This window comes from Streptomyces sp. 2-1 (assembly GCF_048564895.1).
In the GTDB taxonomy this organism is placed as follows: Bacteria; Actinomycetota; Actinomycetes; order Streptomycetales; family Streptomycetaceae; genus Streptomyces; species Streptomyces phaeochromogenes.
The window spans coordinates 4,121,312-4,236,201 of record NZ_CP183383.1; the positions used below are offsets into that span (position 1 = coordinate 4,121,312).

Genomic DNA, 114,890 nt, shown 5'->3' on the forward strand with positions numbered 1-114,890 from the left:
CCGGCCGAAGTCCTCGTCGTCGGTGTAGTTGAAGATGCCGCTGGTGTGGTTGAGGAGCTGGCGAAGGGTGATCCTGGAGCCGTCGTGGCCGTTGCCGCGGACCACGCCCGGCAGCCACTTCTCCACCTTGTCGTCGAGCGAGAGCCGTCCCTCCGCCTCCAGTTGGAGCAGGACCGTCGAGACGAACGTCTTGGTGATGCTGCCGACGCGGTATCGGTCGTGGGCGGAACGCGGCTGCTTCGTCTTGAGGTTGCCGACGCCCGAAGTGCCCTTCCAGGTCCCGTACTTGTCCTTGGCCTGCCCGGCCGCACCGGGGACGCCGTCCTGCACGGCGGCGTCCATCGCCTGCTGGGTCGCGGCGTGGTCTCTGAGCGGGGCCGGGGACGAGGCCATGGCCACCGGAGCCGTGAGCGAGGCCGCGACCAGTGCGGCCGCGCTCGTCAGTCCGAGGCGCAGCGTGCGGGATGCAGTCATGAGTCGTCGTGTCCCATCCGTCGTGTCCGTCGTGGTGAACCGACGGGAGGGACCCGGTGCCATGTCGTGCGGGTTGCCTGTGCCTGTGCTGGTTGGGCAGGTTTCGGCCCTTCTGGAGCAGCTCAGGCGGGCTGCCCCTGCCCGCGCCCCTTGAGGAGGCTCAGGCCCGCCCCGAGGGAGACCACGCCCATGCCGACGGCGGTCATCACGCCCTGCGAGCCGTCCACGACGAAGGGCGCGGCCACGGCGACGACGAGGTTGAACAGGAACAGGAACCACAGGACCGGCTTCGAGGAGAGCAGCGCCTTCATGGGGAGTTTCCTTCCGGGTGGGGGAGCCGAGAACTCCCGCGAGCGACCGAGTTCGACCGAGTTCGGCCGGGATCAACTGAGATCAACGATCCCGGGATCCGACCGCCGCCACGAGGGAGTGCCCTCCCGAACCGGAGGTGTAGCGGGCTACACCACGGGCGGGGCCCGGCAGGGAAGGGCCGCAGGTCAGCAGCGAGGTGGCCGCAGGTCAAGGGAGGGTTTCCGCTGATCAAAGGAAGGTGGTCAGGCGTCCGCACGTGCGCCCGTTCGCCTACTCTGATCGCCATGCGGAAGACAGTCCGGGAGGCAGCGCGGGCCACACGTCAGCTCGCGCCCGCCGCCGTGCTGTCCTTCGGCTCGTACCTCTTCGTCACGGTCCTGCTCATCGGGGCCATCGGCGCGGTCAGCGTGGTCGCCATCGGGCTGCTGCCCGAGACGGTGCTGCTGGTGCGCCGGATCGCCGGGGCCAAGCGGCGCATGGTGACCGCGTGGACGGGCCAGGAGATCCCCGAGGCCTACCGGCCCGTCGAGGGCACGGTGCGCGAGCGGGTGCGTATGGTCGTCCGTGATCCGGGCACCTTCACCGATCTGCGCTGGATGGTCGCCTACTACGCCTACGGCTGCCTGCCCTATCTGGCGATCCCGCTGTGGCCGCTGGGCCTGCTCGTCGACGGGGTGTGGTGCGGGCTGCTGCGCCGCGAGGCCGTCGTGCTGCCGTTGATCGGCCGGCTCGCGGACCTCGACGCCAAGTGGTCGACCGCCCTGCTCAAGCCCTCCCCCAAGGCGGAGCTCGCCGTGCGGGTCGAGGAGCTGACCGAGACCCGGGCCGGCGCGATCGCCGCGCACGGCGCCGAGCTGCGGCGCATCGAGCGGGACCTGCACGACGGCACACAGGCCCGGCTGGTCTCCCTGTCGATGCGGATCGGGCTGGCCAAGCGGGCGTACGACCGTGATCCCGAGGCCGCGCGCAGGCTCCTCGACGACGCCCAGGACCAGGCCGAGGAGGCCCTGACCGAACTGCGGCACGTCGTACGGGGCATCCACCCGCCGATCCTCACCGACCGCGGGCTGGCCGGCGCGGTCCGGGCGCTCGCCGCGAGCAGCGGCCTGGACGTGGCCGTGACCGTGGACGGCCTGGAGGACGCCGACAGCGAGCGGGAGGGGGCGCGGGCCCCGGCGGCGGTCGAGGCCGCCGCCTACTTCGTCGTCGCCGAGTCGCTGACGAACGCCGCCAAGCACAGCGGTGCGGAGCGGGCCGAGGTCGGCCTCGTCCGTACCGGCAAGGGGTTGCGGGTGACCGTACGCGACGAGGGCCGGGGCGGTGCCGACGAGGCCGGCGGCTCCGGGCTGCTCGGTATGCAGCGGCGCGTCGCCGCGCTCGACGGGACCCTGCGGCTGACCAGCCCCGTCGGGGGCCCGACCGTGATCGAAGTGGAGCTGCCGTGCGTGTGGTGATCGCCGAGGACAACGCCCTGTTGCGGGAGGGGCTGGTCCTGCTGCTCACCTCCTCCGGGCACGAGGTGGTGGCCGTCGCGGGCAGCGGGCCCGAGGTGCTGCCCGCGCTGCTGGAACACCGCCCCGATGTGGCCGTGCTCGACGTCCGGATGCCGCCCGGCTTCCGCGACGAGGGACTGCGCGCGGCGCTCGCGGCCCGCAAGGAGATCCCCGGGCTGCCGGTGCTCGTGCTCTCGCAGTACGTCGAGGAGTCGTACGCCGCGGAGTTGCTCGGCGGTGGGGCGAGCGGGGTCGGTTATCTGCTCAAGGACCGGGTGGGGCGGGTCGACGAGTTCCTGGACGCGCTGGAGCGGGTTGCCTCCGGCGGTACTGCCTTGGACCCCGAGGTGGTGTCGGAGCTGCTTGTGCGGCGGCGGGATTCGCCGCTTGATTCGCTCACTCCTCGTGAGCGGGAAGTTCTTCAGCTGATGGCTGAAGGGCATGGGAATTCGGCTATCGCCGAGGCGCTTGTGGTGACCGAGCGGTCTGTCAGCAAGCACATTGGGAATGTGTTTTTGAAGTTGGGGTTGCCGCCGAGTGACAGTGGGCATCGGCGAGTGCTTGCGGTGTTGGCTTACCTGAACAACTCGTAAGTGGCTTGCGGGAGGTTGTTCGTAGAGGTGCGGGTCGGTAGCGGCTAGGTGCGCAGTTCCCCGCGCCCCTGAAAAGATGAAGCCCTCAGCCCTTCCTGAGCACCAGCTCCGTGTTGCGGTCTCCTGCCTCTCCGCTCAGGTCCGTTCGGGCGCCCGGGGCGTTGAAGGAGAGTTCTCGGTAGAGGGCGGCTAGGCCCGTCTGGGTGAGGTCGGCGAAGTCCGTGCCGTGCGGGGCGCCCGACTCGATGAGCGTGGTGAACAGGGAGACCGTGCCGTCGTGGTTGTCGACGATCTCGATCACCCGGGCGAGCTGCGGGAAGTCGATGTGGGAGGCGGTGGAGACCTCCCAGAAGGAGCGGCCGTCCGGGGCGGAGTGCGGGGTGATCTTGTTCTTGTGGCTGTGGCCGTTCACCCAGGCCAGCACCGGGCGGTACTTGCCGAGGAGGGCGAGCACCTCGTCGCCGCCGTGCCGCCGCTCGCCCGGGTGGGCCGGGTCCTTGTTCAGGTTGCGCATCGACTTGCTGGTGTGGTGGCTGAACACGATGACGTGTTCCTTGTTCTTCTCGGCCGCCTTCAATGTCCGCTCCAGCCAGCGCAGTTGGGCGGTGCCGAGCGAGCCCTCGTAGTGGCCGCCCGGGTCGGTGCTGTCGAGGCTGACACCGATCAGGCCGTCGGCGATGCGGAAGGTGTAGTACTGCGTCTTCGCGGCGAGGTTGGCCTGCGAGTAGCCGTGCCCGACGGGGCCCGCGCCGGTGTGCGCGGGGTCGAGGTGTGCCTGGAGGTACTCGGCGGGGGTGAAGGGGGCACGCCCCTCGTCCGGGGTGACCGAACGCATCTTCTTCGCCTGGGACTTGAGCATCGCCTTGAAGGCCGCGCCCTTGGGGTCGCCGCCCTTCCTGACGTTGTTCCAGATGGCGACGCCCTCCGACTCGTCGAGGGTCATCAGCTTCTTCCCGCCGACCGCGAAGTCGGCGAAGAAGGAGTCGCCGGGCGCGTAGCAGCCGCCGGGCAGGGAGTCGTGGTTGCCGACCGTGGAGTACCAGGGCAGGTTGAGGCCGGGGCTGCGCAGTTCGCGGATCGCGGCGGCGAGGAAGCCGTCGATGCGCGGGAAGCCGAGCTGCTTGTCGGCGTCGCGCAGGGCCGCGTCGGGCTGCCAGTACAGCTTGAGGTCGCTGTTCTGGACGCCCTCGTAGCGGTTCGGGTCACCGGAGTTGGGGGTGATCCGGCCGCCGCTCATCACCTTGAGGAACCAGTCCAGTTCCGTCTTGGCGTTGTTGTCGGTGTTGTCGCCGGTGGTCATCACGAAGTGCAGCGGCGAACCGGTGACGGGGGCGCCGCGCAGCGCGTTGACCCGCTCGACGAGCGAGACCGCGCCGGGCACGGACAGGGCCTCCTGGGGGCGCCAGGCGCTGGCGGTCTGGGAGCGCAGGTACTCGTACCGCAGCGGGTGCTGTACGTCGACCAGGTGCAGGTCGGTGAACTGCACGAACGCGGCGAGCGCGGTGCGCCGTTCGCCCCGGCCGGCCTTGGGCGCGGCCAGGTCACCGCGGACGACGCGCGACCAGGCGGGCCCGTCGCCGAGCCGCCGGTAGCCGGAGCCGCCGCGCGGGACCGCGACCGTCGAGAGGGTGGTGCCGCGGGTGTACGGAGCCAGCGGCGCGGCCGGTGCGGGGCGGGAGACCGCGAGGGGCTGCCCCTGGGTCGAGGCGGTGTGCGCGGCGGCCTCGCCCGTACCGGGCCGCAGTGCGAGGCCGATGCCCGCGGAGAGGGACACCGCCCCGGTTGCGGCCAGGAAGGCGCGGCGGTCACGAACAGTGGCGGTGGCGACAGAGCGTATGCGCGACATGGCGCGATCTCCCCGGGTCCGAACGCGTCAGCAGTGGTCGCGGACGGTTCGCCGACGCGAACTGCCCGCTCATACTGGATCGTTGGCACCGGGGGTGACCTGCGCGTTAACTGGACAGCAACGGGCAGCGCCGATCACCGTACGTGGATCTTGGTTACCCTCCGCGTCCACCGAGCCCTCTTCGAACCGAGAGGAGGCGGTCACTCCATGTTCACCTGGCTGGGTACGGAACCCAAACGCTCCGCTGAAGGTGCGGTCATAAACCTGCGGGTCCGCTTCGGCTGGCCGCGCAGTTCCCCGCGCCCCTTACGGGGCTCGGTACAGCAGCACCTCCCCGAGACGGCCTAGTCCCCGGGGGCGTTCAGCGCTCAGGGATCCCCGTCACGCGTCCGGCCGCCGGCCGTTCCCGCCACAGGGTGAGGCCGACGTCGACCAGGCCGACCCGGTCCAGGGCGGGCACCTCGTCGAGGGGGTGCCAGGCCGCCAGGTCGGTGGAGCCGTCGGTCTCGTGGCGGAGTTCGCCGCCGGTGACGCCGACCTCGTAGACGATCCGCAGGCCCTGGAAGTCGGCGGCGGGGCCGAGGCGGCGTGCGTAGGTGCGCCGGACGGAGTCGACGCCGAGCAGCGCGAGGGGCTGGACCGTGTATCCGGTCTCCTCCTCGGCCTCCCGGATCACGGTGTCGTACGGGTCCTCGCCGTGGTCCATGCCGCCGCCGGGCAGCGTCCAGGGCCTGGTGCCGTTCTTCTCCACCAGGCGCGCGAGGAGTATCCGATCGTCCCGCACGCATACGGCGTAGGCCGCCACCCTCAACTCCTTGTGCATGCGCAGACGTTATTACGGCAGTGGTGGGTTCGCCGGTGAGTATTCGGGCGGCGACCAGCGCAGCGGGCTCGCCGCGGGCGTGTCCACGACCGCCTCGACGGTGAAGCGGACGCTGCGGGTGCCGTCGGGGGCGAAGTCGGTGCGGGCCGTGCCGGAGAGCTGGAGGGCGGCGCCCGTCTCCCAGTCGAGGAAGAGGAGTCCGGCGCGCGGGTCGGCTGCGAGGTTGCCGAGGGTGAGGAACATCGAGTTGCCGGGGTAGTCGCGCCAGCTCAGCTCGGTCGGCGAAGTGACGTGCACGAAGCCGGGGTTGCCGCCGCGGTGGCTGGCGTCGGCGCCGCCGTCGTGCACGGAGGCGAGGAAGAAGGTGTCGGCGGCGCGGACGAACTCCCGCTGGGCCGCGTCCAGTTCGCTGCCGCGCAGCGGCTCGCCCGGGGTGCGCGCGACCGTCTCGTACGACTCCCGTTTCTGGAGGTACTTGGGGCAGTTGGAGAAGACCTGGTCGGCCTCGACCGCCAGGCCGCGGGGCGTGGGCCGGGAGCGGCCGTTGAGCCGCATGCGGCGGCGGGTGCGCGGGTCGAGCGCGATGGTGCCGACCGGGGTCCCGGCGACGGCGAGCGCCGAGGTGAGCGGGTCGCCCGCGCGCGGGCCATGCGCGAGCGAGATCTGCCGCGGTCCGGTGGCCCGTACGAATCCGGGCTCGCCGGTGACCGGGGAGGCCCACACCCGGCCGGTGTCGGGGTCGGCGGCGCCGAGCACGAGCATCGGCTGGAGTTCCAGGAAGGCGGCGGCCACCGGTCGCAGCCCCTCCCCGATGGACCGTCCGACATGGTCGGCCATGTCACGCACGCCGACCCGGTCCTGCACGGCACGCGAGCCGGAGTGGTAGGTCATGGTGTCCTCCTCGACGACGATGCGGCGGTCACGACTGGGGCGCGGTTGAGTCCGGGCCCGGCAGGATTCAGCTCCGGGCTAGAAGAAACCGCAGGTCGGAGCCTCGCCCGACGGAGCCGGTGCCCCCTCCACGCCGTGGGCCGTGGAGATCTCCAGGCGGGTGCCGTCCGGGTCGTGGAAGAAGATGCCCCCGGACGCGGCGCCCTCGCGATGGGCCACGACGCCCTCGTGGGCGAACTCCACGCCCTGGGCGCGCAGTGCCGTCTCGTACGCCCTGACCTGCTCGACCGTGTCGACCTCCAGGGCCAGGTGGTGCAGCCCCGCGCCGGTCGCCGCGTAGCCGTGGTCGGCCTGCTGCCACAGCGTGAGTACGGGGCGGCCGTCCTCGCCGAGGAACGCGTACCGCCGGTCCTCCTCCTTGCCCTCGGCGATCACCGTGAAGCCGAGGACGTCCCGGTAGAAGGCGAGCGAGCGGTCGAGGTCCGTGACGTTCAGGCCGGTGTGGCCGATGCGCAGTGCGGTGGTCGTCGACATGGCACTCCCTTTGCGTCGAGCCCGGCGTGGGCTAACCGTTGTCTATGACTTTAAGAGTTAGAATAGGCGAACGTCAACCGGTCACATACTCTTGACCGGTTAGCAGGGGCCGGTCGACGCGCACCGGCCGGGGAAGCAGGGAGCCGCCAGATGTCCGTCGCCGCCCGGGACCCACGTCCACTCACCGGCGAGCCGCTCTCGCTGGACCTGCTCAACACGCGGTGGATGCACGAGGGCGTGGCCCAGGACCTGCTGACGGACACCGACGGGCTCGCGGTGTGGCTGGCCGCCAACGCGCTGGACTTCACGGCCGACGAGGCGACCCTGCGCCATGCGCTGACGGCACGGGACGCCCTTCGGGCCGCCGTGGACGGATCCCTGGCGGAGGGCGCGGGCCGTGTCGACGCGGTGCTCGCGCACGGGCGGATCAGGGCGACCCTGACCGCGGAGGGGCCGGGCGAGGCCGCCGAGTTCCGCGATCCGTCCTGGGGACCGGCCTGGCTCGCGGCCCGTGACTACCTGGAACTGCTGGACACGGCCCCCGACCGCGTCCGGCGCTGCGCCCACGAGGCATGTGTCCTGCACTTCTTCGACACCTCGCGGAACGGCACCCGCCGCTGGTGCTCGATGGCCGCCTGCGGCAACCGCGCGAAGGCGTCCCGCCACTACGCGCGCACGCGAGAGGGCTGAGCCCTCCGGGAATGTCCGTCGATACGCCGCTATGACCGTGGTGGCGTATGGCGGAAGTACGCCATGGACACTTCACGCCACGGTCAACCCTCCCCAAACATCCATCACTTGGGTAAAGCTGAGCGGTCATCCGGGTTCACATACCGGACTGGGGCGATCGTTCCGATCGTCAACGGACTTTCCTTTACCTACAAGGATGCTGATGACCCCCAACCCTCAGCGAGCTCCGATCACCGGCGCGAGACGCGCGGCGCGCATAGCCGTGGCCGCCGGGCTCGTGGCCGCACTCTCCGCGGCGGGGCCGATACCCATGGCCTTCTCCGCGGACGATCCGGGTACTCCCGTCGACACATCGGTCAAGTCCGCGAGCGGCAAGCTCGGTTCGGACGACGCCGACCTCCTCGCCGAGGCCGAGGCCGGCGGCGACAAGAACGTCACGATGATGGTCGCCACCGCGCCGGGGCAGACCGAGCAGGTCGCGGACCAGCTGGACGCGGTGAAGGGCGGCTCCGTGGGCCGTACCTACGACAAGCTCGGCTACGTCCGCGCCACCGTCCCGACCGCCAAGGCCGACGCGGCCATCAAGGCGGCCGCCAAGCTCTCCTCCGTGCACGGCATCGACCTGCGCCAGGAGATCGCGCTGGACGACCCGACGCCGTCCGCCGACACCGCCAAGGGCGCCAAGAAGGCCCCGACGGCCGGCGCCTACCCGGCGCCCGGCAAGAACACCCCCGCCGAGAACCCGTACAACCCGTCGTTCGAGACGGGTGCCGTCGACTTCGTGAAGAAGAACCCGAAGGCGGACGGCCGGGGCATCACCATCGGCGTCCTCGACTCCGGTGTGGACCTGGCGCACCCCGCGCTGCAGAAGACCACCACCGGCGAGCGCAAGATCGTCGACTGGGTGACGTCCACCGACCCGATCATCGACGGCGACGCGTCCTGGCGCGCGATGCTGACCTCCGTGTCCGGGCCCACGTTCACCTTCGGCGGCAAGACCTGGACCGCGCCCGCGGGCAGCTACCAGGTGAACCTCTTCCGCGAGTCCGCGACCGCAGGCGGCGACGCGGCCGGCGACGTGAACCGCGATGGCGACACCACCGACGCCTGGGGCGTGCTGTACGACGCGGCGGCCGGCACGGTCCGTGTCGACTCCAACGGCAACAGCGACTTCAGCGACGACGCGCCGATGAAGCCGTACAAGGACGGGTACCAGATCGGCTACTTCGGTACCGACAACCCGGCCACCGACGTGGTCGAGCGCCAGCCGTTCGTCGTGGAGATCCGCAAGGACGTCCCGATGGACCCGCTGGGCGGCGACTGGGTCGGCCAGAAGCGCGACTTCGTCAACATCGGCCTGATAGCCAGCGAGCACGGCACGCACGTCGCCGGCATCACCGCCGCGAACGGGCTGTTCGGCGGCAAGATGAACGGCGCCGCGCCCGGTGCGAAGGTCGTCTCCTCCCGCGCCTGCCTCTTCGGCCCCAGCTGCACCAACGTCGCGCTCACCGAGGGCATGATCGACCTCGTCGCCAACCGTGGCGTCGACATCGTCAACATGTCCATCGGCGGCCTCCCGGCGCTGAACGACGGCAACAACGCGCGCGCCGAGCTCTACACCCGCCTGATCGACACCTACGGCGTCGAGCTGGTCATCTCGGCCGGCAACTCGGGCCCCGGTGCCAACACGATCGGCGACCCCGGCCTGGCCGACAAGGTCATCTCGGTCGGCGCGTCCATCTCCAAGGAGACCTGGGCCTCCAACTACGGCTCGGCCGTCGAGAAGAAGTACGCGATGCTGCCCTTCTCCTCGCGCGGACCGCGTGAGGACGGCGGCTTCACGCCGACGCTGACCGCGCCCGGTGCCTCCATCAACACCACGCAGACCTGGCTGCCCGGCGGCCCGGTCGCCGAGGCGGGCTACTCCCTGCCGGCCGGCTACTCGATGCTCCAGGGCACCTCGATGGCGTCCCCGCAGGCCGCGGGCGCCTCCGCGCTGCTGCTGAGCGCCGCGAAGCAGAAGAACATCGACCTGACGCCCGCCAAGCTGCGCACCGCGCTCACCTCGACCGCGGACCACATCAGCGGCACGCAGGCGTACGCGGAGGGCGCGGGCCTCGTCAACATCCCCGACGCCTGGGACTCGATCCGTGACGGCGCCACCGCCCACGAGTACACGGTGAAGGCCCCGGTCGACACCGCGATCGACTTCGCGCTCAAGACCCCGGGCTTCGGCACGGGCCTCTACGACCGCGAGGGCGGCCTCAAGGTCGGCCAGAAGAAGACGTACGACGTCACCATCACCCGTACGACCGGTGCCGACCGTGCCATCCGGCACGAGCTGCACCTGGAGAACAACCGGGACGACACGTTCAGGATCGTCGGCAGCGACGAGGTGTCCCTGCCGCTGAACAAGCCGGTGACGGTCAAGGTCGCGGCCAAGGCCGAGAACTCCGGTCTCAGCAGCGCGATCCTGGAGGTCGACGACCCGAAGACCGAGGGCATCGACAAGCAGGTCCTCACCACGGTCGTGGTCTCCGCCCCGCTGAAGTACACCTACTCGGCGTCCGGCACGGTCCAGCGCAACTCCAGCAAGTCGTACTTCGTGACCGTCCCCGAGGGCGCCAAGGCCCTCGAGGTCGCGATCGGCGGGCTGAAGGACAAGAGCCAGACCCGGTTCATCGCCATCCACCCGTACGGCGTTCCGGTCGACAACACCTCGACGCCGTTCTGCTACAACAACTACCTCGACGGCAACGGCTGCAAGCCCGACGTGCGTTCGTACGCCGACCCGCAGCCCGGCGTCTGGGAGATCGAGGTCGAGTCCCGCCGTACGTCGCCGGTGCTCGACAACCCGTACAAGCTGAACGTCGAGGTGCTCGGCGCCGACTTCGACCCGGCGGTCGTGACCGTCCCCGAGGCCAAGGTCGGCACGCCGGCCCCGGTCTCCTGGAAGGTGACGAACAAGCTCGTCGCGGTCGACGGTTCGCTCAAGGGCGGCCCGCTCGGCTCCTCCAAGAACGCGCGGCCGACCATCGCCGACGGCGCCACGGACACCACCACGGTGGACGTGCCCGCGGGCGCCGGTTCGCTCGACGTCACCATCGGCAACGTCTCGGACGCCGCGGCGGACCTCGACCTGACCGTCTACGACGCTCAGGGCAACCAGGTCGGCCAGTCCGCGGACGGCGACTCCGAGGAGTCCGTCTCCGTCCCGTCGCCCGCCGCCGGCACGTACACCATCGAGGTAGTCGGCTACGCGATCCCGGCGGGCTCCACGGCGTACGACTACCTGGACGTGTACTTCGCGCCTTCGCTCGGCGAGGTCCAGGTCGACTCGACGCCCGTGAAGCTCGGCACCGGGGCCACCGCCTCGGTCGAGGCCAAGGTCGTCGCGAACGCGGCGCCGCCGGAGGGCCGGACGTTCTTCGGGCGCGCGCAGCTCGTGAACGCCCGCGGCACGGTCGCCGGTAGCGGCAGCGTGCTGATCGAGAAGGTCACGCCGTAGCGTTTCTGACGCTCTGAACGGCTTGCTCTCTGAGCGGCTTGCTCTCTGTACGAGAAGGGCGGGCGTCCGGTCCCACCGGGCGCCCGCCCTTCTCGTTGCCCACCTGCTCTACCCCCCCGGGCCCGCGCACTTCATCCCCTGCGCTCCCGGCAGCGCGTCCACGATGCTCTTGCGGGCGTCGGCGACCCCCGAGCCGGTCTCCCAGTCCTGCCGGTCCTGCGGGAACACCGGCACCCTGACCAGGGTGTACGTGCCGACCTTCAGGTCCGCCCTGGCACTGTCGAGCAGCGTGACGGTGATCGTCGGATGCTCCGCCACGGACTGCTCGGGCCGGTAGTAGCGCTTCACCTTCAGCACGACGCGTACGTTCCCGTCGTCGGTGGGCGTGATGCTCTGTACGGTCCCCTCGACGAGGACCTTCGAGCACGCCAGGTGCATCTCCGGCGAGTACAGCGACGAGTCGCCCGCGCCGGAGTCCTCCTTCGCGGCCGACGAGTCGGAGGAACTGCCGGCGCCGCCGCCCTGCACTCCGAGCCACACCATCCCGCCGAGCATCGCCGTGCCCGCGCCCACCACGAGGGTGCCGAGAGCCACGCCCGCGTACCGCCGGTACCAGGGCGGCCGGGACGGCCCGGCCGCTTTCGGCGGCCTGAACGGCTTGGGTTCCCTGAGCTGCCTGGGTGTCCTGAGCGGCTTCGGTTTCGTGAGGGGCTGCGGTTCCGTGAGGGGCTGCGGTTCCGAAGCCGGTGTCTCCGTGGCCAGCGTGTCGCCCATGAGCCGTAGCTGGTCCCTGAGCAGGGCGATGTCCGCGAGCGCGGACCGGTGCTCGGCCAGGAACTCCGCGTCGTCCCGGGCGTCCTCGGGGAGGGGTTCGTCCGTGAGCGCGGCCATCAGCGCGTCCATTCCTTCGTACTCGGCCACGTCACACCACCTCGTCCTCGTGCAGGCGGGCGCGCAGCGCGCGGACCGCCGTGTGCAGCCTGCTCTTGACCGTGCCCTCCGGGATGCCGAGCTCCTCGGCGATGCCACGGACGGGCAGGTCGGCGTAGAAGCGCAGCACGAGGATCTGCCGCTGGGCGTCCGGCAGTTCGTCCAGTCCCTGGGCCACGGCGAGCGACATCACCTTCGTGTCCTCGCCCGACTCCCCCGCGACATGGTCCGGCGGCCTCAGCGAGGCCAGCCGCTCGCCGATCCGCTCCTGGCGGCGCCTGGCGCGATGCCAGTCCATCGCCAGGTTCGAGGCGACGACCGCCGCCCACGCCGACACGTCACGCGGTGCCTCCGCCCCGCTCGCCGCCCGTTCCAGGAGCCGCAGCCGGACCTGCTGTACCCCGTCCGGCAGGTCCGCCTGCGGCACCCCGCCGAGCGCGAGCACGGCTCGCACCCGGCGCTCCTGGGCCGCGTCCAGGGGGTCGTCGAGCGTCCCCCCGACGCTCTCCCCGCCCCCCAGGACGCGGCGGGCTTTTCTGCGCAGCACAGCCACCCTCCCCTCGCCGCGTTTTCTCTATGACGCCGGTGGTGCGGGAAACGTTCGGCCCGATCGGGGAGATCTTTTCGGCCCGATCGGGGAGATCTTTTCGGCCCGATCGCGGAGATCTCTACGGACCCTCATCCTCCACATTTCCCGCTTATCGACTTCACACCGTCTCCACTGCCACCATGTGCCGCATGACGCACATCACCAAAGGTGCCAACACCCCTGTTCCCGCAGCTCTGTTGCGTGTGGCGGTCTGTCGGCGGAGCGTTTCGGGGGCTCCGTCCGTGGATGCCTCGGCGCTGCTTCTCGACGCCCTGGGCAAGGTACGCGGCGACGCCGACCTGGTCTTCTACAACCAGCCCGCGCACCCCTCCGGGGCCGTACGCCACGCGGGCACGGCCGACGGCGGCGGGCAGCTCGCCGAGTGGCTCGAGCTGGACCTGCCGCGCATCGAACCCGAGGTGCAGCGGGTGGTGATCGCCGGGTCGTGCGACGGCGGGGTCTTCGGCTCCGTGCCCGGGCTGAATGTGCAGGCGCTCACCGGGGACGGCGCCGTCGTCGCCCACTACGACGTGACCGACGCGTCCGAGGAAACGGCCTTCGTGCTCGGCGAGTTCTACCGCAGGAACGGCACCTGGAAGTTCCGCGCGGTGGGCCAGGGCTACGCGTCCGGTCTCGCGGGCCTCGCGACCGACTTCGGTATAGCGGTGGAGGATCCGGCCCCGGCCCCGATACCGGCGCCCATACCGGCACCGGCCCCGCCACCGGTGCCCACCGCGCCGCCCGGGTACGACGTACGGGACGCGGTGCCGCCGCACCCCGGCCCGGCGCCGCGGGCACCGGTGGCGGCCGCCTCCTTCGGGCCCGACTTCCAGCCCTTCGTGCAGCGCGGCCGCGGCAACGGGGTGGTCTCCGTCGACGTGCCCATCCCGCCGGGACCCGTGATCGTCGAGGCCTGGCACGAGGGCGGCGGCTACTTCGGCATGCACACCCTCAACCGCCGCAACAAGGACGACGAGCTCCTCTACAACAGCACCCTGCGCGACTTCCGGGGCCGCGCCCTCGTCCACCCGCCGGAGGGCATCCCGCTGCGGCTGCGGGTGGAGGCCGACAACGACTGGACGGTCATGGTCCAGCCGCTCTCGGTCGCCCGTCGGCTGGACTCCCCGCTCCAGGGGTACGGCCCGGAGGTGGTGGCGTACACGGGCACCGCGGCCGACATCGACGTGGAGTTCGCCGGTGACGAGGACGGCGGCGGCTACTTCGCGGTCAAGAGCCAGGAGCTCGCGAACCTGCGGAACCCCGACGAGTACGACCTGCTCGTCAACGAGACCGACGCGCTGCGCCAGACCGTGCCCGTCCCGGCCGGACCCCTCCTGCTCCTGATCGAGGCGGACGGCCCCTGGCAGCTCACCGCCCGCCCCCTGCCCGTGCTCGACCAGGCGGCCGCGCAGGCCTCCGGCGTCTACACCGGCCGGGGCAAGAGCACGGTCACGCTGGTCAATCCGGCCCCGGGGCGGCCCGCGATCCTGGAGTACGCGATCTCGGACGAGGGCTCGTTCATGGGGTACGAGGTCAAGCTGCTCGACGAGTACGACGACGAGGAGAAGCTGCTGCGGGGCGACTACAACGGGCGTCGCGGCCGCACCCTCCTGTTCCGCAAGGGCGAGCCCGAGGCCAGGCTGCGGATCGAGGACGCCGGTGACTGGAGCCTTCGGCTGCTGCCGGTCGAGCAGGCGCAGCCGCTGACGGGCTCGGTGGAGGGCACGGGCAGCACGGTGCTCGGCTACACCGGTCCGCCCGCCCTGGTCGGTCTGCGCCGGACCACCGGCGACGACGGCTGGCTGGACAGCTGGACCGTGCAGCCCCAGGGCAAGCGCGCGGTCTGCGCGGACACCGCCGGGCGCCGACGGCCGGTGACCGGCCCGCTGTGGGTGTCCGAGGCCGGGTACTGCTATCTCCTGGTCCAGGCGGGTGACGAGACCGGCTGGCGGCTCGATCCCGCTCCCCTCGACACGGCTCCCGCCTTCGGAGGACAGGCCCGCCAGGTGTCGGGGCAGGGCTATGGAGTCGTACGTCACACGGGTCCGGAAACCGAGATGATGCTCACCCACGAGGGCCGGGGCATGCTCGACCTGCTGGTGATCTGGGAACTCGACGAACGCCTGCGGCCCGTACGGCGGATCAGTACGGCCTCCGGGCTGCAGCGGCTGCCAGGGGGCTTCCTCCAGATCAGGACCAGCGGAAACTGGACGATCGAGAACCACGGCTGACCGCCCCTTCGCGGGGTCCCCGGCCCGTCCCAGTCCTCGGTCTCCGAGGTCAAAGGATTGGACAGGCGGGCCGGGGTGAGACGCATGATGGAAACACTGGCCAGTTATGCACAGGCAAAAGGAGTCGCCGTGAAGGTAGGAATCGTCGGAGCCACCGGTCAGGTCGGCACGGTCATGCTCAAGATCCTCGCTGAGCGGGACTTCCCGATGGAGACGCTGCGGCTGTTCGCCTCGGCGCGGTCGGCCGGTTCGACGATCGACTACAAGGGCTCGGCCGTGACCGTGGAGGACGCCTCCACCGCCGACTACAGCGGCCTGGACATCGTCCTGTTCTCCGCGGGCGGCGCCACCTCCAAGGCGCTCGCCGAGAAGGTCGCCGCACAGGGTGCCGTCGTGATCGACAACTCGTCCGCGTGGCGCAGGGACCCGGAGGTCCCCCTCGTGGTCTCCGAGGTGAACCCGCACGCGATCGCCGACCGCCCCAAGGGCATCATCGCCAACCCGAACTGCACGACGATGGCCGCGATGCCGGTGCTCAAGCCGCTCCACGAGGAGGCGGGCCTCGAAGCGCTGGTCGTCGCGACGTACCAGGCCGTGTCCGGATCCGGTCTCGCGGGCGTGGCGGAGCTGCACGGTCAGGTGCAGAAGGTCGTGGCGGACGCGGACAAGCTGACGCACGACGGTTCGGCGGTCGACTTCCCCGAGCCGGGCGTCTACAAGCGGCCCATCGCCTTCAACGTCCTGCCGCTCGCCGGTTCGATCGTCGACGACGGTCTGAACGAGACCGACGAGGAGCAGAAGCTCCGCAACGAGTCCCGCAAGATCCTGGAGATCCCGGCCCTCAAGGTCTCCGGTACGTGTGTCCGCGTCCCGGTCTTCTCGGGGCACTCGCTCCAGGTGAACGCCCGCTTCGCGCGTCCGCTGTCCGTGGAGCGCGCCACGGAGCTCCTGGCGGGCGCCCCGGGTGTCGCCCTCTCCGACATCCCGACCCCCCTCCAGGCCGCCGGCCAGGACCCGTCCTTCGTCGGCCGCATCCGCACCGACGAGACCGTCGACCACGGCCTGGCCCTCTTCGTCTCCAACGACAACCTCCGCAAGGGGGCCGCGTTGAACGCGGTCCAGATCGCGGAACTGGTTGCAGCGGACCTCAAGGCGTAGTCCCTTTCCCCCAACCCCACCCCTTCCCGAAACTGGGGGCTGCCGCCCCCAGACCCCCGGTATCGCGCTGAACGCGCTCGCCCTCAAACGCCGGACAGGCTGAGAGGTGGGCGGGGCCTGCCGGGGGTGGGTGGGTTGACCGGGGCGGGCGGGAAAGTCGGCCTGAACGGCCTCGTCCTCAAACGCCGGACGGGCTGGGGGGCGGGGCTCGCGGAGTGGTATGCGTGCGGGTGAGTCGTGGCTGGACTGCGCAGTTCCCCGCGCCCCTGAAAACCTAGGGGCGCGGGGAACTGCGCAATCTTTCGGGGGTTCGGGGGCGGAGCCCCTGAGTCAGGGACGGGACTGGGTAGGGGCGGCGGGGGCGAGAAAACGCCCTACGGCCGCCGCCGCACCTCATACAGGAAGCACCCGTACTCCACCGCACGCACGTGCACCAAGGCGACCTCGGGATCGGCGAAGGCCTCCGAGAAAGCCGCGTCCAGCGATTCGTCAGGCGTCGACGGCAGGTCGAGCAGACGCCCCCCGAGGATCCGCCCCTCACCGGAGTACCGCCGCACAACACGCAACACCCCACCCCGAGCGAACGGATACCGCCCACCCCCCACCGGCCCCGGGCACTCCTGTGCATGGATGAAGACCGGCCCCTGCTCGTCGTACGCCCCCGGATCGACCCCCGTCTCCGCGGCCCACCGCCGCAACGGAGCGTACGAGACCAGCGCGATCACCTCTCCCGGCGAGCTGCGCCGCAGACAGCAGCGCAGCGGCGCCCCGCCCTCCCCGTCGGCCACGGGAACCATCCCCCGCCCCGCGTCGTCGACGGAACGCAGCTCCTTGAGGATCACGGGCGCGATGGGCCGTGCGGTGTATGTCGTCATGGCTCCAGCGTCACGCGCATCCACCCGTTTCTCCGGCGGTAAACGGACATCGCATTCCCCGCATCAGCCGTGGAAGGATGGCGCAACCCACACATAACGAGGAGATGACCGCGTGCCTGGCACAAACCTGACCCGCGAAGAGGCGCAGCAGCGGGCGAAGCTGCTCACCGTTGACTCGTACGAGATCGATCTCGACCTCTCCGGCGCGCAGGGCGAGGGAGGCACCTACCGGTCCGTGACCACCGTGCGCTTCGACTCGGCCGAGACCGGCGCCGAGTCGTTCATCGACCTGGTGGCTCCGGCCGTCCTCGAAGTCACCCTCAACGGCGACTCCCTCGACCCGGCCGAGGTCTTCAAGGACTCACGGATCGCGCTGCCCGGCATCCTGGAGGGCCGCAACATCCTGCGGGTCGTCGCCGACTGCGCGTACACCAACACCGGTGAGGGCCTGCACCGGTTCGTCGACCCGGTCGACCAGCAGGCCTATCTCTACACGCAGTTCGAGGTCCCGGACGCCCGCCGTGTCTTCGCGAGCTTCGAGCAGCCGGACCTGAAGGCCACCTTCCAGTTCACCGTGAAGGCGCCCACCGGCTGGACCGTCATCTCCAACTCGCCGACACCGGAGCCCAAGGACGACATCTGGGTCTTCGAGCCGACGCCGCGCATCTCCACGTACATCACGGCGCTCATCCTGGGCCCGTACCACTCGGTGCACAGCGTGTACGAGAAGGACGGTCAGTCGGTCCCGCTCGGGATCTACTGCCGGCCCTCGCTCGCCGAGTTCCTCGACTCGGACGCGATCTTCGAGGTGACGCGGCAGGGCTTCGAGTGGTTCCAGGAGAAGTTCGACTACGCGTACCCGTTCAAGAAGTACGACCAGCTGTTCGTGCCGGAGTTCAACGCGGGCGCGATGGAGAACGCGGGCGCGGTCACCATCCGCGACCAGTACGTGTTCCGCTCGAAGGTCACGGACGCCGCGTACGAGGTGCGGGCCGCCACGATCCTGCACGAGCTGGCGCACATGTGGTTCGGCGACCTGGTCACCATGGAGTGGTGGAACGACCTGTGGCTGAACGAGTCGTTCGCCACCTACGCCGAGGCCGCGTGCCAGGCGTACTCCCCCCAGTCGCGCTGGCCGCACTCCTGGACCACGTTCGCCAACTCCATGAAGACCTGGGCGTACCGGCAGGACCAGCTGCCCTCGACGCACCCGATCATGGCCGAGATCAACGACCTCGACGACGTGCTGGTCAACTTCGACGGCATCACGTACGCCAAGGGCGCGAGCGTCCTCAAGCAGCTCGTCGCCTATGTCGGTGAGGACGAGTTCTTCCAGGGCGTGCAGGCCTACTTCAAGCGGCACGCGTTCGGCAACACGCGCCTGTCCGACCTGCTGGGCGCGCTGGAGGAGACCTCCGGCCGGGACCTGAAGACCTGGTCGAAGGCGTGGCTGGAGACGGCCGGCATCAACGTCCTGCGCCCGGAGATCGAGACGGACGCGGACGGCGTGATCACCGCCTTCGCCATCCGTCAGGAGGCTCCCGCCCTGCCCGCGGGCGCCAAGGGCGAGTCGACCCTGCGTCCGCACCGGATCGCGGTCGGTCTCTACGACCTCGACGACGCCAGCGGCAAGCTGCTGCGGGACGACGAGAACGGCCGTATCGAGCTGGACGTCGACGGCGAACTGACCGCCGTGCCCGAGCTGGTGGGCAGGCGCCGCCCGGCGGTGATCCTCCTCAACGACGACGACCTCTCGTACGCGAAGGTCCGTCTCGACGAGCAGTCTCTCGCCTTCGTCACCGAGCACCTCGGCGACTTCGAGTCCTCCCTGCCGCGCGCCCTGTGCTGGGCCTCGGCCTGGGACATGACGCGTGACGCCGAGCTGGCGACCCGCGACTACCTGTCCCTCGTGCTGTCCGGCATCGGCAAGGAGTCGGACATCGGCGTCGTGCAGTCGCTGCACCGGCAGGTGAAGCTGGCGATCGAGCTGTACGCCGACCCGACCGCGCGCGAGGCCCTGCTGACCCGCTGGACGGACGCCACGCTGGCCCACCTGAAGTCCGCCGCGGCCGGCAGCGACCACCAGCTGGCCTGGGCGCGCGCCTTCGCGGCGACGGCCCGTACGCCGGAGCAGTTGGACCTCCTGGAGGGCCTGCTCGACGGCCGGGAGACCATCGAGGGGCTGGCCGTCGACACCGAGCTGCGCTGGGCGTTCGTTCAGCAGCTCGCGGCGGTGGGCCGCTTCGACGAGGCGGAGATCGCGGGCGAGTACGAGCGCGACAAGACGGCCGCCGGTGAGCGCCACGCGGCGACCGCCCGCTCGGCCCGCCCGACGGAGGAGGCGAAGTCGGAGGCGTGGGCGTCGGTCGTCGAGTCCGACAAGCTGCCGAACGCCGTGCAGGAGGCCGTGATCGGCGGCTTCGTCCAGACCGGCCAGCGCGAGCTGCTCGCCCCGTACACGGACAAGTACTTCGCGGCGGTCAAGGACGTCTGGGACTCGCGCTCGCACGAGATGGCCCAGCAGATCGTGGTCGGCCTCTACCCGTCGATCCAGGTCTCCGAGGAGACGCTCCACAAGACGGACGAGTGGCTGGCCTCCGCCGAGCCCGGCCCGGCACTGCGCCGGCTGATCTCGGAGTCCCGCGCGGGCATCGAGCGCGCGCTCAGGGCCCAGGCGGCGGACGCGGCGGCCACGACCCGGTAGCCGTACGTGGATACGTAATTGGGGGCGCCCGGCGTGTGCTGTGCCGGGCGCCCTTCTTCATGTGCCGACCAGCTGCCGGGTCAGGTGCAGCATCGTGCGGATGTGCAGGGCGGTCTGCCGGTGCACCGGCACCCAGCGCGCGACGAAGGTGGTCTCCAGCTCCTGGCTCCAGTCGCGTACGAGGGTGTCGAGGGCCTCGGGCGGTTCGTCGAGTGCGCTGCGCATCATCGCTGCCGCGCGCAGGGGTATGCGGCGGGCGGCGATGCCGAGGGAGACGGAGTTGCCGACGGTGGTGGCGAGTTCGGCGTCGCCGAGGCCGTGCGCGTCGTGGGTGTTCCAGGTGTCGACCACGCCGGGGCCGATGTCCATGAGTTCGCGCGCGGCGGTGTGGAAGGGCAGCCGGCGCTCGTCCGCGGGCGGGCGGTCGGCGAGCGCGCCGAGCACCCGCTCCAGCTGTTTGGCGCGGCTGAGCAGGATCTCGGCCGCCCGCGAGATCTCCCGCTGCGGCCGGGTGACGGGGCTGGGATCACTGACGCCGGCCACGCTCCAGAAGGGGGCCTCGACGACGGCCGAGACGGTCCCGTGCCGCATCGCGTACATCCAGGTCGCCTGGGAGGTGTAGCCGGAGGGGTCGCGTTCGTCGGCGGGGCTGCCGTCGGGCAGCACGAGCACGCCGGGGCTGTCCACGAACCAGCCCATGCCGTCGAACGGCCGGTACTCCAGCGGGATTCCGAGCTCCGCCGCCACAGACCGGAAGGCCCGCGGCGCTCCCGGCACGGGACGGGTCAACTGCAGGAACGATCCTCCTACTTCGACTCCGTGCAGGGAGAACTGGACCAGGGGCCGCAGCTCGTCGATGAGCCGGGTCAGCGCCCGGGACTCGGGCATCGCGGTGTGCGGGTCCGCCTCCACGGGCGGGAACTCGGGCTGACTCATGAACGCGGGCCGGTAGAAACCGCGGTAGTAGCCGTCCAGGGTCGGTGCCGAGGCCGGGTGTTCGGCGAACCGGCGCTCACCGAGGGTCGTACCGTCCGGGTCCAGACAGAGCAGGAAGTGCCAGGTGCAGCCGAGTTCGTCCAGGACCCGCGGATCCCGTACGAAGTCCTCGGCGAGGGTGAGCGACGAGGCACCGCCGACCGGTTCGTTGGCGTGGGCGCCGGCCACGGTGAGTATCTGGTGTTCGCCATGACCTGCGGAGAGCAGCCACAGGGGCCGGCCGGCGCGGGACCTTCCGACCGTGCGCAGACGCAACGTCCCGGGCCGCTCCGCGACCATCGCCCGCGCGCGCCGCGCCAGCTCGTCGACGGTGGGATACGGGTTTCCCCGGCTGCGAGCGCCCTCTGCCCTCACGCCAACTCCTCACCTCGATACGGCCGTTGAGCGTCTCGAACGGGCGGTTCCGGGGGTCCGGGGAGCGCGCCCCGTCAAGGCTCGATGTGCCGGGTCAGGGTGTCAAGGGGCCCTTGGGACGGCGGCGACGGAGATCAACTTATGTGAATATGCCGGGTGCCTTTTCGCCCCCGCCGCCCTTACCCGTCCCGTCCCTGGGGGCTCCGCCCCCAGACCCCCAAATCGCGCTGAACGCGCTCGTCCTCAAACGCCGGACGGGCTGATGGTGTCGGCCCGGGCCGCGAACAATCCAGCCCCTCCGGCGTTTGAGGAGCGGGGGTTCGGGGGCTGGCCCCCGAAAGGGACGGGAATGGGTAGGGGCGGCGGGGGCGAAAAAGGTCACCCAGGACGGCGAGCCGTCAACGCCCCCGCCTCCGCCCGCAGGGCTTCCAGAACACACGCCACCGCCGGCGCCCCCTCACCCCCACGCCGCACAGCCGCCACCACATGCCGCCGAGGCCGGTCGGCATCGAGGGCCCGCATCACCACGCCGTCCCCTCGCCCCGCCCCAGTCCCAGCCACAGCCATCCGGGGCACCAGCGCGACCCCCATCCCCGCCCCCACCATGGCGAGGATCGCGGTCCACCCGGCCGCCGAATGCCCCTGCCGAGGTGCGAACCCGGCCACCTCGCGCGCCCCCCGCGTGATGTCGGACCACGGCCCACTCCCGCCGAAGATCCACGCCTCCCCCGCCAGATCGGCGAGCCGCACCTCCGCCGCCCCCGCCAGCGGGTGATCGACGGGCAGCGCGACATCGAGCGGATCGGCGAGCAACGGCACGCGGGTGAACCGCCCGTCCCCCGCGTCCGGCACGGCCCGCGCCGCGAGTGACAGCGCGAGATCGACCTCCCCGGCCCCCAGCAGCTCGTACGCCTCCCCCGCCTCGGCCTCCCGCACCTGCACCCGGACCCCCGGCCGCGCCACACGCAAGGCCCGCACGACGGGCACGACGAGCGCGGGCACGGCTGTGGAGAAGGCGCCCACCCGCACCTCCCCGACCTCCCCGTGCGCGTACGCCGCCAACTCCGCGTCCGCCCGCTCCAGTTGCTCGAACACCGCCTCCGCGTGCCGCAGGACGAGGTGCGCCGCGCCGGTGAGCCGTACCCGCCGGCCCTGTGCCTCCAGCAGCGGCACACCGAGCTGCTTGGCGAGGTTGGTCAGCTGCTGGGAGACGGCCGAGGGGGTCAGCAGGAGAGCCTGTGCGGTCGCGGTGACGGTGCCCCGCTCACGCAACGTACGCAGAATGATCAGCTTCTTGATGTCCCACTTGTCGTGCTCGGCCATGGACGGCAACCTATCCGGCACTTCTACCCGGCACTGAGGACGACCCCACCCAGGATCAACGCCATGCAGAGCAACTGCGCGGGACTCGTCGCCTCGCCCAGGACCACGTACGACAGCGCCGCCACGCACACCGGCTGCAGGTAGTAGACCGCCCCGGCCCGGGCCGCGCCGATCAGCGCGATCGCCCTGCTCCAGGCGAAGAAGGCGAGCGCGGAGGAGAAGACGCCGATGTAGAGGATCGGTCCGACGGTCGACGGCGTCGGGGCGAAGGGGCCCTGCACGGCCAGACTCACCGCGTACGCCGGAAGCAGCATCGCCGTCCCGAGCACGAACGCCGCGAAGAGGAAGGCGAGTCCGTCGATCTCGCGCGGCTTGTGACGCAGCAGCGCGCTGTACGAGGCGAAGCACGCGGCGGCCCCCGCCATCCAGAGGTCCCCGGCGCCGAAGTCGAGCGAGGGCCTCCCGCCGCCCATGAGCAGCAGGACCCCGGCACAGGCGATCAGCATGCCCACGATCCGGCGCACCCCGAGGCGTACGCCGCCGACGCGTTCGTACACCGCCATCAGGACCGGTGACGCGGCCATGATCATGCCCATCGTGCCTGCGGAGGTGGAGAGGGCCGCCTGGTTGACGAGGGTGTTGTACGCGGCGATGCCGAGGAGGGAGGCCAGGAGGAGGAAGCCGAGGTGGCGGCGGAGTACGTGCCGTTGCCGCCAGGCCGCCCGCGCCGCGAACGGGGCGAGGGCCGCGAGCGCCACGACCCAGCGCCAGAAGGCCTGTTGGACGGGCGGGACGCTGTCGTGCAGCGCACGGGACGTGACGAAGCTGCCGGACCAGACGACCGTGGCGATCGCCGCGAGCGCGATGCCGAGACCGAGACCGAGGCGCGGGCGGGGAGCCGTTCGCTTCACTCGGTCCGCGTCCGGCGAACTGCGCGTACGGGCGGCCGGGTCCAGGACTCCCACGGTGTATCCCACGCCTCTCTTCCCGTCACCTCTTTCCCGTCACCGGGAACTCGGTTCTTCCCGTCACCGGGACTCGGTCGATGTGGATCTACCGTCGCAGCGCCGGAACCGTCACGTCCATCGAATCTTTTCGACCATTCCTTTCAGTTGAGCTGAACGTTTGGGTGGCGCGCGCAGGGCGTGCCCCGAGCTGGCCGAACACCGTCGCCCCGAAGGCCAGGGCCATGCCCGCCAGTTGCACGGGACCCAGTGCCTGGCCGAGTGCCGCCCAGCCGATGACGGCCGCCGTGAGCGGGGAGAGCGGGCCGAGGAATGTGACCTGGGTTGCGGTGAGCCGGCCGATGCCGCGGAACCAGAGCCAGTACGCGACCGCCGTGTTGGCCAGCGCCAGATAGAGGTAGCCGCCGACCGCCCGGCCGTCGAGCACGGGCGGCGCGCCCTCCACGAGCAGCGCGACCGGGGCTATCAGCAGCCCGCCCGCGGTCAGTTGCCAGCCGGTGAGGGTGAGTGGGCCGACCCCCTCGGGACACCCCCACCTCTTCGTCAGCACGGTGCCCGCGGACATCGACGCGGTCGCGGCGAGGGCGGCCAGCACACCCACGGCGTCCAGCGCACCGGCCGCCTTCAGTACGACCAGGCTCACGCCGAGGGCGGCCGCGATGCCGGTGAGGAGCGTACGGAGGGTCGGGCGTTCGCCGAGCAGGGCCGCCGCGAGGCCCACGACGAAGAGCGGGCCGACGGAACCGACGACGGCCGCCATACCGCCCGGCAGCCGGTACGCGGAGAGGAAGAGGAGCGGGAAGAAGGCGCCGATGTTCAGCGCGCCGAGGGCCGCCGCCTTCCACCACCAGACCCCGCGGGGCAGCGTGCGGGCGAGGGCGAGCAGGACCAGCCCTGCGGGCAGGGCACGCATCAGGCCGGTGAACAGGGGGCGGTCGGCCGGCAGGAACTCCGTGGTGACGGCATAGGTGCCGCCCCAGGAGACGGGGGCCAGGGCGGTGAGCGCGATGACGGTGCTGCGGTTCATGACCGGCTCCATGAGGGAGATGGCTCGGGAGATGGCTGATGACTGATGGCTCCGGAAGATGATTCCGGGAGCTAGCTTGGCAGTAATTAGCTTAGCGCTAAGCTACTTATCGTCAAGCCACCTTCTTGCAGCCGGGTCATACGGTGCGGATACTCGCCCCATGAGCACTTCCAAGGCCGCCAGGACCCCCACGGACCCCGTCGACGCGATCATCGACCAGTGGGCCGTCGTCCGGCCCGACCTGGACACGGCCGCGATGGAGGTCTTCGGCCGCGTCTTCCGGCTCTCGCGGACGATGGGCGACCGGATGGAGAAGACGTACGCGCGGCTCGGCATCTCGCGCGGCGAGTTCGACGTACTCGCCACCCTGCGACGGTCCGGCGACCCGTACGCCCTCTCCCCCCGCCAGCTCTCGGCGACACTGATGCTGACCACGGGCGGCATGACCGGCCGCCTCGACAAGCTCGAACGGGCCGGCCTCCTCCGCAGGTCCCCGGACCCCCACGACCGCCGCGCCCTCCAAGTGACGCTCACAGACAAGGGGTTGACGCTCGTCGACGAGGCGGTCGGCGCCGGCCTCGCCGTCCAGACGGAGGCGCTGTCGTCCCTCAACGAGGAACAGGCCGGCCAACTGGCCGACCTCCTGCGCCAGTTGCTGGCGGGCACGGGCCAGGCGAGTCGCTAGCGACTCGCCGGGAGGGGTTCCCTGTCTGTTGCCGGCCTGCGGGCCGGTTGTAGCTGGTCGCGCAGTTCCCCGCGCCCCGTACGTGGCGCGGGTTCAGCTCAGCAACACGCTTCAGCTCTCGGAGGTGAGGGCATGGGGTCAGTCGCGGCCCATCGCCGCCGTCAGTGCCGCCTCGGTCTCCTCGGCGGTCGGTGATTCCGCCGCCCAGGCCGCGTAGCCGTCCGGGCGGATCAGGAGGGTTGCGCGGCGGTCGCTTGCCCAACTGGCCACGGTGAGGCGGTCCTTGCGGGTGTCGGGGTCGGGGGCCGTGGGTGCGTCGGACGGCGTGATGAGTACGAACCTGCCGCCTCGCAGGGCCTCGTACAGGCGGCCGTCCCGAAGGGCCACGTCCGGGACGCGCCTGCCGGTGAGAGGGTGGGCGCCGCGTGGGGACGGGTAGGAGTAGCCGATGCCGGTGATCTGGCCGAGCATGCGGGTGCGGGCCGGGCGGGCGTGGTCCAGGAACGTGGTGAGCAGGGTGCGGGCCGCGAGCGTCCAGGGGCGGTTGGCCATCGCGAGCCGTACGAGTCCGCCGCTGCTGCGGAGGACCGACTTGCCGACGGGGTGGCGTTCGGACTGGTAGGTGTCCAACAGGTCGGTGTGGGCGTGGCCGTTGAGTGTCGCCGCCAGCTTCCAGCTCAGGTTGGCGGCGTCCTGGAGGCCGGTGTTCATGCCCTGGCCGCCGGCCGGGGTGTGCACATGCGCGGCGTCCCCGGCCAGGAAGACCCGGCCCACCCGGTACGCCGGAGCCTGGCGCTCGTCGCTGTGGAAGCGGGACATCCAGCGGGCGTCGTGCATGCCGTAGTCGCGGCCGAGGGCGAGGCGGGTGATCTCCTTGACCTCGTCGAGGTCGAGGGGCGCGTCGTCGGCGACATTGCGCCGGCGGTCCCAGCCGATCACCCGGTAGTAGCCGTCCCCGAAGGGCGCGAGGAACGCGAACGCGTCCCCGACCGCGTTCACGGTCAGCAGCGTCTCCGGCTCCTCGGCCAGCCGGACATCGGCGAGGACGACGGAACGGATCGCCGAACGCCCGGGGAAGGGCAGCCCCACGGCCTCCCGCACGGCACTGCGCATCCCGTCCGTCCCGACGACGTACGCGGCCCGCAGCTCCCCCGGTCCCCTTCCGGCGCCCTCGGCCTCGGTGGCCGCGCGCACCCTGAGGGTCACCCCGTCCGCGTCCTGGACCAGCCCGGTCACCTCGGTCTCGTACGCGAACCGCACCCCGGCCTCCACCGCCCGCCGCTCCAACGCCCGCTCCACCTCGTACTGCGGCAGCACGAGCAGGTGGTTGAAGCGGGAGGGGAGGGTGGTCAGGTCGACGGTCAGCCGGGAGAAGAGCCGGAGCCGGTCGAGTGTCTGGCCCTTGCTCTCCAGCTCGTCGGCCAGGCCTCGGGCGTCGAGCTGCTCCAGTGTGCGGGCGTGCAGGACGAACGCGCGGGAGAGGTTGCTGGTCCTGTGCGGGCGCTTCTCGACGAGGGTGACGGGGATGCCGGCGGTGGCGAGGTCGCCGGCCAGCAGCAGACCGGTGGGGCCCGCGCCGACGACGATGACGTCGCGGGAAGCGGTGTCGGCGGTACGGGGAGTGCCGGGGGTGGCGTTCTTGTCGGTCGTGCCAGTCGTGCCGTTTGTGCCGGTCGTGCCTGTCATGGCGGCCTCCTGGTGCCAACGCGTGTTGGTCAAGGGCTGTTGGCAAACACCGGGTGGCCCGGTGCCAACTCTTGTTGGCCAACGCTCGTAGGCCAACACGTGTAGGCCAACGCCCGTTTGCCACCATAGGGCGACACCTCTGGCCCGTCAACAACTGTTGGCCTACGCTTGTTGGCATGACCGACACCGACTCCCCCACCCAGCACGCGCAGCCCGCCCAGCACACACAGCCGACACAGCCCACGCAGTCCTCGCAGCCCGCCCGCCGCTCCGACGCCACCCGCGCCACCATCCTCACCGCCGCGCGCGAACGCTTCGCCGCCGACGGGTACGAGCGCGCGACCATCCGCGCCATCGCCCGCGACGCGAAGATCGACCCCTCGATGGTGATGCGCTACTACGGCAACAAGGAGGGCCTGTTCGCGGCGGCCGTCGACATCGATCTGCGGCTGCCCGTGCCGGAGAAGGTGCCGAAGGAGGAGGTCGGCCGGATCTTCGTCGAGCACTTCGTGGCGCTCTGGGAGAAGAACGAGGTGCTCACGGCGCTGCTGCGGGTCGGGGTCACCAACGCCGCCGGGGCCGAGCGCATGCAGGGCATCTTCAAGGAGCAGTTGGTGCCGGTGGCCCTGCGCGTCTGCCCCGACCCCGAGCAGGTCCCGGCCCGCGCCGCGCTCGTGGCGTCACAGATGCTGGGCATGGCGCTGACGCGGTACGTCCTGCGCCTGCCGCCCGCCGTGGACCTGTCCCGCGAGGAGATCGTGGCCTGGCTGGCACCGACGATCCAGCGCTATCTGACGGCCCCGCACCCGGGCCCCTCCCGCTGAAGCCGCCAGGCGCGGACCGCGCCGGAAACACGTCGAGGGCACCGTCCTCGGGCGCGTACGACGAATGCCGTATGTACGCGCCCGAGGACGGTGCCCTCGAAACAGAAAGCCTCAGTGGCCGCAGAAAGATCTCAGTGGCCGGAGCCGGCCGAGGTCAGGAAGCCTTCACGGCCGCCTTCGTCTTGGCCTTGCCCTTCGGCTTCGGGCCACGGTCCGTCGACCCGTCGAGGACCCAGACCAGAGCGGCGATCAGCAGGAACAGCCCGATCGGCGCCGCGACGAAGAGCCCCAGCGTCTCGATGACGCTCAGGCCCGGACCGGGGTCGTCGCCGTCGTCAGGCGTCACCGCGAGCGCGGGGGACGACATCAGCAGCATCATCAGCGTCGTACCGGCAGCCAGGGCGCCGGCGCGCAGGGCGTTCTTCTTGTCCACGGTGCAAACGTAGCGAACACCTAATCCGGCCGCGCGCCCGGGGGTGCCGTACGGGGCGAAGCGCCTCCCGAGCCCGGCCCGGATTCCGCGACGTCCGGCCCGGAGACTCCCGAGTCCGGCCCGCATCCGCCCCCCATCTCCCCCACCCGGCCCGCGCGCACCACGTCGATGAGGGCGTGCAGCCGGGGTGAGGCGGCGAGTTCCTCCAGGGTGACGGGGCGGCCCTCGGCGTCGGCGACGGGCAGGCGCCAGTTGGGGTACTGGTCCCAGGTGCCGGGCAGGTTCTGCGGGCGGCGGTCGCCGACGGTGTCCGGGAGCCAGACGCCGATCATGCGGGCGGGGGTGCGCAGCAGGAACCGGTGCAGGGCCTGGATCTGCGCCTCCTCCGAGTCCTCCGACTGCCCGCCGGCCGTGCCCTGGAGCAGTCCGAGCCGGGCGAGCAGCGCCAGCCACTCCCCCACGTCGGTGGCGGCCTCGGCCCGTTCCTCCTCCACGGGGCGGGTCAACAGGCCCAGCCGGTCGCGGAGTTCGACGTGGTCGCCGGTGAGCCGGGACGCGGTGGGCGGCAGGTCGTGGGTGGTGGCTGTGGCGAGGCAGTCGGCGCGCCAGCTCTCGGGGGGCAACGGCAGGCCCGTACCGTCCCAGTCGCGTTCGAACCACAGCACGGACGTGCCGAGTACGCCGTGCTCGTGCAGCTTCTCCCGGACGCCCGGCTCGACGGTGCCGAGGTCCTCGCCGATCACCAGCGCCCCGGCGCGGTACGCCTCCAGCGCGAGGATCGCGAGCATGGCTTCGGCGTCGTAACGGACGTACGTTCCCTCGGTGGCCGGGCGGCCCTGCGGGATCCACCAGAGGCGGAAGAGGCCCATGACGTGGTCGATACGGAGGGCGCCGGCGTAGCGGAAGAGGGCGCGCAGGAGGCGGCGGTAGGGGGCGTAGCCGGACTCGGCGAGGCGGTCGGGGCGCCACGGCGGCAGCCCCCAGTCCTGGCCCTGCACGCTGAAGGCGTCCGGGGGCGCGCCGACCGACATGCCCGCCGCGAAGTACTCCTGTTGCGCCCAGGCGTCGGCGCCGCCGGGGTGGACGCCCACCGCGAGGTCGTGCACGAGCCCGACCCCCATGCCCGCGTCGCGCGCGCTGCGCTGGGCGGTGGCGAGCTGGGCGTCCGTCAGCCAGGCGAGGCGGCTGTGGAAGTCGACGCGGTCCATCAACTCGCCCCGGGCGCGGGCGGTTTCGGCCGAGCGGGGGTCGCGCAGGGCGGCCGGCCACTTCTGCCAGTCGGAGCCGTACACCTCGGCGAGCGCGCACCAGGTGGCGTGGTCCTCCAGCGCCTCGCCCTCCTCGGCGAGGAAGTCGCAGTAGGCGGCGCGGCGTCCGGGTCCGAGCGGTACGTCCCGGACGAGCTCCAGAGCCTCGCGCTTCAGCTCCCACACGGCGTCGCGGTCGATCAACGCGCCCTTGTTCAGCACGGATTCGCGCTGCCGCTCGGCCCGCTCCAGGAGCGTACGGACACGGTCGCGGTCACCCTCGCCCGCGTACGCGAACTCGGGGACGTCCTCGACGCGCAGGTACACGGGGTCGGGGTAGCGGCGCGAGGAGGGCCGGTACGGGGAGGGGTCGGTGGGTGCGCCGGGCACGGCCGCGTGCATCGGGTTGACCTGCACGAACCCGGCGCCGAGCGCGCGTCCGGCCCAGGCCGTCAGCTCGGCGAGGTCCCCGAGGTCGCCCATGCCCCAGGAGCGCCGGGACAGCAGCGAGTAGACCTGCACGAGCAGCCCGTACGTACGCCCCGGTGCGGCGGGCAGCCGGGTCGGCGCGACGACGAGATGGGCGCGGGCGGTCCGCCCGTCGGGAGCGGTGGCCTCCAACTCATGGACGCCGAGGGGCAGTTGTTCGGCGGAGGCACGCGTCTCGCCCTGCTCGGTACGGATCCGCAGGCGGGTCCCGGCGGGCAGCGCGGCGAGGGCGGAGGCGAGCGAGGAGTCTCCCGGGAATCCGGGCGGGGCGGCCGGGTCCGGGTCACCCTGCGCGGGTGCGGCACCGGCGGAACCATCGGCCACGGACGCGCGGGCCACGGACGGCGATCCGTCCGGCGCGGGCGCGTCCCCGCCGCGCGCGGGCGGGCTCTCGCCCGTCTCAGGCCGGTCCTCGTGCGGCGCGGGCGGGTTCTCGCCCAGCCCGTGCCTGATCACGTCCGGCGCGGGCCGGCCCTCGCCCGGCGCAGGTGGGTTCTCGTCCGGCGCACGCTCGTCGCCGTCCGCCCCCGGGGCGGATTCGCGCGCCCCGGCGTCATGGTCGCTCCCGGCAGCCGTCGGTGCCCCGCTCCAGCTCACCAGTGTCGGTGGGAGCAGTCGCTCCCGTAGCTCCGTCTCGCGTGCCGTGAGCGCCGTGCGGACGGCGTCCGGTGTCGCGGCGGGGACGCCCAGTGCGGCGAGGACGGCGACGACCGCGGCGTCCGAGGCCGCGACCGTGCGTCCCGGGGACGGGCTGAAGGAGGTGGCGACGCCGTGCAGCGCGGCGAGCCGGGAGAGCGGCATCAGACCCCCGATGGGTCCAGGCCCGCGGCGGCGCCCGTGGAGGTGGGCTCGCTCGTCAGGTGCGCGGCGTCGGCGAGTGGCGGTTCGCTGGTGAGGGGGGCGGCGTCGGGCAGCGGCGGCTCGCTGGTGAGCGGCGTCTCCGCGCAGGGCCCTTCGGCGGTGAAGACACAGATGTACGGGTCGGGGTCGGCGGGCTGCTCCGCCGGGCGTTTGGAGAGGGCCGAGAGCAGAAGCTGTGCCGATGCGGCCATGGGGGCCTCCTTGGTCGTCGCGGGTAGTCGTACGGCGGGTCACGGCAGCCCTACCCAGTGGGCGGGCGCGCAGACGTGACAGCCCGGACAACGTGCCCTTGTTCACATCTTGTCCCGGATGCGCCTGGTTACCAAGAGCGCCTGGACGGCCACCGCCCGCGATGACGCCCGCCCCCCAGAGGCACCCTCCCGCGAGACCGCCTCCCCCGAGCCCCTTCCCCGGAGCCCCTTCCCCGGGGCGTGGCCGAAGGTTTTCCCGGGATAACTATTCACTCGCTACATATACTGAGTACATAATGGTGCCCATGAGCACCCGCCACATCCTCCTGGGACTGCTCGCCGGAGGGCCGAGCCATGGCTACGACCTCAAGCGACGCCATGACGAACGCTTCCCGCAGGCCCGCCCGCTGGCTTATGGCCAGGTCTATACGACGTTGCAGCGCCTGGTCCGCGACGGTCTCGCGGAGGTCGACGGGACCGATTCGGACGGCGGCCCGGAGCGGACGCTGTACCGGTCCACCGACGACGGGGCGAAGGAACTCGCCGCGTGGACGGGCGAGATCACCCCGCCCGCACCCTTCGTGACGAACGAGATCTTCGCCAAGGTCGTGTGCGCGATCCTCGCCTCGGCCGACCCCGCCCGGTATCTGAGCGCCCAGCGCGCCGCGCACATGGCGCGCATGCGGGAGCTCACGGCGGTCAAGACGGCGCCCGGCGCCGATCTCGCGACCGTCCTCTCGGCCGACTACGCCCTCAACCACCTCGACGCCGATCTGCGCTGGATGACCACCACCGCGGCCCGGCTCACCACTCTGACCGCGGAGGTCGACGGAGCATGAGCAGCCCGCCCATGAGCAGTACGGAGACGGAGAAGGCCCTGCCGATCCTGGCGGCCCGAGGCCTCGCCAAGACGCACGGCAGGACCCAGGCGCTACGGGGCGCCTCGGTCGAACTGCACTCGGGGGAGATCCTCGCCGTCACCGGCACGAGCGGCAGCGGCAAGTCCACGCTGCTGCACTGCCTGGCGGGGATCGTCCGCCCCGACGAGGGCTCGGTCGTCTACGCCGAGCAGCGCCTCGACCAGCTCCCGGAACAGCGGTTGAGCGAGCTGCGGCGTACGGAGTTCGGGGTGGTGTTCCAGTTCGGGCAGCTGATACCCGAGTTGACCTCGCTCGACAACGTCGCGCTGCCGCTGCTGCTCGCGGGAGCCTCCCGCAAGGACTCCCACGAGCGGGCGGACGAGTGGCTGGAGCGGTTCGGCGTACGCGGCCAGGGGGAGCTGCGGCCCGGGGAGATGAGCGGCGGGCAGGCCCAACGGGTGTCGCTGGCACGGGCGTTGGTGACCGGTCCGAAGGTCGTCTTCGCGGACGAGCCGACCGGTGCGCTCGACTCCCTCGCGAGCGAGGGCGTGCTGACGGCGCTGGCGCACACGGCCCGGGAGTCCGGCACGGCGGTGCTGCTGATCACGCACGACGCGCAGGTCGCGGCGTACGCGGACCGCGAAGTGCACCTGCGCGACGGGGTCGTCGTCTCCGCGGAGGACGCGTTGACGCTGGAGGGGGCGCTGTGATCGCGGATCTCAGACTCGCCTGGCTGCTGACGCGGGGCTCGGACCGGCGGGAGTGGTGGCGGGTGACGCTGACGGCGGTGGGCGCCGCGCTGGCCACCGGCTTCGGGCTCGCGGCGGTCGCGGTCGCCTCGGTGGAGGGGCAGGTGTCCACCCCGTACTTTCACGGCCTCCTGAACCAGCCGGGGGAGCGCGCCGGGGTGGTTGTCGCGCTGGTGCTCCTGTGGCTGCCGGTGCTCGGCTTCCTCGGCCAGTGCGCACGCATCGGCGCCGTGCACCGCGACCGCAGACTGGCCGGACTGCGCCTCGCCGGGGCGACACCGAGGCAGGTGCGGCGCATCGCGGCCCTGGAGGCCGGTCTCGCCTGTCTGCTGGGGTCGGCCGTCGCCTCGGTGTTCTGCGCGCTCCTCATGGTGAACCTGTTGCAGCAGCAGCTTTCGCTGTCGGCCTGGGGCGGCTTCGCCCTGGTGGCGTTCGCCGTGCCCCTCCTCGCCGTACTGGTGAGTGTGGTCGCGCTGCGCCGGGTCGTGGCCTCGCCGCTCGGCTGGGTGCGCCGGGTGCGGCCGCGCCACGGCCGGGTCGCCACCCTCACCCTTGTGGTGCCGGCTGTGCTGATGGGCCTGGCCGCCCTGCTGATCGTCATGCGGAGCAGAGGGCCGGGGGCCGCCTCGTTCCCCCTACTGGTGTTCTCCGCGGTGGCGCTGACCGGTGCGGGCTCGGTGGCGGTCGCCGGGATCACCGCGCGGACCATCGGCAGGCGGCTCGCCGCCCGGACCGAGAACCCCGCGGTCCTGATCGCAGCCGAACGACTCCAGGCCGACCCGTGGGCCACCGCGCGCACCAACGCGGCCGTACTCCTGGTCGCCGTCGTGGGCGTGGGCTTCGTGGGCATACGCCAGATGTTCCTCGACTCCGTGCATCATCCGGCGGGGGGCCGGCCCTACACCCCTGAGGACGTGGCGTTCTACACCACCGGCGTGAACCTGGCGGGCGCCGCGGTCCTGATCGCGCTGCTGATCAGCCTGGGCGGGCTTGCCGTGGGCACCGCCGAGTCGCTCGCCACCCGGCGCCGGGGCCTCGCCGCGCAGGCCGCGGCGGGCGTACCGCAGAAGGTGCTGGGCCGGGCGCTGCTCCTCGAGACCGCACTGCCGCTGGCCCCGGCGATGCTGCTCGCGGGCTTCGGCGGCGCGGCGCTGTACATCACGTACGGAGGCATCGCGGACGCTGCGACCATCCCGATGGTGGTGCCGCTGCTCGTGCCGGTGGCCGTCTACGCGGCCTGCCTCCTGGCCGCCGCCACCTCGCTGCCCCTGCTACGCCGTTCGGTGCACCCGGCGGAACTGCGCTTCGCCTAGCCGCGCCCACCGCACTGCGGAACTCCGGCGCTCCGGGAGGCACGAGGGGACTTCCCGGAGCGCCGGAAAAGACCGGAAAGACGGAGAAAACGGCGGCCCGGCACACGACGGAGACGACGGACCGGCCCGCACGACGCAGGGCGGACCGGCCGCGCGAAGGAGGCGGCGGACCGGCCCGCGCCGAAGAACCAAAGGGGCGGAACCGGCCCGCACAAGGCGACACAAGGCAAGACGAAGGCCCGGATCGTCAGGCGGAAATGCCGTCGATCCGGGCCATCGCGTCCTCCGCGCCGTACGGCTGCAGGTATGGCAGCCAGCGCGGGTCCCTATGCCCGGTTCCGATGATGCGCCAAGCGAGCCCCGTCGGCGGGGCCGGTTTATGGCGCAGGCGCCAGCCGATCTCGACCAGGTGACGGTCGGCCTTGACGTGGTTGCAGCGGCGGCAGGACGCCACCACGTTGTCCCAGACGTGCTGACCCCCGCGGCTGCGCGGGATGACGTGGTCGACGCTGGTTGCGACGCCACCGCAATACATGCACCGGCCGCCGTCGCGGGCGAAGAGCGCCCGACGGGTCAGCGGAACGGGCCCCCGGTAAGGGACCCGTACGAACCTCTTCAGCCGGACCACGCTGGGTGCGGGGACAGTAACGGTTGCACTATGCATAAAGGCGCCGGATTCCTCGAGGCAGACAGCCTTGTTCTCGAGGACGAGGACGAGCGCGCGGCGGAGCGGTACGACGCCGAGGGGCTCGTACGACGCGTTGAGGACCAGGACATGCGGCACGGATGGCCTCCTTGTACGCCGGCGGCGCGTGGCTCGCGCCGGGACGATCTGTAGTCAGTCTCCCCTCATGCCTGGTGGAAGCGCCACCATGTCCCGGTAACGGGCTGGGAGTGTTTTCGACCACACCCTCTTCATCCCCAGGTGAGCACAGTCTCTCCCTCGAACATTGCAACGATCCGCACATGCTGCCCCGTTAGTGTGGTGGTTCTGCCCGTCGGTGCCCCTATTCCGATGTCCCTGCCGCGGGCGGACCGCTACGCCTGGAGGTACCTGCCGTGTTCTTGTCCGTCCTGTCGGCCGCCGATCCCACCGAGGAACCGACGGCGCCAACGCTCCAGGACGCCCAGGAAAGCGCCAACAACGCCGCTAGCTGGGTCGAGCAGAACTGGTCCACATGGCTCAGCATCGGCCTGCGGGTGCTGCTGATCCTGGTGATAGCGGCCGTGCTGAGAGTGGTCATACGGCGGACCATCACGAAGTTCATAGACCGCATGAACCGTACGGCCCAGGCGGTCGACGGGACGGCCCTCGGCGGTCTCCTGGTCAACGTCGAACGCCGTCGTCAGCGGTCCCAGGCCATCGGTTCGGTGCTCCGGTCGGTCGCGTCCTTCGCGATCATGAGTACGGCCGCGCTGATGATCCTCGGCACGTTCGAGATCAACCTCGCCCCGCTGCTGGCCTCCGCCGGTGTGGCGGGCGTGGCCATCGGTTTCGGCGCCCGCAACCTGGTCACGGACTTCCTCTCCGGCGTCTTCATGATCCTGGAGGACCAGTACGGCGTGGGTGACACGGTCGACGCGGGCGTCGCCTCCGGCGAGGTCATCGAGGTGGGCCTGCGCGTCACCAAGCTCCGCGGCGACAACGGCGAGATCTGGTACGTCCGCAACGGCGAGGTCAAGCGCATCGGCAACCTCTCCCAGGGCTGGGCGACGGCCGGTGTCGACGTCACGGTCCACCCCTCGGAGGACCTGGACCGGGTGAAGACGCTCCTCAACCAGGTCGGCGAGGACATGAGCAAGGCCGAGCCCTGGAACGAACGCCTCTGGGGCCCCATCGAGGTCCTCGGCCTCGACAGCGTGCTGCTCGACTCGATGGTCGTCCACGTCTCCGCGAAGACGATGCCCGGCAAGGCGCTGAGCGTGGAGCGCGAACTGCGCTGGCGCATCAAGCACGCTCTCGACGGGGCGGGCATCCGCATCGTCGGCGGTCTCCCCGCCCAGCAGGACGAGGAGGCGGCTCCCGACCCGACCGCGGGCATGGCGGCCCCGTCGGCCTACTCCAACTCCGCGTCCCCCCAGTCGCAGACGGCGTCGCCCATAGCGCCGGCCGCGGTTCCGACGAATGTGACGAAGTAGCGGCGAGAGCTTTCTCATACGCGCGAGACGCGCACAGGCCTCTGTGGGGCGGTCATCCGGATCACTCCGGGTGCCGCCCCACACGCATGTCCCCACACACGTGTCCCCACCGTCCGCCGGGTCGCGTGTCCCCTCACCGTCCGTCGGGTAACGACTTCATTGCCCGACAGTGGCCGGTATTGACGCGTCCCCCACCTCGGGCCTACCTTCCTCCCACCGATAGGAAAGTTTCCTAACAATGATTCCGCGGTGGACTTCCCAGTGGCACCACTGGGAAGCTGGGCAGCCGAAAGGCAGGTGTCGACACTCATGGCAGGAACCGCCGGTACGCCGGGCACCCCTCGCGTTCTGCGCGCCATGAACGACCGTGCCGCACTCGATCTCCTGCTGGAGCACGGGCCGTTGTCCCGGACGCGGATCGGCAAGCTGACCGGCCTGTCGAAGCCGACCGCTTCGCAGCTGCTGGCCCGACTGGAGGCGGCGGGGCTCGTCCTCGTCACCGGTACCAGCGAGGGCCGCCCGGGGCCCAACGCACAGCTGTACGCGGTGAACCCGGCCGCCGCCTACGCCGCCGGTCTCGACGTGACGCCCGAGCGGATCCTCGCCGCCGTCGCCGATGTGACCGGGCGGACGGTGGGAGAGTACGAACTGCTCACCCCCGGCCGTCGCGCGGGACAGACCGTCGTACGGCAGGTCACCGACGCCCTCGACGGCGCCGTGAAGGCGGCGGGGCTGGTCCGGGCCGACATCCAGCGGCTCGTCATCGGCACCCCCGGCGCGTTCGACCCCAACACGGGGCGGCTGCGCTACGCCTCCCACCTTCCCGGGTGGCACTCCCCCGCCCTGCTCGACGAGCTCGCGGCAGCGCTGCCGATGCCCGTCGAGTACGAGAACGACGTCAACCTCGTCGCCATAGCCGAGCAGCGGCTCGGTGCGGCCCGGGGTCACGAGGACTTCGTACTGCTGTGGAACGAGGGCGGTCTCGGTGCCGCGCTCGTCCTCGGTGGACGCCTGCACCGCGGCTGGACCGGCGGCGCGGGCGAGGTCGGCTTCCTCCCCGTACCCGGCGCGCCGCTCGTGCGGCACGTCACCAAGGCCAACAGCGGTGGCTACCAGGAGCTGGCCGGCTCCCAGGCCATCCCGAAACTCGCCCGTGAACTCGGCATCCAACCCCTGCCGACCGGGCCGTACGCCGAAGTCGCCGCCGCGCTCGTCGAGCAGGCGGCGGACATCAACGCGGGAGCCCACCGGCAGCTCCTGGAGACGTACGCGACGGGGCTCGCCACGGGTCTCGCCTCGCTGGTCTCCGTCCTCGACCCCGAACTCGTCGTCCTCAGCGGGGCCTCGCTCACCAGGGGCGGCGAACCGCTGCGCACCCTGGTGCAGGCCGAGCTGGAGGAGCTGGCCGCGTCCCGGCCGCGCCTCGTGGTCGGTGACGTCGACGAACACCCCGTGCTGCGCGGCGCGTTGGAGAGCGCGCTCGCGGCCACCCGCGACGAGGCCTTCGACACCTCGCGCTGAGCAGGACCCGCACACCTCCCCCGCACATCTCCGTACACAACCCGTCCCACACCCCGTCCCGCCCCAGGGAGACTTCGCCATGCCCGGAATGCCCAGGAAAGCGGTGCTCGCCGCCGCCTCGATAGCCCTTCTCACCACCGCCTGTACCGGCCAGTCGGACACCGGCGCCACGGACGACCCGAACGCGTCGACGACGATCACGTTCTGGCACGGCTGGAGTGCTCCCGCCGAGGTCAAGGCCATCCAGGCGAACATCGACCGGTTCGAGAAGGAACACCCCAACATCAAGGTGAAGGTCGTCGGCAACATCAACGACGACAAGCTCAACCAGGCGCTGCGCGCGGGTGGTTCCAGCGGCCCCGACGTGGTGTCGTCGTTCACCACGTCCAACATCGGCAAGTTCTGTTCGTCCGGCGCGTTCGCCGACCTCAAGCCGTTCATCGAGAAGTCGAAGCTCGACCTCGACAAGATCATTCCGAAGCCGATGCTGGAGTACACCCAGTTCGAGGGCAAGCGCTGCGCGATGCCGCTGCTGGGTGACGCGTACGGCCTCTACTACAACAAGGACGCCTTCGAGAAGGCCGGCATCAAGGCGCCGCCGAAGACGTGGTCCGAGTTCACCGAGGTCGCCAAGAAGCTGACGAAGTCCAAGGGCGACTCGTACGAGCAGCTCGGCTTCATGCCGAACTACCACGGCTACGAGACGGTCGTGGACCACTACATGTCGCAGTGGGACCACGCCTACTTCGACAAGGACGGCAAGTCCAGCATCGCCGAGGACCCGGCGTTCGCCGAGATGTTCACGTACCAGAAGAAGCTCGTCGACAGCCTCGGCGGCTTCCAGAAGCTGGAGAAGTACCGCAACACCTTCGGCGACGAGTGGGGCGCCAAGCACCCCTTCCAGACCGGCCAGGTGGCCATGCAGCTCGACGGCGAGTGGCGGCTGGGCATGGCCAAGGACGCGGGCGTGAAGTTCGACATCGGCACGGCTCCCATGCCCGTCGCCGACGACGAGGTCGACGAGTACGGCAAGGGCTTCCTCTCCGGCACGGTCATGGGCATCGCGCCGCAGAGCAAGAAGCAGAACGCGGCCTGGGAGCTGGTGAAGTACATGACGACCGACACCGCGGCCGTCGTCGCCTTCGCCAACGCCATCCACAACGTGCCGTCCACGTTCGCCGCGCTGAAGTCGCCCGACCTGACGGTCGACCCGGGCTTCAAGACCTTCCTGGACATCGCGCAGAACCCGCACTCCAACACCCCGCCGGCGTCCGTCAACGGCTCGACGTACCAGACGACCCTCCAGGACTTCGGCTACCAGTACGAGTCCGGCAAGGCGAAGGATCTGAAGGCCGGTCTGAAGAAGACGGCCGACCAGATCGACCGTGACATCGAGCAGGCGAAGTAGCCACCGATGTCCACGCTCACTCTGCGTGCGAAGCGCCGCCGGTCGGCGCTTCGCACGGCCGCCTTCATGTCGCCGTGGCTGATCGGCTTCAGTGTCTTCTTCGCGTATCCGCTGCTCTCGACCGTGTACTTCTCGTTCATGAAGTACGACGGCTTCGGTGTCCCCGTCTTCCGGGGTCTGGACAACTGGAACTACGTCTTCAACGACTACCCCATGTTCTGGCCGGCGCTGCGCAACACCCTGTGGCTGGTGGTCGTCATGGTCACCCTGCGGGTCGCCTTCGGCCTGGGCATCGGTCTGCTGATCACGAAGATCAAGACGGGCACGGGTGTGTTCCGCACCCTCTTCTACCTGCCCTACCTGGCGCCGCCCGTCGCGGCGACGCTGGCCTTCGTCTTCCTGCTCAACCCGGGTACGGGGCCGGTCAACTCGGTGCTCGGCGACCTCGGCCTGCCGACGCCCGGCTGGTTCACGGACGCCGCGTGGTCCAAGCCCGCCCTCACCATGCTGGCCCTGTGGGGCGTCGGCGACCTGATGGTCATCTTCATGGCCGCGCTGCTCGACGTACCGAAGGAGCAGTACGAGGCCGCCGAGCTGGACGGCGCGTCCGCCTGGCACCGGTTCCGGTTCGTGACGCTGCCGAACATCTCACCGATCGTGATGTTCGCGGTGGTCACCGGCGTGATCCAGACGATGCAGTACTACACACAGCCGCTGGTCGCGGGGAAGGTCGCCTCCGGGATCATCGGCGGCTCGGGCCAGCAGTTCGAACCGGGATACCCCGACAAGTCGACGCTCACCCTGCCTCAGCTCGTCTACAACCTCGGCTTCCAGCGCTTCGACTACGGCTCCGCGTGCGTGGTCGCGCTGGTGCTGTTCGCCCTGTCCATGGTGTTCACCGCGTTCCTGATGCGGCGCCGGGGCGGTCTCATCCAGGCAGGTGACTGACCATGACCCAAGTACTCGACAAGCCCGTGGAGTTGGGGACGCCGCCGGCCACCCCCGCCGAGCGGACCGCCCGCCGCAAGGCGCTCCTCGAATGGATCGCCGTGCACGCGCTCGGCGTCGCCGCCGCGCTGTTCTTCGTGCTGCCCTTCGTGTTCGTCGTCCTCACCTCCCTGATGAGCGACAACCAGACCCTCACCAGGGACCTGATCCCGGACACCTGGGAGTGGGGCAACTACGCGAAGGTCTTCGACACGCCCGGCTTCCTCACCTGGTGGAAGAACACCCTTCTGTACGCGGGCGGCGGCACCGTCCTGACGGTGGTGTCCAGCATTCCGGTGGCGTACGCGCTCGCCAAGTTCCGCTTCCGTGGCCGGAACCTGTCGTTGATGCTGGTCATCTCGATGATGATGCTGCCGCCGCAGGTCATCATCATCCCGATGTACCTGTTCTGGGCGAAGCAGCTGGATCTGTCGGGCACCCTGTGGCCGCTGATCATCCCGATGGCGTTCGGGGACGCGTTCTCGATCTTCCTGCTGCGGCAGTTCCTGATGACGATCCCGAACGAGTACATCGACGCGGCGAAGGTCGACGGCTGCGGGGACTTCAAAACCCTGCTGAAGGTCGTCCTGCCGATGGCCAAGCCCGGCATCGCCGCCGTCGCGCTGTTCCAGTTCTTCTACGCCTGGAACGACTACTTCGGACCGCAGATCTACGCGTCCGAGAATCCCGGCGCCTGGACCCTGAGCTACGGCCTGGAGTCCTTCAAGGGCGCCCACCACACCGACTGGAATCTGACGATGGCCGCGACCGTCCTGGTCATGGCCCCCGTGATCCTCGTGTTCTTCTTCGCGCAGAAGGCGTTCGTCGAGGGCGTCACGCTCACCGGAGTGAAGGGCTGACATGAAACTCGCAGTAGTGGGCGGGGGCTCCACCTACACCCCTGAACTCATCGACGGGTTCGCGAGGTTGAGGGACACCCTGCCCATAGAGGAACTGGTCCTGGTCGACCCCGCACTCGACCGCCTCGAACTCGTCGGCGGTCTGGCGCGGCGCATCTTCGCCAAGCAGGGGCACCCCGGGCGCATCACCACGACCGACGACCTCGACGCGGGTGTCGAGGGCGCCGACGCGGTGCTGCTCCAGCTCCGCGTCGGCGGACAGGCCGCCCGCAACGAGGACGAGACCTGGCCGCTGGAGTGCGGCTGCGTCGGCCAGGAGACGACCGGCGCCGGCGGCCTCGCCAAGGCGCTGCGTACGGTCCCGGTGGTGCTCGACATCGCCGAGCGCGTACGGCGTGCCAACCCGGACGCCTGGATCATCGACTTCACCAACCCCGTCGGCATCGTGACCCGCGCCCTGCTCCAGGCCGGTCACAAAGCGGTCGGACTGTGCAACGTGGCGATCGGATTCCAGCGGAAGTTCGCCGGAATGCTGGGTGTCTCCCCCTCCGATGTGCACCTGGACCATGTGGGCCTCAACCACCTCACCTGGGAGACCGGTGTGCGCCTGGGCGGCCCCGAGGGCGAGAACGTCCTGCCCAAGCTGCTCGCCGAGCACGGCGACACCCTCGCCGACACCCTGCGCCTGCCGCGCGACATCCTCGACCGGCTGGGCGTCGTCCCGTCCTACTACCTGCGCTACTTCTACGCGCACGACGAGGTCGTACGAGAACTGGGTACGAAGCCGTCGCGGGCCGCGGAAGTGGCGGAGATGGAGCGGGAGTTGCTCAAGATGTACGGCGACCCGGAGCTCGACGAGAAGCCGGAGCTGCTCGCCAAGCGGGGTGGCGCCTACTACTCCGAGGCGGCCGTGGACCTCGCCGCGTCGCTGCTCGGCGGGGGCGGGAGCACCTACCAGGTGGTGAACACGTACAACCGCGGGACACTGCCGTTCCTGCCCGACGACGCCGTGATCGAGGTGCAGGCAGCGGTCGGGCACGCGGGGGCGACGCCGCTGCCGGTGGCTCCGGTGGACCCGCTGTACGCAGGGCTGATGGCGAACGTGACCGCGTACGAGGACCTGGCCCTGGAGGCCGCGCTGCGCGGGGGACGCGAGCGGGTGTTCCGGGCGCTGCTCGCGCATCCGCTGGTGGGCCAGTACGCGTACGCCGAGGGCCTCACCGACCGGCTGATCGCGCACAACCGGGAGCACCTCGCGTGGGCGTGACCGCACGGGTCCTCGCCGTCGACGCGGGGAACAGCAAGACCGACGTCGCGGTCGTGGCGGACGACGGGAGCGTGCTCGCCACGGCGCGCGCCGGCGGGTTCCGGCCGCCCGTCGTCGGCATCAGGGAGGCGGTCGACACGGTCGCGGACGCCGTCGGCCGGGCCTTCGCCGCGGCGGGCGTCGACTCCGTGAACCATGTCTCGGCGTGTCTGGCCAACGCCGATCTGCCCGTGGAGGAGGAGCAGTTGGCCGCCGCGCTGCACGCGCGCGCGTGGGGCACGACCGTGGAGGTCCGCAACGACACCTTCGCGATCCTGCGGGCCGGTGTGGAGGAGCCGCGCGGGGTGGCCGTGGTGTGCGGCGCGGGCATCAACTGCGTGGGCATGCGGCCCGACGGCCGGGTCGCCCGCTTCCCCGCCCTGGGCCGTATCTCCGGTGACTGGGGCGGCGGCTGGGGCCTCTCCGAGGAGGCCCTGTGGCACGGCGCGCGGGCCGAGGACGGGCGGGGCGCTCCGACCGCGCTGGCCCGCACCCTGCCCGCGCACTTCGGCCTCGACTCCATGTACGCGCTGATCGAGGCCCTGCACCTGGAACACATCGAGCACGCGCGGCGCCACGAGTTGACGCCGGTCCTGTTCGCCACGGCGACGGACGGCGACCCGGTCGCCCGCGCGCTCGTCGACCGGCTCGCGGACGAGGTCACCGCCATGTCGGTCGTCGCCCTGACCCGTCTCGACCTGCTCGACGAGGAGACGCCGGTCCTGCTCGGCGGGGGCGTCCTGGCCGCCCGCCACCCCCAACTCGACGACCGGATAAGGGAACTGCTGGCCGAGCGCGCCCCCAAGGCCGTACCCAGCGTCGTCACCGCCCGGCCGGTCCTCGGCTCGGCCCTCCTCGGACTCGACCACGAGGGGGCCCCGGCCCTGGCGCACGCCCGCGTGCGGGAGTTTTACGAGAGGGTCTGAGCGCGCCGGGAACCGAACAGTTCGGGTTGGCGTATTCATGGGCAGGGGTGGTACGGGATCTTCGCCGTGCTGCGATCCGGACAAGGCCTTGCTGCAATCGGAACAAGATCGCGGCAAGGCCTGTGCGGATGTCAGTCCCGGCGGCGATACTTGCGGCCGTGTACCTCTGCCCGCGCTTCCTGGCGCCCGGGCGGAGGTGACCGGCCTATGACCATGGGGGAGGTCGAGTGACATATCAGCAGAAGGGCGGTGCGGCGCCACCGGGGGCGCCCGCACCCACGATGCCCGCGGTGCCTCCGCAGGCGCCGCCGCCCGGGCCGCAGGTCCGCTCCGCCGTGCCCGACACCGGGCCTCCCCGCCGTACGGCGTGGGCCGAGGGCGTCGACCAGCTGCGGGCCGCGGCGACCACCGAGCCCGGGCGGCTGCGCATCATCGGCGCGGTGCTCGCCCTCCTCGTCGTCGCGTTCGGGGCGGTCACCGCCTGGGAGATGACGGACCGTTCGGCCGCCGCGGACGCCGTGCTGCACAGCAGCCAGCCGCTGAGCGCCGACGCGGCGGAGATCTACCGCTCCCTCGCCGACGCCAACACGGCCGCGTCCAGCGGCTTCCTCGCGGGCGGCCAGGAGACGAAGGCGTCCCGCGACCTCTACGAGAAGGACATCAACAACGCGGCGGAGAAGCTGGTCACCGCGGCGGCCAACTCGGAACCGGGCTCCGCCTCCGAGAAGACCATCACCAAGCTGAACAGGATGCTGCCCGAGTACAAGGGCCTTGTGGAGCGCGCCCGGGCCAACAACCGCCAGGGCTTCCCCCTCGGCGGCGCCTACCTCCGGTACGCGAACTCGAAGATGCAGGTGATGCTCGATGACGCCGAGCATCTCTACACGGTGGAGAACCAGCGCCTGCGCGCCGACTACGACGACGCGACGCCCTACCCGTGGATCGCGATCGGCGCCGGCGTCCTCGCCATCGGCGGCCTCGCCTGGGCCCAGCACCGCAACTACCGCCGTACGAACCGTGTGCTGAACCACGGCCTGGTCGCCGCCACGGCCGCCTCCACGGTCGTCCTGCTGTGGCTGGTCGTCGGCCACAGCGTCGCCCGCGCCGGCCTCAACGACTCGTACGACAACGCGGTCCGCTCGCTGAACACGCTCAACGACGCCCGGATCGCCTCGCTCAAGGCCCGGGGCAACGAGAACCTCACGCTGGTCGCCCGCGGCGCGGAGACCAGGACAGAGGGCACTGGCGCGAACAAGAAGACGCTGGACGTCTTCGACGAGGACTACAAGACGCAGATGAAGGCCCTCACCACGAAGCTGGCCGCCGCCGAGGGCCTCGCCGACGACAGCGCGGGCATGAAGCCGGTCAAGGCCGCGACGGCGAACATGAAGGTCTGGAAGGAACGGCACGAGAAAGCCCGCACGCAGGACAACCTGGGCAACTACCAGGGCGCGCTGGACCGGGTGATCGGCTCCGACGGCAAGAAGCCCACGGGCGAGTGCTTCAAGAACGTCGACACGGCTCTGGCCACGGCGATCCAGCACGAGGAGACCGAGTTCAAGCAGGCCGCCGGAGACGGCCGGGGCGCGATGAACGGCCTTGTGGTGGGCGCCGCGGTCCTCGCGGTGCTGGCCGCGGCCGGCGCGGTTCTCGGCATCGGGCGCAGGCTGTCGGAGTACCGGTGAGAGGGGGCATGACGATGAACGCACGGCGTTTGCGGACCAGTCTGAGGGGCTGGGGCGGGGTGGGTGCGATGGCGGTCGTCTGCGCCCTGGCCGCCGTGTTCGCGCTGCTGTTGCCGGTCTCCCAGAGCCGCGAGGACGGCGGCACGGGCGCCGACGGCCAGGGGGTGGCCCAGGGCTCGCAGGCCAAGGCCGAGGACTGCGTGAACCCCGAGGACCAGAGCCTGGCACCGGACTCCGGCCCCCAGGACGGTGCGACCATCCAGAAGATCAAGGAGAAGGGGTCTCTGACGGTCGGCGTCGACCAGAACAGCTACCGCTTCGGCTACCGCGACCCGAACAGCGAGGCGAAGAAAGCCGAGTTGGAGGGCTTCGACATCGATCTCGTGCACGCGATCGCCCAGGACATCCTCGGCGACCCGGACAAGGTCGTCTTCCGCGCCATCCCGACCATCGAACGCATCCCGGCGATCCAGCGCGGCGATGTCGACATGGTGGTGCGCACCATGACGATCAACTGCGAGCGGCTGGGTCTCGTGGCGTTCTCCTCGCCCTACTTCAAGACCGGCCAGCAGGTGCTCGCTCCGAAGAAGTCGGACATCAAGGGATACGACGACACGCTCGCGGGCAAGCGGATCTGCTCGGCGTCGGGCTCGATCGCCCTTGAGAAACTGCAGGACGACCTGGGAAAGGTCATCCCCAAGTCCGCCGACATCAGCACCGTCGTGCCGAACCAACTCGACTGCCTGGTGCGGCTGCAGCTCGGTGAGGTCGACGCCGTCGTGACCGACGGCGCGCTCGCCGCGAGCCAGGCGGCGCAGGACCCGACGGTCCAGCTCAAGGGCGAGCCCTTCACGGACGAGTACTACGGCGTGGCGATGAAGAAGGACGCAACCGATCTGATACGCCGGGTCAACCAGATCCTGGTGGACTACCGCAAGGCCGACTGGCAGAAGTCGTACAACACCTGGCTCGCCGGGACGCTCGGCAAGAGCGACGGGCCGCCCCCGGTCCAGTACAAGTAGCGGGAATGTTCCAGTAGTTCCTGACGAACAGTTCTTCAGGAACTGCTCTTCACAAATAGTTCTTCACGCAGTTCTTCACGAAGCGAGGGGTGATCGATGGGCGTCACGGGACCCTCCGGGCCGGTGATGGACCGGGACGAGGTGGACCGTGCGCTGGCGCGGCTCGGCGCGGAGCACGAGGCCATCGAGACCTCGCTCCTCGCCCTGCAGGACCACGCGGGCCGCAGACTCCTCGAAGGCGCCGAGCTCACTGGTACGACCAAAGAGCGCTGGGGGGCCGCCGAGGCGTCGATCTCCCTGCTGTGGGCGTACTTCGACGCGTACGCCGACGCGTTGCGCTCCGCGCGGGAGATCCGCTCGCGCAGACGCTGGTCGAACCGCGAGGACCTCGTGGAACTCACCGAGCTGCTGCGCGGCGAGAGCGTGACGGTCGCCGGCAGCGCGTCCGCCACGGCCGCCGCGCCCACGATGGCGGGCACGGGCAAGCTCAGCGAGAGCTTCTCGCTCGCCGAACTCGTGGAGCGCATGAACGAGTTGTACGCGACCTCGCTGGACATGGTCGTGACGGCCGACGCCGTGTGGTCGGCGCTGCCCGCCCGGATCGATTTACTGGCCGCGGAGTTGCAGCGCACCCGCCAGCTCGCGCACTCCGTGGGCGTACGGCCCGGTGAGCACCCCTCGGGCGACGACCTGGAGCGGATCACACGCACCCTGACCGTGCTGCGCGAGCGGGTGGTGTCCGATCCGCTGGACTTCTGGCTGCCCGCGCAGGGCAGTTCGGCGCCCGGCGGCGGCCGTCCCGACACCACGCGCTACGACCGCGAGGCGCGCGCCCTGGAGGAGGTGCGCCGCGAGATCGACGCCGTGCTCACCGTCCGGCAGGACGCGGAGGCGCGGCTGCTGCGGCTGCGGGACGTGCTGAGCCGCGCGGACCGCACGCTCGCCGAGGCGCGCAGCGCCCGTGGCGAGGTCCTGGCGAAGATCGCCGCGTCCGAGGTGCCCGCGGTGAGCGGCCCGCCGACCGCGCTGCAGGAGCAGCTGGCGACGGCCGCCGAGTACCGCAGGCACGCCCAGTGGCACCGCCTCTCGCCGCTCCTGGAGTCCCTGGAGGCGAAGGCCGACGACGAACTGCTGCGCGCCCGCGAGTCGTTGACCGCGGTCACCGCGCCGCTCGCGGTCCGCGCGGAGCTGCGCGGCCGTCTCGACGCGTACAAGGCGAAGGTCGCCCGGCACGGCTTCGCCGAGGACCCGCTGCTGGTGGAGCGGTACGACGCGGCGCGCCGCATGCTGTGGAGCGCGCCCTGCGACCTGCGTGTGGCGGAACAGGCTGTGCTGCGCTACCAGCACGCGGCGGCCGAAGTGCTGGTGCCCAGGGTCCCCGGGCACGGCGGACCACAGGACCGGAGGGGGGAATCGTGAGTCAGCAGAACGTCAACACCGAAGCGAGTGGGCAGAGTTCGCAGGATCCGTGTCAGCGGCCAGGCTGCTCGGGGTCGTACGAGGACATGGGCGGCGGCGAGCTGTACTGCGACACCTGCGGTCTGGCCCCGGTCGTCTCGTCGACGGGCATGGTGGGCTCCCCGCCGACCGGGATCACCGGGGGCGGCCGGAGCGGTTCGCGGAGTTCGGGCAGCGCCAGTTCGCGCTCCAGCTCCCGCGCCTCCTCACGTGCCTCGTCTCGGTCGTCCCAGTCGCGGCGCTCGGTGTCGGGCCGTCTCTCGCGCTCGGTGTCGGGCCGCACCACGGGCCGTTCGGTGTCGGTGCGCAGTTCCGGCTCGACCGCCGCGTCCTCGGGGCGCAGCCGGCTCGGCGTCGGCCTGGTGCAGGTTCCGGACGTGCCGCGGCCCGACCCGCGCGTGATGATCCAGGAGAACCCCGAGGTCCCCGAGCGCAAGCGGTTCTGCTCGCGCTCCGACTGCGGTGCGCCGGTGGGGCGTTCGCGCGGCGAGCGGTCCGGCCGTACGGAGGGTTTCTGCACCAAGTGCGGCCACCCGTACTCGTTCGTGCCGAAGCTGCAGACCGGTGACATCGTGCACGGCCAGTACGAGGTCGTGGGCTGCCTCGCGCACGGCGGGCTCGGCTGGGTGTATCTCGCCGTCGACCGCGCGGTGTCCGACCGCTGGGTGGTCCTCAAGGGCCTCCTCGACACGGGCGACCAGGACGCGATGGAGGCCGCGATCTCCGAGCGCCGCTTCCTCGCCGAGATCGAGCACTCCAACATCGTGCGGATCTACAACTTCGTGGAGCACCTCGACCAGCGGACGGGTTCGCTGGACGGGTACATCGTCATGGAGTACGTGGGCGGCAAGTCCCTCAAGGAGATCGCCAACGGCCGCCGCACGGCGACCGGCAAGCGCGATCCGCTGCCGGTGGAGCAGGCCTGCGCGTACGGCATCGAGGCCCTTGAGGCCCTCGGCCATCTGCACAGCCGCAACCTCCTGTACTGCGACTTCAAGGTCGACAACGCGATACAGACCGAGGATCAGCTCAAGCTGATCGACATGGGCGCGGTGCGCAGGATGGACGACGACGAGTCGGCCATCTACGGCACGGTCGGCTACCAGGCGCCGGAGGTCGCCGACGTCGGCCCGTCGGTCGCCTCGGATCTCTACACGGTCGCCCGCACGCTGGCGGTCCTGACCTTCGACTTCCAGGGCTACACGAACGTCTTCGTGGACTCCCTGCCCGACCCCGACAACATCGAGGTCTTCCGCACGTACGAGTCGTTCTACCGGCTCCTCGTGCGCGCCACCGATCCCGACCCGGCCCGCCGGTTCGCCTCCGCGCAGGAGATGGCCGAGCAGCTCACGGGTGTGCTGCGCGAGGTCGTCTCCGTGCAGACGGGACGCGCCCGGCCCTCGCTGTCCACCCTGTTCGGACCCGAACTGAAGGTCACGGACACGGAGTTGTTCGGCTCACTGGCCGGCGACGTGTCGCGGCTGGGCGTGCGGGTCGATCCCGTACGCGGAAAGAAGGGCGCGCCCGCGCTGACGGCCGGGGCGAGCAGAACGAACGGTACGAACGGGGCGACAGCGGCGAGCGGGGCCGCGGGGGCGAACGGCACGCCGTTCCTCCCGCCGCCCTCCGCCGCCGTTCGGGCCGCCCTCATCAAGCCGCTGAACACCGCCGCCGCGGCCCTCGCGCTGCCGGTGCCGCGGGTGGACCCGGGCGACCCGAACGCGGGCTTCCTGGCCGGGCTGATGACGTCCGCACCGGCCGAGCTGATCACCGCGCTGCAGGCGGCGCCCGCCGGCTCCCTGGAGCTGCGGCTGCGCGAGCTGCGGGCGCGCCTGGAGATGGGCGAGCTCGACCAGGCGACCAGGACGCTCGAAGCCCTGGAGGCGGACCATCCCGACGACTGGCGGGTGGTCTGGTACCGGGGCGTGGCGGCGCTCGCGACCGGCGACCACGAGGTCGCGGCGGTGTCCTTCGACGCGATCTACGACGCGTTCCCGGGCGAGCCCGCGCCCAAGCTGGCCCTCGGCGTGTGCGCGGAGGTCCTCGGGCAGCTGGACAACGCCGCCGAGTACTACCGCCTGGTGTGGACGACCGACCCCAGCTATGTGAGCACCGCGTTCGGCCTGGCCCGCGTCCAGCTCGCGGCGGGCGACCGCCGTGGCTCCGTACGGACGCTGGAGTCGGTGCCGGAGGCGTCGATCCACTACACGGCGGCCCGGGTCGCCGCCGTCCGGGCCCGGCTGCGCCAGCGGCTGGCCGAGACCGCGCCGCCCCCACCGGGTCCACCGGCTCTGGGTACGTCCGGTACGGCGGTGCCCGCCGCGGGCGTGCCCGGTACGGGGGTTCCCGGGCCGGGGCTGTCCGGTGCGGGCGTTCCCGACGCCCCGTTCCTGGACGACCTGACCTCGGCCGCGGCCCAGGTCGAGGCGCTGGACGGGTACGGTCTGGACGCGGTGCGCCGCGAGCAGTTGTCCACAGAGGTCCTTGGTTGCGCCCTGGACTGGGTACTCTCCGGTAGCCAGGGTTCCGCCCCGCCGAGCACTGGGGCGCGGACCGTACTGCTCGGCAGCGACCTGGACGAGCGGGGCCTGCGCTTCGGTCTGGAGCGCTCGTACCGGACACTGGCCCGGCTCGCCCAGCGTGGCGAGGAGAGGATCGATCTGGTGGAGCGCGCCAACCGCTACCGCCCCCGGACGTGGGTGTAATTGATGTCGCAGATGCCTCAACTGGCCGCCTGCCCCAGCTGCGAGGAGCCGCTGGAGTCGGGGGACCGTTTCTGCGGTGCGTGCGGGTACGACCTCACCGCCGTACCCGCACCGCCGGACGACAACCCCACGGTCGCCGTCAACGGCGCGGCGCCCCGGCCCCCTTCGGCCGCGGCGTCCGTGGACTGGCCGGTCGCCCCGGAGGTGGACACGGCGGACACACCCGCGCCCGTGGTCCTGCCGACGGACATCGACGGCCGCGAGTCGGCGGGCTCCGACAGCCCGGGCGTACGGTTCGACCGGCCCGCGCAGCCGCCGTCGCCCCCGGCCGCACCACCACCGCCGCCGTCCCCCGCGCAGGTGCCGGGGCCCGCCGCCCCGCCCGCCGCGCAGGTGTCGGCTCAGGCGTCCGCGGAACCGGACGAGTACCCGCTCGCCGCGCCGCTGCCTCCCGAGGTGCCGCCGGCCGATCCGCGTACGGCCGACCTTCCGACGCCCCCCGCGGGCCTGAAGGTCTGTGTGGCCTGCCGTGCGGGCCAGGTCGACCGGGACGGCTACTGCGAGAACTGCGGGCACGCGCAGCCGCGCGAGCGCGACCACATGGAGCAGGAGCTGGGCTCGGTGGCCGCGGTCAGCGACCGGGGCCTGCGCCACCACCGCAACGAGGACGCGTTCACGGTGTCCTCGACCGCGCTGTCCGACGGCTCGCCCGCGGTCGTCGCGATCGTCTGCGACGGCGTCTCCTCGGCGACCCGCCCCGACGAGGCCTCGCTGGCCGCCTCCCGCGCGGCCAACGAGTCCCTCCTGGCGGCCCTGCCGCGCGGCACGCACCCGCAGCAGGCGATGCACGACGCGATCCTCGCGGCCTCGGAGGCCGTCAACTCCCTGGCGGACCGCAGCACTCCGGCCCACGAGCACCAGCCGCACGTGAACGCACCCGCCTGCACCATCGTCGGCTCCGTCGTCACCCCCAGCCTGCTGATCGTCGGCTGGGTCGGCGACAGCCGCGCCTACTGGGTGCCCGTGGACCGGTCGTCACCCCCGGCCCGGCTCACCGAGGACGACTCCTGGGCCGCCCAGATGGTCGCCGCGGGCCTGATGAGCGAGGCCGAGGCGTACGCGGACGAGCGCGCCCACGCCATCACGGGCTGGCTCGGGGCGGACGCGTACGAACTGGAGCCGCACACCGCTTCCTTCAAGCCGGACCGGCCGGGTGTAGTGGTGGTGTGCACCGACGGACTGTGGAACTACGCGGAGGCGGCGGAGGAGATGGCCGAGGTCATCCCGCCCGACGCGGCGGACCGTCCGCTGCACAGCGCCCAGGTCCTGGTGGGCCACGCCCTGGACGGCGGGGGCCACGACAACGTAACAGTGGCCGTCGTGCCGTTCCCGGCCCCGTCTCAGGGGGCAGGATCGGCCTGAGGCCGAAGCGGTACGAGCCGTACGAAACGGCATCGGCCTCGGAGGGGCCAGGACCGGAGGGGACCGGTTCGCCCACCGACATCACCCACACCTCGTGGGAGTCCTGAGGGGGAGCAGAGAAGGCATGGCCAATTTCTCGAAGTCGAACGTGCCGCAGTTCTCGGTGGACGTGTACCAGAACGAGTACCTGCCGGAGGGCGGCCGCGAGGTCAACGCGATCGTCACGGTGACCTCGACCGGCGGCGGCACCGTGGGCAGTGCCGTGGCGGCACCCCACCTCTACACGCCCGGTGAGGGCCCGGACGCGGCCGTGGCGATCATGGTCGACTGTTCGGGGTCCATGGACTACCCGCCGACGAAGATGCGGGGCGCCCGGGACGCGACGGCGGCGGCGATCGACGCGGTGCGCGACGGCGTGCACTTCGCGGTGATCGGCGGGACGCATGTGGCCAAGGAGGTCTACCCGGGCGGCGGCCGGCTCGCCGTCGCCGACGCGCAGACCCGCGACCAGGCCAAGCAGGCGCTGCGCAAGCTGAGCGCGGGCGGCGGCACGGCGATCGGCACCTGGCTGCGGCTGGCCGACCGGCTGCTGTCCTCGGCGGACGTCGCCATCCGGCACGGCATCGTGCTCACCGACGGCCGCAACGAACACGAGTCGCCCGAGGACCTCAAGGCCGCGCTGGAGGCCTGCGCGGGCCGGTTCACCGCGGACGCGCGGGGCGTCGGCACGGACTGGGAGGTCAAGGAGGTCACCGGGATCGCGTCCGCGCTGCTCGGCACCTCCGACATCGTCGCCGACCCGGCGGGCCTGTCCGCCGACTTCACGCAGATGATGGAGACGGCCATGGGCAAGGAGGTCGCGGACGTGGCGCTGCGGCTGTGGACCCCGGTCGGCACGTCGATCAAGTTCGTCAAGCAGGTCGCGCCCACGGTCGAGGAGTTGACCGACCGCCGCACGGAGGCGGGCCCGCGCGCCGGCGACTACCCCACCGGCTCCTGGGGGGACGAGTCCCGCGACTACCACGTGTGCGTCGAGGTCCCCGAGGCCGACCTCGGCCAGGAGATGCTGGCCGCCCGCGTCTCCCTGGTGATCCCGCAGGGCGACGGCACCGCCCAGACGCTGGGCGCCCAGGGTCTCGTACGGGCCGTGTGGACCGACGACATGGCAGCGTCCACGTCGATCAACCCGCAGGTCGCGCACTACACAGGTCAGGCGGAACTGGCACAAGTCATCCAACAGGGTCTGGATGCGCGCAAAGCGGGAGATGTCGACGGAGCAACGGCCAAGCTGGGACGGGCCGTTCAGCTCGCCAGCGCCTCCGGAAACGCGGATACGGCGAAACTGCTTTCGAAGGTGGTGGACGTGGTCGACGCCGCGGCAGGTACTGTGCGATTGAAGGCGAAGGTCGCGGAGGCCGACGAGATGACTCTCGAGACACGGTCCACAAAGACTGTTCGTGTAAAGAAGTAGAGCGGTACGCGCAAAGAAGCAGAGCGGTACGCACTCGGTCGCGAGCGCGGTGACAAGCAGGCAGTAACCAGCAGTACGCAAGCGGTTTGCACGATTTGCGGCCCTCTCGGGCCGGAACAGGAGAGGGGGAAGCGCCGACATGCCGACCTGCCCGAACGGACACCAGTCGGGTTCCGACGACTGGTGCGAGGTCTGCGGTCACCGCATGGCCGGTGCCGTGCCCCCGCCACCTCCACCGCCGCCCCCGGCGGCCGGCTACGGCTATCCGCCGCCCGGTTCGCCCCCGCCGCCCGGCCAGGGTGGCCGCCCGCATCTCTCCGCGGTGCCCGACGCGCCCTCGGCCGAGCTCTGCCCGCAGTGCCGTACTCCGCGTGAGGGCGGGGCGCCGTTCTGCGAGGAGTGCCGGTGGAACTTCCTGACGAACACGGCGACGTCGTACACCCCGGCCGCGCCGCGTCCTCCGGGGCCCGGCGGCGGTCCCGGTCCTGGTCCCGGTGGTCCCGGTGGACAGAACCCGGCGCTGCGCTTCCAGCAGCAGCCGCCGCCCGGACAGTCCTCCGGCGGGTACGACTACCAGGGCTCGCGGCCCTCGCAGATGAACCGGCCCGCCGAGCCGATCCCGCCGTACGGCGAGAACCCCTCGGGCTTCCCCGGTGATCCGTCACGACCGGTTCCGCCGCCGCCCGGGCCTGGCGGCACGGGACCCGGAATGCCTGGCGGCTTCGGCGGTCCTGGTGGGCCTCCTGGCGGACCCGGTGGCCAGGGCGGGCCTGGTGGCCCCGGTGGCCCGAACGGTCTCGGTGGTCCTGGCGGGCCCGGCGGGCCCGGCGGGCCGAACGGTCCCGGCGGGCCGGGTGGCCATGGCGGTCCCGGCGGTCCCGGTGCTCCACAGGGGTACCAGCAGTCCGGCCCACCCGCTCCTCCCGCGTACCCGCAGGAGACCAGGCACCCTCAGGGTCCCGGCGGTCCTGGTGGGCCCGGCGGCCCCGGAGGGCAGTCCTTCGGCGGCGGTGAGGACGACTGGGTGCTCCCGCCCCCCTCGACCGGTACGCCCGGCGGTCCTGGTGGCCCCGGCGGTCCGCCCGGTCCCGGTGGCGGCCCGGGCGGTGGCTACGGCTACCCGCAGCCCGGCGCGACGCAGGCGCCCCCCGGCTACCAGCAACAACAACAGCCGCTGTCGTGGAGCATCACGATCGGACCCGACCGTGAGTACTTCATGGCGATGATGCAGCGCTCGGGACCGGAGGCCGCGGGGCTGAACCTGCCCGCGTACTCCCCCGAGCAGCAGCGTCCGCTCACCGGCAACCAGATCACCATCGGCCGCCGCCGTCACTCCACGGGCGAGTCCCCGGACATCGACCTGGCGGTGCCGCCGGAGGACCCGGGCGTCTCGCACCAGCACGCGGTGCTCGTCCAGCAGCCCGACGGCAGCTGGGCGGTCGTCGACCAGAACTCCACCAACGGCACCACGGTCAACGGCGCCGAGGAGCCCATCCAGCCCTTCGTCCCCGTACCGCTGCAGGACGGCGACCGGGTGCACGTGGGCGCGTGGACGACGATCACGATCCGTCGGGGCTAGGCGAGAACAGACATATCCGTGCCGCCCGGTACCGAAAGGCACCGGGCGGCACGGTCATGGCAGGGGCCAGGCGTGCGGCCCCGCGGGGTCGTCCAGCCACGCCCAGGCACGGCCGCCGTCGACCGTGATCCCGTACCGCTGCCGGGGCGGCTGCCCCTCGTGCTCCCAGATCCCGTACGCCTCGTGCGGGTCGAGGCGGCCCGCCGTCAGGGTCAGCAGGAAGCGGAGCAGCTCGTGGTTCCTGGTCCGGCGCGGCAGCTCCGCCAGGTCCACGTCCGGGAGTTCGGGCCCGGGCCGACCGCCGCCGCGCAGGGGCACGAAGTAGGCGGGTGTGTGCAGGAAGCGGCCCTCGGCGTACCCGGAGTCGCGCACCCGCAGCGCGATGAGACCGGTGGCGAACGGCGCGAGGATCCGGGCACCCGGGGCGCACTGGGCCAGCCAGGCGCGCGGGATCGTGCTGAGCGTGCAGGTCGCGATGATCCGGTCGAAGGGGGCGCGCTCCGGGCAGCCGCGCGCCCCGTCGCCGGTGACGACGGTGGGGTGGTGGCCGGCGAGAGCCAGGTGCTGCCTGGCGGACTCGGTGATCTCCGGGTCCAGGTCGACCGTGGTGACCTGCCCGTCGCCCAGCCGGTGCGAGAGCAGGGCCGCGTTGTAGCCGGTGCCCGCGCCGATCTCCAGGACCGCGTCGCCGTCCCGTACCGCCAGCTCGGCCAGCATCTTCGCCATCAGGGAGGGCTGGCTGCTGGACGACAGCAGCTCGCCGTCGCGCACCCGGGTGGCCAGCGGGGCGTCTGCGTAGGCGCCGCGCACCCAGTTCTCGCGCCTGCGCGGGCTGGGGTCCTCGCCCCACCGGCGCTCGTATCCGCCACTGAGCGCGCCGACGTAGTAGTACGGCACGAAGAGGTGGCGCGGGACGCTCTCGAAGGCCTCCCGCCAGACCGGGTCCGTGATCCAGGCCCCGCTCGCCTCGATCTCGCGCACCAGCGCCGCCCGCGCCGTGGCGGCGAGGTCGTCGAGACCTGGGTCGATGGCGTGCGCGCCCATACCTCCACTGTGCTGCCGGACGGGCCAGGAGGCGAGCGCCGGGGCCGACCGATCCGGAACCGGCCCTTCAACAATCCGGAACCGGCCCGTCAACCGGCCCGTCGAAGGATCCGGAACCGGCCCTTCGATTCGGGTGGTCCTAAGCCTTGAGTCCTCGGTCACCCGGTCTGAGACCATGGACGGTGTGCTGCATTCACCGGGGGACAACCCCCGAACCCCCGGCCGAGACGACCAGGGGCTGACCGGAGCGACCTTTGTGAGGGCCAACTGACGTGAAAGAGATTCCGCGCGGCACGCTTCAGGAGCAGACCTTCTACGAGCAGGTCGGCGGCGAGGAGACCTTCCGTCGACTGGTGCACCGGTTCTACGAGGGCGTCGCCGAGGACCCGCTGCTGCGGCCCATGTATCCCGAGGAGGACCTGGGCCCGGCCGAGGAGCGCTTCACCCTGTTCCTGATCCAGTACTGGGGCGGCCCGACCACGTACAGCGAGAACCGCGGTCACCCCCGCCTGCGGATGCGGCACGCCCCGTTCGCGGTCGACCGCGCGGCGCACGACGCCTGGCTGAAGCACATGCGGGTCGCCGTCGACGAGCTCGGCCTCTCTGAGGAGCACGAGCACACGCTGTGGAACTACCTGACGTACGCGGCGGCGTCGATGGTGAACACGGAGGGCTGAGCACCGCCGGGCCGGACGCCCGCGCGGCCTAAAGCCGTCGGGCTGGACTCGGTCGCCGACCCCCGTAGACGCGCGCATTCCGGTCGCGTGTCGCCGGATTCCGGTCACGATCCGGTCAAAGTCGGTTCTCAAGCGCTTACCCCGGGGCCGTCACCTCTGACAGCATCGCTCGAAGATCCGGAATGACGGGGATTCCGGGATACGGCGGGGGGCCGGGTGACGGGGTTCGTTTTTTCGCGCGTGCGGGCACATCGACTGCTGCTGACCGCCGCGCTGCTCACCGTCGTGCTCACCACGGCGGTCCTGGCGACCCTCACCGCGTACTCCGGCGCGATCGGTGACGCCGCCCTGCGCCACTCGCTGCTCGACACCTCGCAGGGTGCCGGGCGCGAGGAGAGCGCGGCGGCCACGACGCTGATCGTCAAGGCCGACGTGCCCCCGCAGGAACGCGCCGCCGCCGACAAGGCCGTACGGGAGGGCGCGCGACGCACCTTCGACGGGCTGCCGGTGACACTGCGGACGCTGACGCGGTCGGGCCCGTACGCGCTGCCGAGGTCGCTGCAGCCCGCCGCCGAACGCTCGGGCGATCCGGACCTCACACACTTCGCGGCGCTCGACCGGACCCAGGTGCGGATGGTCTCGGGCCGCCTGCCCGGTGCCCCCGGGGACGACCGCGAGATCGAGGTCGCCCTTCCCGAGGCCGCCGCGCGGGAACTCGCGCTGAAGGCGGGCGCCCGGCTGACACTCGTCGACCGGTTCGACGGGCCGAAGGTCCGGATCCGGGTGACCGGGGTGTACCGGCCCGCGCGTGTCACCTCCCCCTACTGGCAGTTGGAGGACCTGCGCGGACGCGGGGTCAGCAGGCTGGACTTCACGACGTACGGGCCGCTGCTCGCCGATCCGACCGTCCTCGCGGCGGCGACGGGCAGCGGGCAGAAAAAGGGATCGGACCGGGCGGGCGTGACGGTGAGCGCCGGGCAGACCGGCTGGCTGGCGTCCGCCGACTTCTCCACGGTGACGACCGGGCGGATCGACGCCCTGCGGGACGCGGCGCGCTCCGGGCCGCGTTCACTGCTCAAGTCCCCCTCGCTGCACGGCACCACGGCCGTCACGACATCGTTGCCGGAGGAACTGGACCGCGTAGAAAGGTCGTTGCTGGTCTCCCGCTCGACACTGCTGATCGTGGCGCTCCAGCTCTCGCTGCTCGCCGGGTACGCGCTGCTGCTCGTGGCCCGGCTGCTGAGTGTCGAACGGACCGGTGAGACACGGCTGTTGCGGGCGCGCGGCGCAACCCGCGGGCGGGTGGCGTGGCTCGCCGCGTTGGAGGCGCTGCTGCTGGCGATCCCGGCCGCCGTGTGCGCGCCGCTGCTCGCCGGGCCTTTGACGCGGCTGCTGGCCGGGCAGGGGGCGCTGTCGCGGATCGGGCTGCGGCTGGACACCTCGGTGACGGCAGGCGGTGTGTGGGTGGTGGCTGCCGGGGTGGCCCTCGGGTGCGCGCTGGCGGTGACCGTGCCCGCGCTGACCGGGGGTTCGGGAGGCGGCCGGGCCCGGGCACTGCCCGCGCCGGTACGGGCCGGTGCGGATGTGGGGCTGCTGGTGATCGCGGCCGTCGCGTACTGGCAGTTGAGCCGCCAGAACTCCGGTGCCGTCACCGACGACCGTTCGGGCACGCTCGGCATCGACCCGCTCCTCGTCTCCGCACCCGCGCTCGCCCTGCTCGCCGGAACGGTTCTCACCCTGCGTCTGCTGCCGCCCGTCGCCCGTCTCGCGGAGCGGCGTGCGGCGAGCGGCCGGGGGCTGCCGACGGCGCTCGCGGGCTGGCAGTTCAGCCGCCGTCCGATGCGCGGCGCCGGGCCCGTCCTGCTGCTCGTCCTCGCCATCGCCATGGGCATGCTCGCGATCGGCCAGGGCGCGTCGTGGAACGGCTCGCAGGACGACCAGGCGGACTTCCGGGCCGGCACGTCCGTACGTGTGACCGGGGCGGGCGAGAGCGGACTGGGCCAGGCCGGGATCTACTCGGCGATCGACGGCGTGAACGGGACGGCTCCCGCGATGCGTACGACGCTGCCGCTGTCCGGGAACCGGACCGCGACGGTGCTGGCGCTGGACACGGCGGACTCCGGGGGCGAGGACGGTTTGCTGATGCGCGGGGATCTGGCCCAGGAGCCGGTGGGGCGGATGCTGGCCGGGCTCGGACCGAAGGGGGCCGCGTCGCCCGGCGCGGTGCTGCCGAAGGGGAGTACGCGGCTGGGGCTGGTGCTGCGGATACGGGCGGAGGCCGCGCCGGTGAAGGGGTCGCCCACTGAGGGGTCGGGCTCGGACTCGGCGGGGTCACGCTCGGATTCGGGCTCGGCGGCGTTCCGCTCCGAGATGTCGGCCGACGTGGCGGTGACGCTGGAGGACCGGTACGGCACCCCCTACCGCGTCCCCGTCGGCGAACTGCCCGCCGACGGACGGGCCCATCAACTCACCCTGGATCTGGCGAAGGTGGCCGAGGCCCCGGCCGGCCGGGCCGCCGAGCCGCTGGCGCTGACCGGGATGCAGTTGGACATGCTCCAGCCGACGGGCCGCGCCGAGCGCCACCTGCTCTCCGTCGAGGAGTTGACGGCCACGGGAGCCGACGGGGCGAAGCAAGACATTCCGCAGCCCGCGTCCTGGCTGGCGAAGTCCCGCAGCAACAGCAGTACGGCGGATCCCGAGGCCGACTCCAGCCCGTCGGCGGCGACCGTGAAGTCCGAGAAGCCCCTGACGGTCGGCTACGGCACCGGTTACGTACCCAGCGACTACGCCTGGGAGGTCTCGTCGTTGACGATCCGGCTGCGCGTGGACCGGCCCGACGTGCCCGAGGTCGCGGCGGTCGCCACGGACGGCTATCTCAAGGCCGCGGGCGCACGTACGGGGCAACGGGTGGACGTGACCTTCGGCGGCTCTGCCGTACCGGTGCGGATCGTTGACCACGTACGGGCGCTGCCGACCACCCAGGACGCCGGCGGCGGGGACCCCTCCGGCGGGGCGCTGCTGGTCGATCTCCGGTCCGTGAACCGGGTGTTGGAGCAGCGGTACGGGGAGAGCATCGCGCCCAGCGAGTGGTGGCTGCGGACCGAGCCGGGGGCTGCGGCGCGGGTGGCCGCGGAGTTGCGCGAGCGGCCCGATGTCGAGCCGTCGCAGGTGGTCGTGCGCGACGAGGTCGCCGAGCAGTTGCGGGACGACCCCTTCGGGGCAGGTCCGGAGGCGGCGTTCGCGGCGGCGTCCGTGGTCGCGGCGGCACTGGCGGCGGTCGGCTTCGCCGTGAGCACGGCGGGCTCGTTGCAGGCGCGCAGCGGCGAGTTCGCGCTGTTGCGCGCGCTGGGAGCGCCTCGGCGTCAGCTCGCGCGGCTGGTCGCCGCCGAGCAGGGTGTGCTGATGACGCTGGCGTTGGTGGTGGGGGTGGCGCTGGGGGCGGTTCTGACGCGGGCGGTGATTCCGTTGATCGTGCTGACGTCCGGGGCGAGCCGGCCCGTCCCGGAGGTGCTGGTGGAACTGCCCCTCGGCCAGGTCGCGTTCCTGCTGGCCGCCGTGGTCGTCGCACCGCTGGCCGTCACCGCGGTGCTGGCGCTGCGGCGGGAGGACACCGCTCCTTCGCTGCGATCGATGAAGTCGCTCAACGGGCAGGACGGTGAGTGAGATGGGGCGTGACTCCGGCTCGGGCGGTCGTCCGGGCTTCCGGCGGCGGGACCACTCCGTCGCCCCCTGGATCCGTACCCGACTGCGCACCGCCCCCGGCGCCGCGGTCGCCCTCGCGCTCCTGGTGATGGCGACCGCCTGTCTGGCCGCGGCCTTCCCCCGTGCCGTCGAACGCTACGAGGACGCGGGCCTGCGCCGGGCCGTCGTGGACGCGACGGCGCCCAGGACCTCCCTGCAGGTGTCCGCCCCGCAGCCCGGCACGTACATCCCGCAGTCGGAACGGGAGTCGGCCGTGAGCCCGGCCAGCATGCGCAAGGCGTACGAGCGGGTGCTGAACGTGGTGGAACGGCCGCTCGCCGTCGACCCCGCGCAGTCCATGTACGGCGTCCGCAACGTCAACAGCCTCGAAGCGGCGGAGACCTGGCTGCCGATGCCGAGCGGGCTGCCCGCGCAGATGTCGCTCGCCGCGCAGAGCGGACTCGCCGAGCACTCCAGGATGAGCGCGGGCCGCCTTCCGCGCGCCGGGGACACGGTGACCGCCGCGACCCGGGAGGTGGAGGCCGCGGTCACCACGGAGACGGCCAAGCGCCTCAACATCAAGGTGGGTTCGGTGATCCACGTGCCCGGCATGCAGCGCGACCCGCTCGCCGTGCGCATCACCGGCATCGTCGCCCCGCGTGACCCCGAGAGCGCGTACTGGACCACGCAGCCCCTCCTTCGCACCCCGTCCCTGATCCGGCCGCCCACGCAGGGCGGCGAGCCGGAGACCTACTGGCTGGGCGCCCTGCTGCTGCCGCCGGACGCGGCCCCGGTGCTCCTCGGCACCCCGGGCGAACCCGCGCGCTATTGGCTGCTCACCCCGGACCCCGCCGCGCTCACCGCGCACGACCTGTCCCGGCTGGGCAGCGCGGTCGCCTCGCTGGAATCGGGCCCGGGTCTGGTGAAGGTCCGCGACTCCACGGACGCGGACACCGGCGTGAGCACCGACCTCGACGAGGTCCTCGCCTCGTACGCCCAACTCCGCTCCGGCGTCCGGCCTCTGGTCTCCGTCGCCGCCTTCGGCACCGGTGCGGTCGCGGTCGTCGTCCTGCTGATGGCGGGCCGCCTCACCGCCGACCGCCGCCGCACCGAACTCGCCCTCCTGCGTGCCCGTGGCGCCTCCCTGCGCGGGCTCACGAGGCGGCTCGTCACCGAGACGGCGGTGGTCGCGCTGCCAGCGGGCGCACTCGGCCTCGCGGGCGCGCTGCTTCTCGTCCCGTACGGCCGCGCGCCGTACGCCGTCGGGGCTGCCCTCGCGGTCACCCTCCTCGCCTGCGCCGCACTGCCCCTGCGCGCCCTGGCCGCCCACCGGGTCGTAGGGGTGCACGGGGCCCGCGAGGACCTCACGTCCGTACGTCCCTCGCGGCGCCGCACCATCGCCGAACTCACGCTGCTCGTGCTGGCGTCGGCGGCGGTGCTCGCGCTGCGCAGCCGAGGGACGTCGGGCACCTCCGACGAGGCCTTCGGCTCCGGCGCCTCCGGCGACCTGGGCAGCTCAGGCGACCAACTCGTCGCGATGGCCCCGGTGTTGATCGGAGTCATCGCCGCGCTCGTCCTGGTCCGGCTCTACCCGCTGCCGCTGCGCTGGCTGGCCCGTCCCGCGGGCCGGATGCGCGGCGCGATCGGCCATCTGTCGCTGGCCCGCGCGGGCCGTACCTCCGTCTCCACCGTGCTCCCGCTGCTCGCCCTGCTGACGGCGCTCACCACCGCCGCGTTCGGGGGTTCGGTCCTCGCGGGCGTCGCGGACGCGCGGGACCGAGCGGCCGTGCTCAACCTCGGCGCGGACGCCCGCGTCGAGGCGGAGAGCGCCCTCCCCGCCACCCTGCCGGAGCGCGTCCGCTCGGCACCCGGCGTACAGGAGGTCACTCCCCTGAGCATCGCGTACGAGGCCAAGCCGGGAGCCGGCGTGGAGTCGGTACCCCTGGCCGGGGTGGACCCCGAGGGATACGCGCGGCTCGCGGACCGGACGGGTCTCGGGGCGTTCCCGGCGGGCGAGTTGAAGGCTTCTCCGGCCGGTGGCTCGTCGAAGCCCGGAACCGACGGCGGCTCGGCGAAGCCCGGCGACAGCGACCCGTCAAAGTCCAGCGCAGCCGACTCGGCGCAGCCCGGCACCGAAGGCTCGGCGGAGGACGGCGGCAGTGGCTCGGCGAAGGCCCCGCTTCCCGCCCTCGCCTCCTCCGCCGTCGCCGACCGCTACGGCACCCACCCCTTCTCGCTGCGGCTGTCGGACGGCAGCGACGTCACCGTCCGCATCACCCTCGTACGCGACCTGACCCCGGCCCTCCCGGGCACGGACTTCCTCATCGTGGACCGGGCCGGCCTCGGCACCGTCGCCGCGCGCCCGACCACACTCCTGGTGACGGGCGACCACGTGAGCGGGGGTGCCCTCCGCAAGGCCGTCGCCGCCGGTACGGGCGCCGATGCGGATCCCACGGCCCGTGCCGACGTACGGCTGCGTTCGGAGGAGCGGGCACGTTACGTCGACTCCCCTCTCCAGTCCGGCGCGGAACGCGTCTACGCGGCCGCGGTCGCGGCGGGCTCCGGATACGCCGTACTCGCGCTGCTGCTCGCCCTGGTGCGCGCCGCCCCCGAGCGCGCCGCCCTGCTGGCCCGGCTGCGCACGATGGGCCTCACCCGGAGCCAAGGGCGCCGACTCCTCGTACTGGAGGCGCTGCCCCAGGCCCTCCTCGCCGCGGCGGGCGGCATCCTGACCGGCTGGGCGGCGGTCCGTCTCCTGGCCCCGGGCATCGACCTCACCTCCATCGCCCTCGCCACCCCCGGCGGCGCACCCCCGACCGGCACCGCCGCCCTGCACACGGACCCGGCGTCCCTGTTCCTGCCCGCCCTGACCGTCCTCCTCCTGGCCACCGGAATCGCGGCGGGCCAGGCGTGGTGGACGGGCCGACGCGGCTCGGTACGGGAACTGAGGGCGGGGGACAGCCGATGACGAGCGGCTACGGCAGAAACGCGCCCTCAACGACAACAACTGGCACCGGCGGAGACGTGCCCTCCAAGACGATCACCACGGGAGTCGCCCGATGACCACCACCGAGCCCACCGGCCCCAGCTTCGCCGATCTGGCCGAACGTGCCGCCGCCCGGCGCGACCGGCCCGCCTACGGTCACGACGCCCTGATCACCTGCGACCGGCTGGTGCGGATCTTCTCCGCGGACGGCGTCGAGGTCCAGGCGCTCCAGGGTCTCGATCTCCTGGTCCGGGAGGGCGAGTTGATGGCGCTGGTGGGTGCGTCCGGCAGCGGCAAGTCGACTCTGATGAACATCCTGGCCGGTCTGGACACCCCCACCGCGGGCGCCGCCCGGGTCTCGGGCCACGACCTGCTGACCATGAACGCGAAGGACCGGCTCCGCTACCGCCGCGACACCGTCGGCTTCGTCTGGCAGCAGACGGCCCGCAACCTCCTGCCCTATCTGACGGCCGCCCAGAACGTCACCCTGCCGATGCAGCTCACCGGTGGCCGCAGGGGCCGTCGAGCCCAGTCCGAACGCGCCCTGGAACTCCTGGAGTTGCTGGGCGTCGCCGACTGCCGGGCCCGCCGCCCGTTCCAGATGTCCGGCGGTCAGCAGCAGCGCGTGGCCATCGCCGTGGCCCTGGCCAACGCCCCCGCCGTACTTCTTGCCGACGAGCCCACCGGTGAACTCGACTCGCACACCGCCGAGCAGATCTTCGCCGCCTTCCGCACGGCGAACGAACACCTCGGCACCACGGTCGTCATCGTGACGCACGACCAGGCGGTCGCCGGTGAGGTCCGCCGCACGGTCGCCATCCGCGACGGCCGCACCTCCACGGAGGTCCTGCGCCGCACCGAGGTCGACGCCACGACCGGCCACGAGACGGTGGTGGCCCGTGAGTACGCGATGCTCGACCGCGCGGGCCGGCTGCAACTCCCCGCCGAGTACACCGAGGCCCTCGGCATGCGCGACCGCGTCGCCCTGGAACTGGAACCGGACCACATCGGCATCTGGCCGGACGACAGCGAGCACGGCTGACGAACGACCGGGGCAGGACGCTCAGCGAACGCTGACGTCCAAGGCCCCAAGTCCCGCCCTGCGCACGGCGATCGACCCGTACGGCGTACGCAGCCTGAGCCAGGCACCCGCCGACAGCAGCCGCAGTACGGCCCCGTCGGGCACGGCCGTGTTCGTGTTCCTGGCCGTGGTCGCCGCCGGGCCCGTGGTCGCGGCCGGGCGCGCGGGCCGCAGGAATCCCAGCGACTGGGCGGCGTGCGCGGCCCGCACGGGGAGTTCGGTGTCGCCGACCGGCCGGGACCAGATCTCCCGCCCGATCCGGTCGAGCGCGCTCCGCGTACGCCCCTCGGGTGCCAACTCGTCGATGCGTGAACGGAATTCGGCGACCGCCCCGGCCACCATGGTCCGTACGGCGTCGGGCCCGGGCAGCCCCGGCTCGGACCGCCAGCCGCCGCGGGGCGGCAGCACCCCGGCCCACGGCGGGCCGGTGACGGCGGCGGGCACGGCCGCGGTGGCCGCCGACTCGTCGAGGGACTCCAGGAGTTCACCGGCCGAGACGGTCACGTCGAGCGAGAGGTCGAGCCCGTTCTCGTACGGCTTGTCGAGACGTGCCGTACGGATCGCGAGCACCTCGAAGGACGGTGGCCGACCGAACACCGCGAGCGTCGTCCCCGACGCCTGCAGCCGCACCGCGGCCGCCCGGTCGTAGTGGATCAGCCGGGCCAGGAAGGCGGCGAGATCCGCCGCCTCCCCCTCGTCAGCGAGGTGCAGGGCCGTCATGCCGCGACGGCCCCCGCAGGATCGTCCTCGTCGTCCGCGTACTCCGCGAGGAACTCCCGCTCCTCGGCGGTGAGGCGGCGCGGTCGCTGCGCCTCGAAGTCGAACGGCACTATGACCGTCTGGGCCCGGACGTACACCTGGTCCGGGTCCTTGACCTCGTAGGCGATGGTGAACGACGCCGCCCTGACCTGCGTGACCCACAGCTCGATGTCCACCGGCTGGTGCCGGTGGACCAACTGCTGCTTGTAGTCGATCTCATGGCGTGCCACCACGGACCCCTGCTGGAAATCCTTGTCCGGGCGGAACAGGAAATCGATACGCGCCTCCTCCAGATAGCGGAGGAAGACCACGTTGTTGATGTGGCCGTACGCGTCCATGTCCGCCCAGCGCAGTGGGCAGCGGTAGATGTGCCGCAAGAGATCAGCCCCGGGTCAGCTTCTTGTAGGTGGCACGGTGCGGACGCGCGGCGTCCGGTCCGAGCCGCTCCACCTTGTTCTTCTCGTACGACTCGAAGTTGCCCTCGAACCAGTACCACTTCGACTCGCCCTCGTAGGCGAGGATGTGCGTCGCGACCCGGTCCAGGAACCAGCGGTCGTGGGAGATGACCACCGCGGCACCCGGGAACTCCAGGAGCGCGTTCTCCAGCGACGACAGGGTCTCGACGTCCAGGTCGTTCGTCGGCTCGTCGAGGAGCAGCAGGTTGCCGCCCTCCTTGAGGGTGAGAGCCAGGTTCAGACGGTTGCGCTCACCACCGGAGAGGACACCGGCGGGCTTCTGCTGGTCCGGGCCCTTGAAGCCGAAGGCGGACACATAGGCCCGCGACGGCATCTCGACCTGACCGACGTTGATGTAGTCGAGCTCGTCGGAGACGACGGCCCACAGCGACTTCTTGGGGTCGATGTTGGCGCGGCTCTGGTCGACGTAACTGATCTTGACGGTGTCGCCGACCTTGATCGCACCGGAGTCCGGCGTCTCGAGGCCCTGGATCATCTTGAAGAGGGTGGTCTTGCCGGCGCCGTTGGGACCGATGACCCCGACGATCCCGTTGCGCGGCAGCGTGAAGCTCAGGTCGTCGATGAGGACCTTGTCGCCGAACGCCTTGGAGAGGTTCTGGACCTCGACGACGATGGACCCCAGACGCGGGCCCGGCGGGATCTGGATCTCCTCGAAGTCCAGCTTCCGCATCTTGTCGGCCTCGGCTGCCATCTCCTCGTAACGGGCGAGGCGCGCCTTGGACTTGGTCTGCCGGCCCTTGGCGTTGGACCGCACCCACTCAAGCTCTTCCTTGAGCCGCTTCTGACGCTTCTCGTCCTTGCGGCCCTCGACCTTGAGGCGGGTGGACTTCTTGTCGAGGTACGTGGAGTAGTTGCCCTCGTAGGCGATCGCACGGCCGCGGTCCAGCTCGAGGATCCACTCGGCGACGTTGTTCAGGAAGTACCGGTCGTGAGTGACGGCGATGACGCAGCCCGCGTACTTCGAGAGGTGCTGCTCCAGCCAGTTCACCGACTCGGCGTCGAGGTGGTTGGTGGGCTCGTCGAGGAGGAGCAGGTCCGGGGCCTCGATCAGCAGCTTGCAGAGCGCGACGCGGCGCTTCTCACCACCGGAGAGATTGACGACCGGCCAGTCGCCGGGCGGGCAGCCCAGCGCGTCCATGGCCTGCTCCAGCTGGGCATCGAGGTCCCAGGCGTTGGAGTGGTCCAGATCCTCCTGGAGCTTGCCCATCTCGTCCATCAGCGCGTCCGAGTAGTCGGTCGCCATCAGCTCGGCGACCTCGTTGAAGCGCTTGAGCTTGCCCATGAGCTCGGCGGCACCGTCCTGGACGTTCTCCAGAACCGTCTTGGTCTCGTCAAGCTCCGGCTCCTGCATGAGGATGCCGACGCTGTAACCGGGCGTCAGGAACGCGTCGCCGTTGGACGGCTGCTCAAGGCCCGCCATGATCTTGAGAACGGTGGACTTACCGGCACCGTTCGGCCCGACCACGCCGATCTTCGCGCCTGGCAGGAAGTTCAGGGTGACGTCATCAAGAATCACCTTGTCGCCGTGCGCCTTGCGCGTCTTGCGCATGGTGTAAATGAACTCAGCCAAGAGAAACCGTCCGGACGCTTGAAATCGGCAGTGGGCAGATACACCCCATCTTGCCGTACCGCCACCCCTCGAAGGAAACGCGTTCGAGCCGGGGGCCAGTGACCGGACGCCACCCAGTCACTCCTGTCACCGCACTGTCACTTACCGTCGCCATCCCCGTCGCCCTGAGCCTGCCCTGACCCATGGGCGTAGGGCTTAAGCCTGAGACCTTCGGGTCGTCCGGCCGAGGTGTTCCGGCCGGGATGCGGGTGGGATGGGCGCATGAGTGATCTCGTTGTGCCGCCCGGGGCCGCCGTTCGCGAACGGCTGGTCCGGGAGAGGAACGTCTGGCTGTGCACCGTGCGCCCGGACGGGTCTCCCCATGTGACTCCCGTCTGGTTCGTCTTCCTGCGGGACCGCTGGTGGATCGGTGTGGACGGGGTCTCCGTCAAGGTCCGCAATCTCGAAAGGTTCCCGCGGGTCTCGCTGGCACTGGAGGACGGCACGTCTCCCGTCGTGGCCGAGGGGGAGGCGGTGCTGCGCCGCGGGCTGTTCCCGGAGGAGGTCCTGGAGGCCTTCGCCGAGAAGTACGCATGGGACGTCTCCGCCCCGCGCACACCGGACGGAGAGCGTGTTCTGCTCGAAGTCTCCGTTCGGCGCTGGCTGCTGGCCGGCGTGGCCCAGTGATCGCCGCACGGCCCCGGGCCCCCGAAGGGCGGGCCGGGGCCGTGCGGCCATGGGGACGGGGCGGGAGCACGGGCGGGGCGTCAAGGAGTCAGCGAGCGGTTACCCACTGTCCAGTTGTCAAGGTGCCGTCTTCGGGCCGCCGTCTTCTTCGGGCCGCCTTCTTCGTTCCTTCAGTCCTGCTCGGGGGTCTTCTTCTTGCGGACGAAGAGCACCGCCGCGCCGCCGATCACGACCAGGCCGAGCGCGATCCCGGCTATCACCGGGGTGGAGCTGGAGGCGCCGGTCTCGGCGAGGTCGACCGTGGTGGCGGAGGTGCCGCCCACCGTGGCCGGGCTGGGCTCGCTCAGCGTCTGGGTCGTCTCGCCGGCGGTGCTGCTCTGCGTCCGGCAGTCGAGTACGCCCTTGAACCGCTTCTCGTAGCCGTTCGGCCCCTTGATCGTGAAGTCGTACGCCTGGTCCTCCTGCAGCGGGATCGTCACGGTCTGTGACTCGCCTACCGCGATGGTGTGCTCGACGCCCATCAGCTCGAAGGTGAACGCCTCGTCGCCCGCGTTGACCGCCGTGATGTCCACGCCGCCCTTGGCACAGTTCTTCTCGGCCGACAGCGCGGGTATCGCGCCGGTCTTCGCCCAGTTCGCGGTGGCCGTCGCGGAGACCGTCGACTCGCTGGAGCCGGCGAGGATCTGGGTCTGGCTCCTGGTCTCGGAGGCGAAGGCCCGGCCGACCGGCACGGTGGTCGAGGCCTGCACGGTCAGCGCGGCCGAACCGTCCGCGGTGTCCTCGGGGACGTCGAAGAACAGCTCGCCGCCGTCGGCCGCGGAGGTGATCTCCTTGCCGTCCTTGTCGACGACCAACACTCCGCTGGTCGCGTCGGCGGGCGGCGTGACCGTCACGCTGTCCGCGTTGGTGTGCACGGTGACCGGGCCGAGCAGTTCACCGGCGTGACCGGAGACCGCGGGCGGGTCCAGGGTCAGCGACGCCTCGGGCTCCGCGAGGTTGCGCGCGTCGCGCTGCAGATAGTCGGCGAGCTTCTCCGCCTGCGGGTCGACGGCGTCCACGTCGGCACCGTCCGAGTACCGCCAGATCGCCACCTGTGTGCCGGCCGCGGCGTCCTGCTCGGTGAGACCGCTCGCACCGGCCTTGGCGGCCAGCGCGGCGAGGTCGTTCACCTGCGGGTAGGAGTTCTGCAGGATCCAGCGGATCCGGCCCGCGTCCGGGTTGCCGTTCAGTGACGTGCCGCTCCAGGGCGTCTCCTGGTACTTGGCGTCCATCTGCGTCGGGTTGTGGAGGTCGACGCAGTACGTCTGCAGGGTGCCGCCGTTGTCGACGGACATCTCGAACAGCCCCGCGGGCACCTGCTTGTCCTCGCCGTTCTCGTGGATGACGGCGATTCCGGACGTCTTCAGCTCACCTATGGTGGCGGTCGCGCCGCCCCGGCTCAGGGGGAGTTCGTCGGCGGCGGCCGTGCCCGCCGCCGTCAGGGCGCTCACGGCAGCGAGTCCGGACACCAGCGCCACCGCGGCGAGCCGGGCGGCGCCCCGCCCGCGCACGGACGACGCAGAGAACGAAGAAAGCACAGAATTCCCCTTCGAGCAGGACCCGTTGACGTGGGGGGTTACGGTCCCACCAGCAGAATCAGCGGCCCCGAGAGCCATGCCCGGCATCCTAAGGACGGGGCGCACCTCTCTCCCCGGTCATGACATCGGACAAGCGATCCGACTCGGAATCGTTATCGCCGAGATGAGGCGTGAGCTGGGCTTATCGACAAATCCATGGGGACCGTTCGGAATAGATTCGCCGATAAGCCGCACTTCGGTCAGACGGTGAATCCAGTACCTGGCGTGTACTTGATGTCACGTCACCAGAGCCGGTTCCTGATGCTGTTGTTCCTGATGCTGTTGTTCCCGCAGCCCCTGTTGCTGTTGAGCGGTCTCGGCCGCCTGAGCAGCCGGCTCCGTCTCCCAGTTGGGCTCCGGCCTGGCCGGTGTCTCCGACGGCGTCTCGCCCTTGTGGGCCCGCCGGAACGCCGCCGTGCCGCGCGCCAGATCGTGGCCGATCGCCGTGGCCTCGATGTCCGCGCCCGTCCGCGACTGCCCGTCGCGCTGCTCGGTGCGGATCTTCAGCCTCCCCCGCACCACGAGTGGCTCGCCCACCGAGATGGACGCCTGCACATTCGTCGCCAGCGCCCGATTGGCCCACACCGTGAAGAAGTTGGTGTGCCCGTCCGTCCAGGCGTTCTTCTCCCGGTCCCAGTACCGCTGCGTCACCGCCAGCCGGAACCTCGCCGACGCGCCCATCGCCGTCTCCCGGAACACCGGCTGCGTCGCCACGTTCCCCACCACACACACCGTCGTCTCGTTCATCGCGGAATCCCTCCCTGCCCACGCCGACGGGCCCGTCCCGTACGGCTGCGTCCGGTGCGGCGAACCCGATGGATCGCGATGTGATCGCGTCGTGATCGCCGCGGTTCCAGACTGCCTCCGCCGGCCCGAGCCCGCTGAGCGCTGTGGGCTACCGCCCGGTTGTGGACAACTCCGCCACCCGAACGAGGACTTCACCCCGCCAATGCCTGTCCGACGCTTCCCTCCCCCAGCCTCGCGAACCGTCAGCCGGGCCCTAGACGCCGACCCCCGTGACCCGCAGGTACTGCTCCCGCACCTCCCGGTACCGCAGCAGCTCCGCCGCCAGCGGATCGAGGACCCGGGCCCGGCCGCACCCGGCCGCCGCGTCCCGCAGGCGTCGTTCCGCCTCCAGCCCGTACCGCCGCGCCGGCCCGCGCGCCGCCAGCCTGCAGGCCCACTCGACGCCCGGCCCGCCCACGATGCCGATCACCATCAGCAGCACCGGCACCCCGAGATTCGGCGACATGAAGCCGACGACCTGCCCCAGCAGCCAGAGCCCGCCGATGGCCTGGAGGATCGTCATGGCCGCCTGGGCCAGTACGGCGACCGGCCACCAGCCGGGCCTCGGCGGCCGTCCGACCGGCGCACCGGCTCGTACGGCCAGCTCGTCGAGCGCCTCGCACAACCCCTGTGACCCTCGTACGGCCGCCTCGCGCACCGCCTGCGCCCAGGGCGTGGGCAGTCCGCCCGCGGCCTGCTCGGCGACCGTACGGACCGCCTGCTCGACGCGCTGCCGTGCAGTGGCCTCCTCGTCGGCGTGGGTCCGTACGGAGAGGCGCCCGGTCGTTGGTTCGCGCCGGTCCTGGTACCAGCGCCACAGTCGCAGCCAGGGCGTGCCGCACGCGCGGTTGGCGTTGCGGCGCCACGCGCGCTCGGCCGCCTCGCCCGCCGCCGTGGCCCCGACCGCGTCCGCCAGCCGGTCGGCGAACTCGTCGCGCGCCTCCTCGGTGAGCCCGGCCTGCCGCCGGTTCGCGTAGACCGGCCACAGACGGGCCGCTGCCGCGTCCACATCGGCGGAGATCCGGCGCGCCGCCGCTCCCCGCTCGGCCACGAAGTGACCGAGCACCTCGCGCAGTTCCGGGACGCCGTCCCCGGTGAGCGCGGACAGCGAAAGGACGGTCGCGCCCGGCTCGCCGTACTCTCCGAGCGCGATCCCGTCCTCGTCGAGCAGCCGCCGCAAGTCGTCGAGGACCTGGTCGGCGGCCTCCCCGGGCAGCCGGTCGATCTGGTTGAGGACCACGAAGGTGACCTCCGCGTGTCCCGCCATGGGCCGCAGATAGCGCTCGTGCAGCACGGCGTCGGCGTACTTCTCCGGGTCGACGACCCAGATGACGGCGTCTACGAGCGCCAGGATGCGGTCCACCTGTTCACGGTGCTGGACGGCCGCGGAGTCGTGGTCGGGCAGATCCACCAGGACGAGCCCGCGCAACTGCGCCTCGGCCTCCGCGCTCTGCAGCGGTCGCCGTCGCAGCCGCCCGGGGATGCCGAGCCGGTCGATGAGGCTCGCCGCGCCGTCGCTCCAGCTGCACGCGATGGGCGCGGCGGTGGTCGGCCTGCGTACCCCGGTCTCCGAAATGGCCACCCCGGCGAGCGCGTTGAAGAGCTGCGACTTGCCGCTTCCGGTGGCGCCCGCGATGGCGACGACGGTGTGCTGCCCGGAGAGCCTGCGCCGCGCGGTGGCCTCGTCCAGGACCTGTCCCGCCTCGGCGAGGGTCCTGCTGTCGAGCCGGGTGCGGGAGAGTCCCACCAGTTCACGCAGCGCGTCGAGACGGGACCGTAGCGACCCGTCGTACGCGAGAGGGGTCACTACGGGTGGCCTGCTGTCCACGACTGCCTCCTTCACGGGCCTGGCCTGTCCCTCCGCCGTGGGGGACACGCGCCGCGCGATCAGCCCGTCGTCCCAGGAGACGCCGGATTCCGCCGCGTCGGCGGCGTCCGCGCCCGCCGCGCCGTCCGCGCGGCCCTTGTTGCCGATGCCGTCGGTGCCGTCGATGACGTCCGCGTCGTCCCCGGAAGGGGGCTTCTCGGGGTAGTCGTCGATCTCCACGGTCACAAGCCCGAACATGCGGCTCTCCGAACGGACACCGCCCTTGCCGGCGCCCCTCTTGCCTGCGTCCTTGCCGAAGTCCTTCTTGCCGAAGTTCCTCTTACCGAAGTCCTTCTTGCCGACGTCGTTCCTGTCGAAGTCCGTCTTGTCTGCGTCCGTCTTGTCGGCGTCCCTCGTGCCGGGGTCCTTCTTGGGGGCGTCCTTCTTGGGGGCGTCCTTGCGGTCGGTCACGAAATCGTCCTCCACGCGCGCGTGCCCAATGCCCGCACGCCCCTCGTCGTCTCCGGGGTGATCGGCGTGATCCGTGTGGTCCGTGACGGCGGTCACCACGATCACCTCTCCTTCTGCAGTACGGACAGCGCGGCGATGAGTTCGGCCTGGGGTTCGGGGTGCACGTCGAGTGCGTCGAGCGGCGCGAGCCGCCGCTCCCGTTCGGTGTGCAGGGTCTTGTCGAGGTAGTCGCTGAGCAGCCGCCCGCCCTTGTCGCGCAGCCGCAGGGCGCCGTGGGCCCCGATCCGCTCGGCGAGCCCTTCCCCCGCGGAGCGCGCCCGACGGCCGCCCAGGAGCGCCGTGGCGACCAGCGCCGCCACCACCTCGGGGTCCGGCGCGACGCTCTTCTCAAGGGCACGCACCTCCTCCTCGGCGTACTCCTCGAGGGTCCGCCGCCAGCGCCGTACGGCCATCCCGATACGGTGCTCGGCGCTCTCCAGCGTCGGATCACGGTCCGTCAGCCCCGGCGCGGACGCTCCGGGTTCGCGGCGCCAGGCCTCGTCGATGCGCTCGTCGGCGGCGGTGACGGCGCACAGCAGCAGCGCGGCCAGGCTCTCGGCGAGCGCGTCGAGCAGTTCGCCGGCGGTGCAGTCCAGCGGATAGCTGCGCCACCGCTTGAGCGCGTCACCGGCGAGCACGGCCCCGGCCTGCAAACGGCCCCGTACGCGCGCGTGCTCGCTGTCGTACGCCCCGTCGACGGCCGCGGTGAGCCGCAGGGCGGCGGCGTACTGCGCGGCCGCCGCACCGGCCAGCTCGGGCATCCGTGTCTTCAGCGAGTCGAGCACCCCGTACGCCGTGCGTGCCATCGCCTGCTGTCGGGCTCCCGGGTCCTCCACCTGTTCCGTGAGCCAGGCGAGCAGGGGCGCCACCGCCGTGGCCGGAAGCAGCCCCCCACCCCATGCCGACTCGGGCAACTCGGGCACGGTGAAGCGGGGTACGTCGCCGAGTCCCGCCTTGGCGAGGAGCGCGCCGTACTGACGCGACACCTCCGACACGACCTGGTGGGGCACCCGGTCGAGGACCGTGACGAGCGTCGCGTCGTGTTCCTTCGCGGTACGCAGCAGATGCCACGGCACCGCATCCGCGTACCGGGCAGCCGTGGTGACCATCACCCAGATGTCGGCAGCGCAGATCAGTTCGGCGGCGAGCACCCTGTTGTCGGCCACGAGGGAGTCGATGTCGGGCGCGTCCAGGAGGGCGAGTCCACGCGGGAGGGTGTCGGCGGTCTCGATGCGCAGCACGCGCCCGTCGTCCTCACCCGGCAGCAGCGGATCGTCCAGGGCGTCCTGTTGGGGCACCCACACGCGCGTGAGGTCGGGCAGTACGCGCATACCGCTGAACCAGTGATGGTCCTCCGGGTGGCACACGAGCACCGGGGTGCGTGTCGTGGGCCGCAGTACCCCGGCTTCACTGACCCGCCGTCCCACAAGGGAGTTGACCAGTGTGGACTTGCCCGCCCCGGTCGATCCTCCGATCACGGCGAGCAAGGGTGCTTCGGGTTCTCTCAACCGGGGCACGAGATAGTCGTCGAGTTGCGCGAGCAGTTCGTCGCGGTTGGCACGCGCGCGTGGAGCCCCCGCCAGGGGCAGCGGGAAGCGTGCGGCGGCGACACGGTCGCGCAGGGCGGAAAGTGCGTCGAGAAGCTGAGGCCGTACGTCCAAGGTCACCACATGCGAAGAATGCCCAATTTTGGAGGCTTTCTGAAGCATATGAGCATGTCTGCGCGCCGATCAGACATACGAGGCGGAAGGGACGCATGGGGCGCAGGCATAACGAGTGCACAACACCCGGGGCGTGAGACGCCAAAAGCGATGCACGATTCGCACCTGCCTGCGATTATCAGGACCGCTTCACTGAACCTCCACATCGAGCCACGGAGGCGAAGCACCAAGGACAGGGACCCGGGCGCTCTATCCTTGTCCCCGGCAAGGTCACGGACCCGCCCACACCCGGGCACCAGCACCACAGGCCACCACACCCGGCCCCCGTAGCTCAGTGGATAGAGCAGGCGCCTTCTAAGCGCTTGGCCGCAGGTTCGAGTCCTGCCGGGGGCGCCCATCCCCGCCCTCCCCTCCGGGAGGGCTTTTTGCTGGTCGGAGCATCTCTCCGCGAGCAACCGCGGCGGACACGCGCGACATCGCCCGACGCTCTCCCGGCCCGCTTTGAGTGTCTTGAGCACCTCAGGGGCGCCCGAACCAGGCGTCATTCACCGTTCGGGATCCGAAAACTGTCCGAAAATGGACCCGGTGTCACGCCACCGCCCGGCCGGTCACAACGCGGCCGAGAACCGGCAAACCCACCCTTGACCAGCCCATGGTCCCCCCATGGACCACCGGTCGGAAACAAGCCACGCCCAGGTCACCGGCCGTTGGCCCGCGGCGGAAACGATGCGGCGGATCGTTCGATCCGCGACGGAGCGTTCGATCCTCCGCGACGGATCGTTCGAACCCCTCCCAGAGGCCACAACCGCGGACACGGCCTCCCCGCCCGACGAAACGACGGCCCACCCATGAAGCGACGACCCACGAGACGCCTCTCCCTCGGTCTTGCCCCCGGCCTCACTCCCGCCCTCGCCCTGTGCGCCCTCCTCTCCGGCGCGCTGCCGGCCCACGCCGCAAGCCACCCGGTCGGCAGTTCGGCCGAAGGCCGCAACAGCAGCGGCAGGTACAGCAACAGCGACAGCTACGGGACGAAAGCCTCGTACGAACCCGGCCAGAACCCGCGCACGTACCAAGCCGTACCCCGCGGATTCGAGCCCGTGTTCACGGAGAACGTCTCCCGGCACGGGTCCCGTGCAGCGACCGACAGCGAGGACGGGGACCTCGTCCTCAAGCTGTGGGACCGGGCGGCGAGCGAGGGCCAGCTGACCAGGGCGGGCAAGGAGTTCGGACCTCAAGTGCGGGCGCTGCTCAGCGCCATGGCCAAGGTCGGGTACGGGAACCTGAGCGGACGCGGCAGGCAGGAGATCCAGGACACCGCCGTACGCATGGAGAAGCGGCTCCCGGGGCTGTTCGCGCGCATCGCGAAGGACGGTGAGCCGATCGACGTCGTCAGCTCCGGGCAGGGGCGCGCGGTGGACAGCGCGGGCGAGTTCGCGACCGCGCTCGCCGAGGCCGACCCGGCGCTGAAGCCGCTGATCGGGCCCGCCCGCGCGGACGAGGACCTGCTGTACTTCCACAAGGCGGCCGGGGGCGCCGCGTACCGCGACTACATCGACAACGACAAGCGGCTCGCGGACACCCTCAAGAGCGTCACCGACCAGCCGGCCACGCACCGCGCCGCCGTGAACGTACTGAAGAAGATCTTCAAACCGGCGTTCGTCGCGCGGATCTCCGCGGGAGGGTTCTCGGACATCGGCAGCGACGTCGACGCGGCCGAGGCGGTCTACAACCTCTACGGCATCGCCCCCGCGATGAGCGCCGAGAGCCCGGGCGGCCGTGGCTGGCACATGGAGCGGTACATCGCGCCGCGCGACGCCGCCTGGTTCGGGTATCTGAGCGACGCCGAGGACTTCTACGAGAAGGGCCCCGGCTTCGCCGACAGCGACATCACCTACAAGATGGCCGGCGTGCTGCTCGACGACTTCTTCAAGAAGGCCGAGGCCAGGCGGGACGGCACCAGCGACCTCGGCGCGGAGCTGCGCTTCACCCACGCCGAGGAGATCATCCCGCTGGCCGCGCTGATGGGCCTGCCGGGCAGTACGAAGCCGGTGACCGCCCAGCGCCCGTACACCTACGCCGACAACCCCTGGCGCGGCGCGTCCGTGGCGCCCATGGCCGCGAACATCCAGTGGGACGTGTTCCGCAAGGGCCACACCTATCTCGTACGCATGCTCTACAACGAGAAGGAGACCGCGTTCAAGCAGGGCTGCCGCCCGGTGGCCAAGGGCAGCACGTTCTACGAGCTGAACGAACTGGAGCGCTGCTTCGGACGTACGCACCCGACGTCCTGAGGACCGGGCGAGCCCCACTAATCTGTCCGCCATGAACGCATCGGGGGACATGGTCGACGGGCGGTTCGAGCTGCTCGGGCGGCTCGGCAGCGGCGGTATGGGGACGGTGTGGCGGGCCCGCGACAGCGTGCTGCACCGCGAGGTCGCCCTCAAGGCCGTCCGGCACGACGCGGCGGCCTCCCACTCCGTCCGTGAGCGGGTGCTGCGCGAGGCGCGGGCGCTCGCCCGGATCAGCCACCCGAACGTCGTGATGATCCACCACATCATCGACGACGACCCGCACCCCTGGCTCGTCATGGAGCTGGTGGACGGAGTCTCGCTCCAGGAGCGGCTGGCCGACGGCCCGCTGGCACCCTCGGAGGCCGCCCGGCTCGGCCGTCAGGTGCTCGCCGCCCTGCGCGCGGCGGTCGCGGCGGGCATCCAGCACCGGGACGTCAAGCCCGCCAACATCCTGCTGCGCGCCGACGGTTCCGCCGTGCTCACCGACTTCGGCATCGCCGCCCTCCAGGGGTCGACCGCGCTGACGGCGACCGGCGAACTCATCGGCTCCCCCGAGTACATCGCCCCGGAGCGGATCCGCGGCAACGACGACGACCCGGCGTCCGACCTCTGGTCCCTGGGGCTCGTCCTGTACGTCTGCGTGGAGGGCGTCAGCCCGTTGCGCCGGGGCACCACCCTGGGCACCCTCGCCGCCGTCCTCGACGAGGCCGTACCGCCGCCGGTGCGCTCCGGCCCGCTCTCGCCCGTGCTCCAGGCCCTGCTCGTACGGGATCCGGCGGCCCGCCCCGACGCGGCGCAACTGGACGCGATGCTGGCGCAGGTCGAGTCGGGTACGACTCCGGACTGGGCGCTGCCGACGGCGACGGCCCCGCTGCCGCCCGGCCCCACGACGGCGCCGACGCACGTCCTGCCCGTACCGCCCGCGTCCGGCGGCACGGTCGTCGGCGGTCCCGCGTCCGGGCCCGGCAGCACGGTCCATGGCGCTCCCGTGCCCGCCGAGCCGGTCGGCGAACACCCGACGCGCGTCCAGAACGTGCCTCCGCCGGGGCGCAGGCGGCGCCCGGCCCTCATCGCCACCGTCGCCGTCGTGGTCGCCGCCCTCGCGACGGCCGCGACCGCGCTCGTCCTGAACCTGCGCAACACGGACGACGACGGCAAGGCCAAGGGCGGCGGCGTTTCGGCGTCCGGCACCGCGACCTCCCCGTCCGCGAAGCAGACGCCCACGCCCGAATCGGCACCCGCGCCGTCGAAGGAGGCCTCGCAGCCGGCCGCGTCCCCGTCCAAGGAGGCGCCCACCGCGCCCGCCACCGACGGCCGGTGGATCGCCCAGCTGTTCTCCGAACCGGTCGGCTCCGGCACCGCCACGCGGGACCAACGCCTCGCGGCCGTCCGCAAGTCCGTCCCCGAGGCGGTCTACGTCCGCAGCGACGACTACGCCTCGCTCCGCCCGGGCTTCTGGGTCATCTACGCCCCGGGCCCGTTCACCGACGGCCGCGCCGCCCTGAGCTTCTGCGCGGACCGCGGCAGGACCACGCCGGCCACCTGCGTCGGCCGCTACCTGAGCACGGAGTCGGCGGACTACAGCCTCCAGTGCAGCCCCCCGGCCACCAGCCCGAAGGGCCGCTGCACACGCCAGTAGGCCGGGGCACCTCGAACCAGGAATCGAACAAGGGGACACTCATATGCTTTATCGCCCCATATGAAGCATCTTGGTGGATGATGCCCGGATGAGCACCGTTACCCCCTGTGGGCCCTCGCGTTGAACGGTCTGTGCGGTCGCGTCGGAGCAGCCGCGCTCACCGAAATCGAAGGAGTGAACGTGAAGTCTCGCATCGCGAAGGCGGCCGGTGTGGCCCTCGGCACGGGTGCCGTTGTGATCAGTGGAGCCGGTCTGGCCATGGCGGACGCGGGCGCCGAGGGCAAGGCCGTCGGCTCGCCCGGCGTCCTGTCGGGCAACGTCATCCAGGTCCCGGTCAACGTGCCGGTCAACCTCTGCGGCAACACCGTGAACGTCATCGCCCTGCTGAACCCGACGTTCGGCAACAAGTGCGCGAACCTCGACGACGGCCCGAAGGGCCACCCCGGCCCCAAGGGCTACGGCCACTGAGCCACCGCACACACGCGAAGGCCCCCGGCGGTACACACCACCGGGGGCTTTCCCCTGTCCACCTGTGGATCAGACGTACCGGTAGATCCGGCTGTGGTCCTCCAGCTCGTCCGGTGTCATGCCCCACGGCGGCATCTCCTCGTGCCGCGCCACCACACGCCCCCGCTGCCGGTCCCCGAGCTCCGGCGGCGACGCGGGCAGATACCGGGCTCCCTTGTGCCGCTTCTGCCAGCGGGTCCAGAGCAGGTCCACGAAGGAGTGGTGCAGCCAGAAGACGGGGTCGTTGACCGAGGCGCCGCCGAGCATGTGCCCGCCGACCCAGCGGTGCACGCGATTGTGGTTGCGCCAGGCGTCGTTGCCCTGCCCGGTCCCCCACCCTTCGAGCTTGTTCCGGAAGCCGCGGGAGGAGGTGGAGTCCCAGGGCGAAGTGTCGTACACGGGATCCTTGAGGGCCCGCGCGAGCTCGTCCGCGGTCGGGAGGGCGAGCGGATCGTGGGGGCGGCCGAGGTCACGCATGAGGTACTCGCCGTCGGTCATCGACTCCTTGACGACCCACTTCTTGTGCCGGTAGGCGAACGGCCCGGTCGTCACCTGCCGGTCGGAGCGCCGCCCGTTGCCCCCGAGCAGGTCCTCCCCCCACAGCGAGGCGGCGGGCGTCCGGTCCTTCGTCCAGTCCCAGTACGGCACGGACACCCCGGAGTCGACCCGCCGCAGCGCCCGCTCCAGCTCCAGCAGGAACCGCCGGTGCCAGGGCAGGAAGGAGGGCGCCATATGGGCCGTACGCAGCCCGCCCTCGCCGTCCGACACGTAGTGGTCGATGTGCATGCGGACGAACTCGTCGTACTCGCCGGTGCGTTTGATCTCCAGGAACGCGCCGACGAGCCTGCGCCGCTCGGCCTTCGTCAGCGCGCTCACGTTCTTACGCGTGTACGCCATGCCCGTGCCCCTCCCCCGGCCCCGCCTCCGCGGCCACCGCGCGCAGCCGCAGTGTGCCGCCCAGTTCGTCGACGGCCCCGCGGACGGCGGCGAGCGGCGTCGGATACGACTGGTAGTGGTCGATCATGGTCAGATAGCCGCCGTCGGCCCGCCGCATGAGGTGCAACGGCCGGTCGTCCACGGTGATTCGCCACTGTCCGGCGGGGGCCGCGTCAGCGGCGGCTCTGACGCCTGCGGTGTCCTTGACCCCGCGGATCCGTCGTCCGCGGTACATCTCGTCGAACCCGGACGCGAGATCAGTCCCGAACTCGGCCCCGCGCCCGCCCGGTTCACCGGACGGGGGTGGCTCGGCGCTCGACGGGCGCGACGGGCGCGAGGCCGCGACGAGCGGTGCCAGGGCGGCGGTGACGGCCGCGACGAGCAGCCCTCTCAGGACGTCTCGCCGCGTACCGTTCGCCACTGCCACCCGTACTCCTCCATGAACTGTCGGGCCCGGACGGCCGGTTGGCCGGGTGGGGCCCGTTGTGCCTACAGCCCGGGCGCGAGGCCCAGGGTCGCCCCCGGTGCCGCCTGCAGAACCGGGGCCAGAAGACCGACCTCGGGCAGCTTCGGGGCCGGGAGACCGAGCTTGTCCGCCTGAGGTGCGGTCAACGGAGCGTCCAACGAGGCACCCGGCGTCAGGGCACGCAGGTCCGACGTGGGCGTGCTGGCGGCGACGTGGTCGAAGGTGTCCCCGAGCACGCGCGGCACCGGCGTACGCAGGTCGAGGGACGGCAGGTCGCTGGTGACCGGCAGCTGCGGGACGGCCCGGTCCGGCAGCAGCCGGCCCTCGACGTACCGCGGCCCGTCGGGGCTGCCCGGCGTGGGCAGCGGCAGGGTGCCGCCGATCCTGGGCATCTCCATGTTCAGCGAGTTCTCCACACCGTCCAGCGGTACGGCGACCGGGATCCCGTCGGCCGCGACGGCGGGCGTCGCGACGGCGGCCGCCACACAGGTGACGACGGCGGCAAGAGTTCCTCGGGTGGTCGACTTCATCTCAGGTACGGGCCTTTCGGGATTCGGGGGGTGCGTCCGAAACGCGTAACGACCCGGCGAACGACATCAGAGCAAAATTCCCCCGGTGGATGCAATTGTCAGCTCGTCCAGAAGTCCCACCAACGCGTCAACACGAGCATTCCGATGATCCCCAGATGCAGAACCGGCGGCACCCACGTGAATTCGGCGAGGAATCCCTTCACCCAGCCGGGTGCGGGCAGGAATTCATTTCGTACGTTGAACGACGTGACGTACCAGAACATGACGACGGTGGCGATCCAGGCGAGGCAGCACCACAGGCACAGCGCGTTGATGCTGTACAGCGACTCGTACTGGAGCCACGTCACGAATCCGACGCCGAACAGCGTGCCCGCGTCGAACGTCAGCCAGTACCAGCGTGGGAACGCCGCGCCGGCCAGCAGGCTCATGCCGACGCAGATCACGATGCCGTAGGCGACCAGACCGAGCATCGGGTTGGGGAACCCGAAGGCGGAGGCCTGGTCGCTCTTCATGATGTTGCCGCAGGAGACGACCGGGTTCAGGCTGCAGCCCGGGGTGAAGTCCGGGTCCTCCAGCAGCTTGAACTTGTCGATGGTGATGACCCAGGAGGCCAGCAGTCCGGCCGCGCCCGTGATCACCAGCAGCAGGGCGAACGCGCGGCCGGCGCCCGCTGTGCGCATCGTCAGCCGCGCAGGCTGCGGGCCGGGAGGAGGGCGTGCGCCGCGCTGTTCAGGGTCTTCTCGTCACCGGCGAAGGCGGCCAGGGCCTCCGGCGCGACGGGCTTGCCCGGCTCGGCCTCGGGCCAGGGGCGGGTGGTGAACAGGAAGTAGGCGTAGCCGCGCTCGCCGACCGCGGCGAGCCACTCCGGCGGCACCGAGCACTGGGCGTTGAGGTGGGCCATGGTGACGACGGCCTGGCCGGCCTCGACGAGGAGACCGACGGGGAAGCTGGGCTGCCGGGTGCCGTCGACGATCTCGTCGCCGATGGGCAGGCCGGTGCGGTGCAGCAGTTGCTCGACGGCGGCCGTGGAGCCCTCGGGGCCGCCCGCGCCGTCACCGAGCGAGTAGGCCAGCAGGAAGGGCATGTCGCCGTCGGGGTGTTCGCCGCTCCACGCCATGACGACGAGCGTGCCGAGGTCGGCGGCACGGAAAGGACGCGTTTCGCTTGATGTTGAGGTCACCGCGGAACCGTATCGACGCACCGGAATGCGCCCGCTCCGTTTCTCACTCGCCCGGGGGATTTCCGGCCGGGTCTCCACACGAACGGGGGACGGCGTCGAACGGCCGGAAAGAACAATCGGAACGGCGCGGATAATCGGAGAACAGGACGAAGGGCCGGCTCCGCGAGATGCGGAACCGGCCCTTCGTCACTTCCGGAGTTACGTCCGATGCCGCGTCCGGAGTTACCTCCGAAGTCACTTCTGGAGGGGAAGTCCACCCAGGAGCCCCGTGGGGCCCTCCGCCGAGTTGAGGGCCTTCGTCGCGCCGTCGACGGTATTCAGCACGGAGTCCTTGTTCGACGTGTCGAGGGCGTTCGACTGCGACTGCAGGGGCATGGCGTCCGCGGCGTCCACCGGCTCGTTGGTGAGCGAGGTGAGCGCCGAGTCGAGGCCGCCGTTGAGACTGGAGGGCGTGAGGTCGGCGGCAAAGGCGGGCGCTGCGGCAGCAGCGATGACCAGGGACCCGGCGACGACAGCGGCGGCCTTCAGGGACTTCATCGTGTTCCTTTCGTCGGCAACTCGCGTCGCCGGAGGGAAATTTCGCTGAACTGCGCACTGCCCAACGATTCCCGTTCCGGGCGGAAACTCCGTTCGCCGAAAAATTCCGGAAGCCACCCAATTGAAGGGTGTGTCAAATCCTCAAATGGGATCCCTCATATGAAAACAGCCGTCGGGCCGGCCCGGTTGACGGGCCGGCCCGACGGCCTGGATGTGCGACTCAGGAGGGCAGCAGCCCGCCGGTGGGCAGCGGCAGCGCGCCCGTCGGCAGGGGCAGCTTGGGCAGACCCGGCAGGTTGGCCGCGGGCAGGCCGCCGCCGAGGACCGTGGCGACGACGACGTTGACGAGGCCGGTCACGACGGCCAGCGCGGCAGCCGCGACACCGGCGACGTCACCGCTGGTGGCGGCCTTGACCAGGGAGTCGACCGCGGCCTGCAGGGCCTTGAGCGCGTCGGCCTTGAGGTCGAGCGGGACCTCGGCGACCGCACGCTCGGCGCCGCTCGGCAGCGGCAGCGCGGGGGCCGCCGGAAGCTTCGGCACCTCCGGCAGCGCGGCCGGCGGGGCGACCGGCGTGACGGGGGTGACCGGCGTGGCCGGGGCGGCGGGCTTGGCGGGGGTCGTGGGGGTGGCCGGGGTGCTCGGCACGACCGGCGACGTCGCGGTGTCGGGCACGGCCGGAACGGCGGGCTTGGCCGGTACCGACGGAACGGCGGGCGCGGTCGGGGCGGCCGGCTTGGCCGGGGCCGTCGGGGTGGGCGGCGCGGTCGGCACGGCCTGGTCCCGCTCGGCCTTGACCGGCGGGGTCAGCGCGCCCGCGGCCGGGGCGGCGGCGGTGGCCTTGGCGATGGCGGCCTTCACCGCGTCGGCGAGCTTGGCCGCGTCGGCGGCGGGGAGCTGGCCGTTGTCGGCCTTGAGCACGGCGTTGAGCAGGTCGGTGACCGGAGTGAGCACTCCGCCGACGTCGCCGAGGCTCTTGACCTGCGCCAGCAGAGCGTCCGCTCCGGGCACCGGCGCCTTGGCCGCTATCGAACGGGCGTCGCGGGTCGAGTCGTGGTCGGCGGCCACGGCGGCCGGTCCGGCGATCCCGAGCAGAAGCGTGGCGCAGAGTGCGGGGGCCGCGATACGCCGTGCGGGCAGAGCACGCATGGAGGGGTCCTTTCGGTGGTGCGTACGGATCTTGTGCTCACCGTGGAATCGGTGAGCACCTCCTGCAACCGAACGACCGCGCTCCGTAGCGGCCCGGGCCCGCCGCCGCGTCCGTTGTCCCTGGTGAGGCGCCATGCCCGGGCGTTCCCCGGGCTCTCGGCGCCCCTCCCTCCATTCGGGGCAACGCGGACCGGCCGCCCTCCCTGCGGGAGGACGGCCGGTCAAGGGCTGCGCAGCGACGTCAGTCGTTGACGCACTCGTTGCCGAACGCCGGGTTCAGCAGCGCGATGACGTTCACGGTGTTGCCGCAGACGTTGACCGGCACGTGGACGGGGACCTGGACCAGGTTGCCCGACAGGACGCCCGGGGAGTGGGCGGCGAAGCCGTGCGCGTCACTGTCGGCGGCGGCGACGCCACCGGTGCCCGCCATGGCGGCGGCGGCAACGGAGGTAAGGACCAGGCCCTTCGCGATACGCGACATGGAGAGGTGCTCCTTGGGATTGACACAACAATCCGGGCGGGGTGCCCGGCTCTGGATCAACGCGCGGCACCGGCGCGGGTTGTGCCACCAAATGGGTGAAGTCCCGGACCGGGTAACGGGCGCAGGCGGGGCCCACCACGGAGCCTGCGCCCGACACGGCGTCAACCAGTGTATGCAGCATGATTACGACACACTTGACGAGTTTCACGGATAAATACGGATAGCGGCTACAGTTGCGTTCCTCCTCAGGCCGCTTGAAACAGACGGGGAGTCATGGCGGCACTCATCTGATGTCCACAGCCTGTCCGTCCGCAGGGTCAGAACCTCTTCCCTAATTCCCCCGAAAGGGCAACGCCGGTCATGCGCAATTCCCTGGGTCCTCTGCTGCGCCGTGGGATGGTGGGTGTCTTTTCCCTCGCCTCGCTGTGGGCACCGGGCGGACCGGCGGCTGCCGCGCCTGCCATGCCCACGACGTCAACAGCGCCGACGGCCTCGACACCCTCACCCGCGCCGGCGGCCGCCGAGGCCGAGAGTCTCGCCTTCACCCAGCGGTACCGCGCACTCCAGCACGGCGGGATCGTCCGGGCCGCCAACTCGTCCATCACCTGCCGGCGGCCCGTCGAGCGCTCGGCGGCGTCCTGTCCCGCCGCACGCGAGGGCCGGGCGGCCACGAACGACGACAACGACGACTTCGAGATGTTCTACATCGACGTCGACAACGACCCGAACACCTACAACTCCAGCCGCGCCGAGGTCCGTCCGCCGTCCGGCGCCCGGGTCTCGTACGCGCGGCTGTACTGGGGCGGCAACCTCCGCGTCGGTGAGCAGAAGCCGCCCAAGGACAACGGGCGGGTGCTGATCGCCGAGCCGGGCGGCCAGTACAAGGAGGTGCTCGCCGACACGGTCGTCGGGCACCGGGTCGCGCACGGCGCGGACGCGTTCCAGGCCTCGGCGGACGTCACCGCTCTGGTGCGCTCCAGCGGCGCGGGCGCCTACACCGTGGCGCAGGTCAACGTGGCGATGGGCCACTCGGCGGCCGGGGCCTGGGGCGGCTGGACGCTGATGGTGGCGTACGAGAAGGAGTCCGAGCCGCTGCGGCACCTGGCGATGTGGGACGGCTTCGACCCGCTGGGCCCGGGCGGGGACCGGACGGTCCGGCTGCCCGGCATGAGGTTCCCCAAGGGCGCCGAGGGGCGTGCGGGGCTCGTCGCCTACAACGGTGACCGCGGGCGGACCGGCGGCTCGTTCACCCTGTCGGCAGGCGGCCTGACGACCCGTCTGGCCGACGGCGCGAACCCCCGAGACGACGTACTGAACTCGACCATCAGCGAGCCCGGCCGGACGGCCCCGGGACGCACACCCGCGTATCCCAACACGCTCGGGTACGACTCCGACGTCTTCGAGCTCGACAAGGGGCTGCGGCACGGCGGTGACCGGCTGGACTTCCGCCTGGTGTCGCCGCGCGACACGGCCTGGGCCGGAGCGCTGTTCGTCGCCGTCGACGCGAAGCGCTGACTTCTTCCCCCGACTTCCCCGACTTTCCCCCTTCCCCGTGAGTTCCCCAGTGACCTCCCCCTGAGCCCCTCCGAGCGCCACACGTGAGCGAGGAACGCACGCATGCAACTGTCACCGCCCGGCTTCCGGCCGCGGGTCCTGCACGTCTCCCAGCCCGTCGACGGCGGGGTGGCCCGCGTGATCACGGATCTCGTACGGGCCCAGCTGGCCGCCGGGACCGACGTCACCATCGCCTGTCCGGCGGGCGGCGCGCTCGCCGCGGCGGCCGAGGCGCTGGGCTGCGACGTACGGACCTGGCACGCGACCCGTTCGCCCGGGCCGTGGCTCGCGCAGGAGGTACGGAGTCTGCGCCAGGTCGTGCGGGAGGTGGACCCCGACCTGGTGCACGCGCACAGCGCCAAGGCAGGACTCGCGACGCGGCTCGCCGTGCGCGGGCGGGTGCCGACCGTGTTCCAGCCGCACGCCTGGTCGTTCGAGGCGGCCGGCGGGGTCACCGGGCTGCTCGCCCTCAACTGGGAGCGCCTCGGAGCGCGTTGGGCCTCCCGGGTGGTGTGCGTCAGCGAGGCCGAGCGGCGGACCGGACGGCGGTCAGGGATCGCCGGGCGGTTCACCGTGATCCCCAACGGGGTCGACCCGGAGCGCTTCCACCCGGCGTCGGTCGACACCGTACGGGCCGGGATTCCGCTGCTCGACGGGGTCGATCCGGCAGCGCCCCTCGTCGTCTGCGTCGGGCGGCTGTGCCGGCAGAAGGGGCAGGACGTCCTGCTCGACGCCTGGCGCGAGGTGTCCCGACGGGTGCCACAGGCGCGGCTCGTGCTGGTGGGTGACGGTCCGGACGCCCAGGCGCTGCGGGCCGCCGCTCCCGAGTCGGTGCTGTTCGCCGGGGCCGTCCCCGAGGCCGTGCCCTGGTACCAGGCCGCCGATCTGGTGGTCCTGCCGTCCCGTTGGGAGGGCATGGCGCTGGCGCCGCTGGAGGCCATGGCCTGCGGGCGGCCCGTCGTGATCACCGACGTGGACGGGGCGCGCGAGAGCCTGCCGCCGGGCCAGGGACCGCGCTGTCTGGTGCCGCCGGACCGGCCGGCCGAACTGGCCGCGGCCGTCGCCGAGCTGCTGCTCGACCCGCTGCTGCGCGAGTCGCTCGGCCACCAGGGACGCCGGTACGTAACGACCACGCACGACATCGGGCGCATGGCGAAGGCCGTCGCCCAGGTGTACCGCGAGCTGATCGGCACCCGGCCGACGCGGTCGACGCGGCCCAGAGGACGGAACACGGGCGTGGAAGCCACCGAGTGCAGGGAGTCCATCCACACGTGACTGCGGAAAGTACCGTTCCCTCCCCCGGCGGCCGGCCGCGGGCGACGGACCACGGATTCTCGCCCGTCTCGGTCATCCCGCCCCGCGAGGCCGCCGGCGGCTTCAGATTCCCCAGCGGCGGACGGCCGTTCGTACGGCGTGCCTCGCGGCTGCCGCTGCCTGCCGTGGACGTCTGCGCGGCACTGCTCGGCGGCGGCCTCGTGCTGCCCTGGACGCATCCGCTTCCGCTCGCCTCGCTGGTGCTCGCGGTGCTGTGGCTGAACGCGCACGGGTCGCTGTACCGCGCCGCGCCCGTCCCCGCCGTGCTGGACGAACTGCCCGCCGTCTGCGGCCGGATCGCGGTGGGCTGGTGCGCGCTCGCGGCCCTGCTCGCGGCGTACTCCCCGGACCACGCGCTGTCGGCCCGCACCCTGGTCCTCGGCTGCGCGGTGCAGTCGGCGGCGAGCTGCCTGGGCCGCGGCGCCGTGCACGGGCGGCGGCGCCGGGCGCTGCTTCGGCGTCCGCGCGCGGCCCTGGTGGTCGGCCGGGCCGCGACGGCACAGCGCGTGGCGGCCGCCTTCCTGCGCCACCAGGCGTGCGGGGTACGGCCGGTGGGCGTCGTCTCCGACGAGACGTCCGGCGGCGAAGGACTGCCGGTCCTGACCACGGGCGAGGAGGTCCAGCGGGCGCTCATCCAGAACGGCGTGCAGGACGTACTCGTCGTGGGCCCCGCCGCGCGCACCGAACAGGGGCCGCTGCTGCGGGCGCTGGGCGAGTCGGGCTGCGCGGTGTGGGAGGTGGACGCGGACTCCCCGGCGTACGAGAGAGCGGACCGGCTCGCGGGATTCGCCTGCCGGCCGCTGCCGGTCGGGCGGCTGTACGGGAGCGCCGGGAAGCGGCTGCTGGACGTACTGGTGTCCGGGGTGCTGCTGCTGATGGTCAGTCCGGTGCTGCTGGTGTGCGCGGTCGTGCTGCGGATCGGCGACGGGCCCGGGGTGGTGTTCCGGCAGGAGCGGATCGGCAAGGACGGGCGGCCGTTCACGCTGCTGAAGTTCCGTACGCACCGGCCGGTCGACGCGCACGAGGCGGCGACGCGGTGGAGCGTGGCGAACGAGCACGAGATGGGCTGGTTCTGCCGCTTCCTGCGCCGGACCTCGCTGGACGAGCTGCTCCAGCTGTGGAACGTCTTCTGGGGCGACATGAGCCTGGTCGGCCCGCGGCCCGAACGGCCCTATTTCGTGGGCCAGTTCAGCCAGACGTACCCCGGTTACGCGGCCCGCCACCGGATGCGGACCGGGATCACCGGGCTCGCGCAGATCCACGGGCTGCGCGGTGATACCTCGATCGAGGACCGCTGCCGGTTCGACAACGCGTACATCGACAACTGGTCGCTCTGGCAGGACGTGTGCATCCTGCTGCGCACGGCCGCCGCGCTCGTGCGCCCGACGGGGAGCTGACCGCGTGACCCAGCTGTTGACCGCTCCTCCTCTCCCGGCCATCGCGTCGGCGCCGCGCCGCTTCCTTCCCGTACTGCCCGTGGTGGCCCTCGTCGCCATGATGGCGCTGCCGGTCTCCGGGGGTGGCGACGGAGGAGGCGGCACCGTCGCCGACGCCGTGTCCGGTCTGGTCGTGCTGTACTGCGCGATCCGTCTCGTACGCGACCGCCGGCGCCCCCTGTCCCGTACCGCCGCCGTCGTGTTCGCGCTGCCCGTCGTCGGGATCGCGCTCGCCGCGGCGGGGGCGGCCTCGCCGGGGGCGGGGATCACCGGACTCGTGCGCTATCTGCAGATCTTCGTGCTCGTCCCCGCGGCGGTCATGCTGCTGATCCGCGACCGCCGGGACGCGCGGCTGGTCGCCTGGTCGCTCATCGGGCTCGCGCTGTGGCAGGGGGCGATCGGGGTCCATCAGTACGTGACCGGCACCGGGGCCTCGTACATGGGCGAGGAGATCCGGGCGGTCGGCACGTTCGGGGCGGCGGACGTCATGGGGATGGCGACGGTCGTGTCCTTCGGCGTGGTGTGCTCGCTCGGTCTCGCGCTCGGCGCGGGGCCGGGCCGGCAGCGGACCGCGGCGGCGGTGTGCGCGCTCGCCCTGTTGCTGCCGCTGGCCCTGTCGTTCAGCCGGGGCGCCTGGATCGCGACGGCCGTGACCTGCGGGGTCCAGCTGACGCTCGCCGGGATGCGGCGGGCGGTGCAGGTGTTCGCGGCGGTGGCCGCCGCGTCGGTGATCCTCGTGGGCGGGCTCGGCGTGGGCACCGCGATGCTCCAGGAGCGGATCAGCAGCATCACGCAGGTCGCGGACGCGCCGGACCAGTCGGTGACGGACCGTTACACGATGTGGGCGGCGGCGGTCGACATGTGGCGCGACCAGCCGCTGACCGGGGTCGGGCTGAAGGGCTTCCCCGACCATCGCGACGGGAACGCCTCGCTCGCGCTGTCGTCGGGCAGCGACACGGAGGGCGCGGGCGCCGGCTTCAAACGCCAGCCGCTCCTGTCGCCGCACAACATGTACTTGCTGATCCTCAGCGAGCAGGGGCTCCTGGGGCTCCTCGCACTGGCCGGGAGCTGGCTGGCCCTGCTGGTGTGCGGGCTGCGCAGACTCTTTCGCGAACGTCGGCCCGTACACGAACGGCAACTGACGCCGGGCGGCCTCGACTGCGCGCTGGTCGCGTGCGGGCTGCTGACCTGGCAGCTCGTCGACTTCGCGTACGCCGACATCGGCGGCCCCTCGACCGCCCTGACCGCGGTCCTCTTCGGCCTCGGCGCCTGGTGGGCGCTGGCCTCCAAGGAGGCCGGGGACCGATGACGGTGACGCCCTCACGGGCGGAGGGGGAGGATGCGGTGGTCCGGGCCGGGAGTCGTGGTGGGTCGGGGCCGGAAGCCGGGGACCGTCATGCGACGGGGTCGGAGGCCAAGGACCGTCGTGGGGCGGCACCCGAGGCCGGGGGCGCGGAGCGCGGTGCGGCACCCGCACCCGGACCCGTACCCGAGGCAGCGCCTCCGGGCGAGGGCCCCCCGGCCGACAGGCACAACCCGGTATCCGCAGCCAAGGTGCGCGGCCCCGCGGCCGGGAAGCGCGAGGCGATGGGAGCCGCAGGCCACCGAGGCCCGGGGCCCGCGGCCGGGCAGCACGGCACGAAGGCGGCCGGGCGGCACCGCCGCGATGGTGCCGCCGAGCGCCCCGTCGTGGTGCCCGCGGCCCGGGTCGCTCCCCTTGGGGAAGTCGACCCGCCCACCCGTGGGTTCCTCGCCAAGGCCACGCTCGTCACCGCTGTGCTCTCCATCGCCGGTGCCCTGCTCGGTCTCGGGCGGGATCAGGCGCTCGCGCATCTCTTCGGGGCCGGGACCGAGACGGATGCCTTTCTGGTGGCGTGGACGGTGCCGGAGGTCGCGGCGACGCTGCTGATCGAGGACGGGATGGCGTTCGTACTGGTCCCGGCGTTCAGCCTGGCGGTCGCCCGACGGGCGCGCGGCACCGGTGCCGACCCCGTACGCGCGCTCGTCGCCTCGACGCTGCCGCGCCTCGCGCTGGCCTTCGTGGCGGTCGCGGCACTGCTGATGGCCGGGGCTCCCTACCTGGTCGCGGCCCTCGCGCCGGGGCTGCCCGACCCGGGGCTCGCCGTCGACTGCACGCGGCTGACCGCGACCTGCGTCCTGAGCTTCGGGCTCGCCGGATACTGCAGCGCGGCCCTGCGCGCGCACCGCCGCTTCCTTGCGCCGGCGGCCATCTACGTCGCCTACAACACCGGCATCATCACGGCGATGTTCGTCCTCGGCGACCGCTGGGGCGTACGGTCTGCGGCCGTCGGCGTCGCGGTGGGCGGCTGTCTGATGGTGGCGGCCCAGGCGCCCTCCCTCGCCCGGCAGCTCTTCGGCCGCCGCCGGTCCGGCCCGGAGGCTGGAGGCGAAGCCGCTGGCACTGCCGCTGCCGCTGCCGCACAGGGCCCGTCATCCCTCGACGGCACCGAAGCCACCAAGGCCACCCAAGTCACCGAGGCCTCCGAGGTCGCCGACGGCCCGGGCCCCTCCGTGAAGCACTCGGTCGAACTCGCCCTCATCGCGCCCGTGCTGATGTTCGCCCTGTGCCGTCAGTCCCAGGTCCTCATCGAGCGCTTCCTCGCCTCGACCCTCCCCTCCGGGGCCATCTCGCATCTGAACTACGCGCAGAAGGTGGCCCAGATCCCGATGACGCTCTCGCTGATGCTGTGCACCGTCACCTTCCCGGTGCTCGCGCAGGCTCTCGCCGAGGGCGACACCGAGCGGGCCCGCACCCGTGTGGAGCGTGACGTGGCGGTCGCCTCCTGCATGGTGCTGCTGGGCGCCGCAGCGGTGTTCGCGTGCGCGCCGCAGATCATCAACCTTCTCTTCCAGCGGGGCGCGTTCACCGCTCAGGACACGGCTGCGACGGCCACCGTCATGCGGGTCTACTCCGTCGGACTGCTCGGGCACACGCTGGTGGGCGCGCTGGTGCGGACGTACTTCTCGGCCGGCCGGCCCACCTGGTACCCGCTGGCCGCGATGGCGGCGGGCATCGTCGCCACCTCCTGGATCGGCGCCGGGACCGTCGATGCCTGGGGCGTGCGCGGGATCGCCGCCGCCAACGCGATCGGGATCACCGTCACCGCGGCCCTGCTGCTGTCCGGCATGGGCGAGCGGCGCAGCGTACCGATCCACACCCGACGGGTCGTCCACGAACTCTCCAAGCCGGTCCGGGCCGCCGTGTGCGCGGCCGTCGCGGGGGCCTTCTGCGCGAGCCGCGTGGACTCCCCCGAACTCGCCCTGGCCGCCGGCGGTCTGACCGTGACCGTCGTCTACGTCCTGCTGCTCCGGGTGCTCGGCGTCAAGGCCGTCGCGCCCGCCTTCCGTACCGCCCTCCGCTCCGTCACACGAAGGCTGCCGCATGTCCGTTTCCGCTGACACCCCCGACCTGACCCGTACCGACCCGCGCCCGGCCGCGCCCCTGTGGGTGGCGATGTACCACTCGGTGGGCGACTGCTCGGACGACCCGTACCGCATCACGGTCTCGCCCGACCGCCTCGACCGGCAGCTCGGCTGGCTGCGGCGCCGGGGCCTGCGCGGGGTGAGCATGGCCGACCTGCTCGCGGCCCGTGCCCGCGGCGAGGGGAAGGACCTCGTGGGGCTGACCTTCGACGACGGGTACGCGGACTTCACCGACAACGCCCTTCCGGTACTGCGCCGCTGGGACTGCGGCGCCACCGTCTTCGTGCTCCCCGGCAGGCTGGGCGGCACGAACGAATGGGATCCGCTCGGCCCGCGCAAGCCGCTCCTCACCGCCGACGGCATCCGCCGGCTCGCCGACACCGAGGGCCTGGAGATCGCCTCGCACAGCCTCACCCACGTCGACCTCACCAAGGCGGACGACGCCCTCCTGGGCGCGGAGGTCGGCGGCAGCCGGGCCCTGCTCTCCGAGCTCACGGGCCGCGAGGTCCTCGGCTTCTGCTACCCGTACGGGACCGTCGACCAGCGGGTCGCCGACGTGGTGCGCGCGGCCGGCTACGACTACGGGTGCGCGATCGACCCCGGCCCGCTGACCGGCCCGTTCGCCCTGCCCCGGGTCCACATCGGCGAGAACGACACCTCCTGGCGGCTGTTCCTGAAGTACCGCCTCAACCGGCTCCGCCGCCGCCCGGTGCCCCTCACTCCGCCGGAGCCCGTGCCGACCTCGGTGTCCCTGCCCTCCCCCGCGTCACCGGAGTCCCCGGTGAAGGAGACCCCGTGAAGGCCCTGCACGTCATCACCGGCCTCGGGGTGGGCGGGGCCGAGCAGCAACTGCGCCTCCTGGTCCGCCACCTGCCGGTCGACTGCGACGTGGTGACCCTCACCAACCCGGGCGCCGTCGCCGAGGACCTCACCGCGGACGGCGTACGCGTCATGCACCTCGGCATGCACGGCAACCGGGACCTGTCGGCGCTGCCCCGCCTGGTCCGCGAGATCCGCGGCGGCCGGTACGACGTGGTCCACACGCATCTCTACCGGGCCTGCGTGTACGGCAGGATCGCCGCGCGCCTCGCGGGTGTACGGGCCGTCGTGGCCACCGAGCACTCGCTGGGCGACTCCCAGATGGAGGGCAGGCGGCTCACCGCGGGCGTCCGCGGGCTCTACCTGGCCAGCGAGCGCCTGGGCCGCGCGACGGTCGCCGTCTCGCCCACGGTCGCCGAGCGCCTGCGCCGCTGGGGTGTGCCCGGGCCGCGCATCGAGGTCGTACCGAACGGCATCGACGTGGCGCGCTTCCGCTTCGACGCGGCCCGGCGCGAGAGCACCCGGCGACGGCTCGGGCTGCCGCAGGGCGCGTACGTCGTCGGGGGCGTCGGACGGCTGACGGCCGGCAAGCGATTCGAGGTCCTCGTCCGGGCCCTGGCCGAACTCCCCAACGACGTCTGGCTGTTGCTGGTCGGCGGCGGCCCGGAGGAGAACGTGCTGCGGCGTACGGCGCAGGCCGCGGGGGTCGCCGACCGGGTGCTGTTCACCGGCGAGCGCCCCAACACCGAGGCCTCACAAGGCGGTTCGGGTCTCGATCTGCCCTCCCTGATAGGAGCCATGGACGCACTCGCCTCGCCCAGCACGGAGGAGGCCTTCGGTCTCGCCGTCGTGGAGGCCCTCGCCGCGGGCCTGCCCGTGCTCTACGTCTCCTGCCCGGCCGTCGACGACCTGCCGCCGGGCGCGGCCCCGTTCGCCCGGCGCGTCCAGGGCGGCGCCGACTCGTTCGTACGGGCCCTGCGGCAGGTCCGCGCGCAGGGCCCGAGGCCGCGCTCGGCACCCGAAGCGGCGCACCACTACAGCATCGCCCGCAGTGCCGACCGGCTCATGGACATCTACACGGCCGCAACTCTGGGAGTGAGTTCCGCATGACCGACAACCCCACTCGTACAACCGGCCGACCGGTGACGGCACTTGTCCGCGCGAAGGGGCTGCCGCCCTGGTCCCTGCTGGCCGCGGGCGCCGTCCTCGGCGGCCTGCTCGGCGGCGCGTACGGCGAGCTGAAGACGCCGCAGTACTCGGCCACGAGCTATGTCATCGCCGTCCCGGACGAGAAGTCGGACCCGGCGGCGGCGCTCGGCTTCGCCCAGGCGTACGGCCGGGTCGCCACCCAGCTCGCGGTCCTCGGGGACGCCCAGGTGTGGGCGGGCGTACCGGTGTCGACGCTGCGCGAGAGCGTGCAGACGGCGACCTCGCCGGACGCCCCGATGGTCGCCGTGACCGCCACCTCCGCGCGCCCCGACCTCGCCGCGGACATGGCCAACGCCGTGTCGCGGTCGCTGACCCGGCACGCCAACTCCGCCGAGGACAGCACCCATGTGGAGCTGCTGCAGTTCTCCCGCGCGATGAAGCCCACCGAGGCGTCGTCGGCGTCCTCGACGGTCACCGGGCTGGTCGGCGCGAGCGCGGGCGGGCTGCTCGGCGGGCTGGTGCTGCTGGTCAGGCCGCGCCGGTCCTCGGAGGTCGCGCCCACCCCGTCGGTGCCCGGCCCGGCCACCGCCGCCGACGTCCACGGACAGCTGTGAACGGCACGGTGACCGGCACCGCGACCGGCGCGTCGCGGACCGAACTGTGCACGGACGAGAAGGAGTTCGGCCGGCTGGCCGAGGAGTGGGGGCGGCTGTACCGGCGGTGCGACGCGGCGACCCCGTTCCAGAGCCACGCCTGGCTGCACTCCTGGTGGCTCTCCTACGGCAGACCCGGCCGGCTCCGGCTCGTCCTCGTCCGCGAGGGCGGTGAACTGGTCGCCGCCGCCCCGCTGATGCTCGTACGACAGCCGTGGCCGGCCCTGGTGCCGCTCGGCGGGTCGATCTCCGACTTCGGGGACGTACTCATCGAGGACGGCGAGCGCACCGACCGGGCCGCCGCCGCCCTCGCCGAGGGGCTCGCCCTGGCCGCCCGCACCGCGCTGATCGACTTCCGCGAGGTACGGCCGGGCGGCGCGGTGGAGCGGGTCTACGCGAGCTGGCGCGGGCCGCGTCGGCGGGTGCTGGACTCGCTGTGTCTGGAGCTGCCCGGCGCGTCGATGGACGATCTGATCGGACGGCTCGCGACGGCCAAGGCCCAGCAGCGGGTCCGCGCCAAGCTGCGCAAACTCACCTCGCTGGGCGTCGAACGGCGTGCCGTGCGCCCCGCCGAGGTGGGCGCGGCCCTGCGCCGGCTCCTCGAACTGCACCGGCTCCAGTGGCAGGGCCGCAAGGTGACCACCGAGCATCTGCAGGAGCGGTTCGCCGAGCATCTGGTGCGGTCGGTGGGGCCGATGGTCGACGCCGGGGACGCGGTGGTGACCGAGTTCCGGCTGGACGACACCGTGATGGCGGTCGATCTGACGCTTCTGTCACGGCAGTTGGCGGGCGGCTATCTGTACGGCGCCCATCCGCAGCTGCGCGAGCGGAAGGCGGACGTGGCGACGATGCTGCTGCACGCCTGCGCCCAGCACACCGAGGCGGGTGGCCGCCGGGTGCTGAGCCTGCTGCGCGGCAACGAGCCCTACAAGCACCACTGGCGGCCCCAGCCCGTCGTCAACCAGCGCTTCCTGCTGGCCCGGCGGCGGACGGCCCCGCTGATGTCGGCGGCCGTCTGTGACGTGGCCGCCCGCAGCCGGGGCAAGGAACTGCTCGACCGCTTCCACGACTGGAGGGAACGCGGTGGCGGCAGGCCGTGACCGACCCGCCGCCACCGCCCCGTCGGCGGACGCCCGCTCAGCGGTGGCGCGACCACCAGTCGAAGCGCAGGCAGAGCTTCCCGCCGAGCCAGTACTCGACCCAGTCGCCCAGCTCCAGCGGCGAGCAGTTCGGCGGGTGCACCGGCGTCGGCTTGGGCACCGGGGTCGGTGCGGTCGGCTTCGGCGCCGGGTCGGTGGGCTTGGGCAGCGGTGTCGTGTCGGTGCGGCCGAAGAGCGCCGCCCGGTAGATCTCGGACGCCTTGGGGTTGTCCCCGCACTGCCACACGCCGTGCGGGCAGTAGTCGGTGAGCGTGTTGTACAGCGGCTTGTGCTCGTCCATCCACGCGAGCATGCGTTTCATGTACGTCGGGTTGTCGCCGTTGCGGAAGAGCCCCCATTCGGGATAGGAAATCGGCTTTCCGTGGGCCTTCGCGAAGTCGACGTGCGCCTGAAGTCCGTAGGGCTCGGACACGGCCTCGTCGAATGACTGGCCTCGTGGCTGGTCGTACGAATCCATGCCGATGATGTCGACGGTGTCGTCGCCCGGATAGCACTGGGTCCAGGGAATGGCGTCCCGGCCGCGGTTCGGCGCGAAGTCGAACTTGAATTTCTGCCCCGGCACCGCCCGCATGGTGGTGACGATTCTGTTCCAGTACTTCTTCCAGGCCTCCGGGTCGGGGCCGCAGCGATGGGTGTACGTCATGCCGTTCATTTCCCAGCCGAGCACGATGACGGTGTCCGGCGCGTCCAGGTCGACGAGCCGCTCGGCCAGCTTGCGGAAGTGGCGGTCGAAGTCTCCGGCCGCGCCGCGGCGCAGCTGGAAGCGGACCTCGGCGTCGGAGACGTTCTCCTCGTTGCGCTCCAGCATGGGGACGTTCAGGACGAAGAGCCGGTCGTCCTCGTCCGCCCGCCAGTCCGCCCAGGTGTCGAGGAAGCCGGGCAGGCCCTCGATGTTGCTCCAGCGGTCGCCGGGCAGATACGTGTGCGCCACGCGCAGGTCGGCGCCGCCCAGCCAGCGGCTGAGCTCGGCGATCCGGGCGACTCCGCGGGGGCCGTAGTCCAGATAGGCGCCGAAGGCGGGGCCCCCGGGTCCCTTCGAGGGCGTCGCGGTCGGGGTGGTCGGCGTGGTCGGGGTTGCCGTCGCGGGCGCGGCCGGGCCGACGGGCTGTGCCGGTGCCACGGGCGCGACGACGGCGGTGGGAGCGGTCGGCGTCGGAGCCGGCGGGTCCCCCACTCCCGCGCCCACGGCGTACCCCGGCCCCGAGGCGAGGGCGGCCGACGCGACGAGTCCGGCGGTGAGTGCGGCGGTGGCGTACACCAGCCGTCTGGTTCGGGTCCGTTGCAGTGGGGCCATGTCCGCTCCTCGCGTTCCTTTTCCACCGTCCACTGACACCCAGTCACATAAATGTGCAATGCGCCAACCGGGCCGGGCAACCGGGGATATCCCCGATCACCCGCACGAGTGAGACATCCGAAGAGACAACAGAAGAGACCTCAAGGAAATATGCCCATGTCGCCCTTCGACACCCGTGTTCCCGCCGTACTTCTGCGAATCGACCGGAATCCCTTTCACCACGGAACGCTGGGAGCCGTACGCTCCCTCGGCCGGGCCGGGATCGACGTGCACGTGGTCGCCGATTCCACCGGAAGTCCGGTGCGCGGATCACGCTTTGTCCACCGGATGCATCCGCCGCCCGCACCCGGCGCCTCGCCCGCCGACATCGCGCTGACGTTGCGCCGAGTGGCGGCCCGGGTGTCCCGTCCCGCCGTACTGATCCCAATGGATGACGCGAGCGCGGTCGCGGTGGACCGGATGCGGGACGCCCTCGCACCCCGCTATCTGCTTCCCCTCTCCCCCGCCGGTCTCGCCGAACGCGTCGCCGACAAGGCCGAACTGGCCGCCGTGTGCGAGGCCGCGGGCATCCCGCACCCTCCGACACTCGCGCCCGACACCCCGGCACAGACGACCGCCGCGGTCCGGCGGCTCGGGCTGCCCGTGGTCGCCAAGTGGAGCCGCCCCTGGCTGCTGCCCGCGGGTACCGACCTGCGCAGCACGGCGGTACTGCGCTCGGCACAGGAGGCCCACACGCTGTGCCGCCGCGCCGAGGAGGCGGGCAGCAGACTGCTCCTCCAGGCGTTCCTGCCGCCGGCGCCCGACCAGGACTGGTTCTTCCACGGGTACGCGGACCGGTCCGGGTCGGTGTTCGGCGGCGGCCCGGGCCGCAAGCTGCGCGCCTGGCCGCGCGGGGCGGGGCTGACCGCGGTGGGCCGCTGGACCCCGAACCCCACCGTGCAGGCGCTGGCGGAACGGCTGACGTCGGCGCTCGGTTACCGCGGCATCTTCGACCTGGACTTCCGCCGCGAACACGCCACGGGCGCCTACCACCTGCTCGACTTCAATCCGCGGCCCGGCGCCCAGTTCCGGCTCTTCGCGGACGGGTCGGGGCTCGACGTGGTGCGTGCGCAGCACCTGGATCTGACCCACCGTCCGCTGCCGCCGCCCGCCCCGCTGCCCGGCCGGACCTTCGTGGCGGAGAACTACGCGCCGCTCGCCGCGCTCGGCTCCGGCACCGAGCGGGCCTGGCACGCTCGGGACGACCTCGCGCCCGGCGCCGCCCTGTGGGCGCTGTGGCCCCGCCACGCGGTCCGCCGCGTGCTGCACCGCGCCCGCCGGGCGACCGCCGCACCGGCCGCCGCCACCCGGGTCGTCCGGCAGACGGCCCGCCACGACGCCAACCCCCTGTCCGACGACGAGAAAGCGAGCAGCTGCTGATGTACGACCTGCTGGTGGTGGGGGCCGGTCCCTACGGTCTGTCCATCGCCTCCCACGCCGCGGCGGCCGGGCTGAGCCTGCGTGTGTTCGGCCGGCCGATGGAGTCCTGGCGCGACCACATGCCCCGCGGCATGTTCCTCAAGTCGGAACCGTGGGCGTCCAGCCTCTCGGACCCCGGAGGCCGGCTGCGCCTGGACACCTACTGCGCGGAACAGGGGGTACGGGCCCGGCACGGGGAGCCCGTCCCGGTCGAGATGTTCGCCTCGTACGGACTGTGGTTCGCGCGGCACGCGGTCCCCGAGGTCGACGAGCGCATGGTGACCGGTGTGCACCCCTGCCTGGGCGGCTTCGAGGCGGTCGTCGAGGACGGCAGGACGGTCCGCGCGCGAACGGTCGTCCTGGCGGTCGGCGTCCTGCCCTTCACCGAAGTACCCCCGGTTTTCGGCGAGTTGGACCCCGAGCACGTCTCGCACAGCAGCGACCACGGCGACCTCGACCGCTTCCGCGGCAAGGACGTGACCGTCATCGGCGGCGGCCAGGCGGCCCTGGAGACGGCGGCCCTGCTCGCCGAACAGGGCACCCGCGTCCGGGTGATCGCCCGCGCCGACGGACTCCGCTGGAACGACGTGCCCCCGCCCTGGGAGCGCCCCTGGTGGCAGTCGGCCCGCGCCCCGCACAGCGGCCTGGGCTGCGGCTGGCGCAACTGGTTCTACGCCGAACGCCCCGACGCCTTCCGCGCCCTGCCCGAGTCCACCCGCACCCGGGTCGCCGCCTCGGCGCTGGGCCCCGCGGGTGCCTGGTGGGTCCGCGACCGAGTCGAAGGCGCCGTCGAACTGCTGATGGGCCAGGAGGTCGCGGCGGCCTACCCGGTCCAGGGCGCCGTACGCCTCGAAACACTGGGCCGCTCCGGCGAGTTGAACTCCCTGGACACCGAACACGTCATCGCGGCCACCGGGTTCAGGGCGACCAGCGACCGCCTGGGCCTGCTGGCCGAGGACCTCCGCGGGACCCTGGCCGTGTCACCCGACGGATCCCCTTGCGTGGGGCGGGAGTTCGAGTCCTCCTGCCCCGGCCTCTTCCTGGCGGGCCTGACCACGGCCTCCGCCTTCGGCCCCGCGATGCGCTTCGTCCACGGCGCCTCGTTCACGGCCCGGACCCTCGTACGAGGCGTGCGGCGCCGACTGCGTACGGGGCCGGCGCGGGTGCCCGTGCCCGGCGCCCGGGAGCGGCGCGGGGTGCTCGGGGCGGCGGGTCACTGACGGCACGGGTGCCGGGCGCGAGGCGTCCGGCACCCGACACGTCACCACTGCCGGGACGCGACCCGACTTCGTCGGTACAGCACCGCTCCACCGACCAGCAGCCCCGCACTCGCGACCGAGGCCGCGAGCAGCCCGTCACTGCCGGTGTGCGCCAACTGCGGCGCCCTCACCACCGACCCCGGAGGGGTCGAGGCAGGCGGCACGGTCACGGGCGGCCTCGCGACTGGAGGAGTCTTGGTCGGCGGGGTCGTGACCGGCGGAGTCTTGTCCGGAGGTGTCGTGACCGGTGGGGTCGTGACCGGCGGACCCGCGACCGGAGGGGTCGTGACCGGCGGAGTGCTGGTCGGTGGTGTGGTGGTGGGAGGCACCGTCGTCGGCGGGTGAGCCGTCGGCGGCGTGGAAGTGGGAGGTGCGGTGGTGGGAGGCGTGCTCGGCGGCTTCGTGGGCGGCGTGGTCGGGGGCTTGGCAGGCGGCATGGTCGGCGGCTCGGCCGGTGGTGTGACCGGTGGCCTGCTCGGGGGCCCGGCCGGCGGGGTGTCGTCGCCGTAGCCCTTCGGACCGGGGCTCTGCGGGCCGTTGTGATGTGGCCCGTGGCTCTGCGGGCGGTCGTGGTGCGGACCATGACCCTGCGGACCATTGTGGTGCGGACCATGACTCTGCGGACCGCCGTGATGCGGACCATGGCTCTTCGGACCGCTGTGGTTCGCGCACTTGTTGCCGAACGTCGGGTTCAGCAGGGCGACCACGTCCACGGTGTTGCCGCACGCGTTCACCGGCACGTCCACCGGCACCTCGGCGTTGTTGCCCGAGCCGACGCCGGGCGAGTTGTGTGCCCCGCCGTGCGCGGAGGAGCCGCCGTGGTGACCGGAACCGCCACCGCGCCCGGGACCACCGTGGTGACCGGAGCCGTGGTGCCCGGAACCGTCACCACGGGGCGAGCCGTAGCCGTGGTCCGAGCCGTAACCGTCGTGCCGGCCATAGCCATAGTCCGAGCCATAGCCGTAATCCGGGCCATAGTCCGAGCCGTAACCAAGGTCAGAGCGGTAGTCATGGCCGTCGCCCGAGCCATAACCGTTGTCCGAGCCGTGGCCGGACGGTGGGGCGTGCCTGGGTGTGTCCGGCTTTCTGTGCTTGCCCGTGCCCGGGGCAGTGGCGCAGGAGTTGCCGAAGGTCGGGTTGAGGCCGGCCCCCACGTCCACGGAGTTGCCGCACGCGTTGACCGGGACGTTCACGGGTGCCTGCACGCTGTTGCCGGACAGCAGGCCGGGCGAGTCCGCTGCGACCCCGTTCGCGTTCGTGTCGGCGAACGCCTGGGGGGTGTACAGGGACATGAAGCTCGTCGCGGCGGCGGCCGCGACCATTCCCCTGCTCAGGGTCTGTCGCAATCTCGTTGTCTTCTCTGCTGGTAGAAGTGGGAAAGCCGGCCTTGGCGCCGAAAGGCGGTCCAAGGCCGGCGTGACACAGCCGGTCGGCTGGTGCGTTACGACGTCAGTCGTTGACGCACTCGTTGCCGAACGCCGGGTTCAGCAGGCCGATCACGTTGATCGAGTTGCCGCACACGTTCACGGGGATGTGGACCGGAACCTGGACCACGTTGCCCGAGAGGACACCCGGCGAGCCCACGGCAGCACCGTGCGCCTCGGAGTCGGCGAAGGCCGGGGCGGCCATTCCCATGGCCATGATCGCGCCGGCTACGACGACGGCACTCTTCTTGTGCTTCACGTACTTCCCTTTCTCTGCGGTCATGCCCCTATGACGGCCGAAACCGGACGAGCCCAGCCTGAACGGCTCGCACCATGACCTGCGGGCTGTAGAACGAGGGGATGGGGGACGAAGAAACTACAGAAAGTGCGACTCCCCGGTAATTCACCCGAACGCTCCGCGTGGATTCAGCAGGGGAAACGTCACTGCCATAAGGAAGGACCAGCGGAAGACCGACAGAAAGCAAAAACAGAAAATAGTGCCAAAGAGCCCGGGCACCCCCTGCGCGAAGAGCGAAGGGGACGCCCGGGCGTCCTTTGTGACGGTGGATCAGCTGCGGTCGGCGCCGTTGCCCGAGAGCACCGGGATGTTGGAGAGGACGTGCGAGACGGGCTCGTCGCCCTTCGCCTGGGTCGAGTTCTCGGCGCACTGCTGGTTCTGCGGGGCCGAGAGGACCGGCACGTCCTGGAGGACGGTGACCGGGACCAGGATGCCGACGAGCGAACCCGCGTTGACCTTGGCCGGCAGACCGACACAGAGCTTGTTCAGCGAGCCCTGGACCAGCGAGGCCTCGGGGCTCAGGTCACCGCCCGTCTTGGCGTTGCCGAACGCCTGCTCGGCGTGGTTGCCATTGGCCGTGGTGACGCCGTCGTCGTTCCCGATGGCAAGCGCCTGGGGGGCTGCCGCCGCCGAGACGCCGACGACAGAAGCGGCGACCGCCGCCGTGGCCATTGCCTTCTTGAGCATTTCTCCGGTCCTTTCCTGGCAGAGACACATGTTCCTGCTTTCGCATCAACCAGAAGCGGCGCCATTGGTTTCGTGCTGTCACCCGGTTGGCCCGTTCGGCACCCCGGAATTCACGGAATCCCTCGCGCGCGTGCGCCGTACAAACAGGCTTCTCAAATGGGCCATCGGAGTGAATCGGAGCAACTATGCGGGCCGGGGGCAGTTGTCCAGGTCGCTCCGGTGGACGGGGTTACTCCAGAAGGGACCAGCAAGTGATCAAGAAGGTTATGGCTGCCGCGGCGGTCGCCGCTTCCGTCGCCGGTGTTTCGGCTGCCGCCGCGCCCCAGGCGATGGCGATCGGCAACGACGGTGGCGTCACCACCGCCAATGGCAACCACGCCGCGCAGGTCTACGGCAACCAGGCGACGTACGGGGACATGAGCCCGCAGATGGCGCTCATCCAGGGCTCGCTGAACAAGCCCTGCATCGGCCTGCCGGCCAAGGCCAACCTGGCCTCGCTCGCCGGCCTGGTGCCGATCACCGTCGCCCAGGACGTGCCGATCCTGTCGGCCCCGCAGAACCAGCAGTGCACCGAGAACTCGACCCAGGCCAAGGGCGACGAGCCGCTGTCGCACATCCTCTCCAACATCCCGGTGCTCTCCGGCAACGGCGCCGACCGCAGCTGATCTGCCGCACCTCGCAGCGGGCCGCCGGTCTCACGGCGGTCCGCTGCCCCCTCTCACGTCTTACGGCGGCGCGCGCAACTTCGGTCCCGAGGAACCCTGTGGGCCAATCGGGGCAAACCCCGCAACCGCACCGTCCACCGCACTGTTGATCATTATGCGGCTCCGTCACGGGGCCATTCTCCGAAAGGGAACGAACATGAAGAAGCTGATGGCGACCGCGGCCATTGCCGCCTCTGTCGCCGGTCTGTCGGCCGCCGGCGCGCCCCAGGCGCTGGCCATCGGCAACGACGACGGCGTCACCACCGCCAACGGCAACGGTTCCGTCCAGAAGTACGGCAACCAGGCGACGCACGGCAAGATGAGCCCCCAGCTCTCGCTCGTGCAGGGCTCGCTGAACAAGCCGTGTGTCGGCCTGCCGGTCAAGGCCAACCTGGCCTCGCTCATCGGCGCCGTGCCGATCACCGTCCTGCAGGACGTGCCGATCCTGTCGGCCCCGCAGAACCAGCAGTGCACCGAGAACTCCACCCAGGCCAAGGGCGACGAGCCGCTGTCGCACATCCTGGACAACATCCCGGTCCTGTCGGGCAACGGCGCCGACCGCAGCTGATCTCCGCAGCCGCGCGAACAGCGGGTCACCCCTCGTGGGTGGCCCGCTGTTCCCATGCCCGGCCCAGGCCGCCGTGCACCGCTCTCAGTCTCCGTAAAGCGCCTCGATCTCCTTCGCGTACGCCGCTGTCACCGCGTGGCGCTTGATCTTCAGGGACGGGGTGAGCAGACCGTTCTCCTCGGTGAACTCGCCTTCCACCAGGGCGAATTCGCGGATCGACTCGGCGCGGGAGACGGCCTGGTTCGCGTGGTCGACGACCTTCTGGACGTCGGCGCGTATGCGGGGGTCCTGAACGAGCTCGGAGACCGGGGTGTCCGCGGGCATCCCGCGGACGTAGAGCCAGTGGGAGAGGTCCTCCCGGTCCAGGGTGATCAGGGCGGCGACATAGGGGCGGTTGTCGCCGACGACGACGCACTGGCCGACCGGGGGACGGCTGCGGAGACGGTCCTCCAGGACGGCCGGGGAAACGTTCTTGCCGCCGGAGGTGACGAGGATGTCCTTCTTGCGCCCGGTGATGGTGAGGTAGCCGTCCTCGTCGAGGTCCCCGAGATCACCGGTCGCGAACCACTCGCCGGTCAGGGCGGCATCCGTGGCGGCCGGGTTGTTCCAGTAGGCGCCGAAGACGATGCCGCCCTTGATGAGGACCTCACCGTCTTCGGCGATACGGATCGACGTGCCGGGGACGGGGAGGCCGACCGTACCCGGCCGGGGGTTGAGGGGCGGGACGATCGTCGCGGCGGCGCTGGTCTCGGTCAGGCCGTACCCCTCGTAGACGATGATGCCGGCGGCGTAGAAGAAGAGGTTGAGGTCGCGGTCGAGCGGGGAGCCGCCGCTGATGGCGTAGCGCGTACGGCCGCCGATTTCCCTGCGGATGCGGCGGTAGACCAGCAGGTCGTACAGGGCCCAGGCCGCGTACAGACCGGGACCCGGGCCCTTGCCGCGGCCGAGGAACCGGTCGAGGTGCGCCTCGCCGAAGCGGACGGCGATGCGGTGTGCGCGGTCGAAGGAGGCGGCGCGGCCGATCCGTTCGGCGGTGGCGCGGCCCGTGCCGTGGATCTTCTCGAAGAGATACGGCACGCCGACCAGGAAAGTGGGCCGGAACTCCCGTAGCGCCGGGCGGAGTTCGTCGGGCTTGATGCTCGGGAAGTGGCCCAGCTCGATACGGGCCGTCAGACAGGCGATCTGGAGGGTGCGCCCCAGGATGTGGGCGAGCGGGAGGAAGAGGAGCGTCGAGGCGATCTGGCCGGTGACCTCCTTGAAGACGGGGTGCAGCAGTTCGACGGTGTTCGCGGCCTCGGCGTGCAGATTGGCGTGGGTGAGGACGCAGCCCTTGGGCCGCCCGGTGGTGCCGGAGGTGTAACAGATCGTCGCGACGGTGTCCGGGGTGAGGGCCGCGCGCCGCCTGGTGACCTCCTCCTCGGCGATACCGCCGCCCAGCACGGTCAGGTCGGAGATCGCTCCCCCGTCGATCTGCCACACACGCGGCGGATCGGGGTGGTCGGCCGTACCGGTCGCGACCGCCTCCGCGTTCTCGGCGGTCTCGACAACAACGAAACGGGCGTCCGAGTCGCGGACGATCCACTCGATCTGCTCGGGCGACGACGTGGGGTACACGGGCACGCTCAGGCCGCCCGCCGCCCAGATCGCGAAGTCGAGAAGCGTCCACTCGTAGCGCGTACGGGACATGACCGCGACGCGTCCGCCCGGTTCGAGGCCCGCCGCGACCAACCCCTTGGCGAGGGCGGTGACTTCGTGGGCGAAGGCGGCGGCGGTCACGGGCTGCCAGGTGCCGTGCTCCCTGCGGCGCAGGACCACGGCGTCGGGGGCCTCGGCCGCGTTGGTGAAGGGCAGGTCGGCGGTACTGCCGGTGGCGGCCTTCGGGGCGAGCGCCGGCATGCGCGCCTCACGGACGACTCCGTGGTGGTCCCTGGTGATCCCGACCTTGGCGCGGTCCGCCAGATCGGTCAGCTTCTTCGCCCGTTTCAGATCCTTGCGTACGCCCATGACAGCTCCCGGTCGCGGCTCGCGTTGTGCGGTGGCGCGTACTTACTTCCGGGTCAACTTACTCACGCGTAGGGGATTTTCAACCCGCTCGGGGATTTCCCTGTCGGGCGGAGCACCAGAGCAGGGCTCAGGCGGCGACCCGTTCCCGCCCGGCCTCCGGCTCCAGGACCTTGCGGGTGACGAGCTTCGCCATGGCGGCCACCAGGGTGCGCGGGCGGCGCGGGTTGAGGTGGGCGCCCAGGGCGTTTCCGAGGCCCGGGGTGACGTAGGCGCGGTCGCGGTCGAGGGCGCGCAGGGCGGCCCGTACGACGGGTTCCGGGGTGGTGAAGGAGCCGACCGCCGCCTTGCGGGTGCCGATCGCGTCGAAGAAGCCGGTCTCCACCGGGCCCGGGCAGAGGGCCGTGACCTTGATGCCGCGACCGCGGTACTCCTGGCGCAGGGCCAGGGAGAAGTTCAGGACGAACACCTTGGTGGCGCTGTAGACCGCGAAGTACGGGCCCGGCTGGTAGCCCGCCGTCGAGCCGACGTTCAGGACCGCACCCGAGCCGCGCTCCAGCATGCCGGGGACCAGGGCGTGGGCGAGATCGACCAGGGCGACGACGTTGACCATCATCTCGTCGTGGTCGCGGGACGGGTCGATGTCCTCGAAGCGGCCACAGGTGCCGAACCCCGCGTTGTTGACCAGCAGGTCGACGGCGAGACCCCGGGCGGCGAGGGCGTCCACGACGCGCCGGGCCGCGTCCGGTTCGGCGAGGTCCTGGGGCAGTACGTGCGCCCGGACGCCGTGGCGTACGCGGAGCCGTTCGGCCACCTCTTCGAGGCGGCCCTCGGAACGGGCCACGAGGACCACGTCGTGGCCGCGCGCGGCGAGCTGGTCGGCGAACTCAGCACCGAGCCCGGAGGAGGCGCCGGTGACGAGAGCGAGAGTCATGACAGTTCCTTTCGCTTCTATTGCGGCTTCTGGGTGCACTATCTACTACGCAAGAGTAGCCGCTCCCCCCAAAATCGCAACAGCAATGTTGCAGATAATGAGAAATCTGCCGCCCTCGCGTATCGTTTGACCCACATCCCTCAGGAGGTCCCCATGGCCGAACCGGCCGTCCGGCGGCTGCGTGCCGACGCGGAGCGCAGTGTGCGCGTGATCCTGGAAGCGGCGGAGCGGGTGCTCGCCGCCGACCCCGGCGCGTCCATGGAGCAGGTCGCGGAGGCGGCCGGGGTGGCGCGGACGACGGTGCACCGGCGGTTCGCCAGCCGGAAGGCACTGATCGAGGCGCTCGCCGAGTCGGCCGTACGCCAACTCGCGGAGGCCGTCGAGGACGGCCGCCCGGACACCGCGCCGCCGCTGGTCTCCCTCCATCGCATCACCGCCAACGTCCTGCGGATCAAGGGGGCTTGGAGCTACGCGCTGAGCCGCCCCGACGACGAGGGCGGAACCGCGGCGGCGGGCTGGGAACAGGTCGGCGCCCGCTGCCTCGAACTCCTCGGCCGCGCACGGGACGAGGGCCTGCTCGACGCCTCCGTGGACCTGGAGTGGACCCGGCGCGTCTACTACGCGCTCATCGGCGAGGCCCTGCACGGACCCGAGGCCCAGCAGGACCCGGACGCACTGGCCACACTCGTCGTCGATACGTTGCTGCACGGCGCGGGACGACGGTCCGCCGCCAACTGACCTCCTTCCGAACCGACTTCCCGCCGACCGGCCCCCCTTCGAAGGGAACCCCGTGCGCCCCCACCGCCTCCGGTCCACCCTCATCACCGCTCTCATGCTGGCCACCGCGACCGTCTCCGCCACGACGTCCGCGACCGCCCACACCTCGACCGCCCCCGCATCCGCCACCGCCGCATCCAGCCTGAGCGCCCTCACCGAGTTGTTCGCCGAACGGCTGCTGCTGGCGGACAAAGTCGCGGCAGCCAAGTACGGCACCGAGTCACCGATCGACGACCCGGCGCGCGAGCGGCAGATCCTGGACGACGTCGCCGCGCGGGCGGCCGGACTCGGGCTCGAACCCCACTCCGTGACCACCGTCTTCCGCGACCAGATCGAGGCGAACAAGCTGGTCCAGCGGGGCCTGTACGCGCGCTGGGACGCCCACCCCAACGAGCGCCCCACCGAACGCCCCGACCTGGCCAAGGAGGTCCGGCCCGCGCTCGACCGGATCACCACCCGCCTCCTGGCGGCACTCCAGGAGACGGCCCAGGTCCGCGCCGACACCTCCTGCGAGCCACGCCTGTACGCGGCGGCCACCCTGTCCGCGTACGGGCACCGGCTGGACGTACTCCACCTGCGGGGGCTCGGCCGGGCACTGCCATCGGTCTGCGTCACGAACTGACATGAACCGGGCCGCAACCTGACGTGACATCAGTTCCCACTGGTCGGTCCCCCGTTCGGCCCACCGCGGACCACTTCCGGCCGCCTCCCCCGTCAAGCTCGGCTTGACGGGGGCCGATGAACGGGACATGACGTCGACGCACTCCCCCGCACACCCCTCGTACCCGAAGCCCCGCCCGCCGTCCTCCTCCTCCGCTCCCACCGCCGTGTCACCGCCGCTCGGGCCGGGGCAGCGGGCGGTGTGGGCGGACCGGGCCCGGACGGCGGTGTGGCTCGGGCCCGCGCTCGTGGTGGCGTACGCCGGGTTCCAGCGGCGGTGGATGTCCGACGACGCCTACATCTACGTACGGACCGTGCGGCAGGTGCTCGCGGGCAACGGGCCTGTGTTCAACGCGGGCGAGCGGGTCGAGTCGTCGACCGGGACGCTGTGGCAGTGGCTGCTCGTGGCGGCCGGGACGGCAGGGGTGGATCCGGTGTCGGCGGCGGTACTCGGGGGACTGCTGCTGACCGCCGTGGGGTTCGCGTTCGCGGGGCTCGGGGCGCTGCGGACGTACGGCGGTCGGGCGGCCGTGCCGCTGGGGTCGCTGGTGCTGCTCGGCCTGCCGCCTGTGTGGGACTTCGCCACCTCCGGTCTTGAGACGGGGCTCGCGACGTGCTGGATCGCGGGAGCGTGGCTGGCGCTGATCAAACGGCCCTCCTCCCTCCTGACCTCGGCGGTCATCGGGCTCGGACCGCTCGTCCGGCCCGACCTGGGGCTCGTGTCGGTCGTCTTCCTCGGCGCGCAGTGGCTGCTCGTGCGGCCGTCGTGGCGGGGCACGCTCGCGGGTGCGGGGGCGGCGGGCGCGCTGCCGGCCGCGTACGAGGTGTTCCGGGCCGGGTACTACGGGCATCTGGTGCCGCTGCCCGCCGTGACGAAGGAGGCCTCGCAGAGTCTGTGGGGGCGGGGCTTCGGGTATCTCGGGGACTTCGCGCATCCCTATCTCCTGTGGGTGCCCGCGCTGTTCGTGGCGGCGGCGGTGCTGCCCGCGCGCGGTGGGCTCGCCGAACGCGGGGTCGCGCGACTCGTTCCCGTGCTCGCGCCCGTCATCGCCGGGGTGCTGTGCTGGCTGTACGTCATCAAGGTCGGCGGTGACTTCATGCACGGGCGGATGCTGCTGCCGGGGCTCCTGCTGATGTTGTTGCCCGTCTTCGTGGTGCCCCTGACACGGGTGGGCGCGCTCGCGGCGGTCGGGGTCGGCCTGTGGGCGGTGGTGTGCGCGGGGTGGCTGCGGATTCCGTACGGGGGGCAGATCGGTCCGGCGGGGATCGCGGACGAGCGCGGGGTGTACGTCCGCCACAACGCCGATCCGCATCCGGTGCGGCACACCTTCGTGGGGGCCCCGCATCACATGGAGTACGCGCGGAAGGTGTGGGCCGCGCGGTACTCCGGGGCGCCGGCGCTGCTGTTCGGCAAGGAGGGGCGGGTGGCGGCGCCGGTGGGTCCTGGCGCTCCTTCCATGACGGCCAGTTATGTGGTGCTGGGCCTCAACGGGTCGCTCGTGCCGCTCGACGGGGCCGCGCTCGATCCGATCGGGCTGGCCTATCCGCTGGCCGCGCACTCCGAGCGGGTCGGGGGCGGGCGGGTCGGCCACGACAAGCGGCTGCCGGCTGCTTGGCTCGCGGCCGACCGGGGTGTGCCTGGGACTCTGCCCGGCTGGGTCGACCCTGCGGAGGTTGCCGCGGCTCGGCGTGCCTTGCGGTGCGGGGCGCTTGCCGAGTTGGACTCTGCTACTCGGGGGGTGCTTACGCCGGGGCGGTTCTTGCGTAACGCGGCCGGGGCGTGGGAGCGGACGGCGTTCCGCTTTCCGAATGATCCTGTGCGGGCGGAGAGGGAGTTGTGCGGGTGAGTGGACGTTAGGTGCGCGGTTCCTCGCGCCCCTAAAAGGCCACAAGATTGCGCCGTTCCCCGCGCCCCTGAAAGTGCGGGTGGGTCGTGGCTCGGTGCGCGGTTCCTCGCGCCCCTAAAGACACACGACTGCGCCGTTCCCCGCGCCCCTACGAAGTGCGGGTGGGTCATCGCTCGGTGCGCGGTTCCTCGCGCCCCTAAAAGATCAGGGGCGTAAGCCCCTCTCTTAAGTGCCCCCTACCCCTCCGGCTGCCGCCCTCCCGGCGAAGGGGTCGTGTCGGGGTTTCCGATCGCAGCACGACCTCTGATGGGCAACCAAAAGGTGCTGGATGACACAGCTGCGATCGGATGCCCCGTCGCGGCCCCGACCCAACCGCCCAACGGCAGGCGCATCTTTTAGGGGCGCGAGGAACCGCGCACCCCGCCCTCACCCACCCGCACCCACGAACTACGGCAGGTCCACGGCCCGGTCGATCGTCTCGGCCAGTTGGCGGATCGGCTTGCTCTCCGTGTTGGAGGCCAACTCGTCGGCCCGATCGGCGAGTTCGCGCAACGAGGGCGGGACCGGCGCAGCAGCGCCACCGCCGCCGCCGGAGCGAAGCGCGTCCGCGAAGTACGCCGCGATCGCGGTGACTTGAAGACCACTACGCGCCGTCTCCGCGCCCCACAGCCCCCCGTCGAAGGAGCCCGCCTCGATCTGCCCCGTCGACTCATGCGGCGTACGGGAGTCGGGGTCGAGCCACCGCACCGTGGCCGTGGCCACATGCCCCGACGCCCCCGGCCTGACCCGCACGGCGTACAGCGCCGTGACCGTGTGACCGGGACCGATCTCCCCACCGTCCACCCGGTCGTCGCGGAAGTCCTCGTCGGCGACCTGCCGGTTGTCGTAGCCGATCAGCCGGAACTGCTCGACGGTCTCCGGATCGAAGGAGACCTGCGCCTTGGCGTCACGAGCGGTGAGGTCGATGTTCCGCGGAAGCTGGTCACAGAAGACCGTACGGGCGTCCGCCGCGTTGGACACGTACGTGGTGTGGCCGTCGCCCTTGTCGGCGAGGCGTTCCATCAGCGCGTCGCCGTAGTCGCTGCCCACGCCGACGCCGAAGAGCGTGATGCCGTGCTCGCGGCGGGCGTCCGAGATGCGGTCGAGGATGGCGTCGGCGTCCGTCTCACCGGTGTTGGCGAGGGCGTCGGAGAGCAGCACGACCCGGTTGGTGGCACCCTCGCGCAGGCCGTCCACGGCGGTGCGGTACCCCGTGGTGACGCCCGCGCCGAGGTTGGTCGAATCCGTGGGCTCGAGCGTGTCGATCGCGTCGTGGATGCGGCCGCGGTTGTCGCCCAGGCGGGTCATCGGCAGCACGGTCCTGGCCTCGTCGCTGAAGGAGACGAGCGCGACCGAGTCGTCGTCGCGCAGCTGGTCGGTCATCACGCCCAGAGACTGCCTGACCAGGTCGAGGCGGCCCGGCTCGGCCATGGAGCCGGAGACGTCGATGACGAACGTGAGGGCGGCGGGCGGGCGTTCACTCGCGTCCTCGGCCTCCCGGGTGGCGAGCCCGACCCGAAGGAAGCGCCAGTCCCGGTTCTCCTGACCGAACGTGTCGGAGTTGGCGTCCTCCTCGCCGCGCGAAGGGTCCGCGGCGGCCGTCCGGGCCCCGTCCACCGTGACCGTGAACCCGTCGCCGTCCGGGCGCTCGTAGTCCTGCTCCTGGCCGAAGCTGTTGATGAACTCCTCGGGGCGGACGGTCGTCGGGTCGGGCCTGCGACCCTCCTCAAGGGTGCGGCGCGCATAGCCGTACGAGGCAGTGTCGACGTCCAGGGCGAAAGTGGAGAGGTAGTCGGCGGGCGGCGCGCTCTCGCGGACTTCGCCCTTCTGATCGCTCTCGGCGGTGCCGTCGTCGGTGCCCGAGGGACCGGTCGGCCGGACGGGACCGGGGGCAGGGAAGCCGTTGTCGTCCCGGGCCTTGCTGCCACCCCGGTCGTACGAACTCCCGTCGCTGCCGCCACCACTGCAGGCCGTGAGCAGAAGCCCGACGGCCACGCTCCCGGCGACGAACGCGGCACGCACCCGGCGCCCCCGCCCCCACCCCCGCCGCCCCTCTCCAGGTTGGAAACCCCGCGCTCCCAACTCTCCCCGCCGTACCTGATGCCGTCCGCTGCGCCTCATACGTGCCCCCTCGGGTGACCTCTTTGAGTCGACGTCTGTGACTGTGACGTCGGAGGCGGCCGGAAGGAGCGGGCCAAGGCGTTGCGGATGAATCTCAATGCGGCCACGGTGGACGGCAGTTGAGACCGGTGGGAGACCCTCCGGAGACCTGAGGGTGTCCGAAGGGCCCGAACAGCGGCGCTACGAGGCGGCAGCCGAGAGACGGCTAGGGGCCGCCTACGACACCACGTCCTTACGGGCGAACCCGCGGAAGGCCAGCGCGAACAACACCATCGCGTACGTGACGGACAGAGACGTGCCCTGGATCATGTCGCTCCAGTCGAGCTGCGGCTGGACGGCGTCGAGCCACGCGTACTGCCAGTGCGCGGGCACGAAGTGGCGCCAGTCGCCGAGCGCCGTCACCTCGTCGAGGACGTTGCCGATGATGGTCAGCCCGACCGCTCCGCCGACCGCTCCCAGCGGCGCGTCCGTCTTCGTCGACAGCCAGAACGCCAGGGCCGCGGTGATGAGTTGGGACACGAGGATGTACGCCACGATGATCAGCAGGCGCTGGGCGGCGGTCCCGACGGGCAGTGTGCCGCCGACGGGGAGCTGCAGTGGCCCCCAGCCGTAGGCCGCCGTACCGACGGCGAGCGCGACGAGCGGCAGCAGCACCAGCGCGGCCAGGCTGAGGCCGAAGGCGACGGCCAGCTTGGACCACAGCAGCCGGGCCCTGGGCACCGGCGCCGCGAGCAGATAGCGCAGCGACGACCAGCTGGCCTCCGAGGCGACCGTGTCCCCGAAGAACAGCGCCACCGGGATGACGAGCAGGAAGCCCGCGGAGGCGAAGAGGTTCACGGCGGCGAAGTTCGCCCCGGAGGTGGTCGCGGTGTCCATCAGGTTGATCCGCTGGGAGCCGTTGCCGCCGCCTCCCGGGTCGCCGACCTGGAAGGCGATCAGCAGGATGAAGGGCAGGGCGAGCAGCAGCCCGCCCATGACCATCGTGCGGCGCCGCTTCAACTGGCGGACCAGTTCGACCCTCAGGGGCAGCGTGCGGCCCGCGCGGTAGCCGTCGGCGACCTCAACAGGCCGGGCGGAGCCTCCGCCCCCTGCACGCTCCTCGGCGCGCCCCTCACTCCCGGCGCGCTCCTCACGCTCCTCCGCGCGGTCGGCCAGCGTGCTCATGCGGACTCTCCGATCAGGGTGAGGAAGGCGTCTTCGAGACGACGGTGGGGACCCACGGACTCCACGGGTACGTCCATCCGTACGAGCTCGGCGACCAGGCGCCGCGCGCTTCCGTCCGCGTCGAGCCGGACCAGGAGTCCGTCGTCGGTGCGGACGGCGGAGACGACACCCGGCAGCGCGGCGACCTTCTCGACGACGGGCTCGTCCGTCGGCGTGGCCGTGCCGACCAGCAGCGTGTCGCCCGAGCCGATGATCTCCTTCACCGGGCCGGCCTGGACCAGCTTCCCGTGGTCCATGACCACCAGGTGGGTGCAGGACTGCTCGACCTCGGCGAGGAGGTGGCTGGAGACGATCACCGTTCGGCCGGCCGCCGCGTAGCGGATCATGACCTCGCGCATCTCGCGGATCTGCGGCGGGTCGAGGCCGTTGGTCGGTTCGTCGAGGATGAGCAGGTCCGGCAGGCCGAGCATGGCCTGGGCGATGGCCAGCCGCTGGCGCATGCCTTGCGAGTAGGTGCGTACCGCTCGGGACAGTGCGTCGCCGAGGCCCGCGATCTTCAGTGCCTCGTCCAGGTGGGCGTCCTCGGGCGGGCGGCCCGTGGCCCGCCAGTACAGTTCGAGGTTCTCGCGGCCGGAGAGGTGCGGCAGGAAGCCCGCTCCCTCGACGAACGCGCCGACGCGTGACAGCACGGGCGCGCCCGGCCGGATCACATGGCCGAAGACGCGGATCTCTCCGGCGTCCGGCTTGATCAGGCCCATCAGCATGCGCAGTGTCGTGGTCTTGCCTGCGCCGTTCGGTCCCAGCAGGCCCAGGACCTGGCCCTTCTCCACGCGGAAGGTGAGGTCGCGCACGGCGTAGCGGTCCGCCGACTTGGCGTACCGCTTGCTCAAGTCGGTGATCTGGAGCGGGACTTCGGCCTGGGCCGGGTCCGGGGCGGGCGTCGCCGTGCGGCGCCGTCCGGAGAGCAGCAGGGCCAGCGCGAGCCCGGCGCCGGCGATCGGGAGCCACCACACCCAGGCGGGCAGCGCCGCCGCGGCGGTGTCCCCGCCGAGCGGCGCGGGCACGGTCAGGCCGCTCTTCTGGGAGGCCTGGGAGACGGTGTACGTCGCCGGGGCCGTCGGTGAGGCGTAGCCGAGGTCCGTCGAGGCGAGGACCAGGCGCAGCCGGTGGCCGTCGTCCACCTCGTGGTCGATCGCCGGCAGGGTGATGCGTACGTCCTTGCCGGCCTTCGCGCCCTCCACCCTGACTGGCTCGACGAGTTGCGAGGGCAGCACCGGCTGGGCGCCGCCGCCCGGACCGACGTCGTACAGCTTCGCGAAGAGGACCGCGTCCTCGCTCGTCGACTTCACGTGGACCGTGACCGTCGGCGAGCCGGTGATCTGCAGGTCCTCCTTCAGGGGCGCCGACTCGAACGAGGCGAACTGGCCGGGGAAGTCGAGGGACACCCCGACGCCGAGGGAGGACAGCTGGGACAGGCCACCGCCGCCGAGGCCGGGCAGGGCCGAGATGGCGGGCGGGCTGGAGCCGGCCGGGTTGTCGAAGCGCTGCTCGCGACCGGTCAGGGCGATCGTGCGCCCGCCGCCGGTGAGGCCGGGGTAGGTGTCCTCGGTCGCGCTGCCCAGCCGGGGCTCTCCGTCGCCGGAGCCCAGGCCGAGGGTCCGGGTGACCCGGAAGGCGGGGCCGGTGTCGACGCCCTTCTCGTCCTTCAGATAGCGGTCGAACCACGCACCGGTACGGGCCTGGACACGGCTGACCTCCATGTCGCCGCCGTCGTGCCCGCCCGCGATCCAGTCGACGTCCACGGGGGCGCCGTTGGCCTTGATCGCCTTCGCCGCGGTGTCGGCCTGGCCGAGCGGGAAGAGCGAGTCGGTCTGGCCCTGCATGAGGAGCGTGGGGACCTTGATGCGGTCACCGACGGCGGCGGGGCTGCGCTCCTGAAGGAGCTTCGTCGCCGCCGCGTCCGGTGTGCCGGACTCGGCGACCCGGTTGTACATCTCGCACAGCTGCTTCTCGAACTTGTCGCAGCCGCCGCCGGTGTTGATGAAGATGCCCGCCCACAGCTTCTTGAAGACGCCGTTCGGGAACAGCGCGTCGGCGAGGTTCCAGTAGGTGATCGCCGGGGCGATGGCGTCCACGCGGTCGTCGGTCCCGGCCGTGAGCAGGGATACCGCGCCGCCGTAGGACGCGCCCGCCATGCCGACGCGCGGGTCGCCGGTCCTGTCGAGCTGGACCTCGGGGCGCTTTGCCAGCCAGTCGATCAGCTTGGAGGCGTCGGCGACCTCGCCCTTGGGGTCGTTCAGCCCGATCTTCCCGTTGGATCTGCCGAAGCCGCGGGCCGACCACGTCAGGACCGCGTACCCGTCGCGGGCGAGGTCCTCCGCCTGGGTGCGCAGGTCCTTCTTGCTGCCGCCGAAGCCGTGCGCGAGGAGGACCGCGGGCCGGCGTCCGGAGCCGTCACCGGTGAAGTACGAGGTGTCGATTCTCACCCCGTCGCCCGTGCTGATGAGCTGGTCGGTGCGGTGTACCGCGGGTGCCCCGTCGGAGGCGACGGCACTCCATGTGCCGGCGCCGGCGAGCACCACGACGGCGGCCCCGGCGGCGATCCACCGTCGGGGCCGCCGCAGTGCGGGCAGTCGAAGATCCATGCGTCAACAGTACGGGCCGTACCTGTCGGCCCCAGACAGCTTCCAGGCTGAACCCCCACCCCTCCCACGGGAGTACGGGACCCCCGTGGGGTACCGCAGGTGCGGTACGCGGGAGTTCAGGCCTGCGCGTCCTCCGGGACCGTCACCAGCCAGCGGCTCTCCCTGCGCGGGCGCAGATAGAGGGCCCAGTAGAGGGTCGCGGCCGCGGTGATGCCGCCCGTCCACAGGAGGTGGCTCGTCTCCTGCTGGGTGAGCACGTACGCGAGGACCGCGATCAGGAGGACCGGCAGCACGGGCCAGAGTG

General features: G+C 71.7%; 94 protein-coding genes and 1 tRNA gene (2 of these 95 running past the window's edge). 51 read left to right on the forward strand and 44 right to left on the reverse strand.

Annotation, left to right across the window (positions count from 1 at the left end):
• Nucleotides 1-474, reverse strand: the 5' portion of a protein-coding gene (locus ACN20J_RS18120; RefSeq protein WP_419666313.1) for a serine hydrolase domain-containing protein. It extends 681 nt beyond the left edge of the window; only the first 474 of its 1,155 coding nucleotides appear in the window; the start codon lies at nucleotides 472-474; the stop codon falls past the left edge of the window.
• Nucleotides 475-596: 122 nt separating this feature from the next.
• On the reverse strand, nucleotides 597-785 hold the full coding sequence (locus ACN20J_RS18125; RefSeq protein WP_055611668.1) for a hypothetical protein: 189 nt from the start codon (nucleotides 783-785) through the stop codon (nucleotides 597-599).
• 285 nt (nucleotides 786-1,070) lie between these two features.
• Between ACN20J_RS18125 and ACN20J_RS18130 the strand changes: the two genes are divergently transcribed.
• Nucleotides 1,071-2,240, forward strand: coding sequence for a histidine kinase (locus ACN20J_RS18130; RefSeq protein ID WP_419666314.1), 1,170 nt, complete (start codon nucleotides 1,071-1,073; stop codon nucleotides 2,238-2,240).
• Nucleotides 2,228-2,872: a response regulator gene (locus ACN20J_RS18135; RefSeq protein WP_055611666.1), complete on the forward strand. Its 645-nt coding sequence runs from the start codon at nucleotides 2,228-2,230 to the stop codon at nucleotides 2,870-2,872. The genes ACN20J_RS18130 and ACN20J_RS18135 overlap by 13 nt, the downstream gene beginning before the upstream one ends.
• A gap of 85 nt (nucleotides 2,873-2,957) precedes the next feature.
• Here ACN20J_RS18135 and ACN20J_RS18140 read toward each other — a convergent pair whose 3' ends face one another.
• The 4 genes from ACN20J_RS18140 to ACN20J_RS18155 all read right to left on the reverse strand — a co-directional run bounded on the left by ACN20J_RS18140 (nucleotide 2,958) and on the right by ACN20J_RS18155 (nucleotide 6,966).
• Nucleotides 2,958-4,718 (reverse strand): TIGR03767 family metallophosphoesterase, encoded by a 1,761-nt coding sequence (locus tag ACN20J_RS18140; RefSeq protein WP_419666315.1) that lies wholly within the window; start codon nucleotides 4,716-4,718, stop codon nucleotides 2,958-2,960.
• A 361-nt stretch (nucleotides 4,719-5,079) separates the two neighbouring features.
• On the reverse strand, nucleotides 5,080-5,541 hold the full coding sequence (locus ACN20J_RS18145) for an NUDIX hydrolase (RefSeq protein ID WP_419666316.1): 462 nt from the start codon (nucleotides 5,539-5,541) through the stop codon (nucleotides 5,080-5,082).
• Nucleotides 5,542-5,553: 12 nt separating this feature from the next.
• Nucleotides 5,554-6,432: a pyridoxamine 5'-phosphate oxidase family protein gene (locus ACN20J_RS18150; protein WP_419666317.1), complete on the reverse strand. Its 879-nt coding sequence runs from the start codon at nucleotides 6,430-6,432 to the stop codon at nucleotides 5,554-5,556.
• 78 nt (nucleotides 6,433-6,510) lie between these two features.
• Nucleotides 6,511-6,966, reverse strand: coding sequence for a VOC family protein (locus ACN20J_RS18155; protein ID WP_189837817.1), 456 nt, complete (start codon nucleotides 6,964-6,966; stop codon nucleotides 6,511-6,513).
• 150 nt (nucleotides 6,967-7,116) lie between these two features.
• Between ACN20J_RS18155 and ACN20J_RS18160 the strand changes: the two genes are divergently transcribed.
• Both ACN20J_RS18160 and ACN20J_RS18165 read left to right on the forward strand, forming a co-directional pair.
• On the forward strand, nucleotides 7,117-7,656 hold the full coding sequence (locus tag ACN20J_RS18160) for a CGNR zinc finger domain-containing protein (protein WP_190227897.1): 540 nt from the start codon (nucleotides 7,117-7,119) through the stop codon (nucleotides 7,654-7,656).
• A gap of 202 nt (nucleotides 7,657-7,858) precedes the next feature.
• On the forward strand, nucleotides 7,859-11,164 hold the full coding sequence (locus tag ACN20J_RS18165; protein WP_419666318.1) for a S8 family serine peptidase: 3,306 nt from the start codon (nucleotides 7,859-7,861) through the stop codon (nucleotides 11,162-11,164).
• Nucleotides 11,165-11,272: 108 nt separating this feature from the next.
• Here ACN20J_RS18165 and ACN20J_RS18170 read toward each other — a convergent pair whose 3' ends face one another.
• The gene (locus ACN20J_RS18170) at nucleotides 11,273-12,085 is read right to left on the reverse strand and encodes a hypothetical protein (protein WP_419666319.1); all 813 of its coding nucleotides are present in this window, start codon (nucleotides 12,083-12,085) and stop codon (nucleotides 11,273-11,275) included.
• A 1-nt stretch (nucleotide 12,086) separates the two neighbouring features.
• A complete protein-coding gene (locus tag ACN20J_RS18175; protein ID WP_189837813.1) occupies nucleotides 12,087-12,641 on the reverse strand; it encodes an RNA polymerase sigma factor in 555 nt (184 codons plus the stop codon).
• Between the two features lie 191 nt (nucleotides 12,642-12,832).
• Between ACN20J_RS18175 and ACN20J_RS18180 the strand changes: the two genes are divergently transcribed.
• Both ACN20J_RS18180 and ACN20J_RS18185 read left to right on the forward strand, forming a co-directional pair.
• Nucleotides 12,833-14,914 (forward strand): TerD family protein, encoded by a 2,082-nt coding sequence (locus ACN20J_RS18180; protein ID WP_362001252.1) that lies wholly within the window; start codon nucleotides 12,833-12,835, stop codon nucleotides 14,912-14,914.
• Between the two features lie 129 nt (nucleotides 14,915-15,043).
• A complete protein-coding gene (locus ACN20J_RS18185) occupies nucleotides 15,044-16,072 on the forward strand; it encodes an aspartate-semialdehyde dehydrogenase (protein WP_190227893.1) in 1,029 nt (342 codons plus the stop codon).
• 374 nt (nucleotides 16,073-16,446) lie between these two features.
• Here the strand turns inward: ACN20J_RS18185 and ACN20J_RS18190 are convergent, their stop codons facing one another.
• Entirely contained in the window at nucleotides 16,447-16,947 is a 501-nt protein-coding gene (locus ACN20J_RS18190; RefSeq protein WP_361919723.1) for a DUF1203 domain-containing protein, read from the reverse strand.
• Between the two features lie 112 nt (nucleotides 16,948-17,059).
• Here ACN20J_RS18190 and pepN point away from each other — a divergent pair, with 112 nt between their 5' ends.
• Nucleotides 17,060-19,651 (forward strand): aminopeptidase N, encoded by a 2,592-nt coding sequence (gene pepN / locus ACN20J_RS18195; protein WP_189837809.1) that lies wholly within the window; start codon nucleotides 17,060-17,062, stop codon nucleotides 19,649-19,651.
• 57 nt (nucleotides 19,652-19,708) lie between these two features.
• On the opposite strand, the gene ACN20J_RS18200 is transcribed toward pepN, so the two are convergent.
• From ACN20J_RS18200 to ACN20J_RS18215, 4 genes are all read right to left on the reverse strand, one after another.
• Nucleotides 19,709-21,001 carry a M14 family zinc carboxypeptidase gene (locus ACN20J_RS18200; protein ID WP_259333355.1) on the reverse strand — a complete coding sequence of 431 codons (1,293 nt, stop codon included), beginning with the start codon at nucleotides 20,999-21,001 and terminating at the stop codon, nucleotides 19,709-19,711.
• Between the two features lie 378 nt (nucleotides 21,002-21,379).
• Entirely contained in the window at nucleotides 21,380-22,324 is a 945-nt protein-coding gene (locus ACN20J_RS18205; RefSeq protein ID WP_419666320.1) for a LysR family transcriptional regulator, read from the reverse strand.
• A gap of 23 nt (nucleotides 22,325-22,347) precedes the next feature.
• On the reverse strand, nucleotides 22,348-23,301 hold the full coding sequence (locus tag ACN20J_RS18210) for a DMT family transporter (protein WP_419666321.1): 954 nt from the start codon (nucleotides 23,299-23,301) through the stop codon (nucleotides 22,348-22,350).
• Nucleotides 23,302-23,377: 76 nt separating this feature from the next.
• Entirely contained in the window at nucleotides 23,378-24,316 is a 939-nt protein-coding gene (locus ACN20J_RS18215) for an EamA family transporter (RefSeq protein WP_419666322.1), read from the reverse strand.
• Nucleotides 24,317-24,476: 160 nt separating this feature from the next.
• Between ACN20J_RS18215 and ACN20J_RS18220 the strand changes: the two genes are divergently transcribed.
• A complete protein-coding gene (locus ACN20J_RS18220) occupies nucleotides 24,477-25,001 on the forward strand; it encodes a MarR family winged helix-turn-helix transcriptional regulator (RefSeq protein WP_419666323.1) in 525 nt (174 codons plus the stop codon).
• A gap of 138 nt (nucleotides 25,002-25,139) precedes the next feature.
• On the opposite strand, the gene ACN20J_RS18225 is transcribed toward ACN20J_RS18220, so the two are convergent.
• Nucleotides 25,140-26,687 carry an FAD-dependent monooxygenase gene (locus ACN20J_RS18225; RefSeq protein WP_419666324.1) on the reverse strand — a complete coding sequence of 516 codons (1,548 nt, stop codon included), beginning with the start codon at nucleotides 26,685-26,687 and terminating at the stop codon, nucleotides 25,140-25,142.
• 176 nt (nucleotides 26,688-26,863) lie between these two features.
• Between ACN20J_RS18225 and ACN20J_RS18230 the strand changes: the two genes are divergently transcribed.
• The gene (locus ACN20J_RS18230; protein WP_189837802.1) at nucleotides 26,864-27,511 is read left to right on the forward strand and encodes a TetR family transcriptional regulator; all 648 of its coding nucleotides are present in this window, start codon (nucleotides 26,864-26,866) and stop codon (nucleotides 27,509-27,511) included.
• A 154-nt stretch (nucleotides 27,512-27,665) separates the two neighbouring features.
• Here ACN20J_RS18230 and ACN20J_RS18235 read toward each other — a convergent pair whose 3' ends face one another.
• Genes ACN20J_RS18235 through ACN20J_RS18245 form a run of 3 tightly spaced genes read right to left on the reverse strand, consistent with a single transcriptional unit; the run spans nucleotide 27,666 to nucleotide 30,732 of the window.
• Nucleotides 27,666-27,944, reverse strand: a complete 279-nt coding sequence (locus ACN20J_RS18235) for a hypothetical protein (protein WP_189837801.1) — start codon at nucleotides 27,942-27,944, stop codon at nucleotides 27,666-27,668.
• A gap of 20 nt (nucleotides 27,945-27,964) precedes the next feature.
• Complete coding sequence (gene malQ, locus ACN20J_RS18240) at nucleotides 27,965-30,481, reverse strand: 4-alpha-glucanotransferase (protein WP_419666325.1); 2,517 nt, start codon at nucleotides 30,479-30,481, stop codon at nucleotides 27,965-27,967.
• A complete protein-coding gene (locus ACN20J_RS18245; RefSeq protein WP_055611419.1) occupies nucleotides 30,481-30,732 on the reverse strand; it encodes a hypothetical protein in 252 nt (83 codons plus the stop codon). Before ACN20J_RS18245 ends, malQ begins: the two co-directional genes overlap by 1 nt.
• Nucleotides 30,733-31,037: 305 nt before the next feature.
• Here ACN20J_RS18245 and ACN20J_RS18250 point away from each other — a divergent pair, with 305 nt between their 5' ends.
• The 3 genes from ACN20J_RS18250 to ACN20J_RS18260 are packed head-to-tail and all read left to right on the forward strand — an operon-like array spanning nucleotide 31,038 to nucleotide 33,654.
• Nucleotides 31,038-31,571: a PadR family transcriptional regulator gene (locus ACN20J_RS18250; RefSeq protein ID WP_190227883.1), complete on the forward strand. Its 534-nt coding sequence runs from the start codon at nucleotides 31,038-31,040 to the stop codon at nucleotides 31,569-31,571.
• Entirely contained in the window at nucleotides 31,568-32,302 is a 735-nt protein-coding gene (locus tag ACN20J_RS18255; RefSeq protein WP_419666326.1) for an ABC transporter ATP-binding protein, read from the forward strand. Before ACN20J_RS18250 ends, ACN20J_RS18255 begins: the two co-directional genes overlap by 4 nt.
• Nucleotides 32,299-33,654 (forward strand): FtsX-like permease family protein, encoded by a 1,356-nt coding sequence (locus ACN20J_RS18260; protein ID WP_361919705.1) that lies wholly within the window; start codon nucleotides 32,299-32,301, stop codon nucleotides 33,652-33,654. Before ACN20J_RS18255 ends, ACN20J_RS18260 begins: the two co-directional genes overlap by 4 nt.
• 247 nt (nucleotides 33,655-33,901) lie before the next feature.
• Here the strand turns inward: ACN20J_RS18260 and ACN20J_RS18265 are convergent, their stop codons facing one another.
• Nucleotides 33,902-34,438 carry an HNH endonuclease gene (locus ACN20J_RS18265; protein ID WP_055611422.1) on the reverse strand — a complete coding sequence of 179 codons (537 nt, stop codon included), beginning with the start codon at nucleotides 34,436-34,438 and terminating at the stop codon, nucleotides 33,902-33,904.
• Nucleotides 34,439-34,713: 275 nt separating this feature from the next.
• On the opposite strand from ACN20J_RS18265, the gene ACN20J_RS18270 reads away from it, so the two are divergent.
• The 14 genes from ACN20J_RS18270 to ACN20J_RS18335 all read left to right on the forward strand — a co-directional run bounded on the left by ACN20J_RS18270 (nucleotide 34,714) and on the right by ACN20J_RS18335 (nucleotide 54,143).
• Nucleotides 34,714-35,793 (forward strand): mechanosensitive ion channel family protein, encoded by a 1,080-nt coding sequence (locus ACN20J_RS18270; RefSeq protein WP_189837797.1) that lies wholly within the window; start codon nucleotides 34,714-34,716, stop codon nucleotides 35,791-35,793.
• Between the two features lie 309 nt (nucleotides 35,794-36,102).
• Nucleotides 36,103-37,314, forward strand: a complete 1,212-nt coding sequence (locus tag ACN20J_RS18275) for an ROK family transcriptional regulator (protein WP_055611434.1) — start codon at nucleotides 36,103-36,105, stop codon at nucleotides 37,312-37,314.
• Between the two features lie 79 nt (nucleotides 37,315-37,393).
• Entirely contained in the window at nucleotides 37,394-38,722 is a 1,329-nt protein-coding gene (locus ACN20J_RS18280) for an ABC transporter substrate-binding protein (RefSeq protein ID WP_189837796.1), read from the forward strand.
• 6 nt (nucleotides 38,723-38,728) lie between these two features.
• Nucleotides 38,729-39,670 carry a carbohydrate ABC transporter permease gene (locus ACN20J_RS18285; RefSeq protein ID WP_189837795.1) on the forward strand — a complete coding sequence of 314 codons (942 nt, stop codon included), beginning with the start codon at nucleotides 38,729-38,731 and terminating at the stop codon, nucleotides 39,668-39,670.
• A gap of 2 nt (nucleotides 39,671-39,672) precedes the next feature.
• Nucleotides 39,673-40,569: a carbohydrate ABC transporter permease gene (locus ACN20J_RS18290; RefSeq protein WP_361919701.1), complete on the forward strand. Its 897-nt coding sequence runs from the start codon at nucleotides 39,673-39,675 to the stop codon at nucleotides 40,567-40,569.
• A 1-nt stretch (nucleotide 40,570) separates the two neighbouring features.
• Nucleotides 40,571-41,836, forward strand: coding sequence for a 6-phospho-beta-glucosidase (locus tag ACN20J_RS18295; protein WP_189837793.1), 1,266 nt, complete (start codon nucleotides 40,571-40,573; stop codon nucleotides 41,834-41,836).
• The gene (locus ACN20J_RS18300; protein WP_189837792.1) at nucleotides 41,827-42,801 is read left to right on the forward strand and encodes an N-acetylglucosamine kinase; all 975 of its coding nucleotides are present in this window, start codon (nucleotides 41,827-41,829) and stop codon (nucleotides 42,799-42,801) included. The genes ACN20J_RS18295 and ACN20J_RS18300 overlap by 10 nt, the downstream gene beginning before the upstream one ends.
• 227 nt (nucleotides 42,802-43,028) lie before the next feature.
• Entirely contained in the window at nucleotides 43,029-44,486 is a 1,458-nt protein-coding gene (locus tag ACN20J_RS18305; RefSeq protein WP_419666327.1) for a hypothetical protein, read from the forward strand.
• A gap of 14 nt (nucleotides 44,487-44,500) precedes the next feature.
• The gene (locus tag ACN20J_RS18310; RefSeq protein WP_189837791.1) at nucleotides 44,501-45,508 is read left to right on the forward strand and encodes a glutamate ABC transporter substrate-binding protein; all 1,008 of its coding nucleotides are present in this window, start codon (nucleotides 44,501-44,503) and stop codon (nucleotides 45,506-45,508) included.
• A 96-nt stretch (nucleotides 45,509-45,604) separates the two neighbouring features.
• On the forward strand, nucleotides 45,605-46,927 hold the full coding sequence (locus ACN20J_RS18315) for a hypothetical protein (protein WP_189837790.1): 1,323 nt from the start codon (nucleotides 45,605-45,607) through the stop codon (nucleotides 46,925-46,927).
• A gap of 86 nt (nucleotides 46,928-47,013) precedes the next feature.
• On the forward strand, nucleotides 47,014-49,671 hold the full coding sequence (locus ACN20J_RS18320; RefSeq protein ID WP_419668903.1) for a tetratricopeptide repeat protein: 2,658 nt from the start codon (nucleotides 47,014-47,016) through the stop codon (nucleotides 49,669-49,671).
• A complete protein-coding gene (locus ACN20J_RS18325; RefSeq protein ID WP_419666328.1) occupies nucleotides 49,672-51,093 on the forward strand; it encodes a PP2C family serine/threonine-protein phosphatase in 1,422 nt (473 codons plus the stop codon).
• Between the two features lie 124 nt (nucleotides 51,094-51,217).
• Entirely contained in the window at nucleotides 51,218-52,564 is a 1,347-nt protein-coding gene (locus ACN20J_RS18330; protein WP_269654337.1) for a vWA domain-containing protein, read from the forward strand.
• Between the two features lie 139 nt (nucleotides 52,565-52,703).
• Complete coding sequence (locus tag ACN20J_RS18335; RefSeq protein WP_419666329.1) at nucleotides 52,704-54,143, forward strand: FHA domain-containing protein; 1,440 nt, start codon at nucleotides 52,704-52,706, stop codon at nucleotides 54,141-54,143.
• Nucleotides 54,144-54,197: 54 nt separating this feature from the next.
• Here the strand turns inward: ACN20J_RS18335 and ACN20J_RS18340 are convergent, their stop codons facing one another.
• A complete protein-coding gene (locus tag ACN20J_RS18340) occupies nucleotides 54,198-55,187 on the reverse strand; it encodes a methyltransferase domain-containing protein (RefSeq protein WP_419666330.1) in 990 nt (329 codons plus the stop codon).
• 272 nt (nucleotides 55,188-55,459) lie between these two features.
• On the opposite strand from ACN20J_RS18340, the gene ACN20J_RS18345 reads away from it, so the two are divergent.
• The 4 genes from ACN20J_RS18345 to ACN20J_RS18360 all read left to right on the forward strand — a co-directional run bounded on the left by ACN20J_RS18345 (nucleotide 55,460) and on the right by ACN20J_RS18360 (nucleotide 63,573).
• Entirely contained in the window at nucleotides 55,460-55,864 is a 405-nt protein-coding gene (locus tag ACN20J_RS18345) for a globin (RefSeq protein ID WP_055611684.1), read from the forward strand.
• Between the two features lie 240 nt (nucleotides 55,865-56,104).
• A complete protein-coding gene (locus tag ACN20J_RS18350; protein WP_419666331.1) occupies nucleotides 56,105-59,527 on the forward strand; it encodes an FtsX-like permease family protein in 3,423 nt (1,140 codons plus the stop codon).
• Nucleotide 59,528: 1 nt separating this feature from the next.
• Nucleotides 59,529-62,513, forward strand: coding sequence for an FtsX-like permease family protein (locus ACN20J_RS18355; protein WP_419666332.1), 2,985 nt, complete (start codon nucleotides 59,529-59,531; stop codon nucleotides 62,511-62,513).
• Between the two features lie 91 nt (nucleotides 62,514-62,604).
• On the forward strand, nucleotides 62,605-63,573 hold the full coding sequence (locus ACN20J_RS18360; RefSeq protein WP_419666333.1) for an ABC transporter ATP-binding protein: 969 nt from the start codon (nucleotides 62,605-62,607) through the stop codon (nucleotides 63,571-63,573).
• 21 nt (nucleotides 63,574-63,594) lie between these two features.
• Here ACN20J_RS18360 and ACN20J_RS18365 read toward each other — a convergent pair whose 3' ends face one another.
• The 3 genes from ACN20J_RS18365 to ettA are packed head-to-tail and all read right to left on the reverse strand — an operon-like array spanning nucleotide 63,595 to nucleotide 66,417.
• Nucleotides 63,595-64,332 (reverse strand): hypothetical protein, encoded by a 738-nt coding sequence (locus ACN20J_RS18365; protein ID WP_189837783.1) that lies wholly within the window; start codon nucleotides 64,330-64,332, stop codon nucleotides 63,595-63,597.
• Nucleotides 64,329-64,748, reverse strand: coding sequence for an acyl-CoA thioesterase (locus ACN20J_RS18370; RefSeq protein WP_189837782.1), 420 nt, complete (start codon nucleotides 64,746-64,748; stop codon nucleotides 64,329-64,331). The genes ACN20J_RS18365 and ACN20J_RS18370 overlap by 4 nt, the downstream gene beginning before the upstream one ends.
• 4 nt (nucleotides 64,749-64,752) lie before the next feature.
• Nucleotides 64,753-66,417: an energy-dependent translational throttle protein EttA gene (gene ettA / locus ACN20J_RS18375; protein ID WP_079052869.1), complete on the reverse strand. Its 1,665-nt coding sequence runs from the start codon at nucleotides 66,415-66,417 to the stop codon at nucleotides 64,753-64,755.
• A gap of 261 nt (nucleotides 66,418-66,678) precedes the next feature.
• On the opposite strand from ettA, the gene ACN20J_RS18380 reads away from it, so the two are divergent.
• The gene (locus ACN20J_RS18380; protein WP_189837760.1) at nucleotides 66,679-67,083 is read left to right on the forward strand and encodes a pyridoxamine 5'-phosphate oxidase family protein; all 405 of its coding nucleotides are present in this window, start codon (nucleotides 66,679-66,681) and stop codon (nucleotides 67,081-67,083) included.
• A gap of 170 nt (nucleotides 67,084-67,253) precedes the next feature.
• On the opposite strand, the gene ACN20J_RS18385 is transcribed toward ACN20J_RS18380, so the two are convergent.
• From ACN20J_RS18385 to ACN20J_RS18400, 4 genes are all read right to left on the reverse strand, one after another.
• Nucleotides 67,254-68,660: a TQXA domain-containing protein gene (locus tag ACN20J_RS18385; RefSeq protein WP_259333352.1), complete on the reverse strand. Its 1,407-nt coding sequence runs from the start codon at nucleotides 68,658-68,660 to the stop codon at nucleotides 67,254-67,256.
• 276 nt (nucleotides 68,661-68,936) lie between these two features.
• Nucleotides 68,937-69,446, reverse strand: coding sequence for a single-stranded DNA-binding protein (locus ACN20J_RS18390; protein ID WP_189837758.1), 510 nt, complete (start codon nucleotides 69,444-69,446; stop codon nucleotides 68,937-68,939).
• Nucleotides 69,447-69,699: 253 nt separating this feature from the next.
• Nucleotides 69,700-71,859: a GTPase gene (locus tag ACN20J_RS18395; protein WP_373310639.1), complete on the reverse strand. Its 2,160-nt coding sequence runs from the start codon at nucleotides 71,857-71,859 to the stop codon at nucleotides 69,700-69,702.
• Nucleotides 71,860-71,864: 5 nt separating this feature from the next.
• Nucleotides 71,865-73,472, reverse strand: coding sequence for a dynamin family protein (locus ACN20J_RS18400; RefSeq protein ID WP_419666334.1), 1,608 nt, complete (start codon nucleotides 73,470-73,472; stop codon nucleotides 71,865-71,867).
• 311 nt (nucleotides 73,473-73,783) lie between these two features.
• On the opposite strand from ACN20J_RS18400, the gene ACN20J_RS18405 reads away from it, so the two are divergent.
• The 4 genes from ACN20J_RS18405 to ACN20J_RS18420 all read left to right on the forward strand — a co-directional run bounded on the left by ACN20J_RS18405 (nucleotide 73,784) and on the right by ACN20J_RS18420 (nucleotide 77,861).
• Nucleotides 73,784-73,856, forward strand: a tRNA-Arg gene (locus ACN20J_RS18405).
• Nucleotides 73,857-74,311: 455 nt separating this feature from the next.
• A complete protein-coding gene (locus tag ACN20J_RS18410) occupies nucleotides 74,312-75,754 on the forward strand; it encodes a histidine-type phosphatase (RefSeq protein WP_419666335.1) in 1,443 nt (480 codons plus the stop codon).
• A 31-nt stretch (nucleotides 75,755-75,785) separates the two neighbouring features.
• Nucleotides 75,786-77,393, forward strand: a complete 1,608-nt coding sequence (locus tag ACN20J_RS18415) for a protein kinase domain-containing protein (RefSeq protein ID WP_419666336.1) — start codon at nucleotides 75,786-75,788, stop codon at nucleotides 77,391-77,393.
• A gap of 180 nt (nucleotides 77,394-77,573) precedes the next feature.
• Entirely contained in the window at nucleotides 77,574-77,861 is a 288-nt protein-coding gene (locus ACN20J_RS18420) for a chaplin (RefSeq protein WP_189837754.1), read from the forward strand.
• A 69-nt stretch (nucleotides 77,862-77,930) separates the two neighbouring features.
• Here ACN20J_RS18420 and ACN20J_RS18425 read toward each other — a convergent pair whose 3' ends face one another.
• The 8 genes from ACN20J_RS18425 to ACN20J_RS18460 all read right to left on the reverse strand — a co-directional run bounded on the left by ACN20J_RS18425 (nucleotide 77,931) and on the right by ACN20J_RS18460 (nucleotide 83,177).
• A complete protein-coding gene (locus ACN20J_RS18425) occupies nucleotides 77,931-78,797 on the reverse strand; it encodes a tyrosinase family protein (protein ID WP_419666337.1) in 867 nt (288 codons plus the stop codon).
• Nucleotides 78,781-79,263, reverse strand: a complete 483-nt coding sequence (locus ACN20J_RS18430) for a tyrosinase family oxidase copper chaperone (RefSeq protein WP_419666338.1) — start codon at nucleotides 79,261-79,263, stop codon at nucleotides 78,781-78,783. Before ACN20J_RS18430 ends, ACN20J_RS18425 begins: the two co-directional genes overlap by 17 nt.
• A gap of 62 nt (nucleotides 79,264-79,325) precedes the next feature.
• A complete protein-coding gene (locus ACN20J_RS18435; protein ID WP_055618004.1) occupies nucleotides 79,326-79,832 on the reverse strand; it encodes a hypothetical protein in 507 nt (168 codons plus the stop codon).
• A 98-nt stretch (nucleotides 79,833-79,930) separates the two neighbouring features.
• A complete protein-coding gene (locus tag ACN20J_RS18440) occupies nucleotides 79,931-80,512 on the reverse strand; it encodes a vitamin K epoxide reductase family protein (protein WP_190227842.1) in 582 nt (193 codons plus the stop codon).
• Nucleotides 80,513-80,514: 2 nt separating this feature from the next.
• A complete protein-coding gene (locus ACN20J_RS18445) occupies nucleotides 80,515-81,012 on the reverse strand; it encodes a DUF5949 family protein (RefSeq protein WP_189837750.1) in 498 nt (165 codons plus the stop codon).
• Between the two features lie 234 nt (nucleotides 81,013-81,246).
• Nucleotides 81,247-81,549 (reverse strand): hypothetical protein, encoded by a 303-nt coding sequence (locus tag ACN20J_RS18450; protein ID WP_189837749.1) that lies wholly within the window; start codon nucleotides 81,547-81,549, stop codon nucleotides 81,247-81,249.
• A 220-nt stretch (nucleotides 81,550-81,769) separates the two neighbouring features.
• The gene (locus ACN20J_RS18455) at nucleotides 81,770-82,696 is read right to left on the reverse strand and encodes a hypothetical protein (RefSeq protein WP_362307907.1); all 927 of its coding nucleotides are present in this window, start codon (nucleotides 82,694-82,696) and stop codon (nucleotides 81,770-81,772) included.
• A 241-nt stretch (nucleotides 82,697-82,937) separates the two neighbouring features.
• The gene (locus tag ACN20J_RS18460; protein WP_189837747.1) at nucleotides 82,938-83,177 is read right to left on the reverse strand and encodes a chaplin; all 240 of its coding nucleotides are present in this window, start codon (nucleotides 83,175-83,177) and stop codon (nucleotides 82,938-82,940) included.
• Nucleotides 83,178-83,537: 360 nt separating this feature from the next.
• On the opposite strand from ACN20J_RS18460, the gene ACN20J_RS18465 reads away from it, so the two are divergent.
• From ACN20J_RS18465 to ACN20J_RS18505, 9 genes are all read left to right on the forward strand, one after another.
• Nucleotides 83,538-84,692, forward strand: coding sequence for a DUF3344 domain-containing protein (locus ACN20J_RS18465; protein WP_419666339.1), 1,155 nt, complete (start codon nucleotides 83,538-83,540; stop codon nucleotides 84,690-84,692).
• Between the two features lie 102 nt (nucleotides 84,693-84,794).
• Nucleotides 84,795-86,006, forward strand: a complete 1,212-nt coding sequence (locus ACN20J_RS18470) for a glycosyltransferase family 4 protein (RefSeq protein ID WP_419666340.1) — start codon at nucleotides 84,795-84,797, stop codon at nucleotides 86,004-86,006.
• Entirely contained in the window at nucleotides 86,003-87,442 is a 1,440-nt protein-coding gene (locus tag ACN20J_RS18475) for an exopolysaccharide biosynthesis polyprenyl glycosylphosphotransferase (RefSeq protein ID WP_362307901.1), read from the forward strand. The genes ACN20J_RS18470 and ACN20J_RS18475 overlap by 4 nt, the downstream gene beginning before the upstream one ends.
• 13 nt (nucleotides 87,443-87,455) lie before the next feature.
• Complete coding sequence (locus ACN20J_RS18480) at nucleotides 87,456-88,790, forward strand: O-antigen ligase family protein (protein ID WP_419668904.1); 1,335 nt, start codon at nucleotides 87,456-87,458, stop codon at nucleotides 88,788-88,790.
• A 278-nt stretch (nucleotides 88,791-89,068) separates the two neighbouring features.
• The gene (gene murJ, locus ACN20J_RS18485; RefSeq protein ID WP_419668905.1) at nucleotides 89,069-90,901 is read left to right on the forward strand and encodes a murein biosynthesis integral membrane protein MurJ; all 1,833 of its coding nucleotides are present in this window, start codon (nucleotides 89,069-89,071) and stop codon (nucleotides 90,899-90,901) included.
• The gene (locus ACN20J_RS18490; protein WP_189837742.1) at nucleotides 90,885-91,724 is read left to right on the forward strand and encodes a polysaccharide deacetylase family protein; all 840 of its coding nucleotides are present in this window, start codon (nucleotides 90,885-90,887) and stop codon (nucleotides 91,722-91,724) included. Before murJ ends, ACN20J_RS18490 begins: the two co-directional genes overlap by 17 nt.
• On the forward strand, nucleotides 91,721-92,854 hold the full coding sequence (locus ACN20J_RS18495; RefSeq protein WP_419666341.1) for a glycosyltransferase: 1,134 nt from the start codon (nucleotides 91,721-91,723) through the stop codon (nucleotides 92,852-92,854). The genes ACN20J_RS18490 and ACN20J_RS18495 overlap by 4 nt, the downstream gene beginning before the upstream one ends.
• The gene (locus tag ACN20J_RS18500; protein ID WP_419666342.1) at nucleotides 92,851-93,507 is read left to right on the forward strand and encodes a lipopolysaccharide biosynthesis protein; all 657 of its coding nucleotides are present in this window, start codon (nucleotides 92,851-92,853) and stop codon (nucleotides 93,505-93,507) included. The genes ACN20J_RS18495 and ACN20J_RS18500 overlap by 4 nt, the downstream gene beginning before the upstream one ends.
• On the forward strand, nucleotides 93,504-94,646 hold the full coding sequence (locus ACN20J_RS18505) for a GNAT family N-acetyltransferase (RefSeq protein WP_419666343.1): 1,143 nt from the start codon (nucleotides 93,504-93,506) through the stop codon (nucleotides 94,644-94,646). The genes ACN20J_RS18500 and ACN20J_RS18505 overlap by 4 nt, the downstream gene beginning before the upstream one ends.
• A gap of 37 nt (nucleotides 94,647-94,683) precedes the next feature.
• On the opposite strand, the gene ACN20J_RS18510 is transcribed toward ACN20J_RS18505, so the two are convergent.
• Nucleotides 94,684-96,000: a glycoside hydrolase family 26 protein gene (locus tag ACN20J_RS18510; RefSeq protein ID WP_419666344.1), complete on the reverse strand. Its 1,317-nt coding sequence runs from the start codon at nucleotides 95,998-96,000 to the stop codon at nucleotides 94,684-94,686.
• Nucleotides 96,001-96,156: 156 nt separating this feature from the next.
• On the opposite strand from ACN20J_RS18510, the gene ACN20J_RS18515 reads away from it, so the two are divergent.
• Nucleotides 96,157-97,419 carry an ATP-grasp domain-containing protein gene (locus tag ACN20J_RS18515; protein ID WP_419666345.1) on the forward strand — a complete coding sequence of 421 codons (1,263 nt, stop codon included), beginning with the start codon at nucleotides 96,157-96,159 and terminating at the stop codon, nucleotides 97,417-97,419.
• Nucleotides 97,419-98,678 carry an NAD(P)-binding domain-containing protein gene (locus ACN20J_RS18520; protein WP_419666346.1) on the forward strand — a complete coding sequence of 420 codons (1,260 nt, stop codon included), beginning with the start codon at nucleotides 97,419-97,421 and terminating at the stop codon, nucleotides 98,676-98,678. The genes ACN20J_RS18515 and ACN20J_RS18520 overlap by 1 nt, the downstream gene beginning before the upstream one ends.
• 41 nt (nucleotides 98,679-98,719) lie before the next feature.
• On the opposite strand, the gene ACN20J_RS18525 is transcribed toward ACN20J_RS18520, so the two are convergent.
• From ACN20J_RS18525 to ACN20J_RS18535, 3 genes are all read right to left on the reverse strand, one after another.
• The gene (locus ACN20J_RS18525; protein WP_419666347.1) at nucleotides 98,720-100,063 is read right to left on the reverse strand and encodes a chaplin family protein; all 1,344 of its coding nucleotides are present in this window, start codon (nucleotides 100,061-100,063) and stop codon (nucleotides 98,720-98,722) included.
• Between the two features lie 103 nt (nucleotides 100,064-100,166).
• Nucleotides 100,167-100,424, reverse strand: a complete 258-nt coding sequence (locus ACN20J_RS18530; protein ID WP_055614976.1) for a chaplin — start codon at nucleotides 100,422-100,424, stop codon at nucleotides 100,167-100,169.
• Between the two features lie 285 nt (nucleotides 100,425-100,709).
• Nucleotides 100,710-101,126: a rodlin gene (locus tag ACN20J_RS18535; protein ID WP_189837736.1), complete on the reverse strand. Its 417-nt coding sequence runs from the start codon at nucleotides 101,124-101,126 to the stop codon at nucleotides 100,710-100,712.
• Nucleotides 101,127-101,377: 251 nt separating this feature from the next.
• Between ACN20J_RS18535 and ACN20J_RS18540 the strand changes: the two genes are divergently transcribed.
• A complete protein-coding gene (locus ACN20J_RS18540) occupies nucleotides 101,378-101,791 on the forward strand; it encodes a rodlin (RefSeq protein ID WP_200398075.1) in 414 nt (137 codons plus the stop codon).
• Nucleotides 101,792-101,987: 196 nt separating this feature from the next.
• The gene (locus ACN20J_RS18545; RefSeq protein WP_055614979.1) at nucleotides 101,988-102,398 is read left to right on the forward strand and encodes a rodlin; all 411 of its coding nucleotides are present in this window, start codon (nucleotides 101,988-101,990) and stop codon (nucleotides 102,396-102,398) included.
• A gap of 84 nt (nucleotides 102,399-102,482) precedes the next feature.
• Here the strand turns inward: ACN20J_RS18545 and ACN20J_RS18550 are convergent, their stop codons facing one another.
• Complete coding sequence (locus tag ACN20J_RS18550; RefSeq protein WP_419666348.1) at nucleotides 102,483-104,402, reverse strand: AMP-dependent synthetase/ligase; 1,920 nt, start codon at nucleotides 104,400-104,402, stop codon at nucleotides 102,483-102,485.
• A 127-nt stretch (nucleotides 104,403-104,529) separates the two neighbouring features.
• Nucleotides 104,530-105,333: an SDR family NAD(P)-dependent oxidoreductase gene (locus tag ACN20J_RS18555; RefSeq protein WP_189837732.1), complete on the reverse strand. Its 804-nt coding sequence runs from the start codon at nucleotides 105,331-105,333 to the stop codon at nucleotides 104,530-104,532.
• Nucleotides 105,334-105,486: 153 nt separating this feature from the next.
• Here ACN20J_RS18555 and ACN20J_RS18560 point away from each other — a divergent pair, with 153 nt between their 5' ends.
• The 3 genes from ACN20J_RS18560 (at nucleotide 105,487) to ACN20J_RS18570 (ending at nucleotide 108,617) form a co-directional block, all read left to right on the forward strand.
• A complete protein-coding gene (locus tag ACN20J_RS18560; RefSeq protein WP_361993185.1) occupies nucleotides 105,487-106,071 on the forward strand; it encodes a TetR/AcrR family transcriptional regulator in 585 nt (194 codons plus the stop codon).
• Between the two features lie 52 nt (nucleotides 106,072-106,123).
• The gene (locus tag ACN20J_RS18565) at nucleotides 106,124-106,732 is read left to right on the forward strand and encodes a chorismate mutase (RefSeq protein WP_419666349.1); all 609 of its coding nucleotides are present in this window, start codon (nucleotides 106,124-106,126) and stop codon (nucleotides 106,730-106,732) included.
• A gap of 127 nt (nucleotides 106,733-106,859) precedes the next feature.
• Complete coding sequence (locus tag ACN20J_RS18570) at nucleotides 106,860-108,617, forward strand: hypothetical protein (RefSeq protein ID WP_419666350.1); 1,758 nt, start codon at nucleotides 106,860-106,862, stop codon at nucleotides 108,615-108,617.
• A 447-nt stretch (nucleotides 108,618-109,064) separates the two neighbouring features.
• Here ACN20J_RS18570 and ACN20J_RS18575 read toward each other — a convergent pair whose 3' ends face one another.
• The 4 genes from ACN20J_RS18575 to ACN20J_RS18590 all read right to left on the reverse strand — a co-directional run.
• Nucleotides 109,065-110,777: a YfbK domain-containing protein gene (locus tag ACN20J_RS18575; RefSeq protein ID WP_419666351.1), complete on the reverse strand. Its 1,713-nt coding sequence runs from the start codon at nucleotides 110,775-110,777 to the stop codon at nucleotides 109,065-109,067.
• Between the two features lie 216 nt (nucleotides 110,778-110,993).
• Nucleotides 110,994-111,941: an ABC transporter permease gene (locus ACN20J_RS18580; protein WP_419666352.1), complete on the reverse strand. Its 948-nt coding sequence runs from the start codon at nucleotides 111,939-111,941 to the stop codon at nucleotides 110,994-110,996.
• Nucleotides 111,938-114,586 carry a CocE/NonD family hydrolase gene (locus ACN20J_RS18585; protein WP_419666353.1) on the reverse strand — a complete coding sequence of 883 codons (2,649 nt, stop codon included), beginning with the start codon at nucleotides 114,584-114,586 and terminating at the stop codon, nucleotides 111,938-111,940. The genes ACN20J_RS18580 and ACN20J_RS18585 overlap by 4 nt, the downstream gene beginning before the upstream one ends.
• A 116-nt stretch (nucleotides 114,587-114,702) precedes the next feature.
• Nucleotides 114,703-114,890, reverse strand: the 3' portion of a protein-coding gene (locus tag ACN20J_RS18590; RefSeq protein ID WP_419666354.1) for an APC family permease. Its footprint extends 1,243 nt past the window's final position; only the last 188 of its 1,431 coding nucleotides appear in the window; its start codon lies off the right edge, out of view; the stop codon is at nucleotides 114,703-114,705.

Excerpts from the sequence above, each read along its gene's own strand:
- ACN20J_RS18125 (WP_055611668.1), bottom strand. The coding sequence starts at position 785 with ATGAAGGCGCTGCTCTCCTCGAAGCCGGTCCTGTGGTTCCTGTTCCTG.
- ACN20J_RS18130 (WP_419666314.1), top strand. The coding sequence starts at position 1,071 with ATGCGGAAGACAGTCCGGGAGGCAGCGCGGGCCACACGTCAGCTCGCG.
- ACN20J_RS18140 (WP_419666315.1), bottom strand. The coding sequence starts at position 4,718 with ATGTCGCGCATACGCTCTGTCGCCACCGCCACTGTTCGTGACCGCCGC.
- ACN20J_RS18145 (WP_419666316.1), bottom strand. The coding sequence starts at position 5,541 with ATGCACAAGGAGTTGAGGGTGGCGGCCTACGCCGTATGCGTGCGGGAC.
- ACN20J_RS18150 (WP_419666317.1), bottom strand. The coding sequence starts at position 6,432 with ATGACCTACCACTCCGGCTCGCGTGCCGTGCAGGACCGGGTCGGCGTG.
- ACN20J_RS18155 (WP_189837817.1), bottom strand. The coding sequence starts at position 6,966 with ATGTCGACGACCACCGCACTGCGCATCGGCCACACCGGCCTGAACGTC.
- ACN20J_RS18160 (WP_190227897.1), top strand. The coding sequence starts at position 7,117 with ATGTCCGTCGCCGCCCGGGACCCACGTCCACTCACCGGCGAGCCGCTC.
- ACN20J_RS18165 (WP_419666318.1), top strand. The coding sequence starts at position 7,859 with ATGACCCCCAACCCTCAGCGAGCTCCGATCACCGGCGCGAGACGCGCG.
- ACN20J_RS18180 (WP_362001252.1), top strand. The coding sequence starts at position 12,833 with ATGACGCACATCACCAAAGGTGCCAACACCCCTGTTCCCGCAGCTCTG.
- ACN20J_RS18190 (WP_361919723.1), bottom strand. The coding sequence starts at position 16,947 with ATGACGACATACACCGCACGGCCCATCGCGCCCGTGATCCTCAAGGAG.
- ACN20J_RS18205 (WP_419666320.1), bottom strand. The coding sequence starts at position 22,324 with ATGGCCGAGCACGACAAGTGGGACATCAAGAAGCTGATCATTCTGCGT.
- ACN20J_RS18215 (WP_419666322.1), bottom strand. The coding sequence starts at position 24,316 with ATGAACCGCAGCACCGTCATCGCGCTCACCGCCCTGGCCCCCGTCTCC.
- ACN20J_RS18220 (WP_419666323.1), top strand. The coding sequence starts at position 24,477 with ATGAGCACTTCCAAGGCCGCCAGGACCCCCACGGACCCCGTCGACGCG.
- ACN20J_RS18225 (WP_419666324.1), bottom strand. The coding sequence starts at position 26,687 with ATGACAGGCACGACCGGCACAAACGGCACGACTGGCACGACCGACAAG.
- ACN20J_RS18230 (WP_189837802.1), top strand. The coding sequence starts at position 26,864 with ATGACCGACACCGACTCCCCCACCCAGCACGCGCAGCCCGCCCAGCAC.
- malQ (WP_419666325.1), bottom strand. The coding sequence starts at position 30,481 with ATGCCGCTCTCCCGGCTCGCCGCGCTGCACGGCGTCGCCACCTCCTTC.
- ACN20J_RS18245 (WP_055611419.1), bottom strand. The coding sequence starts at position 30,732 with ATGGCCGCATCGGCACAGCTTCTGCTCTCGGCCCTCTCCAAACGCCCG.
- ACN20J_RS18250 (WP_190227883.1), top strand. The coding sequence starts at position 31,038 with ATGAGCACCCGCCACATCCTCCTGGGACTGCTCGCCGGAGGGCCGAGC.
- ACN20J_RS18255 (WP_419666326.1), top strand. The coding sequence starts at position 31,568 with ATGAGCAGCCCGCCCATGAGCAGTACGGAGACGGAGAAGGCCCTGCCG.
- ACN20J_RS18275 (WP_055611434.1), top strand. The coding sequence starts at position 36,103 with ATGGCAGGAACCGCCGGTACGCCGGGCACCCCTCGCGTTCTGCGCGCC.
- ACN20J_RS18280 (WP_189837796.1), top strand. The coding sequence starts at position 37,394 with ATGCCCGGAATGCCCAGGAAAGCGGTGCTCGCCGCCGCCTCGATAGCC.
- ACN20J_RS18285 (WP_189837795.1), top strand. The coding sequence starts at position 38,729 with ATGTCCACGCTCACTCTGCGTGCGAAGCGCCGCCGGTCGGCGCTTCGC.
- ACN20J_RS18290 (WP_361919701.1), top strand. The coding sequence starts at position 39,673 with ATGACCCAAGTACTCGACAAGCCCGTGGAGTTGGGGACGCCGCCGGCC.
- ACN20J_RS18295 (WP_189837793.1), top strand. The coding sequence starts at position 40,571 with ATGAAACTCGCAGTAGTGGGCGGGGGCTCCACCTACACCCCTGAACTC.
- ACN20J_RS18310 (WP_189837791.1), top strand. The coding sequence starts at position 44,501 with ATGAACGCACGGCGTTTGCGGACCAGTCTGAGGGGCTGGGGCGGGGTG.
- ACN20J_RS18315 (WP_189837790.1), top strand. The coding sequence starts at position 45,605 with ATGGGCGTCACGGGACCCTCCGGGCCGGTGATGGACCGGGACGAGGTG.
- ACN20J_RS18320 (WP_419668903.1), top strand. The coding sequence starts at position 47,014 with ATGGGCGGCGGCGAGCTGTACTGCGACACCTGCGGTCTGGCCCCGGTC.
- ACN20J_RS18330 (WP_269654337.1), top strand. The coding sequence starts at position 51,218 with ATGGCCAATTTCTCGAAGTCGAACGTGCCGCAGTTCTCGGTGGACGTG.
- ACN20J_RS18335 (WP_419666329.1), top strand. The coding sequence starts at position 52,704 with ATGCCGACCTGCCCGAACGGACACCAGTCGGGTTCCGACGACTGGTGC.
- ACN20J_RS18340 (WP_419666330.1), bottom strand. The coding sequence starts at position 55,187 with ATGGGCGCGCACGCCATCGACCCAGGTCTCGACGACCTCGCCGCCACG.
- ACN20J_RS18355 (WP_419666332.1), top strand. The coding sequence starts at position 59,529 with ATGGGGCGTGACTCCGGCTCGGGCGGTCGTCCGGGCTTCCGGCGGCGG.
- ACN20J_RS18360 (WP_419666333.1), top strand. The coding sequence starts at position 62,605 with ATGACCACCACCGAGCCCACCGGCCCCAGCTTCGCCGATCTGGCCGAA.
- ACN20J_RS18365 (WP_189837783.1), bottom strand. The coding sequence starts at position 64,332 with ATGACGGCCCTGCACCTCGCTGACGAGGGGGAGGCGGCGGATCTCGCC.
- ACN20J_RS18380 (WP_189837760.1), top strand. The coding sequence starts at position 66,679 with ATGAGTGATCTCGTTGTGCCGCCCGGGGCCGCCGTTCGCGAACGGCTG.
- ACN20J_RS18390 (WP_189837758.1), bottom strand. The coding sequence starts at position 69,446 with ATGAACGAGACGACGGTGTGTGTGGTGGGGAACGTGGCGACGCAGCCG.
- ACN20J_RS18410 (WP_419666335.1), top strand. The coding sequence starts at position 74,312 with ATGAAGCGACGACCCACGAGACGCCTCTCCCTCGGTCTTGCCCCCGGC.
- ACN20J_RS18415 (WP_419666336.1), top strand. The coding sequence starts at position 75,786 with ATGAACGCATCGGGGGACATGGTCGACGGGCGGTTCGAGCTGCTCGGG.
- ACN20J_RS18425 (WP_419666337.1), bottom strand. The coding sequence starts at position 78,797 with ATGGCGTACACGCGTAAGAACGTGAGCGCGCTGACGAAGGCCGAGCGG.
- ACN20J_RS18435 (WP_055618004.1), bottom strand. The coding sequence starts at position 79,832 with ATGAAGTCGACCACCCGAGGAACTCTTGCCGCCGTCGTCACCTGTGTG.
- ACN20J_RS18440 (WP_190227842.1), bottom strand. The coding sequence starts at position 80,512 with ATGCGCACAGCGGGCGCCGGCCGCGCGTTCGCCCTGCTGCTGGTGATC.
- ACN20J_RS18450 (WP_189837749.1), bottom strand. The coding sequence starts at position 81,549 with ATGAAGTCCCTGAAGGCCGCCGCTGTCGTCGCCGGGTCCCTGGTCATC.
- ACN20J_RS18455 (WP_362307907.1), bottom strand. The coding sequence starts at position 82,696 with ATGCGTGCTCTGCCCGCACGGCGTATCGCGGCCCCCGCACTCTGCGCC.
- ACN20J_RS18460 (WP_189837747.1), bottom strand. The coding sequence starts at position 83,177 with ATGTCGCGTATCGCGAAGGGCCTGGTCCTTACCTCCGTTGCCGCCGCC.
- ACN20J_RS18465 (WP_419666339.1), top strand. The coding sequence starts at position 83,538 with ATGCGCAATTCCCTGGGTCCTCTGCTGCGCCGTGGGATGGTGGGTGTC.
- ACN20J_RS18470 (WP_419666340.1), top strand. The coding sequence starts at position 84,795 with ATGCAACTGTCACCGCCCGGCTTCCGGCCGCGGGTCCTGCACGTCTCC.
- murJ (WP_419668905.1), top strand. The coding sequence starts at position 89,069 with ATGGGAGCCGCAGGCCACCGAGGCCCGGGGCCCGCGGCCGGGCAGCAC.
- ACN20J_RS18490 (WP_189837742.1), top strand. The coding sequence starts at position 90,885 with ATGTCCGTTTCCGCTGACACCCCCGACCTGACCCGTACCGACCCGCGC.
- ACN20J_RS18500 (WP_419666342.1), top strand. The coding sequence starts at position 92,851 with ATGACCGACAACCCCACTCGTACAACCGGCCGACCGGTGACGGCACTT.
- ACN20J_RS18510 (WP_419666344.1), bottom strand. The coding sequence starts at position 96,000 with ATGGCCCCACTGCAACGGACCCGAACCAGACGGCTGGTGTACGCCACC.
- ACN20J_RS18515 (WP_419666345.1), top strand. The coding sequence starts at position 96,157 with ATGTCGCCCTTCGACACCCGTGTTCCCGCCGTACTTCTGCGAATCGAC.
- ACN20J_RS18520 (WP_419666346.1), top strand. The coding sequence starts at position 97,419 with ATGTACGACCTGCTGGTGGTGGGGGCCGGTCCCTACGGTCTGTCCATC.
- ACN20J_RS18530 (WP_055614976.1), bottom strand. The coding sequence starts at position 100,424 with ATGACCGCAGAGAAAGGGAAGTACGTGAAGCACAAGAAGAGTGCCGTC.
- ACN20J_RS18535 (WP_189837736.1), bottom strand. The coding sequence starts at position 101,126 with ATGCTCAAGAAGGCAATGGCCACGGCGGCGGTCGCCGCTTCTGTCGTC.
- ACN20J_RS18545 (WP_055614979.1), top strand. The coding sequence starts at position 101,988 with ATGAAGAAGCTGATGGCGACCGCGGCCATTGCCGCCTCTGTCGCCGGT.
- ACN20J_RS18550 (WP_419666348.1), bottom strand. The coding sequence starts at position 104,402 with ATGGGCGTACGCAAGGATCTGAAACGGGCGAAGAAGCTGACCGATCTG.
- ACN20J_RS18555 (WP_189837732.1), bottom strand. The coding sequence starts at position 105,333 with ATGACTCTCGCTCTCGTCACCGGCGCCTCCTCCGGGCTCGGTGCTGAG.
- ACN20J_RS18560 (WP_361993185.1), top strand. The coding sequence starts at position 105,487 with ATGGCCGAACCGGCCGTCCGGCGGCTGCGTGCCGACGCGGAGCGCAGT.
- ACN20J_RS18570 (WP_419666350.1), top strand. The coding sequence starts at position 106,860 with ATGACGTCGACGCACTCCCCCGCACACCCCTCGTACCCGAAGCCCCGC.
- ACN20J_RS18575 (WP_419666351.1), bottom strand. The coding sequence starts at position 110,777 with ATGAGGCGCAGCGGACGGCATCAGGTACGGCGGGGAGAGTTGGGAGCG.
- ACN20J_RS18580 (WP_419666352.1), bottom strand. The coding sequence starts at position 111,941 with ATGAGCACGCTGGCCGACCGCGCGGAGGAGCGTGAGGAGCGCGCCGGG.
- ACN20J_RS18585 (WP_419666353.1), bottom strand. The coding sequence starts at position 114,586 with ATGGATCTTCGACTGCCCGCACTGCGGCGGCCCCGACGGTGGATCGCC.